The 115,343-nt window shown below is 30.2% G+C and carries 113 protein-coding genes and 2 tRNA genes; 46 read left to right on the forward strand and 69 right to left on the reverse strand.

Annotated elements, in window-relative coordinates:
• Positions 1–130 precede the first annotated feature (130 nt).
• The 6 genes from FHG05_RS18595 to FHG05_RS05110 form a co-directional block, all read right to left on the reverse strand.
• Positions 131–892 carry an outer membrane beta-barrel protein gene (locus FHG05_RS18595; RefSeq protein WP_232338057.1) on the reverse strand — a complete coding sequence of 254 codons (762 nt, stop codon included), beginning with the start codon at positions 890–892 and terminating at the stop codon, positions 131–133.
• Between the two features lie 15 nt (positions 893–907).
• Positions 908–2,914, reverse strand: coding sequence for an outer membrane beta-barrel protein (locus FHG05_RS05090; RefSeq protein ID WP_232338058.1), 2,007 nt, complete (start codon positions 2,912–2,914; stop codon positions 908–910).
• Between the two features lie 83 nt (positions 2,915–2,997).
• Positions 2,998–4,119, reverse strand: a complete 1,122-nt coding sequence (gene leuB / locus FHG05_RS05095; RefSeq protein ID WP_140996940.1) for a 3-isopropylmalate dehydrogenase — start codon at positions 4,117–4,119, stop codon at positions 2,998–3,000.
• A gap of 10 nt (positions 4,120–4,129) precedes the next feature.
• Positions 4,130–4,738: a 3-isopropylmalate dehydratase small subunit gene (gene leuD, locus FHG05_RS05100; RefSeq protein ID WP_140996941.1), complete on the reverse strand. Its 609-nt coding sequence runs from the start codon at positions 4,736–4,738 to the stop codon at positions 4,130–4,132.
• 2 nt (positions 4,739–4,740) lie between these two features.
• Positions 4,741–6,126 (reverse strand): 3-isopropylmalate dehydratase large subunit, encoded by a 1,386-nt coding sequence (leuC, locus tag FHG05_RS05105; protein WP_140996942.1) that lies wholly within the window; start codon positions 6,124–6,126, stop codon positions 4,741–4,743.
• A gap of 2 nt (positions 6,127–6,128) precedes the next feature.
• Complete coding sequence (locus FHG05_RS05110; protein ID WP_140996943.1) at positions 6,129–7,295, reverse strand: 2-isopropylmalate synthase; 1,167 nt, start codon at positions 7,293–7,295, stop codon at positions 6,129–6,131.
• A gap of 155 nt (positions 7,296–7,450) precedes the next feature.
• Here FHG05_RS05110 and FHG05_RS05115 point away from each other — a divergent pair, with 155 nt between their 5' ends.
• Positions 7,451–8,995 carry a hypothetical protein gene (locus FHG05_RS05115; RefSeq protein ID WP_140996944.1) on the forward strand — a complete coding sequence of 515 codons (1,545 nt, stop codon included), beginning with the start codon at positions 7,451–7,453 and terminating at the stop codon, positions 8,993–8,995.
• A 299-nt stretch (positions 8,996–9,294) separates the two neighbouring features.
• Positions 9,295–10,191, forward strand: a complete 897-nt coding sequence (locus FHG05_RS05120; RefSeq protein ID WP_140996945.1) for a T9SS type A sorting domain-containing protein — start codon at positions 9,295–9,297, stop codon at positions 10,189–10,191.
• 61 nt (positions 10,192–10,252) lie between these two features.
• On the opposite strand, the gene der is transcribed toward FHG05_RS05120, so the two are convergent.
• Entirely contained in the window at positions 10,253–11,563 is a 1,311-nt protein-coding gene (der, locus tag FHG05_RS05125; protein ID WP_140996946.1) for a ribosome biogenesis GTPase Der, read from the reverse strand.
• A 156-nt stretch (positions 11,564–11,719) separates the two neighbouring features.
• Here der and FHG05_RS05130 point away from each other — a divergent pair, with 156 nt between their 5' ends.
• Positions 11,720–12,208 (forward strand): hypothetical protein, encoded by a 489-nt coding sequence (locus FHG05_RS05130; RefSeq protein ID WP_140996947.1) that lies wholly within the window; start codon positions 11,720–11,722, stop codon positions 12,206–12,208.
• On the opposite strand, the gene era is transcribed toward FHG05_RS05130, so the two are convergent.
• Positions 12,209–13,093 carry a GTPase Era gene (era, locus tag FHG05_RS05135; RefSeq protein WP_140996948.1) on the reverse strand — a complete coding sequence of 295 codons (885 nt, stop codon included), beginning with the start codon at positions 13,091–13,093 and terminating at the stop codon, positions 12,209–12,211.
• A 115-nt stretch (positions 13,094–13,208) separates the two neighbouring features.
• Here era and FHG05_RS05140 point away from each other — a divergent pair.
• From FHG05_RS05140 to FHG05_RS05150, 3 genes are all read left to right on the forward strand, one after another.
• A tRNA-Met gene (locus FHG05_RS05140) sits at positions 13,209–13,281 on the forward strand.
• Between the two features lie 33 nt (positions 13,282–13,314).
• A tRNA-Met gene (locus tag FHG05_RS05145) sits at positions 13,315–13,387 on the forward strand.
• A 251-nt stretch (positions 13,388–13,638) separates the two neighbouring features.
• Entirely contained in the window at positions 13,639–14,850 is a 1,212-nt protein-coding gene (locus FHG05_RS05150; RefSeq protein ID WP_140996949.1) for a site-specific integrase, read from the forward strand.
• Positions 14,851–14,922: 72 nt separating this feature from the next.
• Here the strand turns inward: FHG05_RS05150 and FHG05_RS05155 are convergent, their stop codons facing one another.
• On the reverse strand, positions 14,923–16,392 hold the full coding sequence (locus FHG05_RS05155; RefSeq protein ID WP_140996950.1) for a hypothetical protein: 1,470 nt from the start codon (positions 16,390–16,392) through the stop codon (positions 14,923–14,925).
• 228 nt (positions 16,393–16,620) lie between these two features.
• On the opposite strand from FHG05_RS05155, the gene FHG05_RS05160 reads away from it, so the two are divergent.
• On the forward strand, positions 16,621–17,487 hold the full coding sequence (locus FHG05_RS05160) for an AAA family ATPase (protein WP_140996951.1): 867 nt from the start codon (positions 16,621–16,623) through the stop codon (positions 17,485–17,487).
• Entirely contained in the window at positions 17,465–18,520 is a 1,056-nt protein-coding gene (locus FHG05_RS05165) for a DUF3871 family protein (RefSeq protein WP_140996952.1), read from the forward strand. The genes FHG05_RS05160 and FHG05_RS05165 overlap by 23 nt, the downstream gene beginning before the upstream one ends.
• Before the next feature lie 47 nt (positions 18,521–18,567).
• Here FHG05_RS05165 and FHG05_RS05170 read toward each other — a convergent pair whose 3' ends face one another.
• The 4 genes from FHG05_RS05170 to FHG05_RS05185 form a co-directional block, all read right to left on the reverse strand.
• Positions 18,568–19,203, reverse strand: coding sequence for a hypothetical protein (locus FHG05_RS05170; RefSeq protein ID WP_140996953.1), 636 nt, complete (start codon positions 19,201–19,203; stop codon positions 18,568–18,570).
• Positions 19,196–22,267, reverse strand: coding sequence for an Eco57I restriction-modification methylase domain-containing protein (locus FHG05_RS05175; RefSeq protein WP_140996954.1), 3,072 nt, complete (start codon positions 22,265–22,267; stop codon positions 19,196–19,198). The genes FHG05_RS05170 and FHG05_RS05175 overlap by 8 nt, the downstream gene beginning before the upstream one ends.
• Before the next feature lie 123 nt (positions 22,268–22,390).
• Positions 22,391–22,810, reverse strand: coding sequence for a group I intron-associated PD-(D/E)XK endonuclease (locus FHG05_RS05180; RefSeq protein ID WP_140996955.1), 420 nt, complete (start codon positions 22,808–22,810; stop codon positions 22,391–22,393).
• Positions 22,811–23,830 (reverse strand): PD-(D/E)XK nuclease family protein, encoded by a 1,020-nt coding sequence (locus FHG05_RS05185; protein WP_140996956.1) that lies wholly within the window; start codon positions 23,828–23,830, stop codon positions 22,811–22,813.
• Positions 23,831–24,309: 479 nt separating this feature from the next.
• Between FHG05_RS05185 and FHG05_RS05190 the strand changes: the two genes are divergently transcribed.
• Both FHG05_RS05190 and FHG05_RS05195 read left to right on the forward strand, forming a co-directional pair.
• Positions 24,310–24,696 carry a hypothetical protein gene (locus tag FHG05_RS05190; RefSeq protein WP_140996957.1) on the forward strand — a complete coding sequence of 129 codons (387 nt, stop codon included), beginning with the start codon at positions 24,310–24,312 and terminating at the stop codon, positions 24,694–24,696.
• A gap of 57 nt (positions 24,697–24,753) precedes the next feature.
• Positions 24,754–25,188 carry a JAB domain-containing protein gene (locus FHG05_RS05195; protein ID WP_140996958.1) on the forward strand — a complete coding sequence of 145 codons (435 nt, stop codon included), beginning with the start codon at positions 24,754–24,756 and terminating at the stop codon, positions 25,186–25,188.
• Between the two features lie 148 nt (positions 25,189–25,336).
• Here the strand turns inward: FHG05_RS05195 and FHG05_RS05200 are convergent, their stop codons facing one another.
• Positions 25,337–25,588 carry a helix-turn-helix domain-containing protein gene (locus tag FHG05_RS05200; protein WP_317130132.1) on the reverse strand — a complete coding sequence of 84 codons (252 nt, stop codon included), beginning with the start codon at positions 25,586–25,588 and terminating at the stop codon, positions 25,337–25,339.
• A 135-nt stretch (positions 25,589–25,723) separates the two neighbouring features.
• Here FHG05_RS05200 and FHG05_RS05205 point away from each other — a divergent pair, with 135 nt between their 5' ends.
• On the forward strand, positions 25,724–26,125 hold the full coding sequence (locus FHG05_RS05205; protein ID WP_140996959.1) for a hypothetical protein: 402 nt from the start codon (positions 25,724–25,726) through the stop codon (positions 26,123–26,125).
• Positions 26,126–26,144: 19 nt separating this feature from the next.
• Entirely contained in the window at positions 26,145–26,630 is a 486-nt protein-coding gene (locus FHG05_RS05210; RefSeq protein ID WP_140996960.1) for a hypothetical protein, read from the forward strand.
• Between the two features lie 823 nt (positions 26,631–27,453).
• On the opposite strand, the gene FHG05_RS05215 is transcribed toward FHG05_RS05210, so the two are convergent.
• The 3 genes from FHG05_RS05215 to FHG05_RS05225 all read right to left on the reverse strand — a co-directional run bounded on the left by FHG05_RS05215 (position 27,454) and on the right by FHG05_RS05225 (position 33,303).
• Positions 27,454–30,855 (reverse strand): LamG-like jellyroll fold domain-containing protein, encoded by a 3,402-nt coding sequence (locus tag FHG05_RS05215; protein WP_140996961.1) that lies wholly within the window; start codon positions 30,853–30,855, stop codon positions 27,454–27,456.
• Positions 30,856–30,953: 98 nt separating this feature from the next.
• Entirely contained in the window at positions 30,954–31,613 is a 660-nt protein-coding gene (locus tag FHG05_RS05220; protein ID WP_140996962.1) for a LytR/AlgR family response regulator transcription factor, read from the reverse strand.
• 1 nt (position 31,614) lies between these two features.
• On the reverse strand, positions 31,615–33,303 hold the full coding sequence (locus FHG05_RS05225; protein ID WP_140996963.1) for a sensor histidine kinase: 1,689 nt from the start codon (positions 33,301–33,303) through the stop codon (positions 31,615–31,617).
• 290 nt (positions 33,304–33,593) lie between these two features.
• On the opposite strand from FHG05_RS05225, the gene FHG05_RS05230 reads away from it, so the two are divergent.
• A complete protein-coding gene (locus FHG05_RS05230) occupies positions 33,594–34,037 on the forward strand; it encodes an acyltransferase (protein WP_140996964.1) in 444 nt (147 codons plus the stop codon).
• Positions 34,038–34,444: 407 nt separating this feature from the next.
• Here the strand turns inward: FHG05_RS05230 and FHG05_RS05235 are convergent, their stop codons facing one another.
• Positions 34,445–35,122: a YceI family protein gene (locus FHG05_RS05235; protein WP_140996965.1), complete on the reverse strand. Its 678-nt coding sequence runs from the start codon at positions 35,120–35,122 to the stop codon at positions 34,445–34,447.
• A gap of 155 nt (positions 35,123–35,277) precedes the next feature.
• Here FHG05_RS05235 and FHG05_RS05240 point away from each other — a divergent pair, with 155 nt between their 5' ends.
• Positions 35,278–37,692 carry a TonB-dependent receptor domain-containing protein gene (locus FHG05_RS05240; protein WP_140996966.1) on the forward strand — a complete coding sequence of 805 codons (2,415 nt, stop codon included), beginning with the start codon at positions 35,278–35,280 and terminating at the stop codon, positions 37,690–37,692.
• 57 nt (positions 37,693–37,749) lie between these two features.
• On the opposite strand, the gene FHG05_RS05245 is transcribed toward FHG05_RS05240, so the two are convergent.
• Genes FHG05_RS05245 through FHG05_RS05255 form a run of 3 tightly spaced genes read right to left on the reverse strand, consistent with a single transcriptional unit; the run spans position 37,750 to position 40,180 of the window.
• Positions 37,750–38,184 carry a PepSY-like domain-containing protein gene (locus FHG05_RS05245; RefSeq protein ID WP_140996967.1) on the reverse strand — a complete coding sequence of 145 codons (435 nt, stop codon included), beginning with the start codon at positions 38,182–38,184 and terminating at the stop codon, positions 37,750–37,752.
• 44 nt (positions 38,185–38,228) lie between these two features.
• Positions 38,229–39,503, reverse strand: a complete 1,275-nt coding sequence (locus FHG05_RS05250; RefSeq protein WP_140996968.1) for a sensor histidine kinase — start codon at positions 39,501–39,503, stop codon at positions 38,229–38,231.
• Positions 39,500–40,180: a response regulator transcription factor gene (locus tag FHG05_RS05255; RefSeq protein ID WP_140996969.1), complete on the reverse strand. Its 681-nt coding sequence runs from the start codon at positions 40,178–40,180 to the stop codon at positions 39,500–39,502. The genes FHG05_RS05250 and FHG05_RS05255 overlap by 4 nt, the downstream gene beginning before the upstream one ends.
• 124 nt (positions 40,181–40,304) lie before the next feature.
• Between FHG05_RS05255 and FHG05_RS05260 the strand changes: the two genes are divergently transcribed.
• The 7 genes from FHG05_RS05260 to FHG05_RS05290 all read left to right on the forward strand — a co-directional run bounded on the left by FHG05_RS05260 (position 40,305) and on the right by FHG05_RS05290 (position 48,490).
• Positions 40,305–42,266 (forward strand): LTA synthase family protein, encoded by a 1,962-nt coding sequence (locus tag FHG05_RS05260; protein WP_140996970.1) that lies wholly within the window; start codon positions 40,305–40,307, stop codon positions 42,264–42,266.
• A 6-nt stretch (positions 42,267–42,272) separates the two neighbouring features.
• Positions 42,273–43,019 (forward strand): COG4705 family protein, encoded by a 747-nt coding sequence (locus FHG05_RS05265; RefSeq protein WP_140996971.1) that lies wholly within the window; start codon positions 42,273–42,275, stop codon positions 43,017–43,019.
• A complete protein-coding gene (locus FHG05_RS05270) occupies positions 43,016–43,753 on the forward strand; it encodes a phosphatase PAP2 family protein (RefSeq protein WP_140996972.1) in 738 nt (245 codons plus the stop codon). The genes FHG05_RS05265 and FHG05_RS05270 overlap by 4 nt, the downstream gene beginning before the upstream one ends.
• Before the next feature lie 89 nt (positions 43,754–43,842).
• On the forward strand, positions 43,843–44,172 hold the full coding sequence (locus FHG05_RS05275; protein ID WP_140996973.1) for a YegP family protein: 330 nt from the start codon (positions 43,843–43,845) through the stop codon (positions 44,170–44,172).
• 442 nt (positions 44,173–44,614) lie between these two features.
• On the forward strand, positions 44,615–45,988 hold the full coding sequence (locus FHG05_RS05280) for a flotillin family protein (protein ID WP_140996974.1): 1,374 nt from the start codon (positions 44,615–44,617) through the stop codon (positions 45,986–45,988).
• Positions 45,989–46,106: 118 nt separating this feature from the next.
• Complete coding sequence (locus tag FHG05_RS05285) at positions 46,107–47,936, forward strand: BamA/TamA family outer membrane protein (RefSeq protein ID WP_140996975.1); 1,830 nt, start codon at positions 46,107–46,109, stop codon at positions 47,934–47,936.
• Positions 47,937–48,043: 107 nt separating this feature from the next.
• The gene (locus FHG05_RS05290) at positions 48,044–48,490 is read left to right on the forward strand and encodes a KTSC domain-containing protein (protein ID WP_140996976.1); all 447 of its coding nucleotides are present in this window, start codon (positions 48,044–48,046) and stop codon (positions 48,488–48,490) included.
• A gap of 214 nt (positions 48,491–48,704) precedes the next feature.
• Here the strand turns inward: FHG05_RS05290 and FHG05_RS05295 are convergent, their stop codons facing one another.
• The 5 genes from FHG05_RS05295 to FHG05_RS05315 all read right to left on the reverse strand — a co-directional run bounded on the left by FHG05_RS05295 (position 48,705) and on the right by FHG05_RS05315 (position 51,780).
• On the reverse strand, positions 48,705–49,376 hold the full coding sequence (locus tag FHG05_RS05295) for a response regulator transcription factor (protein WP_140996977.1): 672 nt from the start codon (positions 49,374–49,376) through the stop codon (positions 48,705–48,707).
• Positions 49,377–49,381: 5 nt separating this feature from the next.
• A complete protein-coding gene (locus tag FHG05_RS05300) occupies positions 49,382–50,143 on the reverse strand; it encodes a sensor histidine kinase (protein WP_140996978.1) in 762 nt (253 codons plus the stop codon).
• Positions 50,113–50,769, reverse strand: a complete 657-nt coding sequence (locus tag FHG05_RS05305) for a hypothetical protein (protein WP_140996979.1) — start codon at positions 50,767–50,769, stop codon at positions 50,113–50,115. Before FHG05_RS05305 ends, FHG05_RS05300 begins: the two co-directional genes overlap by 31 nt.
• Positions 50,770–50,828: 59 nt before the next feature.
• Entirely contained in the window at positions 50,829–51,143 is a 315-nt protein-coding gene (locus tag FHG05_RS05310) for a hypothetical protein (protein ID WP_140996980.1), read from the reverse strand.
• A 175-nt stretch (positions 51,144–51,318) separates the two neighbouring features.
• Positions 51,319–51,780, reverse strand: a complete 462-nt coding sequence (locus FHG05_RS05315) for a hypothetical protein (RefSeq protein ID WP_140996981.1) — start codon at positions 51,778–51,780, stop codon at positions 51,319–51,321.
• Between the two features lie 247 nt (positions 51,781–52,027).
• On the opposite strand from FHG05_RS05315, the gene FHG05_RS05320 reads away from it, so the two are divergent.
• Positions 52,028–52,498 carry a DUF1761 domain-containing protein gene (locus FHG05_RS05320; protein WP_140996982.1) on the forward strand — a complete coding sequence of 157 codons (471 nt, stop codon included), beginning with the start codon at positions 52,028–52,030 and terminating at the stop codon, positions 52,496–52,498.
• Positions 52,499–52,566: 68 nt separating this feature from the next.
• A complete protein-coding gene (locus FHG05_RS05325; protein ID WP_140996983.1) occupies positions 52,567–53,712 on the forward strand; it encodes an 8-amino-7-oxononanoate synthase in 1,146 nt (381 codons plus the stop codon).
• Positions 53,713–53,718: 6 nt separating this feature from the next.
• Here FHG05_RS05325 and FHG05_RS05330 read toward each other — a convergent pair whose 3' ends face one another.
• Positions 53,719–54,597 (reverse strand): diacylglycerol/lipid kinase family protein, encoded by an 879-nt coding sequence (locus FHG05_RS05330; RefSeq protein WP_140996984.1) that lies wholly within the window; start codon positions 54,595–54,597, stop codon positions 53,719–53,721.
• Between the two features lie 61 nt (positions 54,598–54,658).
• Between FHG05_RS05330 and FHG05_RS05335 the strand changes: the two genes are divergently transcribed.
• Positions 54,659–55,627: an App1 family protein gene (locus FHG05_RS05335; protein ID WP_140996985.1), complete on the forward strand. Its 969-nt coding sequence runs from the start codon at positions 54,659–54,661 to the stop codon at positions 55,625–55,627.
• Positions 55,628–55,670: 43 nt separating this feature from the next.
• On the opposite strand, the gene FHG05_RS05340 is transcribed toward FHG05_RS05335, so the two are convergent.
• From FHG05_RS05340 to FHG05_RS05365, 6 genes are all read right to left on the reverse strand, one after another.
• Positions 55,671–56,051 carry a glycosyl transferase gene (locus tag FHG05_RS05340; protein WP_140996986.1) on the reverse strand — a complete coding sequence of 127 codons (381 nt, stop codon included), beginning with the start codon at positions 56,049–56,051 and terminating at the stop codon, positions 55,671–55,673.
• Positions 56,052–56,083: 32 nt separating this feature from the next.
• Positions 56,084–56,683: a hypothetical protein gene (locus tag FHG05_RS05345; RefSeq protein WP_140996987.1), complete on the reverse strand. Its 600-nt coding sequence runs from the start codon at positions 56,681–56,683 to the stop codon at positions 56,084–56,086.
• A 210-nt stretch (positions 56,684–56,893) separates the two neighbouring features.
• Entirely contained in the window at positions 56,894–57,334 is a 441-nt protein-coding gene (locus FHG05_RS05350; RefSeq protein ID WP_140996988.1) for a carboxymuconolactone decarboxylase family protein, read from the reverse strand.
• Between the two features lie 66 nt (positions 57,335–57,400).
• Positions 57,401–57,976, reverse strand: coding sequence for a Crp/Fnr family transcriptional regulator (locus FHG05_RS05355; RefSeq protein ID WP_140996989.1), 576 nt, complete (start codon positions 57,974–57,976; stop codon positions 57,401–57,403).
• A 55-nt stretch (positions 57,977–58,031) separates the two neighbouring features.
• On the reverse strand, positions 58,032–58,841 hold the full coding sequence (locus tag FHG05_RS05360) for a hypothetical protein (protein ID WP_140996990.1): 810 nt from the start codon (positions 58,839–58,841) through the stop codon (positions 58,032–58,034).
• Positions 58,842–58,904: 63 nt separating this feature from the next.
• Positions 58,905–60,827, reverse strand: a complete 1,923-nt coding sequence (locus FHG05_RS05365; RefSeq protein WP_140996991.1) for an ABC-F family ATP-binding cassette domain-containing protein — start codon at positions 60,825–60,827, stop codon at positions 58,905–58,907.
• Positions 60,828–60,896: 69 nt separating this feature from the next.
• Between FHG05_RS05365 and FHG05_RS05370 the strand changes: the two genes are divergently transcribed.
• Positions 60,897–61,304 (forward strand): DUF983 domain-containing protein, encoded by a 408-nt coding sequence (locus FHG05_RS05370; RefSeq protein WP_140996992.1) that lies wholly within the window; start codon positions 60,897–60,899, stop codon positions 61,302–61,304.
• Here FHG05_RS05370 and FHG05_RS05375 read toward each other — a convergent pair.
• The 7 genes from FHG05_RS05375 to topA form a co-directional block, all read right to left on the reverse strand.
• Positions 61,297–62,352: an NAD(P)/FAD-dependent oxidoreductase gene (locus FHG05_RS05375; RefSeq protein WP_140996993.1), complete on the reverse strand. Its 1,056-nt coding sequence runs from the start codon at positions 62,350–62,352 to the stop codon at positions 61,297–61,299. The two genes, FHG05_RS05370 and FHG05_RS05375, sit on opposite strands and share 8 nt — an antisense overlap.
• A 70-nt stretch (positions 62,353–62,422) precedes the next feature.
• A complete protein-coding gene (porN, locus tag FHG05_RS05380) occupies positions 62,423–63,310 on the reverse strand; it encodes a type IX secretion system ring subunit PorN/GldN (RefSeq protein ID WP_140996994.1) in 888 nt (295 codons plus the stop codon).
• Between the two features lie 44 nt (positions 63,311–63,354).
• Positions 63,355–64,905 carry a type IX secretion system motor protein PorM/GldM gene (porM, locus tag FHG05_RS05385; RefSeq protein WP_140996995.1) on the reverse strand — a complete coding sequence of 517 codons (1,551 nt, stop codon included), beginning with the start codon at positions 64,903–64,905 and terminating at the stop codon, positions 63,355–63,357.
• Between the two features lie 56 nt (positions 64,906–64,961).
• Positions 64,962–65,594, reverse strand: coding sequence for a type IX secretion system motor protein PorL/GldL (gene porL, locus FHG05_RS05390; protein WP_140996996.1), 633 nt, complete (start codon positions 65,592–65,594; stop codon positions 64,962–64,964).
• Positions 65,595–65,649: 55 nt separating this feature from the next.
• A complete protein-coding gene (gene porK / locus FHG05_RS05395) occupies positions 65,650–67,026 on the reverse strand; it encodes a T9SS ring complex lipoprotein PorK/GldK (RefSeq protein ID WP_140996997.1) in 1,377 nt (458 codons plus the stop codon).
• Between the two features lie 147 nt (positions 67,027–67,173).
• The gene (locus FHG05_RS05400) at positions 67,174–68,322 is read right to left on the reverse strand and encodes a formimidoylglutamase (RefSeq protein ID WP_140996998.1); all 1,149 of its coding nucleotides are present in this window, start codon (positions 68,320–68,322) and stop codon (positions 67,174–67,176) included.
• Positions 68,323–68,328: 6 nt separating this feature from the next.
• The gene (gene topA / locus FHG05_RS05405; RefSeq protein WP_140996999.1) at positions 68,329–70,827 is read right to left on the reverse strand and encodes a type I DNA topoisomerase; all 2,499 of its coding nucleotides are present in this window, start codon (positions 70,825–70,827) and stop codon (positions 68,329–68,331) included.
• A gap of 242 nt (positions 70,828–71,069) precedes the next feature.
• Here topA and miaB point away from each other — a divergent pair, with 242 nt between their 5' ends.
• The 7 genes from miaB to groL all read left to right on the forward strand — a co-directional run bounded on the left by miaB (position 71,070) and on the right by groL (position 77,849).
• Positions 71,070–72,521: a tRNA (N6-isopentenyl adenosine(37)-C2)-methylthiotransferase MiaB gene (gene miaB / locus FHG05_RS05410; protein ID WP_140997000.1), complete on the forward strand. Its 1,452-nt coding sequence runs from the start codon at positions 71,070–71,072 to the stop codon at positions 72,519–72,521.
• Positions 72,522–72,619: 98 nt separating this feature from the next.
• Complete coding sequence (locus FHG05_RS05415) at positions 72,620–73,888, forward strand: sigma-54 interaction domain-containing protein (RefSeq protein ID WP_140997001.1); 1,269 nt, start codon at positions 72,620–72,622, stop codon at positions 73,886–73,888.
• Positions 73,889–74,392, forward strand: coding sequence for an LPS assembly lipoprotein LptE (lptE, locus tag FHG05_RS05420; protein ID WP_140997002.1), 504 nt, complete (start codon positions 73,889–73,891; stop codon positions 74,390–74,392).
• 15 nt (positions 74,393–74,407) lie between these two features.
• The gene (locus tag FHG05_RS05425; protein ID WP_140997003.1) at positions 74,408–75,400 is read left to right on the forward strand and encodes a tetratricopeptide repeat protein; all 993 of its coding nucleotides are present in this window, start codon (positions 74,408–74,410) and stop codon (positions 75,398–75,400) included.
• Positions 75,401–75,763: a preprotein translocase subunit SecG gene (gene secG / locus FHG05_RS05430; protein WP_140997004.1), complete on the forward strand. Its 363-nt coding sequence runs from the start codon at positions 75,401–75,403 to the stop codon at positions 75,761–75,763.
• 138 nt (positions 75,764–75,901) lie between these two features.
• Positions 75,902–76,177 carry a co-chaperone GroES gene (locus FHG05_RS05435; RefSeq protein WP_140997005.1) on the forward strand — a complete coding sequence of 92 codons (276 nt, stop codon included), beginning with the start codon at positions 75,902–75,904 and terminating at the stop codon, positions 76,175–76,177.
• 40 nt (positions 76,178–76,217) lie between these two features.
• Complete coding sequence (gene groL / locus FHG05_RS05440; protein ID WP_140997006.1) at positions 76,218–77,849, forward strand: chaperonin GroEL; 1,632 nt, start codon at positions 76,218–76,220, stop codon at positions 77,847–77,849.
• Positions 77,850–77,916: 67 nt separating this feature from the next.
• On the opposite strand, the gene FHG05_RS05445 is transcribed toward groL, so the two are convergent.
• The 7 genes from FHG05_RS05445 to xrtF are packed head-to-tail and all read right to left on the reverse strand — an operon-like array spanning position 77,917 to position 84,210.
• Positions 77,917–78,258, reverse strand: coding sequence for a heavy-metal-associated domain-containing protein (locus FHG05_RS05445; protein WP_140997007.1), 342 nt, complete (start codon positions 78,256–78,258; stop codon positions 77,917–77,919).
• Positions 78,259–78,278: 20 nt separating this feature from the next.
• The gene (locus tag FHG05_RS05450; protein ID WP_140997008.1) at positions 78,279–80,519 is read right to left on the reverse strand and encodes a TonB-dependent receptor; all 2,241 of its coding nucleotides are present in this window, start codon (positions 80,517–80,519) and stop codon (positions 78,279–78,281) included.
• A gap of 59 nt (positions 80,520–80,578) precedes the next feature.
• The gene (locus tag FHG05_RS05455) at positions 80,579–80,983 is read right to left on the reverse strand and encodes an HYC_CC_PP family protein (protein WP_140997009.1); all 405 of its coding nucleotides are present in this window, start codon (positions 80,981–80,983) and stop codon (positions 80,579–80,581) included.
• 40 nt (positions 80,984–81,023) lie between these two features.
• Positions 81,024–82,379, reverse strand: coding sequence for an MBL fold metallo-hydrolase RNA specificity domain-containing protein (locus FHG05_RS05460; RefSeq protein WP_140997010.1), 1,356 nt, complete (start codon positions 82,377–82,379; stop codon positions 81,024–81,026).
• Positions 82,376–83,203 carry a restriction endonuclease gene (locus tag FHG05_RS05465; protein ID WP_140997011.1) on the reverse strand — a complete coding sequence of 276 codons (828 nt, stop codon included), beginning with the start codon at positions 83,201–83,203 and terminating at the stop codon, positions 82,376–82,378. Before FHG05_RS05465 ends, FHG05_RS05460 begins: the two co-directional genes overlap by 4 nt.
• Before the next feature lie 28 nt (positions 83,204–83,231).
• Complete coding sequence (locus FHG05_RS05470) at positions 83,232–83,678, reverse strand: exosortase F system-associated membrane protein (protein ID WP_140997012.1); 447 nt, start codon at positions 83,676–83,678, stop codon at positions 83,232–83,234.
• The gene (gene xrtF, locus FHG05_RS05475) at positions 83,659–84,210 is read right to left on the reverse strand and encodes an exosortase family protein XrtF (RefSeq protein ID WP_140997013.1); all 552 of its coding nucleotides are present in this window, start codon (positions 84,208–84,210) and stop codon (positions 83,659–83,661) included. The genes FHG05_RS05470 and xrtF overlap by 20 nt, the downstream gene beginning before the upstream one ends.
• Positions 84,211–84,283: 73 nt before the next feature.
• Between xrtF and FHG05_RS05480 the strand changes: the two genes are divergently transcribed.
• From FHG05_RS05480 to FHG05_RS05510, 7 genes are all read left to right on the forward strand, one after another.
• A complete protein-coding gene (locus tag FHG05_RS05480; RefSeq protein ID WP_140997014.1) occupies positions 84,284–84,739 on the forward strand; it encodes a GAF domain-containing protein in 456 nt (151 codons plus the stop codon).
• Between the two features lie 218 nt (positions 84,740–84,957).
• Complete coding sequence (gene rpsO, locus FHG05_RS05485; protein ID WP_130735979.1) at positions 84,958–85,227, forward strand: 30S ribosomal protein S15; 270 nt, start codon at positions 84,958–84,960, stop codon at positions 85,225–85,227.
• 136 nt (positions 85,228–85,363) lie between these two features.
• A complete protein-coding gene (locus FHG05_RS05490) occupies positions 85,364–87,532 on the forward strand; it encodes a polyribonucleotide nucleotidyltransferase (protein ID WP_140997015.1) in 2,169 nt (722 codons plus the stop codon).
• Positions 87,533–87,764: 232 nt separating this feature from the next.
• The gene (locus FHG05_RS05495; RefSeq protein WP_140997016.1) at positions 87,765–88,487 is read left to right on the forward strand and encodes a hypothetical protein; all 723 of its coding nucleotides are present in this window, start codon (positions 87,765–87,767) and stop codon (positions 88,485–88,487) included.
• Entirely contained in the window at positions 88,477–91,227 is a 2,751-nt protein-coding gene (locus tag FHG05_RS05500; RefSeq protein WP_140997017.1) for a TonB-dependent receptor, read from the forward strand. The genes FHG05_RS05495 and FHG05_RS05500 overlap by 11 nt, the downstream gene beginning before the upstream one ends.
• A gap of 4 nt (positions 91,228–91,231) precedes the next feature.
• Positions 91,232–92,416, forward strand: coding sequence for a DUF4249 domain-containing protein (locus tag FHG05_RS05505; protein WP_140997018.1), 1,185 nt, complete (start codon positions 91,232–91,234; stop codon positions 92,414–92,416).
• 38 nt (positions 92,417–92,454) lie between these two features.
• Complete coding sequence (locus FHG05_RS05510) at positions 92,455–94,035, forward strand: hypothetical protein (RefSeq protein WP_157504179.1); 1,581 nt, start codon at positions 92,455–92,457, stop codon at positions 94,033–94,035.
• Between the two features lie 180 nt (positions 94,036–94,215).
• Here FHG05_RS05510 and FHG05_RS05515 read toward each other — a convergent pair whose 3' ends face one another.
• Positions 94,216–95,289: a fatty acid desaturase family protein gene (locus tag FHG05_RS05515; RefSeq protein WP_140997020.1), complete on the reverse strand. Its 1,074-nt coding sequence runs from the start codon at positions 95,287–95,289 to the stop codon at positions 94,216–94,218.
• Positions 95,290–95,392: 103 nt separating this feature from the next.
• Here FHG05_RS05515 and FHG05_RS05520 point away from each other — a divergent pair, with 103 nt between their 5' ends.
• Both FHG05_RS05520 and FHG05_RS05525 read left to right on the forward strand, forming a co-directional pair.
• Complete coding sequence (locus FHG05_RS05520; RefSeq protein ID WP_140997021.1) at positions 95,393–96,340, forward strand: hypothetical protein; 948 nt, start codon at positions 95,393–95,395, stop codon at positions 96,338–96,340.
• An 82-nt stretch (positions 96,341–96,422) separates the two neighbouring features.
• The gene (locus tag FHG05_RS05525; RefSeq protein WP_045967558.1) at positions 96,423–97,286 is read left to right on the forward strand and encodes a sigma-70 family RNA polymerase sigma factor; all 864 of its coding nucleotides are present in this window, start codon (positions 96,423–96,425) and stop codon (positions 97,284–97,286) included.
• A gap of 91 nt (positions 97,287–97,377) precedes the next feature.
• Here FHG05_RS05525 and FHG05_RS05530 read toward each other — a convergent pair whose 3' ends face one another.
• Positions 97,378–97,863: a hypothetical protein gene (locus FHG05_RS05530; RefSeq protein ID WP_140997022.1), complete on the reverse strand. Its 486-nt coding sequence runs from the start codon at positions 97,861–97,863 to the stop codon at positions 97,378–97,380.
• Positions 97,864–98,062: 199 nt separating this feature from the next.
• Between FHG05_RS05530 and FHG05_RS05535 the strand changes: the two genes are divergently transcribed.
• Complete coding sequence (locus FHG05_RS05535) at positions 98,063–98,680, forward strand: hypothetical protein (RefSeq protein ID WP_140997023.1); 618 nt, start codon at positions 98,063–98,065, stop codon at positions 98,678–98,680.
• Positions 98,681–98,819: 139 nt separating this feature from the next.
• Positions 98,820–99,488, forward strand: a complete 669-nt coding sequence (gene rpe, locus FHG05_RS05540; protein ID WP_140997024.1) for a ribulose-phosphate 3-epimerase — start codon at positions 98,820–98,822, stop codon at positions 99,486–99,488.
• Between the two features lie 43 nt (positions 99,489–99,531).
• Here rpe and FHG05_RS05545 read toward each other — a convergent pair whose 3' ends face one another.
• The 3 genes from FHG05_RS05545 to FHG05_RS05560 all read right to left on the reverse strand — a co-directional run bounded on the left by FHG05_RS05545 (position 99,532) and on the right by FHG05_RS05560 (position 101,419).
• The gene (locus FHG05_RS05545) at positions 99,532–99,951 is read right to left on the reverse strand and encodes a CBS domain-containing protein (protein ID WP_140997025.1); all 420 of its coding nucleotides are present in this window, start codon (positions 99,949–99,951) and stop codon (positions 99,532–99,534) included.
• 83 nt (positions 99,952–100,034) lie between these two features.
• Complete coding sequence (locus FHG05_RS05550) at positions 100,035–100,832, reverse strand: zinc-dependent peptidase (protein ID WP_235889676.1); 798 nt, start codon at positions 100,830–100,832, stop codon at positions 100,035–100,037.
• A 221-nt stretch (positions 100,833–101,053) separates the two neighbouring features.
• Positions 101,054–101,419 carry a MotA/TolQ/ExbB proton channel family protein gene (locus FHG05_RS05560; protein ID WP_140997027.1) on the reverse strand — a complete coding sequence of 122 codons (366 nt, stop codon included), beginning with the start codon at positions 101,417–101,419 and terminating at the stop codon, positions 101,054–101,056.
• 213 nt (positions 101,420–101,632) lie between these two features.
• Between FHG05_RS05560 and FHG05_RS05565 the strand changes: the two genes are divergently transcribed.
• The 3 genes from FHG05_RS05565 to FHG05_RS05575 all read left to right on the forward strand — a co-directional run bounded on the left by FHG05_RS05565 (position 101,633) and on the right by FHG05_RS05575 (position 104,105).
• Positions 101,633–102,682 (forward strand): sensor histidine kinase, encoded by a 1,050-nt coding sequence (locus FHG05_RS05565; RefSeq protein WP_140997028.1) that lies wholly within the window; start codon positions 101,633–101,635, stop codon positions 102,680–102,682.
• Position 102,683: 1 nt separating this feature from the next.
• Positions 102,684–103,397: a LytR/AlgR family response regulator transcription factor gene (locus FHG05_RS05570; RefSeq protein ID WP_140997029.1), complete on the forward strand. Its 714-nt coding sequence runs from the start codon at positions 102,684–102,686 to the stop codon at positions 103,395–103,397.
• A gap of 246 nt (positions 103,398–103,643) precedes the next feature.
• A complete protein-coding gene (locus tag FHG05_RS05575) occupies positions 103,644–104,105 on the forward strand; it encodes a hypothetical protein (RefSeq protein ID WP_140997030.1) in 462 nt (153 codons plus the stop codon).
• A gap of 11 nt (positions 104,106–104,116) precedes the next feature.
• On the opposite strand, the gene FHG05_RS05580 is transcribed toward FHG05_RS05575, so the two are convergent.
• The 17 genes from FHG05_RS05580 to FHG05_RS05660 form a co-directional block, all read right to left on the reverse strand.
• Positions 104,117–104,632: a helix-turn-helix domain-containing protein gene (locus FHG05_RS05580; protein WP_140997031.1), complete on the reverse strand. Its 516-nt coding sequence runs from the start codon at positions 104,630–104,632 to the stop codon at positions 104,117–104,119.
• A 138-nt stretch (positions 104,633–104,770) separates the two neighbouring features.
• A complete protein-coding gene (locus FHG05_RS05585) occupies positions 104,771–105,577 on the reverse strand; it encodes an endonuclease/exonuclease/phosphatase family protein (RefSeq protein WP_140997032.1) in 807 nt (268 codons plus the stop codon).
• Positions 105,578–105,587: 10 nt separating this feature from the next.
• Positions 105,588–105,800, reverse strand: coding sequence for a hypothetical protein (locus tag FHG05_RS05590; protein WP_140997033.1), 213 nt, complete (start codon positions 105,798–105,800; stop codon positions 105,588–105,590).
• A complete protein-coding gene (locus FHG05_RS05595) occupies positions 105,797–106,231 on the reverse strand; it encodes a hypothetical protein (RefSeq protein WP_140997034.1) in 435 nt (144 codons plus the stop codon). Before FHG05_RS05595 ends, FHG05_RS05590 begins: the two co-directional genes overlap by 4 nt.
• A 16-nt stretch (positions 106,232–106,247) precedes the next feature.
• Positions 106,248–106,607, reverse strand: a complete 360-nt coding sequence (locus FHG05_RS05600) for a hypothetical protein (RefSeq protein WP_140997035.1) — start codon at positions 106,605–106,607, stop codon at positions 106,248–106,250.
• A gap of 57 nt (positions 106,608–106,664) precedes the next feature.
• Positions 106,665–106,910 carry a hypothetical protein gene (locus tag FHG05_RS05605; protein WP_140997036.1) on the reverse strand — a complete coding sequence of 82 codons (246 nt, stop codon included), beginning with the start codon at positions 106,908–106,910 and terminating at the stop codon, positions 106,665–106,667.
• Between the two features lie 91 nt (positions 106,911–107,001).
• A complete protein-coding gene (locus tag FHG05_RS05610; RefSeq protein WP_140997037.1) occupies positions 107,002–108,066 on the reverse strand; it encodes a type I restriction endonuclease in 1,065 nt (354 codons plus the stop codon).
• A gap of 7 nt (positions 108,067–108,073) precedes the next feature.
• Positions 108,074–108,976 (reverse strand): hypothetical protein, encoded by a 903-nt coding sequence (locus FHG05_RS05615; RefSeq protein ID WP_140997038.1) that lies wholly within the window; start codon positions 108,974–108,976, stop codon positions 108,074–108,076.
• Position 108,977: 1 nt separating this feature from the next.
• Positions 108,978–110,885, reverse strand: coding sequence for a phospholipase D-like domain-containing protein (locus tag FHG05_RS05620; RefSeq protein WP_140997039.1), 1,908 nt, complete (start codon positions 110,883–110,885; stop codon positions 108,978–108,980).
• A gap of 370 nt (positions 110,886–111,255) precedes the next feature.
• Positions 111,256–111,735 carry an SH3 domain-containing protein gene (locus FHG05_RS05625; RefSeq protein ID WP_140997040.1) on the reverse strand — a complete coding sequence of 160 codons (480 nt, stop codon included), beginning with the start codon at positions 111,733–111,735 and terminating at the stop codon, positions 111,256–111,258.
• Positions 111,732–112,028, reverse strand: a complete 297-nt coding sequence (gene yidD / locus FHG05_RS05630) for a membrane protein insertion efficiency factor YidD (RefSeq protein WP_140997041.1) — start codon at positions 112,026–112,028, stop codon at positions 111,732–111,734. Before yidD ends, FHG05_RS05625 begins: the two co-directional genes overlap by 4 nt.
• 1 nt (position 112,029) lies before the next feature.
• The gene (locus FHG05_RS05635; protein WP_140997042.1) at positions 112,030–112,260 is read right to left on the reverse strand and encodes a hypothetical protein; all 231 of its coding nucleotides are present in this window, start codon (positions 112,258–112,260) and stop codon (positions 112,030–112,032) included.
• 14 nt (positions 112,261–112,274) lie between these two features.
• Positions 112,275–112,559: a DUF3892 domain-containing protein gene (locus tag FHG05_RS05640; protein ID WP_140997043.1), complete on the reverse strand. Its 285-nt coding sequence runs from the start codon at positions 112,557–112,559 to the stop codon at positions 112,275–112,277.
• A 131-nt stretch (positions 112,560–112,690) separates the two neighbouring features.
• On the reverse strand, positions 112,691–113,371 hold the full coding sequence (locus tag FHG05_RS05645) for a response regulator transcription factor (protein WP_140997044.1): 681 nt from the start codon (positions 113,369–113,371) through the stop codon (positions 112,691–112,693).
• Positions 113,372–113,379: 8 nt separating this feature from the next.
• Positions 113,380–114,624, reverse strand: a complete 1,245-nt coding sequence (locus tag FHG05_RS05650; RefSeq protein ID WP_140997045.1) for a tetratricopeptide repeat-containing sensor histidine kinase — start codon at positions 114,622–114,624, stop codon at positions 113,380–113,382.
• Positions 114,621–115,025, reverse strand: coding sequence for a hypothetical protein (locus FHG05_RS05655; protein ID WP_140997046.1), 405 nt, complete (start codon positions 115,023–115,025; stop codon positions 114,621–114,623). Before FHG05_RS05655 ends, FHG05_RS05650 begins: the two co-directional genes overlap by 4 nt.
• Positions 115,026–115,079: 54 nt before the next feature.
• Positions 115,080–115,265 carry a hypothetical protein gene (locus FHG05_RS05660; RefSeq protein WP_140997047.1) on the reverse strand — a complete coding sequence of 62 codons (186 nt, stop codon included), beginning with the start codon at positions 115,263–115,265 and terminating at the stop codon, positions 115,080–115,082.
• Positions 115,266–115,343: the final 78 nt, after the last annotated feature.

Below are 115,343 nucleotides of genomic sequence, written 5' to 3' on the forward strand. Positions count from 1 at the left end.
TGTTTTTCTAAAACTAATCTTACGCATTCTAATTTAAATGCATAATCGTACTTGACTTTTCTTTCCATAAAAATACCCCCAAATAGTGTCTAACTTTTTGGGGGCAGTGCACATTGAGCACCTTTTTTATTTAATGTATCATAAAGCGATTACTATCTTTCTTTTTACCACCAAATTTTTCCAACTTATATGTTAAAGAGAACATCACATATTGTTGTAAAACGGTATTTTCTTCATCTGTAATGGCAGTGGGTGTAATGGTTCGTGTAGCATTCACATTTTGGTTTAACAAATCATACACTTTTACTTTAGCTAATAATTGTTCGTTAAAGAAATTATAACCTAAACTCACATTCCACAAATAAAAGTCTTTTTGAAAACCATTTGCAATATTTGAATTATACGTATATCCAAAATCATTTCCTAAAACTACATTTTTAGGCCAATAGGTAGTCGCTTCCAGTTTAAAAATATGTCTGAACGTATTGGTTTTATCGATTACATAATTTTCAAAAGAAGTAGCATTATAAGTATAACGATAAGAAGGAGAAATAGTAACTAATTCGTCTATGGACCAAGAAAGGTTCGCTCTTGGATTCAACTGTATTCCTTTTGCTTGGTACAAAGCAGCATTGGTTAAACCTTGGTTAAAATCATAATTTACACCAATTCCAAATCCATATTTAAAGGTTCTCTTCTCTTTTTTGTAGGATTTATTGACACTAAAACCCGTATAAAAATTATACGTTTGATCGATATTTTGATAGGTTGTATTTGCTTTAAAATCGGCATCATAAACCGTCGAACTTACAATTTGATTTTTACGTAAGCTTCCACCAAAATAACTATAAAAACCAGAACGTGTTGCATAATCGTAATTATTGAAATTCATATACAAATTATGATTTTATACAGGTTTTAAGAACGCATTACCCGTAATGGTATTTAAAGGATTGGCTAAATTTTCAAAAGGTAATAATTGCTCCGCAGAAGGCAAATTTACATTATAGGTATAGCGACTGTAAATTGACTTAGATTTGGCTACTTTATAATTGATATAGGCTCTTACATTAGGATACATATAATTATTCTTTAATGTAGTAACTGTACCTAGGTAAGTGGATTGATTGTCATAATTTAAAAAATCGGTACCAAAATCGAGATTAAAACGGTATTTACTTTTTGTGATATTAATTCCTACTGAACCATTAAAAGTGTTGTTTCTTGAAAAAATCTGATTCGATAACAAATCATTATAATCGGTATACGTATTTGTGGCAGCATCAAAATCAAAAGTAGTTGTACCGTTTCTAAAGCGTTGGGTTTTAAAAGAAGTTTCAAAGCTTAATTTTAAAGAATCGGTAATAGGTTCTGAATAACCCACTTCGAGTTCTATCATGTCCATCTTATCAGTATCCAATCGATTTTGATTTCTACTATCATCTGGATTTCCTGATTGATAAAAAACGGTATTGGTAATCGTATTTAAATTGGTTTCATTATCACTATATTCATTATTCATCGTAAAACTTACGCCTCTACCCTTACGCTTTAGTTTTTTATAGAGATACAGATTATTAGTAAAACTAGAACGTTCCACATTTTGGAAATTATTCGTTGTATTTTCGTTCAACAAAGCGTTTGAACTATCGAAAGAACTGGAAAAACTAGAATATTGATCTAACGTTTTATTTTTAGATAGATTAGGAGACAAATACAATGTTGTTGTAGAATCTATTTTTACTTCTAAATCGAAATTAATAGCATGTCCTGTATTGTCTGTTTTTGCATTCGATTCTGAATTCGTACTTGTATTTCCTGTAGGCAAAAGATTAATTCTACCCGTTCGATTTCTATTTTCTGTAATGGAGTTTGTATAATAATAACTTCCGTTAGGATCTACTTTTTTATTGAACCATTCGTCAGAAAAGTTGACACCAAGCATATTCGATTTTGTAATCCCTGAATTACCACCAAAACGCATTCCGTTGATTCCAAAACTACCATTACTATTAATATAAATCGATTGATTTCTTCCGCCACCCATATTGTCAAATATCTCATCCATAGAAAAACCAACGGAGTTAATATTATTGGAAGAACCTAAAACACTTATCTTTTGAGTATCTTTAAAATAGTTGAACAACACACTCGATTCATAGCGATCATCGGTTCCATAACCTGCTGTTGCTTTTCCAAACAAGCCTTTGTTTTTATCTTCTTGAATGGTAAGATTAATGGTACTTGTATTGTCTGATGCAGTTTGCCCTGATAATTCCTCTTTCTTAGTCTTTGTATCGGTAACCTGTACCTTTTCAATCATTTCAGCAGGTAAATTTTGAGTAGCAATTTTACCATCTTTTCCAAAAAAAGGTTTCCCATTGACTAAAATATTATTCACTTCTTTCCCATTCACTGTAATCTTACCATCAGTATCAATCTCAACACCAGGCAATTGCTTCAATAACTTTTCAACATTTGCATCTGGAGCCACTTTAAAAGAAGAGGCATTAAATTCTAAAGTATCCGCTTTTACTGAAATAGGTGGAATTTCTGATTTAACCACTACTTCTTTTAGTGAGGAAACATTTTCCTGTAATCCAATTGTACCTAAATCGATATCTTTTTCAAGAGACGTAAATTGTTTTTTATAATCCAAGTAACCCGTGTAAGAAACTCGCAACACTACAGGATAATCTAGTGTTTTTATTTTAAAACTAAAATTTCCATTTTTATCAGAAATGGTATAATCGACAACGGTAGAATCGCTAACTCTAGAAAAATAAACGGTTGCTGATTCTAAAGGTAATTTTAAGGTATCGTCTATTAATTTTCCAGAAACAGAAACGGTACTTTGACTAAAAACAATACCACTTAACAACAAAACAAACAGGGACAAGTAATTTTTAAGCATAAAAAAATCGCGATTAATAACTAACCGCGAAATAAAGTTATTTCTTACAGTTTAAAAAGAAATAAATCCTTTTTAACTTAATTTTAAATATAAACTGACTTTCCTAATTTAATATTTTCAAAATGTGACCCTCCTATGGTTACATCTTGACTATCAATTAACTTTACGATAACGTCACCTATTTCTGATGTACTTGATGGATTGTCTTTATTTAAATCTATTGTTCCAATATTTTCATTTAACATGGTTTCTACTGCTTTATAGATTAACCTGGCCTCCTCATGTAAAGAAAATTGTTCTAATAACATCGCTGCACTTAAAATAGAGGCTACTGGATTGGCAATATTCTTACCTGTTGCTTGTGGATATGAACCATGTATTGGTTCAAACAAAGCTGTACCTTTCCCTACAGAAGCTGAAGCTAACAAACCTATGGAACCACCAATAACACTTCCTTCATCTGATATAATATCACCAAACATATTTTCTGTTAAAATGACATCAAACTGACTTGGATTTAAAATCATTTGCATGGCTGCATTATCTACAAATAGAAAATCTAAAGTTACATCAGGATATTCTTTAGCTAATGAAGTTACGACACGTCTCCACAATCTTGAGGTTTCTAAAACATTGGCTTTGTCTACCAAAGTTACTTTCTTACGTCTTTGTTGTGCCGCTTTAAACGCTAAATGCGCAATTCTTTCAATTTCATATTGTGCATACTCACACAAATCGGAAGCTACTGTTCCCTCTTCATTAAGTTGTTTTTCACCAAAATAAATTCCTCCAGTTAATTCTCTGTAAATAACCATATCCGTTCCTTGAATGATTTCTTTCTTTAATGGAGATTTTTCAAGTAACGAATCATAAGCTGTAATCGGACGAATATTAGCAAATAAACCTAATTCTTTTCTCAATTTCAACAAACCTTGTTCTGGTCTTACTTTTGCATCTGGATTGTTATCGTATTTTGGATCACCAATAGCTCCAAAAAGAACGGCATCACTATTTTTACAAAGCACTAATGTTTCTTCTGGTAATGGATTTCCAGTTTGATCAATAGCTATAGCTCCTACTAAAGCTTCTTTAAATTGAAAATCATGTCCAAATGCATCTGCAATAGACTGTAATACTTTTACGGATTCTTTTGTTACCTCAGGACCTATACCATCTCCAGATAACACGGCTATTTTCATCTTCATAATGATTCTTTTAAATGACTATGGATTGTGTTTTATTTCTATTTGCTTCAAAAGCTTCAATTTTATCTGTATTACTTACTAAAAAATCAATATCATCATACCCGTTAATCAGACATAGTTTTTTATAAGCATCAATTTCAAACGTTTCTTGTAAACCAATATCTTTTACAGCAATGGTTTGTTGTTCTAAATCAACGACAAGTTCGGTTTCAGGATCTTGAGTAATTAAAGTTAAAACCTCTTTTAAAAACGAAGGGGAAACTTGGATGGGTAACAATCCGTTATTTAAAGCATTTCCTTTAAAAATATCTGCAAAATAACTAGAAACAATCACTTTAAAGCCATAATCTGTTAAAGCCCAAGCCGCATGTTCTCTACTGCTTCCACAACCAAAATTATCACCTGTCACTAATATTTTTCCAGAATATTTAGGATTATTAAGTACAAAAGAAGTAATGGGTTCATTATTTTCATGAAAACGCCAATCTCTAAAAAGATTATTTCCAAAACCAACTTTGTTGGTAACCTTTAAAAATCTTGCAGGAATAATTTGATCTGTATCAATATTTTCTACTGGTAATGGAACCGCTTTAGAATATAGTGTTGTAAATTTTTCCATGATCAATTCAGATGTTTTGTAATATCAATAATTTTACCTTCTACTGCAATAGCGGCAGCAACTAAAGGACTCGATAAAAGAGTACGAGCACCTTGTCCTTGTCTTCCTTCAAAATTTCTATTTGAAGTAGACACACAATATTCACCAGCTGGAATTTTATCATCATTCATGGCTAAACATGCGGAACAACCAGGTTGACGAATTTCAAAACCTGCTTTTTCAAAAATAGCGGTTAACCCTTCTTCCTGAATTTGTTTAGCTACTTGTTGTGAACCGGGAACAATTAAGGCGTTTACATGAGCCGCTTTTTGTTTACCATTAATATATTGAGCCGCAATTCTGAAATCTTCAATTCTAGAATTAGTACAACTCCCTATAAAAACATAATTAATCGGTTTTTCCAATAAAGATTCTCCTTTACGGAAACCCATGTAATCTAAAGCTTTTGTAAATGATTCATCTTCCAAAACTGGTATGCGATCATTAATTTTAATTCCCATACCAGGATTGGTCCCATAAGTAATCATCGGAGCAATATCTGCTGCATCAAAAGCATACTCTTTATCAAAAACAGCACCTTCATCTGTTGGTAATGTTTTCCAATAGGCTATTTTCTCCTCTAATTCATTTCCTTTTGGTGCAAATGTTCTTCCTTTTATGTATTCAAATGTAATATCGTCTGGAGCAATCATCCCTCCTCTTGCTCCCATTTCAATACTCATATTGCAAACGGTCATTCTTCCTTCCATAGACATCTCTTGAAAAACATTCCCCGCATATTCACAGAAATAACCTGTACCTGCATTGGTTCCAATTTTTGAAATGATATATAAAATAACATCTTTTGGAGTAACACCTTTGGCTAACTGCCCATTAACACTTACGCGAAGACTTTTCGGTTTATTTAATAACAAACACTGACTCGCAAACACTTGTGCCACCTGACTTGTTCCAATACCAAATGCAATGGTTCCAAAAGCTCCATGGGTCGAAGTGTGACTGTCACCACAAACCATAGTCATGCCTGGTAACGTAATTCCTAATTCAGGAGCAATAACATGTACAATACCTTGATATTGATGTCCTAAATCGTATAAGGTAATATTATTTTTCTCGCAGTTTTTTGTTAACTGTTCTAATTGATTTTTTGATAAAAGGTCTTTTATCGGCAAATGCTGATTTTTTGTAGGTACATTATGATCCGCAGTCGCGACAATTTGCTTTGGTCTAAAAATAGGAATTTGACGTTCTTCTAATTCAGCGAAAGCTTGTGGACTCGTAACTTCATGTATTAAATGTTTATCTATATATAGAATTTGAGGTCCATTGGGTACTTCACTTACCACATGACTATCCCACACTTTATCAAATAAGGTTTTCTTTTCCATATTTATGCTACGATACCAATTTTATTATTTTCTATAATTCTATGCACGTCTTCATCGACCACTTCTTTCTTTCTATCAGCTATTTTTAGAAATTCCTGATATACTACATCCAATTGTAATTTGGTTAATTCGTAACCAATTTTTTTAGCTCTGTAAGCTAAAGCCGCTCTTCCGCTTCGTGCTGTTAAAATGATGGAAGATTCAGTTACGCCAACATCTTCTGGATTAATTATTTCATACGTTTCGCGATTTTTAATTACTCCATCTTGATGAATTCCAGAACTATGTGCAAAAGCATTGGCTCCCACGATGGCTTTGTTAGGTTGTACTAGCATTCCCATACTTTCAGAAACCAAATGACTCATTTCATTTAATAATTTAGAATTGATATTGGTATCTAAACCTAAAGTAGGATGCTGTCTTAAAATCATAACCACTTCTTCTAAAGAAGTATTTCCTGCTCGTTCCCCTATGCCATTAATCGTACATTCTACTTGTCTAGCACCATTCATAACTCCCGCAATAGAATTGGCTGTAGCCAAACCTAAATCATTATGACAATGACAAGACAAAATAGCTTTTTCTATACCTCTTACATGCTCCGTTAAATATTTTATTTTAGCTCCATATTCTTCAGGCAAACAATACCCTGTCGTATCTGGGATATTTAAAACGGTTGCTCCAGCAGCAACTACTTCAGAACAAACTTGAGCTAGAAAAGCATTATCAGTTCTTCCAGCATCTTCTGCATAAAACTCAACATCATCAACAAATTTTTTAGCAAAAGAAACTGCTTTAACTGCTCGTTCGATTATTTCGTCTTTAGAAGCATTGAACTTGTATTTTATATGTGAATCTGACGTACCTATTCCTGTATGTATTCTTGGTTTTTTGGCATATTTTAAAGCTTGAGCTGCTACTTCAATATCTTTTTCAACGGCTCTTGTTAAACCACACACAGTTGCATTCTTAACAATTTTTGCAATCGCTTCCACAGCTTCAAAATCTCCTGGACTTGAAATTGGAAAACCTGCTTCAATTACATCTACCCCTAATTCATCCAAACGTTTAGCAATAATTATTTTTTGCTCTTTGTTCAGTTTACAGCCTGGAACTTGTTCTCCATCTCGTAAGGTGGTATCGAAAATTTGTACTTTCCCTTTCTCCATAAAAGAATTATTAAACTTAATTTTAATTTATGAATACAAATTTATACTTTGCTTTATGTAAAGAGGGTTTTTAAATTTTTCTTTTACAGTATTAAAACTATTTTTTTATTTTATAATATTCTGATTTACAAAAACTTAACATTCGTTTTTTTACAATGGCAAACCTATCAAAAGACAATTTATTCATCTTAATCAAATCGCTTTCAAGGTCAGAAAAGCGTCAGTTTAAATTATATGCCAATCGATTAGATGTAAATGTAAATGCCAAATTTCTTTTACTCTTTAATCTTTTAGATAAAATGGATTGTTATAATGAAGACATTATTTTAAATAGTAAAATTGTCACTAAAATTCAACTCTCTAATTTAAAAGCTCATTTATACAAACAAATTTTGGTGAGTTTACGAATGAATCCTGTAAATCAAAATAACCGGATTTTAATCCGAGAACAACTTGATTTTGCAACAATTTTATACCATAAAGGCTTATACAAACAAAGTTTAAAAATTTTAGAAAAAGCCAAAATAGCAGCATTAGAAAACGAAGAGAAAAATATTGCCTATGAAATTGTAGAACTTGAGAAAGTTATTGAATCACAATACATCACGCGCAGTATTGTAGGTCGCGCAGACGAACTTACTTCTCAAGCTAAAAAACTAAGTAAAGAAAATGTTATCGCTAGTAAATTATCAAATTTATCGTTACAATTATACAGCATTATGCTGAAAAGTGGTTATGCTAAAAGTGATGCCGAAATGCAAGAAATCACCTTGTATTTTAATAAAGAATTACCGCATTACAATATCACTGAATTGGGATTTAGAGAAAAATTATGGCTTTACAAAGCGCATTTATGGTATAGTTTTTTGATTCAAGATTTTTTATCCTGTTATAAATATGCAAAAAAATGGGTAGATCTATTTTATGACAATCCAAAAATGATTTATTTAAATCCAGTTTGGTACATCAAAGGAGTGAATTATTTATTAGAATGCTTGTATTTAATTAAACATAAAACTTTATTTAAAGAAACATTGGATAAACTTGAAGAAACAATAGCTCTAGATGCTTTTCCCAAGAATGACAATGTTAGCATCCTTACCTTTTTATGCATTTACAATAGCAAGCTGAATCTACACTTTATTGAAGGCTCCTTTGACCAAGGCTTAACACTTATAGAGGATGTACTTAAAAAAATAAAAACTGATGAAGATAAAATAGACGAACACCATGTGATGGTTTTCTACTATAAAATAGCGTGTATGTATTTTGGTGTAGGAAACAATATAAAATGTATTGAATACTTACAAAAAATTATCGATAACAGAAATTTAACCATGCGTGAAGATCTCATGTGTTTTGCAAGAGTTTTGAGTTTAGTAGCACATTATGAAGCTAGTTTAGACTATAAATTAGAATTACAATTGAAAAGCACCTATAAGTTTTTAATCAAAATGAATGACTTACACGAAGTGCAACGCGAAATGATTAAGTTTTTAAGAAATTTAGGTTCTATTTATCCGCATCAATTGAAAGGAGAGTTCAAAAAACTGCACAGCCGATTGAAAAAATATGAAGATCATCCATACGAAAGAAGGGCCTTTTTATATCTAGATATTATTTCTTGGCTAGAAAGCAAAATTGAAAACAGACCTATAATGACTATTATCAAAGAAAAAGGCTCCACAACCATTCGATAAAACAATATTTTATCAATCGAATGAATACTAATGAAAATAAAAGTATTTAGTCGTAAAAATGATGACTCAAAACCACAATATAGTTACACAAAAATTAGTAATTGAATAACATTGGTTTATACAACTTTAAAAGAGTGAGGAATAATACTTCCTCACTCTCTTTTTTTATTGATAGTTACCCATAAAAAAAAGGGTGTTTTTCCCCTTTAATTTCGGGAGATTTCTTACTGCTTTATTTTACAATAGTTTGAATATTTGCATATCGAAAATAACAAATAAAAATCTAATTATAAATAAACATGAGAACAACATTATTATTGGCGACTTTTTTACTTACTTCTTTTTTTGGTATTTCTCAAAATCTTACCAATGGCAGTTTGAGCGGAAACTGTATCGGAAATGGTTTTAGCGCACCAAGCTGTATAAAAGGTTGGGCTGCTAGTCATGGAACTCCTGTAGTTTCTGGAAACTTAAACACAAATACTTGGGCAACGTTACGTGTTACAAAAGAAAACGGTGGTGGTATTTATACAAACTTTGCTTTTGAAGTTGGAAAAAAATATGAGATCTCATTTAAGGTAAAGGCGGTTACCAATTTAAATGCAGAAGAAATTAAAGCACAAAATCCATCAGTAAATTTAAGAACTGCAAGCAATTTATCAAATACTGCTTCAGATAAGCAACCTAAAATTGAAGAATCAAGTGAATTAGCATGGGCTTTTGAAGTGAATAAGTCCAAATCATTTTGGCAAGTTGTACGTTTCACTTTTATTCCAATCCAAAATAATTCACAACTTTGGTTTTACCCTTCTGTAGACAATGCAACAAAATTGGGAGTAAACAGTATGGTTCAAATGGAAATTGATGACATTACCGTTCAAGAATTGAGCGACAATCATTTGGTACATTTTCAAAATACATCTCAATCGTATTCTGATGATTTTGTAGAATCGTTAGTAGTAGTTTCAAATCCAATTTTCAGAGGTCATGTTTCTAAAATTTTCACGAATGATAGTAATCTAAAAGAAATCAGCTTGATTGACTTATCTGGAAATACCAAAAACATAAACTTTACAATTGCGAATAAAGAAACTATCAATTTCGTTTTAGATGAAGCTACAGCACCAACGATTTATACTTTGAAAATGACTCATCAAAATGGTAAAATTATTACCAAAAAAATAATAGTGCAATAATAAGAATGAGGTTGTTGTACTAAACGAAAGAGCTTTCAGTTATTGAAAGCTCTTTTTAATTTTATTTTTGTCTGAAATAAATATCGATAGGCACTCCAGAAAAATTATACTGTTCACGTAATTTATTTTCAATAAAGCGTTTGTAAGGCTCTTTAATATATTGAGGTAAATTAGCAAAAAATACAAATTGTGGGGTTGGCGTTGGCAACTGCATACAATATTTAATTTTTACATATTTCCCTTTTATAGCTGGTGGTGGATAGGCTTCAATTATAGGTAGCATTAAATCATTGAACTTAGAAGTCGCTATACGTTGCTTTCTGTTTTCATACACTTCTACTGCCACTTCTAAAGCCTTCAATAAACGTTGCTTTGTTAAAGCCGATACAAATAAAATAGGCACATCGGTAAAAGGTTGTAATTCTTCACGTATTTTTCTTTCATAATCCCTTGTAGACATAGTATCTTTTTCAATTAAATCCCATTTGTTTACTAAGATTACAATACCTTTTCTGTTTTTTTCGGCTAACCAAAATATATTCTGATCCTGACCTTCAAAACCTCTTGTAGCATCAATCATTAAGATACAGACATCACTATGTTCAATCGCTCGAACCGAACGCATTACCGAATAAAACTCTAAATCTTCTTTTACTTTTGCTTTTCTTCGAATTCCTGCTGTGTCCACTAATTTAAATTCGAATCCAAAACGATTATAAGTGGTATCAATAGCATCTCTTGTCGTTCCAGCAATATCAGTTACTACAAAACGATCTTCACCGATTAATGCATTAATAAATGAAGATTTTCCAGCGTTTGGTCTTCCTACTACCGTAAATTTAGGTAACGGATTTTCTTCTTCAGTTACCTCAGGTAATTCTGGTAAGACCTCAACCAATTTATCTAATAATTCTCCTGTACCACTTCCATTCATTCCTGCAATGGTAAAATATTCGCCTAAACCAAGTGCATAAAACTCCACAGCGTCTTTTTCACGCGCTCCATTATCAACTTTATTCACAGCTAATAATATAGGTTTGGTTACTTTTCGAAGTAATTTTGCTACTTCTTCATCCATTGGAGTAACTCCTTCTTCAACATCTACTACAAAAATAATAGCATCTGCTTCATCAATAGCTAATTCAACTTGACGTCTAATTTCACCTTCGAAAATATCATCCGAACCCTTAATATATCCTCCTGTATCAATTACAGAAAAGGCTTTTCCGTTCCATTCACTTTTACCATAATTTCGATCTCTGGTAACACCACTAACCGAATCCACAATCGCATCTCTACGTTGTATTAAACGGTTGAAAAAAGTTGATTTTCCAACATTGGGTCTACCTACTATGGCTACAATATTATTCATTCCTTATTTTTTTGAAAGTGCAAAGATAATCATTTAGATTTTAGAAAAATGCATTTGCTTTTTCAATTTAATCTCTTTATTTACAGCACAATAAATTTAAACCTATTCCTTTTTTTTAATATTTTTTTCGTAGATTAGTACAGAAAACCCCTGCTTATGGAGAAAAACATTACCCTACGACTTCGTTTTTATACTGTAGCCAATAAACCCATGGATGTGGTGCTGCATGAATTTGAAAAATTAAAATCGGAAATTGAACCCGATTATAAAATAAAAATTTCAGACCATCATATTTGGCTCAGCTTAGGTATTTTAAAAAGAGAAAAATATTCTCCACATCTTCATTTGCAATTAGAACGTATGGAAGATGGCAACACTGCTGTAAATGGTCTTTATGGACCAGATCCTGTGCTATGGACTCTTTTTATTTTCTTACACTTTTTAGTTGCTGTCTTTTTCTTTATTGCTGGAGTTTCTGCCTACTCTAAAGCTAGCTTAGGTCAACCCTTTAAAATTGAAATCATTATTATGACTACAATGATTATGGCTTGGTTTCTATTATATTATATGGCTCGAAAAAACAGAAAAAAAGGAATCCCAGAAATGCATCAATTACAAAGTTTAATGGAAAGAATAATTCACTGATTATTTTTGGTTGTAACCAAATCTTCTCAATTGATTCATGTTGCTTCTCCAATCCTTATTGACTTTAACATAGGTTTCTAAAAAAATTTGCTTGCCAAAGAATTTTTCTAAATCTTCTCTTGCTTGCATTCCCACTTTTTTAAGTGCAGCTCCTTTGTGTCCAATAATAATCCCTTTTTGTGTATCTCTTTCTACCATAATAACGGCTCGAATGCGAATGATTGCATCATCTTCTTTGAACTCTTCTGTATCAATTTCTACAGCATACGGAATTTCTTTATCGTAATTCAATAAGATTTTCTCTCTGATTGTTTCATTTACAAAAAAACGTTCCGGTTTATCGGTTAAAGAATCTTTTGGATAATAAGGAGGTGACACAGGTAATAACTCAATAATTCGATTAAAAACAGCTTGTACATTAAAGTTTTCCAATGCAGAAATTGCAAAAATTTCAGCATTTGGCACTTTTTCAGCCCACATACTTACTTGCTCTTCTAACTGCTCTTGATTGGATTTATCAATTTTATTTAACAATAATAAGACTGGTATTTTGGAATGAATGATTTTATTAAAGAAACTCTCGTCTTTTAATTCTTTTTCACCTATTTCAACCATATATAACAACACATCAGCATCTTCAAAAGCATTTTTCACAAAACCCATCATCGAATTTTGCAACTCATAAGCGGGTTTAATAATTCCAGGAGTATCCGAAAGTACCATTTGAAAATCATCTCCATTTACAATTCCTAAAATACGATGACGTGTAGTTTGCGCTTTACTAGTAATGATTGACAGTCGCTCTCCTACTAAGGCATTCATTAACGTTGACTTTCCAACGTTTGGGTTACCAATAATATTTACAAAACCTGCTTTATGTTCCATGATTCATTATTTAAGGTGCAAAGGTAGTTATATCAGATGAATACAAGAAATTTTAATTTTTTTATAGTTTTTTCTTGTTTTTCAATATAATCGTTGTATTTTTGCACTCACAAATCGCGGGATAGAGCAGTAGGCAGCTCGTCGGGCTCATAACCCGAAGGTCACAGGTTCGAGTCCTGTTCCCGCTACTAAGAAATTTTATTGAAATTACAAACGCACATCGCGGGATAGAGCAGTAGGCAGCTCGTCGGGCTCATAACCCGAAGGTCACAGGTTCGAGTCCTGTTCCCGCTACTAAGTAAAGAGAATCAAGAAATTGGTTCTCTTTTTTTATGCAGTTAACCCACCTATTATATAAGGATTTACAATAAATCTACATCTCTATTACCATTTCTATTTTTCTATTTTTTGAAGTTAAAATAAGGTACACATTTTAATTATTTGGGTACACTTATAGGACAACTCATTTTTTAGTCAGTTACACATTCAGGTACACAATTGGGTACACATTAAAAAAACATCAGGTACACATAAATCTAAAATCTATGAAAAGTTCAACAGTAATTAAAATTCTGTTTTTATTAAATAAGACCAGGATTAACACAAAAGATGAAGCACCAATTAGGTGTAGAATCACTTTTAATGGAATTAGGAAAGTTTTCTCAACTGGATTATTTATAAATCCTGAAAATTGGGAAAGCTCATTACAAAAAGCAATTCCTAATGATACTAAGCACAAGCAAATAAATACTCAATTGAGCCTGATTAAACAAGAAATTAATCAGGCTTTTTTATTTCTACAAGTTCAAAAAGAACAATTTGATGTAGAAGATATTTATTTAAAATACAAAGGGGAAGATATTAAACCATCTAAAACCTTAATTGAAACTTTTGATTTACACAATTCAAGAATGGAAAAATTAATTGGGATTGAATACACAAAATCTACATTCTCAAAATTTATTGAAGCCAAACAGCATATAAGTGATTTTCTATTCTTTAAATTCAAAAAGAAAAATATTCTTTTAGAAGATATTACATTAAAGTTCCTAAATGATTTTGACTATTACTTAAAAACAGAAAAGAAGTTTAAGCAGATTACAATCAATAAAAGTATTCAAAGAGTTAGGAAAGTAATTAAATTGGCTATTTCAGAAGGTTTTATTGTTACTGACCCATTTCTACTTTATAAACCTAAAAAAGTAGTAAATACAATTACCTATTTAACTTCTAAAGAACTTTATAAATTGGAAAATCATAAGTTTTCACAGAAGAGATTAGAGCAAGTAAGAGATATGTTTGTGTTTTGTTGTTACACAGGCTTACCATATCAAGAAATGTCTATTTTAAATGAAAAGCATTTGGTAAAAAAGTTTGATGATAGATTATGGATTGATATGTATAGACAAAAAACTAAAAGACAAATTTCAATTCCATTACTTCCTAAAGCCATTTCAATAATTGAAAAATACCAGGATGATAAAAGACTATTACCTGTTATTAGCAATCAAAAATTCAACTCCTATTTAAAAGAAATAGTTGAGATTGTAGGTATTGAAAAGAAGCTAACTCATCATATTGCCAGAAAAACATTTGCAACAACTGTATTACTTTTTAATGATGTTCCAATGGAAATAGTTTCAGAACTATTAGGACATTCTAAAATGAGTATAACTCAGTCTCATTATGGAAAAATTGTTAAACTAAAAGTTAGTGAGCATATGATAAAATTAAGTAATAAACTAAATAAGAATTAAAGAATAAAATTGCTAACATAATAGGGAAGATTGTTTTAATGTGTATGTATTTGTAGTTAGTGGAAAAAGGTATTATGCTACCTTTTTCCAATTTTCTAATTTCAATGTTGGAGGAATTCCAATTGCATTTAATAAAACATCATATAATATTTGATATACATAATTTTCATTTCCTTCAGTTGTAATTATTGAATCATGTAAAGTAAATATTGGAATCTCTGGCTTTTCTTCTGAAATAATTTTACAAGCTGTATGAAGTACTAGTTTTGCTTCAATATTTTGTAATAAACAAGCTAATGTCCTATGCTCATTCTGTTTTATTAATCTATAAATTTCATATACATCAGGAAAATTATCTTTAAATATCTTTATTGCACTATTGTAAGAAATTGATTGATTAGGACTAAAAATAGCACTAAAAATGATTTTTTTTGCTTGATTTCTTACTGGTGAATCATCTTTTATTATTCCCTTCATTAGTAGAATTCTACCAAATTCTTCATAAAGTTGACCAGATTTAACAATCTCAATATATTGATTTACATTTTCTGATAAATATGCATTCTCTGCATTTTTACTAACATAATAGGGTAATGAATTAAATTTGTCTTGTGTTATGAATGATTTGTTATATAGTTTTATTGTTTTAATTATTTCATTTTCTTCTACTTTCTTTTTATTGAATAAAACAGTTGACAAATAAGGTTGAGAATTAGTAATATCAATAGCTACCAAGTTTTTATTATCGTACTTAATAAATTGTCTTAAATCACTTTTGATTTGAGTCAAAATTGTATGTAATCTTCCTGCAGTACTATCAACTGAATAAGTAAAATCTTTTCTCTGTAATTTTAGCAGAACTAAATATCTACTATTAAATCTTTGCATTGCATTACTACCAATCAAAAAATCATTTTTTTCTCTCTCATACAATTGCTCTAAATATTGTTTTGCCTCTTTATAGTTTACAATAAGCTTTTCATTAAACCATTTTAGCAAATAGTCTAAATCCTTATCATCAATATGATTAATAACTAAATCAGTTTGGTTATTACTATCATCTAACTTGATAAATTTTAAAATGCTTTTGATTAAAGTTGGTTTTGTTATAAAAACTGGTTTTACAGGAGTTTGAAATTTTGAGGAAAATCTAAAACTTCTTGATGATTTACCAACAACATATTGGTGGTTTTCAATTAAAATACTATTGTTAACCATATAATCAAGGTAATTTCTGTAATCTCTTACTCTTCTTTGAATAAGAGCACTATAAAAAGGAACATAGACCATCTCTACATCTTTGTTTCTTGAAGGTATATCAGTTACAAGATGTAGTAAATAGATAAAATAATCTCTGTGAAATTTAAAATTAGGTGGTGTAACTTTTAAAATTTCATCAATATCTAAGTTTGAAGGAATATAAAGAGTTAATTTTTTGGGCTCTTCATTATCCTCTGCCTGTGTTACACTAACAGGTCTTGGTTGTGTTTCACTTCTATTGTGATTCAAAGGTGTAACAAGTGTTGAAATGTTTCTCAACATAACCCCCTTTTTCAAGGGGCTACCTTATTAATTTAAGGTAGGTTATAGCAAGATATTTTAGGTAGAATCACAACAAACAGACCTAAAAACATGCTATTAGCTTCATCTTTTCTTAGAACATTTTAACACTGCAAAATTACAAAATATACATTTAATTAACAACTTAATTTTTAAGATTTAATTACACAACATCCTAAAAACCAATTATTAATAAAAATTTAAAAAACTATGTATTTAAGACAATCAGAAAGGAAGAAAGCCAAAATTAAAATGGCTCTACAAGGTTCAGCAGGTTCAGGTAAGACTTATTCAAGTTTATTACTTGCACAAGGATTGACAAATGGTGATTTTAGTAAAATAGCCATTATTGACACAGAAAATGGAAGTGCTGATTTATATGCTCATTTGGGTAATTATAATGTGCTTACATTAATTCCACCATTTACACCTGATAATTATATTAAAGCAATTGATGTTTGTGAGAAAGCAGGTATTGAAGTGGTAATTATAGATAGCATTAGTCATTGTTGGGATTACTTGCTTGATTATCATTCTTCATTAGCTGGAAACTCATTTACAAATTGGGCAAAAATTACTCCATTACAGAAAGCATTTACAGATAAAATTTTACATTCTGATGCTCATGTTATTTCCACAATGAGAACTAAACAGGATTATGTTTTAAATCAAAAAGATGGTAAATACATTCCTGAAAAAGTAGGATTGAAAGCAGTACAAAAAGATGGGTTAGATTATGAATTCACTATTGTATTTGATGTAGATATTAAACATTTTGCTGTTTCAAGTAAAGACAGAACAGGCTTGTTTATGGGTAAGCCTGAATTCATTATTAATTCTGCTACAGGAAGAAAAATTTTAGAATGGTGTAATAGTGGTACAAATCTACAAGATGCCAGAGAAAAGATTAAAAGCACCAAAAATCTTAATGAACTAAAAGTATTGTATAATCAATATAGCAATTGGAGAGAACTTTTAGAATATGACTTCAAAATTCAGAAGGACACTATTAATTCAAAAGAAATATTATTAAACCCAAAATCATTTAGCACAAATGGAGGCACAAATCATTATTGAATCCAAAATAACCCAGGAATCACATAAATTAATTCCTGTAAAACAAACTAATAATATTATTCATCCTGGTACTATGCAAACAGGTAATGTAATAACTCCTGGTATTTCAAAATTTCCAACCAAACCTTTTATTGAAGCCAACACACAAGAAATCAATTTATACAGTTTAAAAAATGATTGTGTCATTCCTGTGTTTAGCAAGGATAATGAAAGAACTATTTCACACCAGGAATTTATTGAAATTGCACAAGAAGCAGTTTTAAAAGTATTTCCACATCATACATTTGAAAAACCTGAAATTAGAGTAAGTCATCAAATTAAAGGTAGAACTCCAGAAGCAATACATAAAAATGTAAAGGACTTGTTAGACCATGAGAGAACACAATATTTTGAAAGAATGGCTTTTATTATTAGGATACCAAGTATTGTAGATACTATTAATGGTAATGAAATTGCTCTTACAATAGGTGGAGTAAGAAGCTATAATCTGGAGAATTTATGTAACAAAAAGACTTTTGAAAAATTCAAGTTTTTTATAGGATTCCAAAATAAAGTATGCTGTAATTTATGTGTTTGGAGTGATGGCTTTGTAGATGATATGAAAGTAAGCTCTTACCAAGAATTACAAACTAAAATTATAGAAGTAATTCAAAACTATAATACTGAAAAGCATTTGTTAGGAATGAAAGAGTTTGCTAAACATTCATTAACAGAAACTCAATTTGCTCAATTAATTGGTAGAACAAGATTATATCAACATTTACCAAAAAAGGATAAAGCATTGATTCCAAATTTAAACTTTACAGATGGTCATATTAATACCATTGTAAAAGATTATTTTGAAGATGATAGCTTTTGCAGAAATGAGCAAGGAGATATAAACCTTTGGAATGTTTATAATCTCTTTACACAAGCCAATAAATCTTCTTATATAGACACTTTTCTTGACAGAAATGTGAATGCCTATGATTTTACAAATGGTATTCAGAAAGCACTGATTGGTAATGGAGATTACAATTGGTTTTTGAGTTGATAAGTTTCCAGCCTTCTTTGGGCTGGGGACTTTTATAAACATTAAACTTAATTAGAGCTGGTATTTATTTTACTTGAATAATCTAACATTAAATGATATAAAGTTATATTATTCGAGTTAGTTGTAGTGTGATTTGAAATGTAAGAATAATTAAAATTATTAATAAATTGGTGAAATTTTAAATCTGAAAAGTTTTTTGTGTTTTGCTCAATATCAATTGGATTGACTACAAAACCAATCATCCCATTAACTTTTTTGAAAGATGGATATTTCTCATTTTCAATAAATCTATTTATTCCATTTGAGATATATTTATCATTAAGTCCATTAGAACCATCAATTCTCTTACATTCAATTATATAATATGCATCTGTATTTTTAGTTCTTTCAATTGCATTATAAACTTTAATATCAGTTCTGCCTTTTACTAAATCATCATCATTATATAACTCAACCTCTGTATCAAATAGATAAGGTGTTAATTGAAGCTCTTCCCTTATTTCATTGTTTTCTAAATAATTTTTGTAAAGTCCATTTCTAATTAAATTTTCATTGTTTTCAATTAAAGAATAATCATTAAGCATTTTGTTATAACAGTTATATATTTGAGTTAAAATGAACTCAAACACATTGTCATGATAAAAATCAAGATATTTGAAATTTGATGCATCTAATTTACTCATCAATTTTAGGTTTTGAGTTGTGTAATGCTTCTATAAATTCAGATAAATCTAAATAAGCAAGTGCAGGATGCCAAGATTTATATTCATTTGGTTTAATAACATAAAAACCATCATTTTCAAACCCTTTTATGTCTTTTTGAATAAAAAGATTTTGACCAACATTTTCAAAACTTAATCTTGTAAATGTACTTAACAATTCTTTATACCCTTTTTGAGACCAAACAATTTTTTTTGTAGATTTATTAAGAGTTACCCTAAAATACATTGCAATTGTATGCTTTGAAAATATAATTTCAATCTCAAAATAATGCCCTTTCTTGTTATAAATTGAACCAAAATGATTTAGAAATATTTCAGCATAGTTCTCAAGTATTGAACTTTTAAAATTGAGTTTCTTAAAAACATTTTCATATTTTTTACCTGTTCTTAATGGAATTGAAATATTTACAGCATAATCAACAAGGCTTCTTTCTAATGATGATAAGTTGTAACTTTTAAAAATTTGATTATCAATTTCATCATAAATTTTTGATATTTCTAATTTTATTGATTCATTACTTAAAATACTTTCATAATCATCATTTAATAGTTTTTCTGTTTCAGAAACAAGATTAATTATTTCATTATTTGTAGAAAAAGGCATTCCCCATTTTTCTTCATCATGTGACTCTTTTCTTTCTATTCCTGCAGATGAACCACTTGATAATATATAGTAAGAGAAAAAAGTAGAATTTAATAAAGCACAAATTGATTTTAATTCATTTATGCCATTGCTATTTATAGCTTTAATTGCTGTTAAGGAACTTTTAAATAGCGCATCTTCATACATTATTGCAGATACACACTTGTATTCTGTAGTTATTCCTCCTGTAATCAATAGAGTAGGTTGATTGAATATTCTTTTATCATCAGGAAAATACCCAACATGCCTACTGTCCCATTTTGGGAGATTTTTTGTTAAATAATATTGTCTTAGTAATTTGTTGTAATTTGTTGTAGTATCTTTTACATTTCCATTCTTATCAAATGTTCTTTCTAATGAACCTATAAACTTATAGTTTGAAAATTCTGATGTGTCAATTTTCCTTTTGCCATCTTTAAATTTTAATCCTTGACCTTTAATAAAGTGAGATGTGTTTGAAACAATATCATTAATTGTCTCAAAAGTATTCTTATCTTTTAATCTCTTTAAAAAATAAAAATCAAGTATATTACCAAATACTAAGGTTTTCCAAATCCAGTCATAATCTAAAAATAAATTTTGAAATACTTCTTTAATGTCAAACTTTTCTATTACTAATAGTTTTAATGTATTAAAGAAATAATTAGGTTTTACTGAAATATGTGTTATCAAGTTGCTTTTTAACTCTTCATCTTTTTCTAAGACTTTGTAAAATAAGACAACAGCAGGTTCTATAGATGAATCATTAGAAACATTAAATATTTTTTCTGCAATTGAGGATAACTCAAAGACTTGTCTGAATTTGAAATTTGAAAGTAAATACCTTCTGTAATCCTTTGCATTAATATTATATAATATCTTACTTGTAACAATTAATGCAGATTCATCAAAAGAGAAATCTTTCACTCTAATTAGAAAAACTTGTGAAATTTGTTTGTCAGTTACTTTAATATCAATTTTTTCATTTTTCTCTTTATCTTTCCAGTAAGATTCATAAAGTTTAACACTATCTGCAACCTTACCCCAAGGAGGGTTTCCTAAAATAAATTGAAAATGCTTGTTTTTTAATATATTGTTATACTCAGCATCTAAATCAAAAAAATCTGCAACAAAAAAATTAGTACCAAGTAAAGTTGGGAATTGAAACCCAACAATACTACTTGGTTCTAAATAATCAAGTAGAGTAATATAAAGTGAAAATATAGCAACTTTAATTGCATTTTCATCTTTATCAATTCCAAAAATATTTTCAGTTAAAAGGAGTTTTAGTTCTTCTTTATAACTATCTAATGAGTCATTATAAGTTGGATTAATTAACTTATATTGCAAAATAATTTGTCTTAAAGTTTCAACTAAAAATACTCCTGAACCACATGCAGGATCTAAAACCCTGCAATTATAAAGCTTTGAATTTGAATTAAAATATTCAGTAACAGTTTCTTTTTGAATATAATCAACTAAAAAAAGTGGAGTATAATAAGCACCTTGTTCAGCTTGGTTACTTCTTCCAATGAATTTTTCATATACATTACTTACAAACTCAATAGGGATAATTGAAAAATCATAAATATCAAAAAAAGATAATTGTATTTCAGATTTTTTATTTAATGAAATTAATTTATCTCCATTTAATAAACTTATAATTACATCAAGATGTTCTTCATCAACTAAGTCTTCTTCATTTACTGTGATACCATTAATGAAAAACTCTAAAGGGAATAAGTTTCCATTAAAATCATTTCTCAGTTGTTTAAAAAGCTTATATGCAGAATCTTTGTTTTTTAAAATTTCATAAAATTGCTCTTTGCTTAAAATTTCATACTTATTTAATTCAACTTTTCTATCAATTAAATATCTTATGAAAATTACTCTACCTATTAAGGAATTGGCAACATTTGAATCTAACCCTTTGTTAATTAAAATGTTTCTTGCACTTTCAATATTACTTAATAAGTAGCTATCAATTCTTTTTCTACTATCAAATTTTGATTTATATTTTTCCCATGATTCCCCAGTAATTAATTTAAAGTAATCAAAATCACTAATATTATTTGAATCAGTTAAATCATTTAATCCTGTATTTTTTACAAAATTGAATCCATTCTTTATTTGTATTTGATTTTTAGAAATAATAAAAACTATTGGAGTTTGATTAAAATTCCAAATTTGCTTTTCTAGTAAATCTAAATCTTTTGGATTGTCAAAAAATAAAATTAATGGTTCATTATTTATACAAAAAATTGCATTTGGAAGAAGTTTCAACAAAGTTTCTTTAATTCTATTGGAAACTATATTGAATTCTTTTAATTTGATATCAGACAAATAGAAAAGTCCATCTTTTCCAAGAAGGTTTAATTTTTCTAAAACTGAATCAATTTGCATGGTAAAAATATTTCATTTTTGCAAATTTAATCAAATTAAACGATTTTAAAAGAAGTACAGAGATTTATGCTTAATCATCAGAATATCAGTTAATTATACTTAAAAAATTAGAGTAACCTAATTTCAACATAATTTACTCCATTTATCCTGGTAAACTTCTAACCTTTTTAGTTTCTTATAATCTAGAGTGGCTCTTTTGTCCCCTAATTTTGGAGAACTTGTAAATAAATTTAAAGCCTCATTTGAGGTTAGTATAAAAAACTCTGGTTTTTCAGATGGTTTATCTATGTGTAAATTAACCAAAACATAATAAATATTAGGTTTTACTTTGGTTTTATCTAAATTCCAACATATTGATTTGGTTCTTTGAATACCTTTAACTTGAATAGCAATAATAGTATCATCTTTTTCAATAAGTAAATCTATGCTCTTGGTGTTTCCAAATGTAAAAGTTACATTATATCCTAACCTTAATAATTCTCCTGCAACATAATATTCAGCAGCTATACCTGTTTGAATTCTTTGTAGTTTTAATTCTTCCATTTATCTCCAATCTAATTGAGAATTATTTGAAATTAAAGTTTTCAGAATTTCAAAACTGTTTAAAAACCAATCTTTAATTAATTTATCAGAATTTTCATTGTTTAAAAATTTTCCTAAATCTTCTTTCAGATAAATAGAAGAACCCCAATTTTCAATTCTACATTTTAAAAGTAATTTCTCTAAATTAATGGCTTTAAATTCTTCATATTGCTCATGGTCTGAACTTACATATATGTGTGTTGATAAAGTTAAACCTTCAAGTTCTATTGCATATAGTACTTCAGAATATTTATTTGATTGAGAAATTAAAATACCTGAATTATAATGACTAATCCTATTATGATTTTTCAATTGATTCCAGTTAAAATTTGAATTGTATTTTTCACAACCAAAAAAACTATTAAATTCAAATTTACAATTATCTATATGAAATTCAACTATCTCGATAGTTTTCATCATATTTTCCATAGTAAGTAAGTTTTCAACTTTGAATGTGTTGTCTTGTGCCATTTTGAAATGATTAAGAAATAATATATAGTCTTTTATTATAGGATTTTCATTATTGTGTTTTTTTAAAAATTTTGCAATTTCAAACCATTTGAATTGTTTAAAATTATAATTGTTAAATTCTTTGTTTCTATTTTTTGGGTCAGTGTATTTAGTACAATAAAAAAGATATTTGTTTAAATTGTAAAAATGAATATCCAGCACTTTACAGTATCTACTTAATTGCTCATGTCCCTCATTAGACTCAACTTTATTTTCAATAAAACAAATATTTTTATTTCCTATAAGAACTAAATCAATAATACAATTTGGGTTATTTGGTAAATCTTTTTTTAATTGAGTTTTAATAACATATTTGTCTTCTGGTAATTTAAGGAAATTATAAATGAAATCATTTTTGACAATTTCAAATAATCTTAAAATATTAGCAAAGCATTCAGTATTAAAATCTTCTAAAGGAGTTTTATTACTGTTTCTGTTTTTGTTGTAAAGATTAATTAAGTCTAAAAACATTTATTTTCTGTTATGTGTTAAAGATAGTTTTTTTCTAAAAAAAAAAATTCTAAAATTTTCACACACACAAACTGCCCTAATAAAAGCACCCCCACTTGTTCTGAAAGAAAACTACCCCCTGCCCAAGTTATATAAATAGACTTTTTAGACCAAGATATTTAAAATACAAAATTTTTTGAAGGATAAATTTTATCACTAACATTGATTCAAACTAATTTCTATTCAAGGTTGTAAAACACCAGGAATCAAACAAAATATGATTCTTTCAATTCCTGGTAGTTTTTTAAATGTTTGTGAATAAAAAAAACAGTCAATTTTAACTATTTTATATAAACCAACCATCTTAAAAACCCTCACTTATACTCAGCAATGATGGTCATTGCATCAATACTTGTTGATTAAGATATTATTCAAGGTGATAGCTGAATTTATTCATGATAGATAAGTATTGATATAATTCAATTCAAAACTCAAAAACAATGGTAACAATTATCAATTTTAAAGAAAGAAACAAAGAAGATGGAACTTCATTTTTTGTATTAGAAGTGCAAGGAGGTATTGAAATGGTACAAAGTAAAGTAACAGGCAATTTTTATGCTACTGCAAAAAAGGCTTATTTGCCTTCTACTTTTGATGCAATGACTTGTCAAGCATTAATTGGAACTCAAATGCAAGGAAGTATTGAAAAAGAGGCATGTGAGCCTTATGAATACACAGTAAAAGAAACTGGTGAGATAATTATATTAACTCACAGATATTGTTATCTACCAGAAGAAAATGAAAAGTCTAAATCAACTTATGATAGTTTTAAAACTTCTGTTGAAACATTCTCATTGAATGATAAACATGAAATGGCAAATGTTTAACAATTATAGAAAGACCTGTTTTAAAATTACAGGTCTTTTTTTATTAATAATAATCTTATGAAAGTAGCAGAAATAAAAGTATCCTACTCAAATATTCAATCAGTTAAACTAAAACTTACTGATAGTAATATCCTTTTTAAATTTCTTTTAAGTAAATGGAATATGGATATAATAGAGTTTCAAGAAGAATGCAAATTAGTTTTAGTAAATAAAGCTAATATAGTTTTAGGTATTTATGATTTATCTAAAGGTGGTATTTCAGGAACTGTTGTTGATATTAAAATTATTTTAAGTGTAGCATTAAAATGTCATGCTTCTGGTATTGTTCTGGTTCATAATCATCCAAGTGGTAATTTAATACCTAGTGAGGCAGATAAACAAATAACTAAAAAATTAAAACAAGCATGTGACTTAATAGAAATAATTTTATTAGACCATTTAATCATTTCAAGAGAGAATTATTATAGCTTTTGTGATTCTGGTAATTTATAAATTATACTTTTTCCAAAACCTTATATATAGAAATGGAAAAAATGTAATTTTTTAAATATTCAAGAGTGTGAATGTGGTTAAAAGTATTTCTTTTTTGATAAATTTTAATAGGTCTAATTTCTTTTAGATAGTATTAATAGCCAAAACTTTATTTATCAAGAGATTTGAAATTTAAAAATTCAGATGCTTCAATTTCTAACTTTTGGGCAAATAAATAAAGTAAATAACTGGATGGATTTGTATTTCCAGCCTCAATTCTACTCATGTTTGACCTTTCTATATCACAGAGATTACCTAACTCAGTTTGAGACATGTTTTTGTCTTCTCTTAGCTGTCTTATTCTTTTCCCTAATGCTATTTGAAATTCTTTCTTGGTCAACTTAAGATAATTAAAAATCAAAAGTTGTCATATTTGATAAAAATATTGCTATCAAATATGATAACATTGTATATTTGTGAAAACATAATGAATGATTATGAAGAATAAAAAGAGCATTCTCATTCAATTATATAATTTAATTTAATAACACTTTTTATGAAAAAAACATTTTACTTTTTAGTATTCATCAGTTTGGTATTTTTTACTAATTGTTCAAGTGATGACAATTCATCTAATCAAAACAATGAAACCTATCAAAAATTAATTGGCAAATGGTATTTTGATGACCCTAGTACTAATCCATCAGTGAATAATTCATTTAAATTCACCTCTAATGGAAATGTAATTTATTCCTATTGGACTGGAACTGGTAATGAGTATGATAATGAAACTGGTACTTTTAGTGTGTCTAATGATATAATGACTATGACTTTTCCTGAGAATGTATCTTTGACTTTTGTTCAGAAAGTTGTATTTATTAACAATGATAAAGTTGAATTTCTAGCCACAGGTAGTCCATCAGAAGAAGCCTATGAAGGAGATTATTTTAGAGATTAAAAATTAATATTTCTGAAAAATGAGCTATAATTTAAACAACATAAAATCAATTATATATAATCCTGATGATGTAAGACACAAAGCTATAGTTAAGAAGTATGTTGATACAATTAAATCTATCAATTCTCCCATAGTTAAAGATTTTAATAAAGTATTAACTGCTAAAGAAGCTTTTGGATTGTTTGTTAATCAAGTGGGTCTTGAAGTAGCCAAAAAACAATTCAATTTATTTAAAAAAGCATATGAACAAGCAGGTATCAGTGTAAATAATTCAAATTGGAATGCTATTTATATTAGCTACTTTTCCATTGATAAAGGGGTTGAAAAAATTAATAATAAAATATCAATTTTGGATAGAGTAAAGAAATGGTGCAAGGGTAATTCAATTTTATTCATATTCTTATATTTCATTGTAAGTCCTATGATATTTACTTTTTCAACTTCCCTAGGATTTATTTACATACTTGTATTAATATGTTTAATAATTTACATATTTTGCTATTAAATACTTCTATTATTGAATATTTGGCTTTAAAAAAATAAATAAATCTATATTTAAATAGATTAATTAATTTCTGAATTTTTTTTACACATATGACTGAAGAAAATTTAATATCAAAAACACTAGTATTACTAACAATAAAAAAGTTGATAAGTTTAGTTTAAAATTTAAAAAATGAAAAACTATACATTATACAAGTTGTATCCAATAAAAAGAAACAAATTCTAGCAAATTATAATAAACCAAGATTTATACAAAAACATTTTTTACTTTAGCCTAAGAATGAAGTAGAATTTTAAGTGGTTTTGAGATAGTTAGGCATACTTTTAGGCATACAAAAAATTATTAAGCTTGTAAATAGTTGATAATTAAGTCTGAAGTGTCACAGGTTCGAGTCCTGTTCCCGCTACTAAAGGAGACCCATCATTACAATTGATGGGTTTTTTATTTGTATTATTTTTACTCTTATCTGTAAATGAATTAGTTAACAAAAACAAGTCGTTTCCTTTTTTGGTTCGAAATGCTTTATTTTTAATAAACAGCACTCCTATACACTATCAATTTGAAAGGCTTAACAATTATTAAATAAATAAACAAAAAAAGAAATAAGCTTAAAATATTTTGCAAAAAAGTAAAAAGCCCTAGTACATATATACTAAATAAAAAAATCCTGATTACAAATACATAATCAGGATTTTCTTGTTTATACAATTCTTTTCTCAGAGTAGTTTTTATTACTTTTTGTAAATATAAATTCCTATACAAAACAATCCTAAGTAAAGAATACTTAAAATAATTTCAAGTCTATATTTACGAAGAAAACGCATTACTCTTTAATTAATTTTATTGATTTAAATGCACCACTTTCAGAAGTAACTTTAACAATATATACACCAGTTGCTTGATTTTCTATTGAAAGCGTTTGTGTATTCGTTATATCTTCCATTAAAACTAATCTTCCAGTTAAATCATGAACCTCAACTTTGACTTTACTTCCTGTAGTAATCGTAAATAAACCTTTAGTAGGATTAGGATAAATTGTAAAATTATTTCCATCAAAAGTTGAAGTACTTAAAGAGGTAACATCTATAGTTACTGGCACACGGTTGCTAGCTGATGCAGTAAACGTGATTCTTTTAATAGTATTATCACCCGTATCTGCAACTAATATATTACCATTTGATTCAATCGCTAGTCCTCTTGGATTATTCATTTGACCTAGAATTTCAAAATTACTTCCATCTGAATCCATTCGATTTATAACATTGGGAGTATTAAGGGCATTAACAATCACAATTTTTCCGTCTGATTGAACAGCGATTCCGTTTGGATAAACATTGCCTGTATTTAAGGTTTCAACATTAGAACCATCTGCATTCATTCTTGTAACTGCAAAATTACCTCTATCAGCTACAACAATTTTATCATCTGGTTGAACTGCAGCTCCTGGAGCATTAGTAAAAACCGGACCTAAATCCTCAATATTAGAGCCATTAGAATTCATTCTCTTAACATTAAAAAGAGTAGTAAATAGAATCTTTCCATCATTCTGTATTGTAAGTCCCCCATTTATAGGAAACCCTGAAGCTAAAGTTTCAATATTGCTCCCATCTGAATTCATTCGTTTTACTTTAGCCCCATTATCACTATCTGTAAAAACAATTTTTCCGTCTGATTGAACAGCGATTCCAGAAGGAGAATTAATCCCAGCTGTAAAAATTTCAATATTAGTCCCGTCTGAATCCATCCTTTTTATAGCATGATTATTAGAATCCGATACTAAAATCTTACCATCAGCTTGAACCGCAACCCCAGAAGGCGCATTAAACCCTGAACCTATTGTCTCTACACTTGTTATATTAGTAAACTGATCCACATAATAAACACCATTACTTAAAACATCTGTACTAGCTAAAGGTGTTCCACCAGTTGCAGTTGTAAACCATTGTGCAGTTCTCCCTGAAGTTGGTGTAGCTATTAAATCAGCAACAGTACTTGCAGGAGGTAATAGGTGTGTATTCTCAGAAATTTTATTTACTGTTATTGCTAATCTATTGCTACTTTCTACTCCACCTATAGTTTGTGAAACATAGTAAGTTGTTTCATCTACTAATAGCGTTGTACTTGGTAATAAGTTGCCACCAGTAGCAACATCGTACCATTTTAAACTATTTCCAGAAACGGATAAAACTGTCAAGTCTTTATCATTACCAGTGTACACTTGTGTTGTCCAAGCAGTTGTAGGTGGATTTGTATAAGCATTAACTGTAACTACAATTTCGCTTCTTGAAGAACTTTCACAACTAGCTCCACTTATTGAGGAAACCCAATATGATGTACTTCCTACTGTAGCAGTTGAAGGTGATGGTGCAGTAGTTGAACCTGTTCCTCCAGTTGAAGTTGTGTACCATAATAATCCACTTCCTGAAGAGGTTGCTGTTAATGACACCGCTACATCGCCTTGATTATACACTACTGGAGAAGTAACCGTTGGTGCTGTTAATGCAGCTGGTTCTGTAATAGTGACAAGTGTTCCGCCTGCTCCACTTATATAATCTGTACAACCAGCATCATCTGTTATCCATGCTCTATAAGTACCAGCCCTAAGATTATTTCTAGTAAAATCATATAATGTACCATCATCCCAAAAAATTGTATAGGGTCCAACTCCACCAGACACACTTAGACTGACACTACCGTCATTACCATCAAAACATGAGACATTTGTTTGACTTGTAATAGTAACTGTTAATATACTTACTATAACATTCACAGCTACTCTATCGCTTTCGCAACCTGCTGCATTTACATTGGTTACATAATATGTGCCAGTCACCAGAGCATCTGTAGGATTCAAGACACTAGTTGATGTCGGTGAATTATACCAATTTATAGTAGCACTTGGTGCAGGCATTAAATCATTTACGGTTGAAGCTGCGCAAAATGTTTGGTTACTTGCTGTTGGAGCAGAAGGTATTGTTGAACCTGTTGTTACAGGAGAACCTGCTAGCCAGTTAGAAGTTGTTCCGTTTAAAGTGAAATTTGTTAATGTACCATTGTTTGCATTACTAGTTCCGTCAGTTAATGTAGTAATTGTAGTATTATCAGCTTGATCAATACCTTGATTAAATTGATAATAAGCCACTAAACCTGTTTCATTTCCTTGTAATTCACAGTTTTTTGAAGCGTTTATTTGTATTTCTGTTCTGGCAACATTCCAAATGCGAACCTCATCAATGTTCCCAGTGTAATGCCTTCCAGTCATTTGAAGATTTTCTCCTATAGTAACATTATAGCCTGAGTTATTTATATTGGCTGTACCTATTAGCTGATTTTCCAAAACACCGTCAATATATATTTTAGCGTTTGCTCCATCATAAGTGGCTGCTACATGATGCCAATTTCCATCAGTTACAGAAGTTGTGGAAAAAAAATCGGTAAAAGCACTTGATCCTGTAAATGCGATTTGCCCCAAATTATTCAATGATACACGCCAACTGTCATCGCCTTTTACAACTAGCGCATCCCATTGTTGTGGTAATACATTAGAATTCATCCAAAACTCAACTGTCATTTGATTGGTAAAGTCAAAAACGCTTTCATTAGGAAGTTGTATGTAATCGTTTACCCCATCAAAATTTAAATGTGTTGCTGGAATAAATGTACAAATTCCAGCAGTTCCTGGACTTCCTTTAATTTCACGTCCATTCACAAAAACTCCAGTACCTTCAGTTGAATCCATCCAATTAGTAGGATCCGAATTATCAGAAATAACATCACATAGTTTAATTGAACTACCCAATCCTGCTGCATTTAATGGCCAAGGAGCTAAATTGTCATAAGTAACAATATCTACTTGATTTGCTAAATTATCAAGTAACTCAATAGTTTCTCCACCATTTGTTAATGCACCAGAAGTCCACTGGTCATCAGCTGTCCCAATTCCAAAAACATTATCTATTTTTGAACTACTACCTGCTAAAACAAAATACTCACCAGGATTTAAATTTACATTACCAAATGTATAGGTTACACCTTGAGAAAAAGTGTAATCTTGTAAATTCAAAGTAACATTACCTCTATTATATAATTCTACATACTCCAAAGAATCTGTCCCTGATTCTGGAGGATTATACATAATTTCAGAAATAACAATTTGTGCATTTAACCTAAAAAAAGAAAAAAGCAAAGTAATAAACACTAAAAATAATAAGTAATTCTGTTTCATTTTTAATTAGTTAAAAATTAATGAAACAAAAGTATTTTTTAAAAGAATAATTTTATTTTAAATGTTGTAGAATGCAGACTTTTGTATGTGAATGACAACTAAATGTAATTTTTATAATTCCTTGAGATAGGTAATTCAATGTTATCTATAAAAATACTTGAAGAACTTTTACTTGTAATTTTACTTTTATTAACCACTATGGAACGATGAATTCTTAAAAATTGTTCTTTATCTAATTTTTCGTAAAACTTTTCTAACGATTCTCTTACAGAAATCTTTTTAGTATTCGTGTAAATATCAATATAATTACCATCACTTTTAATATAAGTCAAATCGCTATATAAAACTACAACTTCATGATGACCATTTTTTATTATAATTTGATTAGATATCGTTTTAAAATTAGCTAATTGAATAGCAGCTAAAATATCCGTTTTTTTTATTGGTTTTGTTAGATATGTTATGGGATTCGTAGCTATTGCATTTTGTATGGTAGCGCTATCGTTTTGAGCTGTAATATAAATGATTATTGCTTCGTCATTTTTTTGTTTTGCAAGTTCAATTCCAGTATCTTTACCTTCTACATTAATATCCATTAATACGATTTCTGGTTTAAACAAATTCATTTTAGAAATAGCCTCTTTACAGTCGTTAGCAATTTCAATATTTGTAAAACCTGAATCCGATAACATTTCAAATATATAATCTGAAATCATTATTTCATCTTCAACTATTAAAATTTTTTTTGAAAAAATCATATTAAATATCCTTTGAAAATTGAAACTTGAACCCTTTTTTAGTTTCAATTGAATAACTAACTTTTAATTGTCTACAAATTTTAGAAATTAATTTGGGTTCTATTTTTTTATTTATCCCTTTTTCGCCATTATTGAAATAAGTATAAATAAATTTATTATTATCAACTATTAATTCAAAATCAATCAGTTTTATTGACTGCTCTTTATGAAAAGCATGTTTCATTGTATTTATATAAAGTTCAGTCAATAAAAGTCCTAAATACATGGCAACATCTGTTTTAATTTCAAAAGATTCTACATGAAATTTTTCTGTAATATTATGTTCTTCAAATAACTCAAAAAAATTGCTTTTAATTTCTGTTAGATAGTCTTGAATATTAATTTTTTCCTTATTTACCGATTTGTATAAGTGACGATGCAAAGTTGCAATAGAGTCAACTTTAGAAAGAATTTTTTCAATTCCATCTGTTTCATTTTTATTGCTTTTTTTTAATTCTTCTGAAATTAAAATTGTTATTAGTTGCAAATTGTTGTTTATTCGATGATTCGCTTCGCTTAATAAAAACTCATTTTCATTTGACAACCGTTCTAATTCTTTATTTTTTAAATTTATTTTTTTATTGTAAAAAACTAAAACTAAAACACCGATTAAAACCAAAAAAACTATTAAGTAAAAAAGTTGTTGTGTCTTTTCTACATCTTCAAGTTTTTGTTTATTAAGATTTAGCTCGTTTTGTTTAATTCTAATTTTATTTTCAATTTCTAAGTCTTTGATATAAAGATTATTTTTATTTCGTTCAATTTCTAATTTTTTTGCTGCTGCTTTTTTATAATAATCATGAGCATTCTCAAAGTCACCATAAACAGCATATAAATCAGAAATATACTCATAAAAAGTTAATGCTTGAAAAACATCTTTTTCAACATCAACTTGTTTTTCTGTATTTTGTAAAAGACCTATTGCTCCCTTTAAATCAATTTCTTTTATTTGAATAAATCTTGCATAATTAATACTATTATCAATTAACGACGAGGACAAATGGTTGCTTGCAGAATATTCATTTGCCTTTTCATAATATTCTCGACTCCGTTCTGTATTAACTCTATATTCATATACTTGAGCAATTTCATTTAATGTATAGGCAACAATTTCTTTATTCTTAATTTTTGAATCTAGTTTTAAAATTGTATCTGAAATATCAAAAATCAATTTTAAAGTATCTTTATTTAAGGAATGGAATGCATTGAAACTAGCCATTTTTCTATTTAGATAATAAGCAACAATATCGGTGTTAGTAAAAATGTCTTTATTTCTATTAAAAAAAAAATGGGCATCACTAATTGTTCTATCGTTTAAAGATTTAGAAACTGTACTTCTTGAAAGCTCTGCCTTTAGTGCGTAAATAAGTAATATACTATCAGGAAAATTACTTTTTTTTATCTCATATTCTGCTTTATCTAAATAAAAATAACTACTATCAGGTTTTCCTAGTATTTTTAATATCTTAGAATAAGTTACCACAAATTTTGAATTTGAGCTTGGATTTATTTTATAAGCTTTCCTGTAAAAATAAGCAGCCGAATCAATTTTATTATTATCGAAGTAACTTATCGATTTTTTATATAAATAATCGGATTGAGAAAATAGAGAACCAGTAAATAGTAGTATTAATAAAATAAAAAAACGCATATTAAGTATTTTTGCTCCTATTTAAAAGTTGCATTAAAATGTTAATTTAAAAAAACTAACTACTTTTTTAAAATATTATTTTTTACAAAAGTGGATGTAAAAGTAATTATTTAAAATGAACCAAAATAAATTTAATTAGACTTTCAAAATCTTATCATTTTCAATTCAAATATTTCTTTTATATTTACAATCAAGTTTAGACTTATTATTAGTTAAGTCTACTAAAGACACCCGTCATTCTAATTGATGGGTTTTTTATTTTTTACTTTTCTTAGACGCAAAAAACTATAATGAAATTATCCGAATATATAAAAAAGAGAAATGGAGTTCCTATAGGACATTCTAAATCACTTCAAAATAACCTGAAAAGATCACTAGAAGCTAAAAATTTTTCAACCTTTTGGAACTTTTGGAATCCAATTTTTAGCTATTATCTTGGTACAAAAATATTTAAACCCTTAAAAAAAGTATTTCCCATAGGACTTTCTATAGTTTTGACATTTGTTTTCTGTGGTCTAGTTCATGACTTAGTAACGACTGTAGTAAGAGGAAAAATTTCGCTATTTTTTACGGTTTGGTTTTTTATAATGGGGATTATGGTCGTAGTTTCAAAACAAATCGATTATGACTTATCTCATAAGAAATGGATACTAAGAGCATTCGTAAATATAGCCCTAATTGGAGTTTGTTTATTTCTTACCAATGTTTTAAATAGATTACTTCATTTTTATTAAAATGTACAGAAGAAATAAAAAAAGCCCCGTAAAACGGGGCTTACAAAAGTGAATCATCTAATCACAATGATAATCTTCGTTCAGTTATTTGGTTAACAGCCGTAAAATTAACATCTACCAGAAATAGTATCGTCATAAAATCTATAACTTATCCCAATAATTGCCCTAATTATTAAAGGGATGGTATGGATTAGATAAGGGACACTTTTAAATCAAACTTTAATTTCTGCTAATCAAATTTATTAAAAATTTCATTACCATTTCTTAAAATAAAATTAAGATTCGATTTATTATGAATTCATATTCAAAACATCTTTTTAAAACAATTTTTGTTTCACATATACAATGAGACCAAAAAAGACATCTATTAAGATGTCTTTTATATTTAAAATAGTAATTAAAACTTCTTATTTAGTTGCTTTAACAGCTACACTAATTTCAATGTCTTTACTAATCATCCATTCCGCAGGATCTGCTTCTGTAGTACCAAATTTAATACCCCAATCTGCACGATTCACTGTGAAATCTGCTAAAATACTTACTGTATTCTCTACTACATCAATTTTAGCTGGGAAAGACACATTCATAGTATTTCCTAATAATGTTAAATTTCCACTTAACATTTTGTTTGCTCCTGCAACTCCTTCTCCTTCAGCAACTGGAGCTGATAAGTCTTCCACTTTTGTAATTTTAAAATCTGCTGTTTTGTTATTTTCAACATTAAAGAAATCAGCATTTTTTAAATGCGCTTCTAAATCTGCTGCTTTTTTTCCTTCTTCTGTAACTGAAGCTGGATCTACTTTTAAAGACTCCATATCGATAACAAAGCTACCTGCATTCACAGCTTCACCAGAAACTGAAATTTGACCAGTTTGAATACTTAAAGTTCCCCATCGTGGTGCAAAACCACCTTTATGGAACGCTTTCCATTTTACAACAGAAGCTGTAGTGTCTACCGCAAATACATTCTCAGTTGTTGCTGCTACCTCTTGCTCTTCAGTTGTTGTCGTGTCTGTTTTTTTATCTCCACACGATACTAAAATAAAACCTGCTGCTACTAAAGCAAATAAACCCTTTTTTGTCATAATGTTCGTTTTAAATTATTTTATTTTTTTGAATGGAACAAATTACGGAATTTCAAATGAAAACAAAAGTTAATCTAGATTAAGAAATGAATAAACCATAAAAAAACAGTTTTTCTACAGATTGATTCTTGAGATTTGAAAAAAAATAAAGAATAATGTATTTCAAAATCAAAACCTTTCTACTATTTCTATTTACTGTTTCAACTGTTTTTTCGCAACAGAATACTACAACCACTCTATCAGGAAAAATAATTGATACTAATAAAAATGAATTACCATATGTAAACGTTACTTTACATAGTGTTCCTAGTAATGATTTTATATCCGGAACAATTACAGATGATAACGGTTCTTTTTCAATTACTCCTATAAAAAAAGGAACTTATAAAGTTAAATTTACTTATATAGGTTTTAAAACCAAAGAAGAAACAATTTACATTGGTGAAGTTTCCGATTTTTTAGACCTCGGTAAAATTACGCTAGAAGAAGATATTTCTCAATTACAAGAAGTTGAAATAACTTATAAAAAAGATGCGATAAATGACAAAATGGATAAAAAGTCATATACACTAAGTGATAATTTAAGTCAGACTGGTGGTTCTGTACTACAAGCCATGCAAAACCTTCCAGGTGTTAGTATTCAAGATGGTAAAGTCCTTTTAAGAGGAAATGATAAAGTACTCGTTTTAATTGATGGCAAACAAACAGCTCTAACTGGTTTCGATAATCAAAATGGGTTAGATAATTTAGCTTCTTCAGCCATAGAAAAAATAGAAATTATAAATAATCCTTCCGCAAAATACGATGCTAATGGAAATGCTGGAATTATCAATATTATTTTTAAAAAAAATCAAGATAATGGCTTGTCAGGAAAAGTAGGTTTAAATTCAGGTTTAGGCTCTCTTTGGGTTAGAAAAGAGAATTTACCTTCTATTCGTCCGCAATATCAAAACACACCAAAAATTAACCCTTCTTTTAATTTAAATTTTAAAAAAAATAAACTAAATGCATTCTTTAACTCCGATTATCTTTACACAGAAACTTTAAACAAGAATGAGTTTGTAACACGAACCTATTCTGATGGTACAGTTATTAACCAACAAACTAAAAGAAATAGAAACACTCATTTTTTAACCTTAAAATCAGGAATCGATTGGAATATTAATGACAAAAATACCTTAACATTTTCTACTTTGTATGGATTGGAAAAAATTATAGATAATGGTGACGAACCCTTCTTTAATGCAGATTTTTCTCAAAGAATTCGACTATGGCAATTTTTAGAAGACGAATTAAAAACTACTTTTATGGCTTCTACTTCGTACCAACATAAATTTAATGAACCTGGTAGTTTTTTAAATGTGAATTTTAATTATACATTTCACAGAGAAGATGAAAAATATTTTTTCGACAACTACTTACCCTCTAGTACAGGCACTGACGCTTTTAAATTACTTTCAGAAGAAAAAGTAGCTGACTTAAATATAGATTACAATAAACCTTTAAAACAAGGAAAATTAGAATCGGGGTTCAAATTTAGATATCGAGAAATTCCAACTAATATGAACTTTATTCCAGGATCAAACTCTGTTTTAGATGCTTCTGCAGGTGGGAAAGCAACATATAAAGAAATAATCCCTGCTGTATACTCGAACTATAATTACGAAAACAGTAAAGTACAAATTGAAACCGGTCTTCGTATTGAATATGTAGATTTAAACTATTATGTAAATCCAAATCATAATACCTATAAAAGTGATGGTTACAATTATTTCCAACCTTTTCCAAGTGTTCGCTTTTCTTATAAAGTAAATGAAAAAGACAGATTATCATTCTTCTATAACAGACGTGTAGACAGACCTAAAGAAGTAGATATTCGAATTTTTCCTAAATATGATGATGCTGAGATAGTAAAAGTGGGTAATCCTGCCTTAAAACCACAATACACCAATACTTTAGAAGCAAGTTATAAAAAAAACTTAGAGAAAGGATATTTCTATGCTTCGCTCTATCATAAAATTGTAAATGCAACTATTTCTCGTATTGCTACAACTGACAATAATTCAAGCAATACTATTATCTATAATGTATTTCAAAATGCAGGAAACAGTAAAAACTCAGGAATAGAATTACTCTTTTCAAATGAAGTAACTGATTGGTATACTTTTAATTTAAATGGAACTTTCTATTATAATGAAATCGATGCTTTTACCGTTACAAGCCTTTACCCTACTCCAAGTGTATATAGTTCAGACAAACAAAGTATTTTCTCAGGAAATATAAAGTGGAACAATACTTTAAAATTTAAGTCTAATCTTTCAGGACAAATAGCGGCTTACTATTTGGCCCCTGAAATTGTTCCTCAAGGTAAAATACAATCGAGATATGCAGTTGATTTGGGTTTAAAGAAAATCATTCAAAAAGGCAAAGGTGAAATTTATTTCAATGCAACAGATGTCTTCAACACTTTGGTTACCAAAGCTTCATACAATGGAAGTAACTTTAATTATACGAGTAATAATTATGCAGAAACGCAGGTTTTTAGACTCGGTTATAATTACAAATTCTAAAAATAAAAAAAAAGCATCTCAATCGAGATGCTTTTCTTTTCTAAAATCTAAAAAAACTTATTCTACTCCTACAATTTTGAGAAACTCTCCTGAAGAGTTGAATAGTAAATCTTGCTTTTTCCCATCTATTTTTAATTCAACTTCGTATGTAACTGCTTGTTGTATATCGGTAATTTTTGCTGTTTCACTTACTTTACTTTTTGGATATTCTTTTGTTAAATAGGTAAGTACGCTTTGAGGCAATTCATTTTCGCTTATCTCTATTTCAGAAGCGGTTTTATTGCCTTCAAAATCATAATTCTCTGAAGCATCTTTACCGTTAATTTCAAACTCTGCTTCATAACCATCTTTTTCAACATCCCAACTAACTTTCACATTTGGATGTGCTTTTTCAAACGCATTACGAACATTTTGTGGTACTTTTTTTTCTTGAGCACAAGACATCATGATGGATGTAAATGCTACCATAATTGCCATTACTGATTTTTTCATTGTTTTCTTTTTTTAAGGTTTATTTTCAAACTTAAAAAGGAAATCTATTGTAATTCTGTATTTTGCGAAAGCTTAAAGTAATGCTTTCCGTTTTCATAATAATAGGTAATTTGAATTGCGTTTAATTGTGCAATTTCTTTTACAATTGAAAGTCCTAAACCAATAGAACTGGAATCATTAGATATTTTTTGAAAACGTTCATAAATAAGTTGTTCGTCTAAAGGTTTTTCATTTCCATCGTTACCAATAATAATAGCATTGTCTTCATTAAAAACGATTAACTCACCATCCATTTTATTATGCCTAATGGCATTTTGAATTAAATTATTCATTATTACATATCCTAACTCTTCATTGATTTGAATGAAAAAAGTATCGGTTACTATATTCTTAATTTTTAATTCTTTTTCATTTATAAAATGCTCATTATTTAAAAGAATCTTTTCGATTATTGGCTTGATCTTTATTTTTTGAGAAATTTCAAATTGATTGTTTTCAATCTTTGATAATAGTAAAAGAGACTTATTTATGCGACTTAATCGGTTAATTGCATCGTCAATACCACCTAATAAATTATATTCGTTTTCAGATAAGTTACTAGATTGCATTAATAAATCGATTTTAGATTTTATAATGGCCAATGGCGTTTGAAATTCATGTGAAGCATTTTCAGAGAATTTTTTCTGATTGTTGTAATCCAAAATCATTTTTTCAGTCATGTTTTGAATTGATTTATTTAGCTCTTCAAACTCAGTAATAGATGTTTTCTCGAAAGATAAATGTTGTCCATTCGTAACTTTAAAATTTTTAATTTTTAAAACGGTTTCAAAGAAAGGATGCCAAATTAACTTTGAAATTCGAATGTTTATAAAAAGAATTGTTAGAAGTAACAAAACCAATATTGTAATGAAAACAGTTAGAATTACTTCTAATACTTCATCATACTCCATCGAACTTTTCCATACTTTGACTAAATAATTTTTGCCTTGAATAGTCGTTTTTTTTTGCAACATTTTATTCAACACAAATTCTTGTTGAATTTCAGAATAGATTAAAGTATCAGTAATTTGATTGGGCACAGCTGTAGTTGCATCAATTTCTTTAATAAATATTTCTCTATTTTCCTTAAAAATATTCAATAATATGGTATCGTTTTCTATGAGATGCTGTTCTACTACTTGCATTCTTGTACTAAGTAGTGCTTCGTTACTTTCTCCAATTTCATGCAACATAAACAAATATGAAAATACAGCCGAAAAAAATAGAATTGGCAACGTAAATAAGATATAATACTTACTAGTTTTGTTTATTAGTTTCATAAAATTGTTTTGAAGGAATACCCTATACCATAAATGGATTTTATATAGTCGTTACATTGTAATTCTAATAGTTTTTTTCTTAGGTTTTTCACATGATTATAAATAAAATCAAAATTATCAAACTGATCGGCATTATCTCCCCAAAGATGTTCCACTAAAGCATTTTTTTGAATAACTCTATCTTTATTTACTAAAAAATATTCTAATAAATCATATTCTTTTGTAGTTAAATTTACTAACGTATTATGTATTAAAACTTTTCTTTCTTCCGGAATAATTTCAATTTCATTGAAAACAATTGAAGAAGTTCCTTCATAATTATTTCTTCTCATTAAAGCTTTAATTCGAGCATTTAATTCAGGTAAATAAAAAGGTTTCGGTAAATAATCGTCTGCTCCTAAATTCAAACCATCAATTTTATCATCTAAAGAATTTTTCGCTGAAATAATGATGATTCCCGTTTTAGGCCTAATCTTTTTTATTTCTTGAATTAAATCCAAACCTGTACCATGAGGTATCATAATATCAATTAAAATACAATCATACTCATACAAATGTATCTTTTGCATGGCTAAATTGAAATCAGAAGCATACTCTACTAAATATTTTTCCATTTCTAAATATTGTAGAATACTATCTTTCATTTCTATCTCATCTTCAACCAAAAGTATTTTCATTTTTATATTTTTTGAGGATAAAATAACTTACAAATTCTATTTAAATTCTGTTTTTTTTTTAGCTTATATCCAAAAATACAGATTTGCTACAGAATTCCATTTAAAATTTGTTATAAAAAAACAAATGTTTACATTCTCACTTCGCAATAGCAGATATCAATTACTAAAAGCGTTTATAATTTGGTTTCTATTATTTTCATTACTGCTAAGAATTATATTCTTTATTTGGCACTTTAATGACGTTTCTAAAACGTTTAACAATCTGATGCTAACTTTTGGACTTGGTTTTGTATTTGACGTGGGTGTGATTAGCATGATTACATTGCCATTGGTAATTTACATTGCAATTTTTCCAAATAAATGGATTGGTAAATTATTAGATAAAATTCTGATATTTTTCTTTACTTCACTTACATTATTCATTTTAGTCTTTACTTTTTTAGCTGAAATTACTTTTTGGGAAGAATTTAAAAATCGATTCAATTTTATTGCTGTTGATTATTTAATCTATACTTTTGAAGTTATAGCTAACATTCAAGAATCTTATAATTTAACCTTGTTAATAGCAATTGTTGTTATAATAACCTTAGCTATTTTATATATTTTTATCAAAAAGAAAGTGTTTACAAAAACATTTAAATATTCTACAGATTTAAAAACTAGAGCACTTGTTCTAAGTACTTTTATTTTCATAATTTATATTTACATAAAATTCATCCCTAATAATTTAGCTGAAGCAACAGGAAATCGTTACAACGATGAAATCTCTAAGGCAGGAATTTATTCATTTTTTGCTGCCTTTAGAAACAATCAAATGAAATATGAGAAATTTTATACTTCTATTGATAACAAAAAAGCTTTTGAAATTATTCGAAAAAAATTAAGCGAACCTAATAGTAAATTTGACACCTTACAATCTCCAATTCATCGATTCATCGCAAAAAATGATACTATATCTCCTCAAAAGAAAAACGTTGTTTTCATTTTGGTAGAAAGCTTAAGCGCTAGTTTTTTAAAAAAACATGGAAATCAAGAAAAGATAACTCCTTTTTTAGACAGTTTAACACAAAATGCTGTTTATTTTGACAATCTATATGCTACAGGAACAAGAACTGTAAGAGGTATGGAAGCTGTCACATTATGCATTCCTCCTACTCCAGGACAAAGTATTGTTAAAAGACCCGAAAATCACAATTTATTTACGATTGCTAGTGTTTTTAAATCAAAAGGATATCAAAATAATTTCTTCTATGGTGGTGATGGTTATTTTGATAATATGAATTCTTTTTTTGGTGGTAATGGTTTTTATATTTATGATAGAGGTCGAGGAAGCATCTTAAATGATGATATTAAAACCACGCGACATAATATAAATGATAATGAAGTAACGTTTGAAAACGCATGGGGAATTTGTGATGAAGATATTTACAACAAAATGCTTACTGTGGCAGACCAGCAATATGCGGAGCAAAAAATGTTCTTTAACTTTATCATGACCACTTCTAATCATAGACCTTATACTTATCCTGAAAATAAAATCGACATTCCTTCAGGAACCGGAAGAAGTGGTGCGGTTAAATATACTGATTATGCTTTACATCAATTTTTCAAAAAAGCCAAAGAGAAAACTTGGTATAAAGAAACAGTTTTTGTAATTATAGCTGATCATTGTGCTAGTAGCGCTGGAAAAAATGAAATCGATATTATCAATTATCACATTCCTGCATTTATCATTAATGCATCCGAAATTGAAAATCAAATTATCTCGAAACAATGTTCTCAAATTGACCTCTTCCCAACTTTATTTGGTGTTTTAAATTGGGATTACGAATCTAATTTTTATGGCAAGAATGTACTTGAAAAATCATTTGAAGAAAGAGTTTTATTAGGTACTTATAGAAAACTGACTCTAATGAAAGGGAATAAAGCTTTTATTTTATCGGACCAAAAAAGACAAACGTTTAATATTTGGGATCAAAACACTAATAATTTAAAAGAAATTCCAATCGATAACACTTTTAAAGAAGAAGCAATTTCATGGTATCAAACTGCTGATTATTTATTTACACACAAACTTTTAAAGTAATTTAAAATGGAAAAAAACAATAAAATTGCAGCAATTACTTTAGTGTTTTGGTTATTAAAAATTATTGCCACAACACTTGGTGAAACATTAGGTGATTTACTATCTATGACTTTAAATTTAGGATATGGTAAAGCTTTTTTAATCACATTAGCATTCTTTTTAATTGTTTTAGTAATACAGTTAAAAGCTAGAAAGTACATCCCCGTTTACTTTTGGTTAGTAATTATCAGCACAACTACTTTTGGAACTGAAATCTCAGATTTTATCGATAGAACACTTCATTTTGGTTACACTCTTGGAACATTACTATTAGCATTAGGTTTGACTATTTCATTAGTGATTTGGTATAAAAAATATAAATCACTAACTGTTTACCCAATATTTGAAAAAGAAAAAGAACTGTTATTTTGGATTGCCGTTTTATTTTCGAATAGTCTTGGAACTGCTTTTGGTGATTATATAAGTGATGTACTTAACTTTAGTTATATTAATGGTGCTCTTATAACAGCAGGTATTATAATTATAGTAGTAGCACTCCATTATTTCACCAAAATAAACAAAGTCGTGTTATTTTGGATAGCCTTTATTTTTACAAGACCGTTTGGAGCTACTTTCGGAGATTTTCTAACGAAACCAATTAATAAAGGTGGTTTAGACTTAGGGACTCTAAATGCTACAATCATTTCATTAGGTCTTATCATAATACTATTACTTTTTAATCATTATAAAAGAAATCAAAAAATGGAAATATGAAAAAAGTTGCCCCTCTACTACTCTTATTACTTGCCAATTACACCTACTCACAAAGCAAGCAAAATGATTCCATCCAAAAAAACAAATTTAACTATAAAGCACTTATCATTCCCTCAGTATTAATTGGATATGGTGTAATAGGAATTGAAAGTGATGGAATAAAAAATTTTAATTCTGAAATTAAAGAAGAAATTAATGAAAATATTGATGAAAAGATTTCGATAGACGACTTTAGTCAATACCTACCTGCTGCAAGTGTTTACGGATTAAACTTGGCAGGAATTGAAGGAGAACATAATTTTAGAGACAGAACCGTCATTTTAACCACATCCTATCTTTTAGTTTCTGCCAGTGTTCTCAGTATTAAAAGTATTTCTCATATAGAAAGACCTGATGGCTCATCAAATAATTCATTTCCTTCAGGACATACTGCAACAGCTTTCGCAGGTGCTGAATTTCTTTGGCAAGAATACAAAAATCAATCAGTATGGTATGGTATTACTGGATATGCAATTGCAACTGGAACAGGTTTGTTTAGAATGTACAATGACAGACATTGGTTAACAGATGTTGCAGCTGGAGCAGGAATAGGAATTTTATGCACCAAAACTGCTTATTGGCTATATCCTAAAATTAATTCGTTACTCTTTAAAAAAGAATCGAAAAATAAAGTTGCTGCTTTACCTTATTATAATGGTAAACAATTTGGATTTGCACTAAGTTGTCATTTTTAAATTGCAATTGCATTCCATAAATTTTTATTATAACCCAATTTTTACTACATTTAAAAGATAAATTTTATCTTAACTTAAAAAGTATCACTATGGGAAAATTTGTAATCTCTAAAAGAACTAACGGAGAATTTCAATTTAATTTAAAAGCTACTAACGGACAAGTTATTTTAGCGAGTGAAGGTTATGCTACCAAAGCCAATTGTCAAAACGGAATTGAATCTGTAAAAAAGAATTCACAACTAGACGAACGTTTTGAAAAGAAAACTTCTTCTAATGGAAAAGCATATTTTTCTCTTAAAGCTTCTAACGGTCAAATTATTGGTTCTAGTGAAATGTATGAAAGTACAGCTGCTCGTGATAACGGAATTGAATCGGTTAAAAAAAATGCTCCCGATGCAACTGTTGAAGATTTGAGCTAACAACTTATGATATCTCTTTATTTAAAAGCTATTGTTTCAATAGCTTTTTTATTTATTACAACTATTTATTTTTCAAACATTTACTTTATATTGTAAAATATTTTTTAACTTTTCTGTAACATTTTTAATTACTTCAACGTAAAACTACTATCAAAGAAATTGAAATGTAACCTCATGAAAACTGCTCCTACACTTCTTATTTTTAAAAAGCCTATAAAAAGCTTTTGTGATAAACTTCCCGACACAATTGGTGGCGTATTTGTAGGTATGTAATCAAAAACCACCAACTTAAATCCTAGTATTTTATCATCGTTATTGTGTCTGTAACTCCTTATTGAGAGTTGTCAGCTGTTCATCTTGCTATGCTTTATAGTTTGGAGCACTTTCTATATTGAAATTTTAAACCTTATATACTATTAATCTATTTTTTAATTTATTTATCATGTTAACATTTTTTGGTTATTTATTAGTGATTTTTGCTATCGTTATTACTATTGTGTATCCCTATTTACATAAAAAATGGAGCGAAAGCGAAAAAAAATCTTCTTATTTAAACTTTATCTCTTATTTGAATTTTAAAGTAAGAGCTGGAGTTTTTCTTTTTGGAGTATTGATTCTCTTAATTAGTGAATCAGTTATCTTTTCGAAAGAAGGACATCAATATTATATTTTAAGCCCTACAGGAGCTCGTTCAACCATTATGAGTCCTGGACTTAAGTTTATTGTTCCTTTTAGTAAAATTCAAGAATGGGAAAAATTTATCGATATCAAATGTGTTGCCTTAGACAAACAAGGCAATTACAAACAAGATGTAACGGGTATTGAAGGTGTTATTCCTAATGGTATTAATGTTCGTTTTATAGATAAAGTAGATGCTAACGTATATGCTTCGGTTCGTTTTGAAATGCCAAGCGACGACGAATCTTTTATTAAATTAGTGGAAACGTACAGACATCCGTCCAACTTAATTAATAATACTTTATTGCCAACAGTTTCAGAGCAATTAAAAAACGTAACCTTTATGTATTCTGCTGAAGATTATGTTTCTGGTTCGGCTACTGATTACCGTATGACAATTGAAGATGCGTTGAAAAATGGAGGTTTTGTGGTAAAAAAAGTGGAAGTGCATGATACAATTTATGACGAATCGGGTGTTGAAGATGTTTTAAATAAAAAACGTCATATTAAAGAAATCAACAAATTCATTCGCAACGAAAAAGTATATGTGAATGGAGTACCAAAAAGAATTCCTCATGAAATTAACGTAAATAAAATTGTAACAGCTCAGGTAATTATTGATGATGTGGATTTAAATAAAGCTTTTGAAGACAAATTGAAACAACAAAGAGACATTTCTGCTGAGAAAATTATTGAAATTCAAAAAGTAGAAACCGCAAGGGCTGCTCAACAACGTATTGTGGCTGAAGGGGAAAGAGATAAAGCAGCGGAACGTGTAAAACAAGAAAAAATGCAGGTTAATACCTTAATTGCGATTGAAACGCGTGTAAAAGAAGAGGAATCCAACAGACAATTGGCTGAAATTGCAGTAAAAACTGCCGAACTAGAAGCAAAAGCATTATTAATTAAAGAAAAAGCACAAGCTGATGCCAACCGTCTTAAAGTAAACGCTGGTTTAACTCCTCAAGAAAAAGCGCAAATTGAAAAAGAAACACGCATTGGTGTAGCGCATGAGCTTTCTAATATGCAAGTTCCTGCAAATATGATTATTTCAGGTGGAAACAATAGCGGTAACACTACCGAATCGTTATTACAAATTAAACTTTTAAACGATTTGACCACTAACAAAAAACAATAACGGTTATTTTAAAAGTCACTCCTTATAGAGTGACTTTTTTTATTTATATTGCCAACAATATAATTTCCACAACACTTTAGCGTTCTATCGAACAAAAGTTAGCTGGAAAAACCGCACTATGATAAAGAAAATTGTACTGTTATTATTTTTAAATCAACTTCTTTTTCAACCTTGTTTTTCTCAAAAAAAAACAGAGGAAAAGGATTCCGTAAAAATCTATCACGACATACATGAATACTCTAAAAAAGGTAAGTTCTCTAAGTTTGTATACCGCTTATTTTTTCGCCCTTCTAAATTAAACGCTAAAGAAAACAAAACTCAGAAAAAAGAGGTAACGGTTGATTATTCAAAATACAATGGAAAAATCATTCGCAATATTAATATTCAAACGTTGGATCCTTTTGGATATGCAGTGGATGACACCACTAAAAAACCAAAAAAAAGCTTAGAAAAAGTTGGTAATGCATTACATGCTAGGACTAAAAAATTTACCGTTAGAAATTTATTACTCTTTAAAAAAGATGAAACCTTTGATAATTTAGCCATTAAAGAATCGGAACGTTTAATTCGAGACCAACGCTATGTAAGACGTGTGGTAATTACTCCCAAAACCATATCTAAAGCCTCAGATTCTATAGATGTTGATATTGTTCTTTTGGATTCTTGGAGTATTTTACCAAATGGTAGTTTATCATCAGATCAAGGACGTTTTTCATTAAGAGAAAGGAATTTATTAGGTACAGGACATCAATTAAGTGGTAGCTTTAAAGAACGCTTTTCAGATGGATATACTGCCAAATCTGGAGCGTATGCTATCAATAACATTAAAAATAGTTACATCAGTTTCAACGCCATTTACGAAAATGATTTTGACAACAATACTAGAAGAATTCTCTCACTCAACCGAAGTTTTTTCTCGGCTTTAACCAAATGGGCTGGAGGAATGTATTTTGAAAATAGAGTACTTGGAGAACATTTTATCATTGAAGCTGATAGTGTTTTTATAAGTCCAACTAAATCTGAATTTCAAGAATATTGGATAGGACGTTCCTTTAAACTATCCAACAATAAAGATTATGACAGCAGATCCCAAAGATTAGTAGTATCTCTTGCCTATAATAAAAAAATATTCTTACAGAAACCAGATATAACATTAGATCCCACCTCTTTTTTTGCGAATGAAACCAATATTATTTCTCAAATAGGTATTACCTCTCAAAAGTATTATAAAGACAGTTTTATTTTTAACTATGATATTGTGGAAGATGTACCGTATGGAGAAATTGCTGCAATTAATGTGGGTTACCAATATAAAAATGATATCACGCGGCTCTATCTCGGTAGTAAAATTGCTTATGGGGCCAAATATGATTTTGGTTATGTTAGTGGTACTGCAGAATGGGGAAGCTTTTTTTATCAAGGCAATACGTATCAAAACACATTAAAAATTGGATTGAATTATTTTAGTCCCTTGATGCAATTTGGAAAATGGAAAACTAGACAATTTATTAAACCTTCTTTTGTTTGGGGTAATAATCGTGATGCTTCTCAAAAAGATTTAATTGGATTAGATGGAAATTCTGGAATTCAAGGTTTCACCGATTTAGTAAAAGGAACCAAAAAGTGGTTGCTTTCATTTCAAACTCAAACCTATTCCCCTGGTAGCTGGAAAGGATTTCGCTTTAGTCCGTATTTAAATATAACGATGGGTTCTATTTCTGAACGTAATAGGAGTTTATTAGCGGGACGAGTGTATTCTAAATTTGGTATTGGTTTACTAATCAATAACGATTATTTGGTTTTCAATAGCTTTCAAATTTCTTTTTCTTATTATCCTAGTATTCCTTTTCAAGGCAACAATGTAATTAAGACCAATTCGTTTGAAAATGATGATTTAACATTACCTCAATTTCGTCTTTCAAAACCCTATCATATTAGATATCAATAAAATAATATTTTTTTCACAGTTGGAAAGGTAAAAAACTGTACATTTGCCGCTAATTTATTTTTTACCTATTACTTTCTAGGAAGTATTTATCTCTTTTACTTATGAATATGAAAAAAATTGTAGAGTATCGTAAATTACTCAACGTAACAAAAGACGTTACTCTAAGCGAATTAAAATCTATCTACAGAACCAATATGAAAGAAAATCATCCGGATAAATTTACGGATGAAGAAAAGAAAAAAGAAGTAGAAGCTATAAGTACTTTAACTATTGAAGCGTATCATTTCTTAGTTAGTATAGCTAATGAAACTTTGGCAAAAGATAAAGAAATGTATTTAAAAACGACTTCATCGGTAAATATTGAAGATTTCTATATGGACAATAACGTTTTGTATATACAATTCTTAGATGGAAACCGATACGAGTATTTTGGTGTACCGAAAAACACCTATGTTAAAATGATTAACGCAGAATCTCCTAGTCGATTTGCAAGAAGACATATTTATGGAAATTTTTTATACCGTAGTGCTTCTAAATTAGTTGCTGCAGAATAATTTTTCAAAACTATAAAATAAAGAAGCTGCCCCGCAAGGCAGCTTTTCCTTTTTAAATTTGCTTACTATCAAACAAACTTAACAAAACAAACTCTAAACTATCTACTCAAAGATAAGCCGATTTAAAACAAAAAAAAATACGTATTTACACGTATTTTTAAGCTTTTTTCATACGTAATTACACGTATCTTGCTATACATAGTAGCCTTTTTTATTAAATTTCTTCTAAAGCAATGAGTTGGTATTTTAACGCAAATACAACAACTCCTATAAAATTTTTGGAATTTGTTTTTTCCATAATATGCTTCCGATGAGTTTCTACTGTTCGCACATTAATATTTAGTATTTCCGAAATTTCTTTACTACTTTTCCCATTAGAAACCAACTTAATGATTTCAATTTCTCTGGCAGTCAAACAATTTTCATCAATTTCAAAACCATCTTCTACCTGTTCATCATTGCGCTTTTTTTCCCAAAGCATCACTTCTCGAATAACAGAGCCAAGTTCGTTCCCAAAATAATATCCATTTTCTTTGATACTTATTATGGCATTATGCAATTGAACCGGATCTGAATTTTTTGTAAAAAAGCCATGAGCTCCTAGTTCCATCACTTTATGAATACTTTCTTTAGTGGTTAATTGAGAAATAATTAAAACATAAATATTGGGATACTTATCTTTTAAAATCCTACACGTTTGAAATCCATCCATTTCTGGCATTTGGATATCCAATAATACTAAATCAATGTCATATTCTTCAATAGAGCTTAAAAACTCTCTCCCATTATTTGCTTGTAAAACTACATCAATCTCGTCAAATGAATTGAGCAAATGGGCTAGACTCTTTCTAAAAAGTTGATGATCATCTACTATCGCTACCTTCATTATGTTTATTTTTTTACCGAAATTACGAATTCATTTCCTAAAACACATTGATTTTGCTTAAAAATTGCATCTATAACTTTTAATCTTGAACTGATATTTTTTAATCCAGTTCCTTTTGACAAAACATACATCTCTTTAAAATTAAAAGGTATTCCATCATCAGCAATACAAATAGAATAGCCTAAACCATCTTTTAAAATTTGAATTTCACATTTAGAAATGTTACCATATTTTATCATGTTAGTAGTCAATTCTTGAATAACTCTAAAGAGTTCGTAGGAAACTTCATTGGATAAATCTACTGCATTCAAATCGGTTGTTATAAAAAATTTTGCAGTCGTTTTAGAATTTAAGCGTGAAAAATAATCTTCTAAAGCTACTAAAAAACCAGAAGTTTCTAATAAGGGCGGCATTAATTTGTAAGAAACTAATCGCGTATTTTCAATCGCCGCTTCTACCCCAGTTTTAATATCATCATACAGCGCTTTTTTTTCTTCAGAAGTTTCTGTTTTATAAAGTACAGAGAGAAAATTACGAATGGCATTTAAATCTCCAGATACACCATCATGTATATCTGCAGCTATTCTTTTACGCTCTTGTTTCTCAGATTCTAAGGAAGTTTTAAGAAGTAATTCGGCCTCCTTGCGTTTCATTTTCATCACATAGGTTTGATAAAAAACAGCTAAAAACAGAACAATTAGGACCAATAAAACTATAAATCCTGTACCAATAAGTATTAATGTTCCAATTTCACTCTTGCTTTCCAAACGGTAAAAATTAAAGTTAGCCTTAATAATGCGTTAAAAATAACAATTATATCCCAATAATAAAGCAATTCAAGCGAATCATTGTTAATGATATAATCTGTCATTAAAAACATTAAAAAGGTAGCACAAAAATAAATTAATAAAACTGAAATATAATAGAACTCAATTCTTCTATAAAGTGGTACATCTTCTAACTTTTTAAATACTTCTATAAACCAAAAAAAACTCGAACAAATTACAGTGAGTGTAACAATTATATTCAAAGGCAAATCATTTAACCCTCTTTTGTCTGTATTCCATTGAAATAGTAAATATATATAAGCTACTAAATAAATTATTCCAAAGCCAAGTAATATCTTTTTAAAATTTAACAATTTGTAATAAAAGTATAATACAGTATAGAATTCTAAAAATATATAGGCTCTAAACCAATATTTAGTTCTCAATTGAAAAATTGAAGTACCTACTATTTCATACAAACTGGCAAAAGCTGTCAAAAAAATTAAAGGTAAAAGATAACGTGTTTCAATAGTCACATTTCTGTTGAACAAATAAACAATCAATGGAATTATACCAAGAAGACACACAAAATCAACAAATGCAAAATTTTCTATATACTGTAACATTAATAGCAAAGGTAAATAAAAAGAGAACTTCAAGAAGTTCTCTTTTTATATTGATAATTTTATTTAATTAATGGACTCGACGTATCACAATATTCTGGACAAGGTTTCAATCGATCTAGAATAACACCGTCTACCATGTCTTTACCAGTACTATCTACTCCTACTAATACTGGGGATAATTTTCCTGTTCCATTATCATATCCATTATAAATACGAACACCTATACAGTTTGCTTGAGATAAGATAAGATTAATTGTTTCAATACCAACGAAAGAAGCTTTAATATCTTTTGGATGATTACTTCTAAAAGCACTAACTAACTCTAATGCTACATCTAAACTAATTTTTTCACCTGAATTTGGGTTAATTGACATAATTTATCTTTTTAGGGGTTAACAGAACTAAAATAAACATTTTTTTAACAAAAAAAGGTCTTAAAAAAATTTTTTTAACATTTTTTTAATAAAATAAGACTAAAAAAAAGAGACTAAAACAAACTGGACTATGAAGCTAATCATTTTATTTAGAAGCAGGTATAATAAAATCATTTTAAACAAAACTCTTATTAAAAAATAATGATTTTATCATCGACCATACAATTCTTACAGCGATAAAACTAAATGAAAAAGAAATAAAATGTTTAAAATCATAATCCAGTAAAAAATTAATCAGCATGGCAAATGTTAAATAACCTATAGAACATATCATGGAATTAATAAAAATTCCAGATGGATTACCTAAATATTTTGTACTTCTAAAATGATCCGTAAAAAGAAGTAAAACCGTTGAAACGCAAATATTCATAAAAAACCAAATAAAAGACATCAAAAAACTAATTCCCATTACATAATAAAAATTCCTATCGAAAAAGTAATTTTCATCAATAAGTAATAAGAAATCTTGCTTAAATAGAAAAAATGCAATTAAAAAATAATAGGTCTGACCTGCAATTGCTAAAAATACAGTTCGCTTATTAATTTTTAAATCTTCTATTAAACTAACCAAATACATCTTACTAACTTTATTTATTTTATTTGTTATTCTTTCAGTATCAACATTTCAAAACTAAATACAAAAACAAAGCCAATCAATACGTATTTATACGTATTTTTCTGCTTTTTTAGTACGTATTTATACGTATTTTCTAGATTTCATCGGATTTTTAGCATGTTTAGATAAAAAAACTTTCCATTTTAAGGAATGTTTTTTCATCCATTTTTTAATTATATTTGGTATACTAACCAAAAAATTATTAATCATGAATTATTTAGCAATTTTAGTCGCTGCTTTAAGCACATTTGTTTTAGGTGCCATTTGGTATAATCCTAAAGTTTTTGGAACCGCCTGGATGAAAGAGACAGGTTTAACGGAAGAACAATTAAAAAAAGGAAACATGGCCAAAATTTTTGGATTTGCCTTTTTGTTTGCTTTTTTAATCGCTTTTTTAATGCCAACCTTAGTCAATCATGAAATTGGCGCAATACAAGCTGCAGGTGGTGACGCTAATGATCCAGCATTAATTGAATTTTTAAAAGTACATGGAGGTAAATTTCGTTCCTTTAAACATGGCGCATTACATGGTACTTTTATTGGAATATTTTTAGCTTTACCAGTCTTAGGAACGACTTTCTTATTTGAACAAAAATCTTGGAAGTACATTTTTATTCATGCGGGTTATTGGATTGTAAGTTTTGCCATTATGGGCGCTATCATTTGTGGTTGGGTGTAAAGATTTGTAGAAATTAACATTTTATTATATAATAATCGTCCTATTTTTGTGGGACGATTTTTTTTACCTTGGAAAACATTACTTTTAAAATATATCGAGATGTTCAATCACTTCCTGAGCAATGGGACGATATTGCATCCGAAAATCATTTTTTACAAAAACCCTATTTAAATGTGTTGCAACATACTGCACCTATAAATATGGAGTGTTTCTATATTGGTATTTTTAATGCTACTGAATTAATTGGTGTTTCTATTGCGCAATATGTGAATGTAGACCAATTGGAATCTTTTGGTGAAAGAGACAATTGTTTGAAAACGCATATTCGAAATTTTATCTTTAAAAATTTCTGTTCGCATGTCTTATTCTTAGGCAATAATATGATTACTGGCGAGAATAGTTTTGTATTTAAAAACAAAGTTCCAGTAGCTTGGATTAGCAAAATTCTATCGGAATGTACAAAAGAACTTATTCATTATTTCAAACAAAAAAAGATTACAATTCATATTGTTACCTACAAAGATTTTTATAAATCTTTTACTAAGGAACTCAAAGCACATGATTTTCATTCCCTTTACGAATTTAATACACAACCTAACATGATTTTTAAGCTGCGCCCTGAATGGCAAAGCAGTGCCGATTATGTAAATGCTTTCACTAAGAAATACAGAGATCAATATAAAAGAGCCCATAAAAAAATTGAAGGTATTGTTACTAAAGAGCTCAATTTAGAAGAAATCGTTCAATACGAAGAACGTATTTATGAACTCTATCATTATGTAGCCGTAAATGCTCCTTTTAACACCTTTTTTCTTTCCAAAAACCATTTTTCTTTTTTCAAAAAACAATGTGGCAATCGTTTTAAGCTATTTGGCTACTTTAAAGATTCTATTTTAATTGGTTTTCATACCATTTTATTAAACGAAAACACCTTAGAAACTTATTTTCTAGGTTATGATGAGGAACATCAAAAAGAACACATGTTGTATTTGAATATGCTTTATAATATGACAGAATTTGGCATTGAACATCAATTTAAAAAAATCATTTTTGGACGTACAGCTTTAGAGATAAAGAGTTCTATTGGTGCTGAGCCTATTGATATGACTGGATTTATCTTTCACACCAATCCTTTAATTAATTTTTTAATGCCAAAAATTTTCAGCAAACTTGAACCTAATGTTTCTTGGCAACAACGTCATCCTTTTAAATAAACTATTTTAAGGAACCGCTACTTTCATTTGAGCTGGTAAAATTCCTACTTTTAATTCGTCTTCTTCTCCACAATATTCACCATCAATTTGAAAACTGATTTTCTTATGAGTAGTAATTACTGCTTGATCAGTGGAAAAAATACTTACTTCTTCCGTATTCGAAAGAATATTACCGGTTACAATTTTGCTAATAGTAAACACATCCAAACTCTTTAAAACTACGATTTCAAACTTGCCGTCATCAATCTTGCCATTAGGATTAATGGTTACTCCAGTTCCATACTTTTGAGAATTGGCAATCACAATCATTTTAGCATTGGTATGTAGCTCGCCTTCCGATGTTTTAATAACAACTTCAAAAGGTTCATCATCGGCTTCTGTTAAGGTAGTAATAACCTGTAACGCATAACCTAATTTTCCTCTAGTGTCACTATTTTCATAGTTTTTAACCAATAATGCATTTAATCCTAAATCACTTAAATGCAAACTTTTCTTTCCGTTAATTTCCACCATATCAATTGCGATATAGTCGTTTTGAAAAGCAATTTTAATATTTTCTTCAACAGTAGTTGGTAAATTTAAATCAATTGATAATCCATTAGCAGAACCTGCTGGAATGATTCCAAAAACCACATCTTCTTGTTCTAAAGCTTCTCCAACCATTTTAATTGTGCCATCGCCACCAGCAATGAGAACGCGAACCGGTTGATGTTCTTGATATAATTTTTGAATAGCAACTTTATCTTCAGAACCTGTTGTTTCATAAACGAAGATTTCTTGTTTTATTTCTTGAGCAAAATCGCGAATTTGTGTAATCAATGTAGTTTTATCTCTGTCTCCTGAAATTGGATTTACGACTAGTAAATAATTATTTTTAACTGACATATTATCGAATCCCTAATTAATTTGTAATTTGTAAAACTCTTAATCAAATGTATAAAATTAAATGAAACCGGTATTAAAATTATATCGTGGCTATGCAAATAATCAAGAATTAATTGTAATGGGTCATGTGTTTAAGCCTAATAGTATTTCCGATTATGATTTTCAAAAGAAAAATTTTCAGAATGCGCAATCCATTATTCGCCTATTTCAAGTAAAAACAAAACCCAATACCGATGTTTTTTTAGATATTAATGGAACAAAAATTCATACCAAAACGCTGGAAGATGGCTATTTTAAATTTTGTATTCCTTTAAAGGAAGACACCACTTTTGGCTGGAAAAAATATACGGTTTCAATTGTGCATGAAGGGGAAAGAATTACTGCTTCTTCGAGTTATATTCAACCCAAGCTGGGAAAATTTGGTTTTATTTCTGATATAGACGATACTTTTTTAATTTCCCATACACGAAATCCATTTAAAAAAATCTACATTCTTTTATTTAAAAATGTAAACAAACGAAAGGTTTTTGAAGATGCCGTTCCTCATTATCAAGCCTTACAAAAAGCAGGAAGAACCAACAAGGAAGAAGAAAACGCTTTTTTTTATGTTTCAAGTAGCGAATGGAATTTATACAGTTTGATTACCCAATTTACAGAACTACACAAACTTCCAAAAGCCGTTTTGCTTCTAAAGGACATTAAAACCAGTTTGACCCAATTGTTTTTTACAGGTCGTGGCAATCACAATCATAAATTTGAAAAAATCAAACACGTTTTAGAGTTTTATCCAGAATTGCAATATGTTTTATTAGGTGATGATTCACAACAAGATCCTAAATTGTATGAAGCTATTTGTAAAATTTTCCCTTTGCACATTAAAGCCATCTATATTAGACAAGTAGGTTCCTCTAAAAAACAAGCAACAAAAAAAATTCTAGACAATATTACAAGTTTAGATGTAGCGGTTTGTTATTTTAAATCGAGTAAAGAAGCCATTGCGCATTCAAAATCGATTGGGTTGATTGACTAATATATACCCTAGTTTAACATCCTTGCAATCAATTAAAATATTTTTAATCCAACTTGTAAATATCATCATAGTTAACATAAGCGTTTCGGCTTAACGTATACACTATTCTTCCATCTCTATCTAATAACATCCCTACACTCTTATCCTTTTTTGGAAAAAAAAGTTGATACTCTCTGCCATCACTCAATTGAATCCCATATGCGGTGGCACCATTTTCATAGTGAATCGAATTCTGACTATATTCATATTTTAAGGTTTTTCTCTTACTATCTTTAGTAGTTATTTCCTTTGCAGTAAACGTAATTTCAAACCTTTCATCATCTCTATTTATAGCTTTCCATTTACCTTGATAGGCATCAGAACCTTCGCACGAAAATAAAACAATCGAAAACAAGAACAATAACAGTAGGTTTCGCTTTTTCATAGATAGTAGTTTTAATAATGTATAAATTGGTTTTAATATTTTTCTCTATTTAGCTTTTTCAACAAAGAAAGCAAAGCTTCTTTTTCCATGCCTTTTAATCTAAACATTCCTGTATTAGTAGCAATAAAATTGTCTATGACTCGGTTACTTATTTTTTCTTTGTAAAATAACCTATTAACAATCTCTTTTAACAAAGTGGCTGGAGTAACAAAAAACCCACTCCGAGACCACCAACCCAGAAATAAGGTTTTTAAAATTGCATTACTCTTAGCTTTTTTCGCACAATCAGAACAGGTTATTTTAAATTCAGTAACATCATTACAATAAATCAAAAAAGAGATTACAGTTGTAATTTCATAACCATAAATCTCACCATTTTTTTTGAAACAAGTAGGACAAGGTAAGTGCTTGATTCTCTGTTTGAGGTTTTTCTTTTCCATCTCACTAAGTGAATCATTTTCAGCATCGACCCATGTTATTAAATTGGGATCTAAATTTCTAGCAATAATCTCGTCCTTTAAAACACTTAATACATCTCTCCTTAACGATTTTGATTCGTATTTTGCTAAATCTTCAATTTTAGAATCTGTAAATTTTTTATAATTAGCTCTAATTTCTTCAACAGTTCTCATTTATGCTAGAATTTTGTGTTTATAACACCCACTAACCTCATTTTTAAGCTAGCTGTCGCAAATATAACCTAAACTTTTTCATTCTTGAAACTTCTTTTCATCAAGATAATAACAAATAAAAAAGTTGTTTTTAAGTCTAAGACTCTTTATAAAAACAACAATAGCAGAAAAACTTCCGCTATTGTTATCGTATTTACTAACCGACTTTGTTTAGGCTTCTATTTGCATATGTGTACTCACCGCAATTCGGTTCCAAGCATTAATTGTTATTATCGCTATAATTAATTGAGCAATATAATTTTCACCAAACAAAACACTTGCTTTTTTATATGTCGCTTCAGATAACCCTTGTTGGTGTAGCAATGTAATCTCTTCAGTCATTTCTAAAATTACTTTTTCCTCTTCTGAAAATAAAGTAGTTTCTCTCCATGCAGATATTAAAAAGATACGTTGTTGTGTTTCTCCATTTTTCAAAGCATCTTTGGTATGCATATCAATACAAAAAGCACAACCATTAATTTGTGAAGCACGAATTTTAAGTAATTCTTTATGCGCTTTTGAAATTTGAGTGGTGGCTAAATAGTTTTCTAAACCCAACATAGCTTTAAAAGCCTGTGGTTCTAATGTGTGAATGTTTACTCTTGTTTCCATTTTTTGGGTATTTATTATGAACAGAACAAAGTTCGACATCTTAATACACAAAAAACTTAAACTGGTTTAAGAACGCTTCTGATTTCTAATTTCGCTTAAATATTCTGGGGTAAAGCCTAAAAAGGAAGCAATTAAATATTGCGGTACCCGTTGTACAAATTCGGGTTGGTTTTTACAAAGCTGAAAATACGCTTCTTCTTTAGAAAAATCATAAAGGTATTTAATACGCATTTGAGAAGCTGCAAAAGCACGTTGATAAATAAACCGGAAATAGCGCTCTAATTTGGGATGTTCTAATAATAATTTGTCCTGCAACTGTTTGTCGATAACCAATACTACTGAATTTTCTACTGCTTGAATATAAAATTCCGTTGGCAAACCTCTTTCATACGCAATGTTATCTGTAAGCCACCAATTTTCAATAGCAAATTCGGTAGTTTGCTCTACACCTTTGTTATTGATAAAAAATTTTCTCAAACAACCTTCTAATACAAAGAAATGCGTTTTACATACCTGACCTTCAATTAACAAATTCTCTTTTTTACGCACTTTAATTGTCTTAAAAAAAGGCAAGACCGCTTCAAACTCTGTCTCTTCTAGTTTTGTAAACTTAGTTATATGTGAATAAAAAGATTGAGCCATAGTTTTAGAATTAGCTTACTCCTACAAATATAAGAACTATAGCTGGAACTTTAATTTATTGAAATGTAACAGGAATTGAGTAACTTATTTTTGTTTTTTTGCCCTTCATTTCAGCAGGTATTAGTTTTGGAAATTTTTCAAAGAGTTTTTCTAATTCATTTTTTAATGTTTCTGAATTACACGTAAACTTCTTTTTTTCTAAATTTCCTTTTTCATCAATGGTAATCTGAATATAAAACCTTTCTTTTTTAAAAGTATCTATCTTATCTCCCAAGTTTATAACTAACCATTCTGTAAAAGAATGAACAAAACAATCATAATCGTTTTTTATAGTATCACAATTTTTAAATGCAGCATGCTTAAAATCATTAGGAACTGGATATGGCTCTTTAGATAAGTCAGTTTTACTTTTCCTTTCTACCCATTCAAATCGACCAGTTTTATTGTTTTTCTTTACCACTACATAAAAGCCAAAAGAACTAGACTTAGGCTCAAGATAAACTATAGGAGTAATTTGTGGCAATTTTTTCAAGGTTTCAATAACAATAGTATCTATTTCCTTGTGCTTTGAATCTACTTTAAGCACTGTAGTTTCTCCAGAAATTTCAGTTCTAAGTAATAATTGAATTTCTATTACCTCTTGTATTGAACCAATTTTTTTAAAATTGCTAACTGTATTTAAATCTTTTAAAATAATTTCTCCTACACTTCTTCGATAACATTCGGATTTATCTCTTGCATTTTCACAACCTGGAAATGTTACTGTTCTTTCATTCATAAAGTCCAAGTAAGTCTTCTTTTGAGAAAATGCACTCAAACAAAAAAGGAGTAATAGTAGAATTTGAATATTATTTTTTAGTTTCATTTTTTAAAGATTTGTTATTAAATAGAAAATCTAACTTATTTTCTTTAGCTTTTCATTCTAAATTTAATTCATCCCATCAATCTCTTCTTGAACCGTTTCCCAATCTTCTAACAACTGATCCAATTCTTTCTTTTTCTTTTCATAAGCTGTAAAGAAAGACGCGTTTTCAATTAATTTATCGTAATTAGTGGCCAATTCTTTGTCGTCTTTTTGAATATCTCTTTCCAATTGCTGAATTTGGCTTTCAATTTTACTTAACTTATTTTGTAATGTTTTTTGCTTCTTTTGCTCTTCATAAGAAAGCGATTTCTTTTCTACTATTGGAGCCGTTTGCTTTGGAGTCTTCACGGTGTCTTTGGTTTCAAAAGCACGCATATCTTGCGCGTTTCTTTGCTCCAAGAAGAAATTGATATCTCCTAAATACTCTTTGATTTTTTTATTTTTAAATTCATAGGTAATATTAGCCAAGCCTTGTAAAAAATCCCTGTCATGTGAAACTAATAACAAAGTACCTTCATATTTTTCCAAAGCCGCTTTTAAAACGTTCTTAGATTTAATATCTAAGTGATTGGTAGGTTCATCCATCAACAAGACATTAATTGGCTGTAAAAGTAGCTTACATAGCGCCAAACGGTTTCTTTCTCCTCCAGAAAGTACTTTGACTTTCTTTTCCACATCATCACCTCTAAAAAGAAAAGCCCCAAGCATGTCTCTCACTTTAGAACGATTGGAATCTAAAGCAGCTTCAAGCATCGTATCTAGTAAGGTTTTTTCCCCATCCAAATATTCAGCTTGATTTTGAGCAAAATAACCGAGTTGTACATTGTGTCCTAATTTGATAGTGCCTTCGTATTCAAATTCATTTACAAGCGCTTTAATAAAGGTAGATTTCCCTTGACCATTTTGACCTACGAATGCAATTTTGCTACCTCTTTCTACTAATAGTGAAATATCTTCTAAGATTACCTTATCGCCATATGCCTTGGTAACATGTTCTGCTTCCACAACAACTCGTCCTGGTGTTTGTGAAACTGGAAAAGAAATACTCATGACGGAATTGTCATCTTCATCTACTTCAATGCGTTCTACTTTATCTAATTTCTTGATTAATGATTGAGCCATTGATGCTTTAGATGCCTTTGCACGGAACTTTTCAATTAATTTTTCAGTTTCTTCTATTTTTTTAGCCTGGTTTTTTTGTGTAGCCAATTGCTTTTCGCGAATTTCTTCTCGCAATACTAAATATTGAGAATACGGTTTGTTAAAATCATAGGCTTTACCTAAAGATATTTCAATGGTTCTATTAGTAACATTATCCAAAAACATTTTATCGTGAGAAACAATCACTACTACTCCAGGAAAACCTTTTAAAAATCCTTCTAACCAGATGATACTTTCTATATCCAAGTGGTTGGTAGGCTCATCTAACAATAAAATATCATTGGATTGTAATAATAATTTGGCTAATTCAATACGCATTCTCCATCCACCAGAAAAGGTACTCGTTAAATTGTTGAATTCTTCTCTTTTAAAACCAAGACCTAATAAGATTTTTTCAGTATCTCCTACATAATTATAACCACCTAAAATTTCATAATGATGGGTTACTTCTCCTAACTCTTCGATTAACTCAGAATACGATTGACTTTCGTAATCGGTTCGGGTAGCCAGTTCATGATTAATTGCGTCGATGCGCATTTCTGCTTTTTTAATTTCACTAAATGCTTGATACGCTTCTTCTAAAACCGTTCTTCCTTCTTCAAAATCGATATCCTGACGAAGAAACCCCATTCTCACTTCCTTTTCAGTAGCAATAACTCCAGAATCTGGTTTTATATCACCTGCTAAAATCTTCAACATCGTTGATTTACCAGCACCATTTTTCCCAACCAGACCTACTCTATCTCCAGCACCTAAACGAAAAGTTACTTCTTCAAACAAATATGTTCCACCAAATGAAACTGATAAATTATGTATATTAATCATGACTATTTTGTTACTATTGTTACACAAACCCATTCTTACAATTTGTACCTTTGTGTAAATATTTTGCAAATGTTAAAAAAAGGAACGAAAATAAATAGCATTTTAACAGGAAGTTGCCCTAAATGCCAAGAAGAAAGTATGTATGTAGATAAAAACCCATATCATTTACAACATATTTATCAAATGCATGAAAGATGTAGCCACTGCCATACTCGTTATAAAATTGAACCCTCCTTCTTTTATGGAGCCATGTATGTAAGCTATGCGGTAGGAATTGCTTTTGCAGTAGCCGCTTTTGTAATCACAAAAGTATTTTTGGATAGTAGTTTAATGACTTCTTTTTATGCCATCATAGGAACACTTGTGGTTTTTATGCCATTTATCATGCGCGTTTCAAGAAACATATGGATTAATATGTTTATTCATTATGATAAAAATTGGAAAGAGAAAGAGAAAATTAAAGAAGAAACTAAATAAGGTTTCTTTTTTTATAAATACGAATGATATCGATTTCTTTCTCTAAATTACCTCCCCATACCAGATGATTGAAAAGTTGGTTTGCCAAAAATGGAGCTAACATTACCCCTCTTGTTCCAAGTCCGTTTAAAACATGTACATTTTTATAGTTGTAATGGGTACCAACTAAAGGTCTTCTATCTTTAACGGTAGGTCTTACACCCGCAAAATGTTCGACTATTTTATAGTCACATGTAATTGTATCTTTCAGTTTTTCGATTAATTCATTTTTACCTATTTCTGTTGGCACATTGCTTTTATCATTCCAGTCATAAGTAGCACCAACTTTGTATAAGTTATTACCAATAGGAAGAATAAATATATTTGATTTTATAGTGACATCAATTTTCAGATCTGCAGCTTCTATGATTAGTAATTCACCTTTGGTTCCATCCAAAGGCAAATCATTAAAATAAGGATTAGCGTGTAAACCAAAACCTTCTGCGAAGATGATATTTTTATATTTCGTATCCTTGTAAGTAATAGAATCCTTTGTAATAACAACTTCTTCATAATTAAAGCGATCTGAAACAAACAAATGAGAAGCATTTAAATAAGAAGCATAAGAAGAAACCATTTTTTTAACATCTAGATAACCCGTATACAAAACTTCTCCGTAACCATAAGAAGCAATCACAGAAGGATATTTATCTTCTATCAATTTGGTAGAAAGAAAATCAGACAAGCTAGGCTTATCTGCTGCAGTGAACCAATCATTTTGTTCTTCAACAGAAGCAAATCTTCTATAAATTGGTATTTTATAGTCAAAAGTAGTTTGAAGTTTTTCTTCTAAACTTTTATAAAAAGGAGAAGCCAATAGCAATTGTTCTTTGGCTTTCCAAACTTCACTAAACCTTTTTAAGACAACAGGATTATACAAACCACCAGCTATTCGCGATGAAGGTTGCGAATTATCATCGAAAACCACAAAGGATTTATTGTTTTGCATACACAATTCAGCAAAAGAAATACCAGCAATACCAGCACCAACAATTAAGAAATCTTTCATAAGGCAAAAATAAAAAAACTCTTATCAAATTAATGATAAGAGTTTATATTAAAATTGGAGAAATTTTATATTAATAATTCCACATATCTTGTTCAAAATTACGTAGTTTTTCTTTGATGCGTTCCGCTTCTAATAGTTGCATTTGCGCATTCTCTTTCATGTAATCTTTAATCTGACGATCTCCATAAACGTTTTCTTCTTGATAAATCACAGCGTTAAATCTTCTAGAGTTTAACAAGTGATCAAAAGAAAATGGCATCGCAGAGTTTTTGTTATTGAACGATTTAGCTTCGTGTAAAACGTCTCTAACCGCTGGGAAATAAACCCAAAATAATTCAACATCCTCTGGTTCTTCACTATTCAATGTAAATACATCTGGAACAACTGGACAAATACCTAACATACGGTATTTCATTTCACCTTGACGTTTGTCAAAGTACCAGTAACCAACAGTTTTGTAAGCATTTACGTGAAAAGCTTCAATTTCTGTTTTAACGATATATTCTTCAGGAATTGTTTCACCTGCATTGAAATATTCTCTACCAGCATCTGTAGTATCAATATAAACTAAAGAAGCTTCAATATCACTTAATGATTTCTTTTCAGTAAAATAACTACTGTCGTAAACTTCAGTAATCTTACCATCTTTGATTCCATTAATTAATACGTTATAAAGTGGTTGTCTATCTGGACCTAAATCACCTTCAACAGGGAAGTATAATGGAAAATTAACTCTTTCATCAAGATCAATGTATTCCCAAACTCTTTTACCCATTAAAACGTCTCTGTCCATAACATAGCCATAAGGTAATGGTTTGTCATTATCAGCCACTAATTCAGCTTCTGTTTTCTGACCAATTTGATCAGGTGTTTTTGCATTTAAAAGATTAGATTGAGCAAAAGTAAAAGTAGAACTTAAACCTAATGCAACAACTAACATAAAATTTCTCCAACTCATCTTTTCTATTTTTTAGTTTAATGAATAAACCTCTTGAAAACTTCTTATTTAATTTCGTAAGTACAAGGAGCAGTTTTCTTCATCATGATTGAACTACCTCTTAACCTTGTTTTAATTTCAGAAATGATAATTACATCACCTCTACCAGCTTTTTGAATAGCCCCTTTAGCTCTACTATCCATTCTGTTTCCAGATACTACGATTGTAGGTTGACCAGGAACTTTAATATTGAATCCAGTAACATCAATTCCTAATTCAAAATCAAAATCTTCTAATTCAGCAGTAACTGTTGAAACTTCTAAACTTGATTTTGGACCAGATGCAGCCACCTCTCCACGAATTTTACCTTGTGGACCAGGAATATCTTTGATACGGAAAGTCTTTTTGTCAGACACGTTTGAACCATCAGGTAATTTACCAGTAACGTTAATTACTACTTCTCTACCTTGACCAGGACTCATGTTGTATTTTCCAACACCAGAACCTTTAGATAAACCAGCTGCAGAAGCATTTACTTTATCATCAGAAATACCAGCAAATGAAATTGTCATAGGGTTAACAACACCTCTATACACTACATTCATTTTATCAGCTGAAATTGTAGCTGAATTTGGCTTTGGAACTACTACATAATTTCCTTTAATATCAATATCAACAGGCTTACCATCTTCCATGAAAGTAAATTTACCTTCAATGTCATGCTCACCTACATTACCTGCGTTAAATCCTAAGTTAACTTGTCCATCAGTTACAGCTGTAGCTAAATCAATCTCTCCACCATTAACAACAACTTTTGTTGGAACCGTTGATTTGTCATAACGTCCTAAAACAACTTTACCTTTGAATTGCTCACCAGCAAAGAAAGCTGATTTTTCAGGTATAACGATAGCATTATAATTTCTGAAAGAAGCAATTGTAGTTAAAGCATTTCCTAAGAAAGCATTGTAAATATCAGCTTCAATTGATTTAACGTCATTTTGCAAAGCTGTTATTTTAGAAACAGTAGCAATAGCAGGAAAACCTTTAAAATGATAATCTAAATATTTCATTTTAACACCTTCTCTATTAGTTACATCACTAGTAGAAAATTTTTGTTCTAAATTTTTAATAATTGGTTGATACTTTACATCATTACCAAATACTTTTTTTAAATCAGCAACATAAGCATTGAACTTAGTCTCTATTTCTTTACCTTTAGGAGAATACCCATCACCTTGAAACCATTCTTCATCAATAGTACTTTTATCCATTGCTTCATATGGTAATTTACCTTCTTCTTTTTCAAACTTACCTTCAACATCAGCTTTTAATGTTCCTAAATAAGCATAAAAAGATTTTGATATTTTAGATACTTCATCCGCTTTCTTTTTAGTAGCAGCGAACTGTTCTGGACTATCATTAGCTTTAGTTTCTAAAGATCCTAATAAACCATTGTTACTGTTTTCTAAAGAAGTGTTAGCTGATTCAAACTTTTCGTTCATCAAACCAAAAGCTGTTAATACTTCTTTTGACATATTTAATGCCAACATTGCGATGAAAACCAAGTACATTAGGTTAATCATCTTCTGTCTAGGGGTTAATTTTCCTCCTGCCATGTCTTTTTAATTAGTTTTTTTGATTAATAAATCGATTAATTTAATGATAAAACTAATTATCCTCTATTGTTCATTGCAGAAAGCATACCTCCGTAAACTGCATTTAATGATGCAATGTTAGAAGTCATAGACTGCATTTGTTCTTTTAATTTAGCTGCATTATCAGCAATTTCTTTGTTAGCTTCAGCATTTCTTGAAGCACTTTCTAATTGAACTTTATATAAACTGTTTAAAGCTTCCATTTGAGCAGCCGCTTGAGACATTTCTTCAGAATATTTCTTTTGAGAAGCAATAGAATCTACAGTTGGAGAGATACTTTTAGCAGCTCCTTCAAAGTTTCTAATACTACTTCCTAAGCTTTCCATTAAAGCTCCATCTATTTTAGCTTCTTTAAGCATATTATCTAATTTTTGAGATAATAAACCTTGAGCATCAGTTGGGTTTTCTTTTTTCTTTTTGTCGCCAGCATCTCCACCAGCTAATTCTGGATACACTAAAGACCAATCTAAGTCTTTTTCAGGTGCCTCGAATGCAGATAAAGCAAAGATAGCTGCCTCTGTTAATAATCCAACAATTAACATTTCATTAGCACCAGGCCAGTGTTGTAATTTAAATAATGCTCCAACGATTACAACTGCTGCTCCCATTCCATAAAGGAAATTCATTGCTTTTTTGCTTAAAATTGCCATAATAAATAATTTTAGTTAGTTAAGTTTAATTTATAATTTAAAAATTGGTTAAATATTATTTAGGACTTGTTGCAGTTGCAGCAGTACCCATGTAATCTTGTACAGTTCTGAAACCGATATAGCTTCTTGCAGAATCTGCATACTCATAATCACGAGTAGAAACTTGTAAGAAATAAGCTACATCTTTCCATGAACCACCACGAACAACTTTTCTTTGATTTTTACGATCCGCTACGTTTGGATTCATAGTAGATACAAATTCGTAAGCAGTTACATCATAAGCAGATTCGGTCCATTCAGAAACGTTACCTGCCATATTGTACAAATTGAAGTTATTAGGTTCATACGATTTTGCTTCAACAGTATATAAAGCACCATCAGCAGCATAATCACCTCTATTTGGCTTAAAGTTAGCCATAAAACAACCTCTATCATTTTTAGCGTAAGGACCTCCCCATGGGAAAGCACCTGATTCTAGACCACCTCTAGCCGCATATTCCCATTCAGCCTCAGTTGGCAATCTGAAAGAGTTTACTTGATCTCTTCCTTTTTTCTTTTTAACGTATGAGTTTTTATATAACGTTCTCCAAGCGCAAAATGCTTTAGCTTGATTCCATGTAACTCCTACTACAGGATACTCAGCATAAGCTTGATGCCAAAAATAATCATTATGCATTGGCTCATTATAAGAATATGCAAAATCTTTAATCCAAACTGTTGTATCTGGATAGATTTCAATAGGAGGAACTTCTTTATATAAGTCTTTACGACCTTTAACAGTTACCGCTTTATTCCAATCCACTTCTCTAAATCTAAATTTCAACTTAGAAACATCAATCGTTTTTAACCCATTATACGATTCTGATTCTGGAAGATACATAGAATCCATTACTTCAACGTAATACTCATCTGGATACTTCTGTGGATCATTGATCAATTTAGCTTTACGGTTTAATTTTCTACCAGCGTAGTCATCCTCCTCTGTACCAATACTATAGTAATTTTCGTACATATATTTATCATAAGGAGACATTTCTTCTACATTAGCATCAGCAAAAGCATAATCACCAATTCCTCCATCTGAACCTTCTCCACCACCTTGACCTACCTCTTCTGCCAAAATTGCCAATCTAGTTCTAATTGTAGAATCTTTTACCCATTCCACAAATTGTCGATACTCTGCATTCGTAATTTCAGTCTCATCCATGTAAAATGAACGAACCGTTACTGTCTTAGTAGGAGCATCTTGAATACTAGCCAAATCATCATCTGATTTACCAAGAATAAACGCCCCGCCTGGCACTAATGTCATTCCATAAGGCTTTTCTGGATGCCATTTTTTTCCTTTTACACCTACCAGTTCACCTCTATCGCCTTTACCACAACTGGCAAACAATGATAAGATTGCTGCAAATACAACTAACTTCTTCATATAAATTTGGGTTAAAATATAATTTCACTTTTAAGGGCGTAAACCTATTCAATAATTTTGAAAAAAACAATTTTTTTGAAGCATTTCTTAAAAAAATATTAAAATTAACACAAAAAAAATCGTTCAACTCCCTAAATCATCCTTGATTTACAATAAATTACGCCTATACGCCTTCCACCACCTACTCGGTATTTCTTGTTCACAAGCTGCCAAATAATCGTCGTGCGTGCATGGTAATAACGTATTTCTTTTCAATTTATTATTCTTATTATCTAAAAAAGGTATTTCTATCCACCATCTCTCGGTTTTATTGCTTTTAAAAAAGATCAATTCTTCGTCTTCAACTAAAACAATATACTTTAAATAGTTCTCTTTTGTACCAAAAGGATACTCTTTGGAACGATAACTAAATCCTTCTATAAAATACCATATTATTTGTGCAACTAAAATAGATTCTTTTTCAGAAGGATTCCAATCAAATACTCCAAAAGTAGACACTTTATCGCTTATACCCGAATATCTTGCTAATGCACAAATTTCTTTACCATCAAAACCATTTGGATTAAAATCTTTTTCATTACCTGAATAAGCTGACTGTACCGATTTCATATCCACACTTACTATATCTGCATCCCTAAAAACGGGTTCCGCAATCGCAATCTTATGCGATACTTCTCCTAAACGGTAGGCATCAAAATACAATTTTTCAATTAAATCTATTTCTTCCTGCGAATTGTAATAGGTTTGATAACCAATATTACTAAAGTTAAACATATTATTGGGTTCATCCACAATGATCTTTGTTAAAAACGCCTTATTAAAAGCAACATTTTCCTTTGCAAAATCAAATTGATTGTCAATAGTAGCTAAATTAACCATTTGATCTAAATTATCATAGGCCCTATAAATAGGATAAGTAACATCGTGACTACCTCCTATAATAATAGGAATAATTTTTTTTCTTAATAAATCTTCATTGATAGACTTAACTAAAAAATAAGTATCCTCTAGGGTTTCTCCAAATTGTATATTTCCCAAATCAACTAAAGAAACATTCCAATTCCCAGGAAACAAAGAGTAAAAGTGTTTTCTAAAAAAAGTAAAGGTGTTTTGTTGATTTTCTTGCTCACTCCCTCTATATTCATTTACACAAATTATTGCAATATCAACACCTTCTAAATCTGGAAAGTCTTTAACCGTATGAAACACCACTTTTTTACCTAAAGCATGATTAGGCAAATGCTCTTTAAATGTTATAAAATCTTCACTAACGGGTTGTAAAAAATCGAAAACCATTTTCTACTATTTCTTTTTTGAAGTTGTTTTTTTAGCCGAAGCTTTCTTAGCTGTTTTTTTTGCAGGTGCTTTAGCCTCAATTAATTCTTTTACTTTTTCTAAAGTTAATTTAGCAGCATCAACATCTTTACTTAATTCGATTTTTAATTTACCTTTTAAAATAACAGAACGTCCCCATCTTGCTTTTTCTACTCGTATCCCTTCTTCTTCCCAATGGTGAACCAACTTATCTTTTTCTTTTTGCAATTTATCTATTATAAGTTCTTTAACATCTGATTGTGACAAATGATCAAAATCATATTTTTTACTTACATTGATAAACATATTATTCCATTTAATAAAAGGACCAAAACGCCCCACCCCTTTTTGAACAGGTAGTCCATCGTAAGTAGCTATAGGAGCATCAGCTTGCTGTTTCTCCTGAATCAATTCAATTGCTCGATCCAACGTAACATCTAAAGGCTCTTCTCCTTTAGGCAGTGAAATAAAGGTTTTACCAAATCGAACATAAGGACCAAATCGTCCATTATTTACTTCAACTTCTTCATCTTCATATTTTCCTAAAGATTTTGGCAATAAAAATAAAGTAAGCGCTTCTTCTAGGGTAATAGTTCCAATATTTTGTTCTGGTAGTAAGCTTGCAAATTGTTTTTCTTCATCTTCTTGCTCCCCTATTTGTACCATTGGTCCAAATTTACCTAAACGTACAGAAACTTGTCTTCCACTTTCAGGATGTTTACCCAAAATACGTTCTCCCGTTTCTCGCTCAGCATTTTTTTCGACATCTACTACGTTTGGATGAAAATGTGTATAGAAATCATTCATCATTTTTACCCAATCTTCATTTCCAGAAGCAATTTCGTCAAAATCTTGCTCAACTTTTGCAGTAAAATTATAATCTAAAATGGTTTTAAAGTTTGAAACCAAGAAATCATTAACGATAATACCTATATCTGTAGGGACTAATTTTCCTTTGTCAGAACCTGTATTTTCAGTTAACTCTTTCGAAATTACTTTTCCCGCTTCTAAAGCCAATTGATTGTATTTTCTTTCTTGCCCTTCAAATGTACCTTTCTCAACATAATTACGATTGATAATAGTTGAAATAGTTGGTGCGTATGTCGAAGGTCTACCAATACCTAATTCTTCTAATTTTTTAACCAATGAAGCTTCTGTGTAACGACTTGGTGGTCTCGAAAATCTTTCAGTAGCTGTAATATAATTATTACGTAAATTTTCTTTTATTTTCAAAGCAGGCAACATACCTTCTTGTTCTTCTTCATCTTCATCATGACCCTCTAAATATACTTTAAGAAATCCTTCAAATTTGATTACTTCTCCAGTTGCTGTAAAAATTTCACTGTGATTATTCGCTTCAATTTTCACATTTGTTCTTTCAAGTTGCGCATCACTCATTTGAGAAGCCAATGTTCTCTTCCAAATTAAATCGTATAATCGTGCTTGATCTCGGTCAATATCAACCGTATGTCTAGACATATCCGTAGGACGAATCGCTTCGTGGGCTTCTTGCGCTCCTTTAGATTTTGTATTATAATTTCTAGGCTTACTATATTCAGCTCCGTAGTAACTAACTATTTCAGCTTGTGCCGCTTGCATCGCCTCATTTGATAGATTAACACTATCTGTTCTCATATAGGTAATTAACCCAGCCTCATATAATCGTTGTGCAATTTGCATCGTAATTCCTACTGGAAGGTATAATTTTCTTGCCGCTTCTTGTTGTAATGTTGAAGTGGTAAACGGAGCCGCTGGAGATTTTTTAGTTGGCTTTGTTTCTAAATCAGCTACTTTATAAGTAGAGCCTATATTTTTTTGAAGAAAATCTTCTGCTTCTTTTTTAGTACTGAAATTTTTAGGCAACTTAGCTTTAAAAGTTTTTCCTGCTTCATTGGTGAATTCAGCATTTACAGAATAAGATGCTTCAGAAGAGAAATTTTGAATTTCTCTTTCTTTTTCAACAATTAGTCTAACTGAAACAGATTGTACTCTTCCTGCAGACAATCCTCCTTTAACTTTCTTCCAAAGCACAGGAGACAGTTCATAACCTACTAATCTATCTAATACCCTTCTAGCTTGTTGTGCATTGACTAAATTATAATCAATTTTTCTTGGATTTTCAATAGCTTTTTGAATAGCAGTTTTTGTAATCTCATGAAAAACGATACGTTTAGTCTTGTTTTGGTCTAATTTTAATTCTTCTGCTAAATGCCAAGCAATGGCTTCTCCTTCACGGTCCTCATCGGAAGCCAACCAAACCATTTCAGCTGATTTTGACAAATCCTTTAGTTTTTTAACCAAAGCTTTTTTATCACTAGAAACCTCATACTTTGGCTTAAAACCATTACTTACATCTACTCCAATTTCTTTAGAAGGTAAATCTGCAATGTGCCCAAAACTGGATTCCACTTGATACTCCTTTCCTAAAAATTTTTCGATAGTTTTTGCCTTTGCTGGGGACTCTACAATAACTAAATTCTTTGCCATTATCAATTTTATTTGGGACAAAAGTAGGAGTTTTTTTTAAACTTTAAGTTTTAATGGACTATTTTAAAAAAAATAAAATTTAAAAATTGTTTCAAAAACCACTTTAAAACTGCGACAAAAAAGAATTAGAAAACACATCAAATTATATTTTTGTTAAAGTAAATATGACATCTTGTCAGAATTTATAATTTAGTATTATCTTTGCTGCTTGAAATTTGTATTGAAATTACAGAATATCTATTATGGAGAAGATAATTGAAGAAAACAAACAAGGCACAAGTCTGGTTTTAGAGCAAAAAGAAGGAAATGCAAAAAAGCTTTTTATAGAAAGTTATGGTTGTCAGATGAATTTTTCTGATAGTGAAATTGTAGCTTCAATATTAGTTAATCAAGGATACAATACCACTCAAAATCTAGAAGAAGCAGATTTAGTATTAGTAAACACATGCTCCATCCGAGATAAAGCGGAGCAAACCATCCGAAAGCGTTTAGAAAAATACAATGCGGTAAAAAAGATCAATCCTAGTATGAAGGTAGGAGTTCTTGGCTGTATGGCCGAACGCTTGAAAGATAAGTTTCTAGAAGAAGAGAAAATTGTAGATATGGTTGTTGGACCAGATGCTTATAAAGACATTCCAAACCTTCTTAAAGATGTAGAAGATGGTAGAGATGCTATTAATGTTATCTTATCCAAAGAAGAAACTTATGGTGATATTGCTCCTGTTCGATTGAATTCTAATGGTGTAACTGCATTTGTTTCTATTACTCGTGGATGCGACAACATGTGTACCTTTTGTGTGGTTCCATTTACTAGAGGACGTGAAAGAAGTAGAGAACCTCAAAGTATTTTAGATGAAATCCAAGATTTATGGAACAAAGGTTTCAAAGAAGTTACTTTATTAGGACAAAATGTAGACAGTTATTTATGGTATGGTGGTGGTTTGAAAAAAGATTTTGTAAAAGCTACTGAAATGCAGAAAGCAACTGCTGTAGATTTTGCTCAATTATTAGATGTATGTGCTACTCAATTTCCTAAAATGCGTTTTCGTTTTTCTACTTCAAACCCACAAGACATGCATGTTGAAGTTATTGAAGTAATGGCTAAACACCATAATATTTGTAAATACATCCATTTACCTGTTCAGTCTGGAAGTACGAGAATTTTGAAAGAAATGAATCGTCAACATACCCGTGAAGAATATATGACGTTGATTGACAACATTAAAAGAATCATTCCAGATATTTCTTTATCTCAAGATATGATCACCGGTTTTCCAACAGAAACAGAAGAAGACCATCAAGATACACTTTCTTTAATGGAATATGTAAAATATGACTTTGGTTTTATGTTTGCTTATTCGGAAAGACCAGGAACAATGGCTGCTCGTAAAATGGAAGACGATGTAGCTGATGAAGTTAAAAAACGTAGACTTACCGAAATTGTAGATTTACAACAAGTACACGCTTTAGAAAAAACACAGCGATTTGTGGGTCAGACTGTAGAAGTTTTAGTTGAAAAAGACTCGAAACGTTCAAACGAACATTGGTCGGGAAGAAATTCTCAAAACACAGTAGTGGTTTTTCCAAAAGAAAATTATAAACCAGGTGATTTTGTTCTTGTAAAAATCACAGACTGTACTGCCGCTACATTAATAGGTGAAGCTGTTGGATATTCTGAAATAATGCAGGCTTAAAAACTGTTTAATATCGTTTAATATTGCTTAAAGTTGTTTCGTTAGAATCAAAAACAACCTTAAACCTATAAACTTTTAAACCTTTAAACAAAAAAAACATGGAAACAGTACAAGCCATAAAACAACGATTTGAAATTATTGGGAATGACCCAAAGTTAAATCGTTCCATAGAAAAAGCCATTCAAGTTGCTCCTACTGATATTTCAGTATTAGTAACTGGAGAAAGTGGTGTAGGAAAAGAAAGTATTCCAAAAATAATTCATTCGCTTTCACATAGAAAACACGGTAAATATATTGCCGTAAATTGTGGTGCTATTCCAGAAGGAACAATTGATAGCGAACTTTTCGGACACGAAAAAGGAGCTTTTACAGGTGCTACAGCTACTCGTGAAGGTTATTTTGAAGTGGCAGATGGAGGAACTATTTTTTTAGATGAAGTAGGCGAACTTCCCTTAACCACTCAAGTTCGTTTACTACGTGTATTAGAAAATGGAGAATTTATCAAAGTTGGTTCTTCCCAAGTTCAAAAAACCAATGTAAGAATCGTAGCTGCTACTAATGTAAACATGTTCGAAGCTATTGAAAAAGGAAAATTTAGAGAAGATTTATATTATCGATTAAGTACTGTAGAAATACAACTCCCTCCCTTGAGAGATCGAAAAGAAGATATCCATATTTTATTTCGAAAGTTTTCATCTGACTTTGCACATAAATATAAAATGCCTCCTATTAAATTAACAGATGAGGCAGTTGCCTATCTCATTCGTTATCGATGGAGCGGAAATATTCGTCAGTTGAGAAACATTGCTGAGCAAATATCGGTTTTGGAAACCAAAAGAGATATTAGTGTTCAAACTTTACAACATTATTTACCCTCTGAAGGAAGCAATCTACCCTCTGTAATTAATACGAAAAAGAATGAGAATGACTTCAGTAATGAAAGGGAAATTCTATACAAAGTTCTTTTCGATATGAAAGCGGATTTGAATGATTTGAAAAAGTTAACCTTAGAATTAATGCAAAACGGTACAACAAAAGTACAAGAAGCAAATAAAAATTTAATTCAAAGGATTTATGGTCAAAATGACGAAAACGTTATCTTTGAAAAAGAACCAAAATCGGAAATAATTCCAGTTCCAAATCAAATTACACAAGAACATTTTGAGGATCAAGATTTAGAAGATGATGAAAATTATCTTTTTGCGGAAACAGTGGAAGAAGAAGAAACATTGAGTTTAGAGGCTAAAGAAATTGAATTAATCAAAAAATCATTGGAACGCAACAAAGGTAAAAGGAAAGCTGCAGCCGATGAATTAGGTATTTCTGAGCGAACATTATATAGAAAAATCAAACAATACGATTTATAAATGAAATCTTTTTTTAAAATAATTACTTTCACCTTATTCATTACAGTTAGTAGCTGTAAATACTATAATTTTACAGGAACAGGCTCTATCGATGCAAAGACTTTTCAGGTGAATTATTTTCAAAATACTGCTGAATTAGTTGAACCAGGTATTGAAAGAACCTTTACTTTAGCCCTACAAGAAATTATTCAAAATCAAACCAACTTAAATTTAGTTTCGCAAGGTGGAGAATTATTATACGAAGGAGAAATAACGGAATATCGCATCACTCCTATGACAGCTACTGCAGATCAAAGAGCCGCTCAAAACCGATTAACCATTTCTGTTATGGTTCGTTTTTCTAATAAAAATAAAGAAGAGGATGATTTCGAAAGACGTTTCTCTTTTTATCATGATTATCCAGCTAACGAACAAATGACAGGTAGTCGTTTAACAACTGCTTTAGATGAAATTTTTACTCGAATTACGCAGGACGTTTTTAATGAATCGCTAGCCAAATGGTAAAATAATACTATACAATTGAACACAACCGATTTAACATACCTTTTAAATAAGCCTGATGCCATTAATGACAAACAGACAATGGCATTAGAAATCATGTTACAGCAATTTCCCTTTTTTCAAAGTGCAAGAGCGTTACATTTAAAAGGCTTATACAATCAAGAAAGTTTTAGATACAATTACGAATTAAAAAAAACTGCCGCACACACTCACGATAGAAGTATTCTTTTTGATTTTATTACATCACAACAATTTGCGACTCTTCAAAAAAATCACATAGAAAATCAAGAAGCGCTTATACACAATATTACAGTTACCGATAGTTTTGTAGTAACTCCTATACTTGAAGAAACAGTAGAAGAAGTAAAAGAAGAAACTCTAGAAACTATTGTAGAAAAAACAGAAGAAGTATCACAACCTTTAAATGAGGATACAACTCTTCATGAAGTTGCATCAGAAATTATAATAGAAGAAGAAATAACAATCGAAAGTACAATTGAAAAAATTATTGATACTAAAGAGGATATTATTGTAGAACAAAGTTATTCGGAAGAAAATACAACGGAAGAAAATAAAATTTTAGAAGAAAAATTAGAGATTGGTAAACCATTAGATTTTAATCAAAGTGAAAAACATTCTTTTCAAGAATGGTTACAACTTACGAAATTTGCACCAATAGAAAGAGAAATTGAAGAAAAAATAGTGGTTAAAGAAGATGAAAAAGAGGATGAAAAATTAAAAAAAATAGATATTATCGATCGATTTATTGAGTTAAACCCCAAAATTTCACCTGTCAAAGAAATTGTAGCAACGCCTTTAAATATAAGCAAAAGTATAGAAGAGCCCACACATTTAATGACGGAAACTTTAGCCAAAATCTACTTAGAACAAAAAAAATATCTGAAAGCAATACAAGCTTATGAAATTTTAATTTTGAAATATCCAGAAAAAAGTAGTTTCTTTGCAAACCGAATTAAAGATATAAAAGATTTACAACAAAATAATAATTAGATTATGGGATTCACAGGTTTTTTAATTGCAATAACAATCGTTTGCTTTTTATTAATTTTAGCTATCATGGTACAAAATCCTAAAGGTGGAGGTTTATCATCTTCTTTTGGTGGTTCTCAACAATTAGGTGGTGTACAAAAAACGACTGACTTTTTAGATAAAAGTACATGGACTTTAGGTGGAATTCTTATTGCACTTATTTTATTATCATCTTTAGCTTTTAGCGGAAGTGGCACTAATGGATCTAAAGTATTAGGTGATGAAGATGTAAAAGTTCCAACACAAACTACGATTCCTGCAACACCTCAAGCAACTCCAGCAGAAGCTCAAACTCCTGCACAAACAGAAGAAACTTCTAAATAATATAATAGAGTACGATTATAAAAATGCCAGCCTGTCAGTGCTGGCATTTTTATTTCAGTAAAATTGGCACAAATTGATTTTGGCACAATTTCTGAAAAAAAAAGAAGCAAACAAATACTAATTTAAAATTTAAAAAATATGTCATTAAACATTAAACCAATTTCAGATCGCGTAGTGATTGAGCCAATGGCTGCAGAAACTACAACGGCATCAGGAATTATTATTCCAGATACTGCAAAAGAAAAACCTCAAAAAGGAATTATTGTAGCTGTAGGTAATGGTAAAAAAGACCATACCATGACTGTAAAAACGGGTGATGTTGTACTTTACGGAAAGTATGCTGGGACAGAATTTAAATACGAAGGTAAAGATTACCTTATTATGAGAGAAGAAGAAATTTATGCAATTCTTTAATTCAAAAGGATTTTTTAAACTTTAAAAAATAAACAATAAAATGGCAAAAGATATTAAATTTGATATTGAAGCACGCGACGGATTAAAGCGTGGTGTAGATGCATTAGCAAATGCAGTAAAAGTAACTTTAGGTCCAAAAGGAAGAAATGTTATTATTAGTAAATCATTTGGTGGTCCAACTGTAACTAAAGATGGAGTTTCTGTTGCAAAAGAAATTGAATTACAAGATCCATTAGAAAATATGGGTGCTCAAATGGTTAAAGAAGTTGCTTCAAAAACGAACGATTTAGCAGGAGATGGAACAACTACTGCTACCGTTTTAGCACAAGCTATAGTAAAAGAAGGTCTTAAGAACGTCGCTTCTGGAGCAAATCCAATGGACTTAAAAAGAGGAATTGACAAAGCTGTTGAAACTATTGTAGAAGACTTAGGAAAACAAACAGTTGCTGTTGGCGATTCTTCTGAGAAAATTAAACAAGTAGCTTCAATCTCTGCTAACAACGATGAAACAATTGGTGAATTAATTGCTACTGCTTTTGGAAAAGTAGGAAAAGAAGGTGTTATCACAGTAGAAGAAGCAAAAGGTACAGATACTTATGTAGATGTTGTTGAAGGAATGCAGTTTGACAGAGGATACTTATCTCCATACTTTGTAACTAATGCAGATAAAATGATTGCAGAATTAGACAATCCCTACATCTTATTATACGATAAAAAGATTTCTAATTTACAAGAATTATTACCCATTTTAGAGCCTGTAGCGCAATCTGGAAGACCTTTGGTTATTATTGCAGAAGATGTGGACGGTCAAGCTTTAGCTACATTGGTTGTAAATAAACTTAGAGGTGGTTTAAAAATTGCTGCTGTTAAAGCTCCAGGCTTTGGAGACAGAAGAAAAGCAATGTTAGAAGATATTGCCATCTTAACTGGCGGAACAGTAATTGCTGAAGAGAGCGGTTTTGCACTTGACAATGCTACTATTGAAATGTTAGGTACTGCTGAAACAGTAACTATAGATAAAGACAATACAACCATTGTAAATGGAGCTGGTGATGCTGAAAATATTAAAGCAAGAGTAAACCAAATTAAAGCACAAATCGAGACTTCTACTTCTGATTATGATAAAGAGAAATTACAAGAACGTTTGGCTAAATTAGCTGGTGGAGTTGCTGTACTTTATGTAGGTGCCGCTTCTGAGGTTGAAATGAAAGAGAAAAAAGATCGTGTAGACGATGCTCTTCATGCCACTAGAGCTGCTGTAGAAGAAGGAATTGTTGCAGGTGGTGGTGTTGCTTTAGTAAGAGCTAAATCTGTTTTAGCCAGTCTAAAAGCAGAAAACGCAGATGAAGCAACAGGAATTCAAATTGTAAATAGAGCTATCGAAGCACCTTTGCGTACTATTGTTGAAAATGCAGGTGGTGAAGGTTCGGTAGTAATTGCTAAAGTTTTAGACGGTAAAGGTGATTTTGGTTACAATGCCAAAACAGGTGAATATGTTGAAATGCTAAAAGCAGGAATTATCGACCCTAAAAAAGTAACACGTGTCGCTTTAGAGAATGCAGCTTCTGTTGCGGGTATGATTCTTACTACAGAATGTGCTTTAATTGATATTAAAGAAAATGAACCAGCAGGACACAGCCATATGGGTGGTGGTATGCCAGGAATGATGTAATAGAATCATTTATATAACAAAAAAACCGATTAGCATGCTAATCGGTTTTTTTATTAATTATTCTTTTTTATAATCGTTCATACTGACAACAACCATGTAATTTTTGATAATCTTCGTCAGTTGCTTTCACTTTACCTGCATCATGACCCGCTTTCGCAATGGCTTTTTGAACATCTGCAACTGAGCATTTATTTTCATCTATGATTAAATGTAAATCTTTATGATCTGTATGCCAGTCCGCGCTTTTCACGCCTTTAACAGAAAAAGCCGCTTTTTCAATTCGCTTTTTACACATTTCACAATTGCCATTAACAGCAAATTCTACTTTTTTATTTTTATCTTTCTTTTCTTGAGAAAAGCTTGTTAATGCAAACAAACTCACTAATAAAAGCATTATTATTTTTTTCATTTTTTTTATTTTAAAGTTACTTATTTTATTTTAAATCGCAAACCTGCATAATACATTTGTCCAAAAACTGGGCCATAAATCATACTACTATCAAAATAGGTCCCAAATGGGTCTGATGCACTCACAATCGCATTGTCTTGCTTATAATTTCCAATATTCTCTCCTCCTACATATACTTCAAATACACTTGAAAAAGTTCTTGTGATTTGAGCATTAAACACTCCAAAAGCAGGAGCATAAGGATTTAATCTATAAGCTGGTAAATTAGTGGTCGTATTGGGAAGTCTTTGTTCTCCTAACCAATTATAGGTCACATCATATTTCCATTGTTGTCCTTTTTCTTTAATATGCGTTTCAAAAGAAACATTGGTAAAAAAACGATGCTTGGCTTGTAAGGCGCGTTGCAATTGCCCAATTTTGTATTGGGATTGCACATCATAATATTTATAAGCCGTTTTTACACTAAAATGTTTGAAAGGTTCAATGGTAAACTCCGCTTGAAAAGAATTGGCAAAACTTTTCCCTTCTAAATTGTAAAACAATACTTGTTGCGGACTAAAATCTACATCTACCACAGCTTGATTTTCAAAATCGGTTCTGTAATAGTCTAAAACTACTTCCGATTCGGCTCCAAATAATTTAAAAGACTGAATGAAACTTACTCCATAATTCCAAGCTATTTCAGGATTTAATCCATACAATTTTCCGTCATTGGAAAGAATTGAAAAATCCCTACTTGAAGCAAACAATTGTTGGTTTTCTGCAAAGATATTAGCCGCTCGTTTCCCTCTTCCTATAGAAGCTCTTACCACTGCATCTTTCCAAGGATTGTATCGTAAATGCAATCTAGGAGTAATAAATGTTCCCAATCTATTATGGTTGTCTACACGAGCTCCAGCCACCAAACTAAAATTGTCTAAATTATCATAGGTATATTCAAAAAAAACACCTACCGAATTATCAATTCTCGAAAAATCTTGTACAAAATTTACTGCGACAGCTTCATCATAAGCATCATAGGAAAAATTCAGCCCTGTAGTAAATTTATTTTTGGTATTTGATATAATCGAATTGAATAACAAATTAGAATAATAACTTTTTTGATGAATTTTATATTGGTTCAAACCAAAATAAGAATCTTGTTGGTGTGATTGAAATGAATTTTGAAAACCAATACTTTGATACGGCATGTTTGGAAACACATAACCTGTTTTATTAGAAATTTCGATTTTCTCTGTATTAATTTCACTTCCCCAAGCATTGGTCGTAAATTTATCGCTATCTGGATTAAAGTCAACTTGACCCGATTGCTTTTCATCCTTCATGTAACGGATATTCAAAAAACTCACAATACCATTTTCAGCATCATTATATTGCCAACGGTTTAAAACATTAATTTGTTTTCCTAATGGATTATCTAAAAACCCATCATCGTTCATATCGTTTTTAATTTGTCTGGCATTTCCGTGTAAAAACAAAGTCGAACTTAATTTATCCGAATATTTTTGATTGAAATGAGCATTCAATTCATACCTTCCTCCCATTCCTGTATAAGCATTTAAGAAAAAAGGAATGTCGTTTACAGGCTTTAAAATCTCGTAATTAATTTGTCCAGAAATACTCTCGTAACCATTAATTACACTTCCAGCTCCTTTGGTAATTTGAATGCTTTCCACCCAAGTTCCTGGCACAAAAGACAAACCGTAAGCTTGTGAAGCTCCACGAACCGAAGGAATATTTTCTTCAGCTATTAAAATATACGGACTGGTTAATCCTAACATTTTAATTTGCTTATTTCCTGTTACTGCATCCGAAAAATTAACATCAATAGAAGGATTGGTACTAAAACTTTCAGATATATTACAACAAGCTGCCTTTAGCAACTCTTTTTGTCCCATAGTTTGCACATTGGTAACTTGAAATTTAGAATGTTCCGTACTTTTCTTAGTTTTTGAAACCGTAACTTCTTCTAAATTGGTAACTGCTTCTAATGAAATGGTTAAAAAATCTGTAGCAGTAATCGTTATTTTTTTGGTCTTGTAACCAATATAACTCACTACAAGGTTGTCCGATTCATTTGATTTCTTCAATGTAAAATTACCATCGATATCAGAAGTAGTACCTGTAGCTGTATTTTGCCAAAAAACATTGGCTCCTAAAAGGGGTTGGTTATTTTCATCTACAATTTTCCCTTTAATTTCTTCTTGTGCAGATAGAAATGAAGTGAAAAACAATAGCCATAACGCTATATTTTTATACATAAATTATTTTTAATGTTTTTGAAATTTTAAAAATTTTAAATTCGAAATAACATTAAACATTACGCGTAAAAAACAAGTTGACAATATAATTTATAAAAAGGAGGTGCGTTAGAATCGCAATAAAATTGAGGCGGATTATTTTTTACTTGTCTTTCAGAAAACTGAAAAACAAAAGGATAAGCAAGCACTACACTTGGACAAGCAATATCAAATTGAAAACCTGAAACTAAAGTATGATCGGTTTTCTTTTCAATTTCAACAATTTTATTAGAACAACATGAAGCATGATTATCAACAGTTGCACAACACGATTTCTGATTTTCAATACAAGCCTCTTTAAATTGATAATCTATCGATATAAATGTCAATTCATCATGACAGTAATGCAAATTAAAAGCCAATCCCAAATTTGAAAAAAGGAAAACGGCGGCTAATAATAAGGATGTACTTTTTCTAAAAGGCATGGTGCAAAATTAGTAATTTATTTTAGAAAGTTAATTTTGTCTAAATTTCTAAAACCTCACCTCTTTTAGGGATTTCACAGCTAATTTGTAATCGTTCTTCGATTTTATTTTTCAATTCTTCTGCTCCAGCTGCTTCACCATGCACTAAAAAAATTTTATTAGGTTTATCTTTTAATTCACTAAGCCAATGTATTAAATCATTCTGGTCTCCATGAGCTGATAGTCCTTCAATCGATAAAACTGTAGCCTTAACGGGATAAACTTTTCCATACATTTTAATAGTAGGCTCTCCTTCTAATAATTTTCTGCCTCTAGTACCTTCTGCTTGATAACCAACTAAAACAACGGTGTTTTCAGGCTTATCTATATATCTTTCTAGATATGACAACACTCTGCCACCTGTAATCATTCCACTTGCTGCTATAACAACCTTAGGTCTTGAATCATAAATTGTTTCTATAGTATCTTTATATTCAGAGATTAAAGTAAAAGCTTTACACATTGCTATACATTCTTCATCATTTAATTTATGCCATTTTCGATTATTGAGAAACAATTCTAAGACATCAATTCCCATAGGTGTATCTATAACATAGCGCATATTAGGTATTTTATTTACCTTTTTTAATTGCCAAATTAAATACATGATAACTTGCACCCTCTCTACAGCAAAGCTAGGTATAATAAGATTCCCTCCTCTATTATAGGTATTGTTAATGATTATTTCTAAATCAAATAAGGGATTTGTATTTGGATGCACTCGATTTCCATAGGTACTTTCCAAAAAAATATAGTCTGCTTTATGAGGTTTTTGCACTGGATATAAGAGTACATCATCGTCTTGACCAATATCTCCCGAAAAAACCAACGTTTTCCCTTCTATTTCTAAAGTAATTGAACAGGCACCTAAAATATGTGACGCATAAAAAAAAGAAAATGAAACAGTTTCAGATAAAGAAATTATTTCCTCTTTCTCAACTACTTTAAACATAGAAAAAACAGGTTGCACTTCTTCTACTGTATATAAAGGCAATGCTGGATTATGTTTTGAATACTGCTCCTTATTTGCTTTTTCAGCTTCTTCTTCTTGTATTTTGGCACTATCTAATAAAATTAATTTGGTAATTTCCTTAGTGGGTGATGTACAGAAGATTTTTCCCTTAAATCCATCTTTTACTAATTTTGGTAACCATCCGCAATGATCTAAATGTCCATGTGTCAGTAATACATAATCTATTTTTTTAGGATCATATGGTAATGGTAAGCGATTTAACTCCCTTAATTCTTTCAAACCTTGAAACAATCCACAATCTACTAGAATTGAAATCGAAGCGGTTTCAATTAATGTTTTAGAACCAGTAACGGTCCCTGCTCCTCCTAAAAAATGTATTTTCATCTATTTAATAATTGATTACTTTCTTCTTTAATACGTTTCATTCTGTTTTCACTAATTTTTAGTTTATAAAAACTATCTTGAAAATGCATTAAATCATATACGGTAAGAATATCTTGTAACAATAGCATCTCTTTTTCAGCAGCAGTTAGCGTAGTCAAACAAGTTATTGGATACACCTTGTAATGGTTTACTAAATCTTTAATTCCTGCTTGAAAAGGATAATCCCAGCTAAGCAACTTTAATCCAGAACACTCACCAAACTTGATAGCTTCCGTAGTAAATTTACTATTGGTTACTAACCAACATACCGATATCATTTCCTCCTTTTTAAAAATAGTATAGGTCATTTTGTTCATATCATTAAAACGAGACAAAATATACATGGGTACTTTTACATCGGTTTTAGCCTCTTGACTACTATGAAACTTACATTCAACCATACTTACATGTGTTTCTTTCTTTAGTAAAATATCTAATTCGTGAGAAACACATTTCCCTTTTAAAAAAATATTAGTTTTAACTTGATATTCTTGCACTTCAAAAAGTCTAGAAATAAACTTCTCAAAATAAAATCCAGCTGGCCCTAGAGCAAATATTCCGTTTTTCAAACTATAACGTGCTGCATTAGCTTTAGAAATTAATTTCAATTTTTGAAATGCTAAAGCATATACTTTATTGGATGTTATACCATTATATAATTGCGGTTGAATCTCATGAAGTATTTTTTTAGCAACAGTAATACTTGCACCAGAGTTTACTAATGAAGCAATTAGTTTTGTATTATCAAATTCGACAATTTGACCCGATTTCTTTTTAATTTTCATTCCCATTAAAAATAATACACTAAGGTAATCATTTTTTAATCATTTTTTGATAGTAAAAAGCGGGTATAAATAACACTAAAAACAAAGGCTGAATTAAAAAACGTCTCACATAAAAAAGAATGAGATAATTAGGTTGTTTAGAAGCCTGTAATAAAAAGAAAAAACACCCTATTAAAACTAAAAAAAATAGAAGATATAGTACAGAAGACAAAAAGATGATTTTTTTATCTCTAAAAAGAAGATACAAGATTAGCAAAGACAAAATCATATGCAATCCATATCGAAAGACAATCCCTAAAAACAATTGTAGACTATTAAAATCAGGTAAAACTTGGTTTTGATAATCTCTTTTAAAGAAATCTAAAAAAGGATCATAAAACAAAAAGTCTTCATAAATTCTTATCAAAACGATACAAACTAAGGCTATTACTAGCAAGCCAAAACGAAATATTTGTTTAGGAAGTTCTTTTATCATAACCTGAAAATTTCATTACCCAAAGTACCCATAACAAAAAAACAACACCATATATAAATAATGGAAAAACAGTCCCATGGAGCAATGCTTCATATGCTGGATAATAATACAAAGCATATGTTAATAAAGCAATCCGTACCACATTCAAAATATGAATGACCAATCCTCCAAGTAGGATATACAAAAAGGTACGCTTAAACTTCACAGAAAAAGCAAACACAAAGGCCGCAAATAAAATAATCACACTAATGGCATTACAACCTTCAATCATTCTAGAAACATATTTCCCTTTGTATAGAATTTTTAAAGAAGGATCATTCGGATTTTTCAAAATAGTGGCTTCCTGTCCAAAAAATGTCAAAAAAGCTTTGGTTTGGTTCGCTACGCTAACCGATATTTCATCAATCTCATTTTGAGCAGTATCAAAACCACTTAAATACATTTGATAAAGAAATGTAAAAAAGATATAGAAAAGTAAAAACTTTGCTAAAAAGACAAGAAAAGGTTTATATTCAACAAAAAGAGATTTCAAACTGGTATTTTTAACAAAAATATATAATTTTTGATAGGAAAGAATAAATACTTTTGCAAAAACATTTTAAACCATGTCATTCGAAAATTTAAAACCAGAAGTAACCCAAATAATTGCATCAGAAAACACTTCTCGAGACGAGAAATTATTACAAATTTGTCAATTATTACAAGATAACATTTCCTATTACAATTGGGTCGGATTTTATTTTGCCAATCACGAAACCAAGACCTTACATTTAGGTCCGTATGTAGGTGCTGAAACCGATCATACAGTAATTCCATTTGGCAAAGGCATTTGTGGTCAAGTAGCCGAATCCAACGCTAATTTTGTGGTGCCTGATGTAGCAGCTCAAGACAATTATATTGCCTGTAGTTTTACCGTAAAATCAGAAATTGTGGTACCTTTATTTGTAAAGGGTCAAAATATTGGTCAAATCGATATCGATTCTCATGTAATTGATCCTTTTACTGAAGCAGACGAACGCTTTTTAGAATTTGTGAACGAACAAGTAGCTACTTTGTATTAATTTTTATTTTTTGGAGCCTTCTCCAGCTGTACACTATATCTTTTTACTTTTTTGATTATAAAGACGTTATAAAAAAAGTAAAAAGGATGCCGTTTCCATCTGGGCTATTAAAAATAAATACCAAAACATAGCAATTAATATATTATAATTTCTATATTTGCACCCGAATTGGAATAACATCCATTTCATACATAATAATCATTTAAAATAATATTAGCATGTACTTAACTAAAGAAGTTAAAGAAGAAATCTTCGCTAAACACGGAGGAAAAGCAGAAAACACAGGATCTGCTGAAGGACAAATCGCTTTGTTTACATTCAGAATCAACCACTTAACAGGACACTTAAAAGCAAATCGTCATGATTATAACACAGAGCGTTCGTTAGTGAAATTAGTAGGTAAAAGAAGAAGCCTTCTTGACTACTTAAAAAAGAAAGATATCAACAGATATCGTGAGATTATCAAGGAATTAAATATCAGAAAATAATCAACTTAAAGGGGCTTTGCGCCCCTTTTTGTTTTATATATTTTAAAGAAAAAGTTTGGTTTTTCATTGGGTTTCAAACAACTACGCACACAACAACAACACAACTGACCCTTTGTTTAATTAAGAATTACATTTTATGATTCCAAAAGTATTCCAAGAAGTTATCGATTTGGGAGATGGTAGAACCATTACAATCGAAACTGGAAAATTAGCCAAACAAGCCGACGGATCAGTCGTAGTAAGAATGGGAGATGCTATGTTATTAGCAACTGCTGTTTCTGCTAGAACTGCTAATCCAGGAGTTGATTTTTTACCATTAACGGTAGATTATCGTGAAAAATTTGCTGCTGCAGGACGTTTCCCTGGCGGATTTTTCAAAAGAGAAGCACGTCCTAGCGACAGTGAAGTATTAACAATGAGATTAGTAGACCGTGTATTACGTCCACTTTTCCCAGACGATTATCATGCAGAAACACAAGTAATGATTCAATTAATGAGTCATGACGATGCTGTTATGCCTGATGCATTAGCAGGTTTAGCTGCTTCAGCGGCATTAGCTGTTTCAGACATCCCTTTTTACAACTTAATTTCTGAAGTTCGTGTAGCGCGTATTGATGGAAACTTTGTAATCAACCCAAGCAAAGAACAATTGGCTCTTTCCGATATCGACATGATGATTGGAGCTTCTTTAGACTCTGTAGCCATGGTTGAAGGAGAAATGCATGAAATTTCTGAAGCTGAAATGGTGGCTGCCATTAAATTTGCGCATGAAGCCATTAAAACTCAAATTCATGCACAACAACGCTTAAGAGCTGCTATTGGCACACCTGAATACAGAGAATATGAAGGTGAAGTAGAAGATGAAACCGTATATGAAAAAGTCAAAAAAGCGGCTTATGACAAATACTATGCCATCGCTCAAGAAGCATCAGCAAAAAGTGAAAGAGGTGAGAAATTTGCCTTAGTAAAAGAAGAAGTAAAAGCTTTATTTACTGAAGAAGAATATGCTGAAAATGCAGATTTAGAAGAATTAGTAAGTAAATACAATTATAAAACACAAAAAGAAGCGGTTCGTAATGTAATCCTTGAAAAAGGAATTCGTTTAGACGGTAGAAAAACTACAGAAATCAGACCTATTTGGTGTGAAGTAGATTATTTACCATCAGTTCACGGATCATCACTTTTTACTCGTGGAGAAACACAAGCATTGGCAACAGTAACTTTAGGAACTTCAAGAGAAGCTAATGTCATTGACAATCCTAGTGAACAAGGTGAAGAGAAGTTCTATTTACATTATAACTTCCCTCCTTTTTCAACAGGTGAAGCAAGACCATTAAGAGGTACTTCTCGTAGAGAAGTAGGTCATGGTAATTTAGCGCAACGTGCTTTAAAAAACATGATCCCTGCTGATTGTCCTTACACGATTCGTGTAGTTTCTGAAGTATTGGAATCGAATGGTTCTTCTTCAATGGCTACTGTTTGTGCTGGAACAATGGCTTTAATGGATGCTGGAATTCAAATGACAAAACCAGTATCTGGTATTGCTATGGGATTAATTACAGATGGTGAGAAATTTGCTGTTCTTTCTGATATTTTAGGTGATGAAGATCACTTAGGAGATATGGACTTTAAAGTAACAGGTACTGCTGAAGGAATTACAGCTTGTCAAATGGACATCAAAATTGATGGATTACGTTATGACATTATGGAACAAGCTTTGGCTCAAGCAAGAGACGGTCGCTTACATATTTTAGGTAAATTAACAGAAACCATTTCACAACCAAGAGCAGATGTAAAACCAAAAGCACCAAAAATCATTACAAGAACTATTCCTGGAGCTTTCATTGGAGCTTTAATTGGTCCTGGTGGAAAAGTAATTCAAGAATTACAAAAAGAAACAGGTACTACTATTGTTATCAATGAAGTTGATGAACAAGGAGTGGTTGAGATTTTAGGAACAAGTCCAGAAGGAATTGCAAAAGTACTTGCTAAAATTGATTCTATCGTTTTCAAACCTGAAGTAGGTGAAGCATACGAAGTAAAAGTAATAAAAATGTTAGATTTTGGAGCAGTCGTAGAATATACAAAAGCACCTGGAAACGAAGTTTTATTACACGTATCTGAATTGGCTTGGGAAAGAACAGAAAACGTAGCTGATGTTGTAAAAATGGGAGATGTGTTTATGGTAAAATATTTAGGTATCGATCCTAAAACACGCAAAGAAAAAGTCTCTAAAAAAGCACTTATTCCTAGACCTCCAAGAGAAGAGAAAAAAATCGAAAAGAAAGATAACCCACAAGGTTAATTCAATTATTTAGTTCATAAGAAATCCCGTTTTATTCATTTAAAACGGGATTTTTGTTATAAGCATACTTTCCTCTATAATAAGATTACCACTAAACAAGAGGCGTTTCCTTTTATCAACATATTGCTAAACCTAAGTATTTGTTTTAATAGACATGACGTTAAAATAGGATGTATAGATTCTTTAATTGAAAAAATAATCTATATTTATGAATTCAAAACAAATAAACAAAATGAAAGCAACAAAAAGAGTTCTTTTAATCCTATTCTTTTTGGTTTCTATACAATCTAAAAGTCAAAGCTTAAATTCAATTTTCGACTATTTCGACTCGCAGGTTAGCTCCCAAAATTCTTACCTTTTTAACGGTCGATTATACATCAATTCCTACTTAGTTCTGAATTCGAAAAATCAGTTTTTAAAAGCAAATAAAAACTATACCATAGGTAATATAACTATTGAAAACATAACTTTCAATCAAATAGAATTACAATATGATCTTTTTTCTCAAGAACTTATTGTAAAACCCGATCCAAAAACATCCTTATATGGTATAATTGTGGATTCAACAAAATTGAAACATTTCATGATGTATGATTTGCATTTTGTAAATTTAAAAAGCACTGAAAACTCTTCTTTGCAAGGTATTTTTGAGTTAAGTATTGACAAACCAATCGCTTTATTAATCAAACATAAAGTCACTCGCTTTAAAATATTGGATAAAAATTCAATACACTATGAATTTGAACCCAAATATGATTACTACATTGCTTACAACACCAATTATATACCTGTACATTCAAAAAAAGATTGTATCAAATTGTTTCCAGAATTTAAAAAAGAAATTAAAAATTTCTCTTCTGAAAATGCTTACATAGATAAGAATGACCCAAAAGAATTCATGAAAAAATTAGTCCTTTATATCAATACGTTAAAAGAGGTTGTAAATGAAAAATAAAATTAGTATTTATTTCCTCTTGCTATGTTTCCATATCCTACATGCTCAAGTTAAGGAACCAACTATTTCGGTTGCTTTTAGTGACAAGCCCATTAAAGACTGCTTTTTGGAAATTGAAAATAAGTGTAAGGAACAATTTTATTTTGATAGTAATTGGTCTGATTTGAATCAAAAAATAACCGCTTCATTTACAAATGAACCTGTATCCTTAATTTTAAATACTCTTTTAAAAGAAACCAATCTCAATTTTTTTCATACAAACAATACGTATATTATTACACAAAATAATTTTATTTACAACCAATTAAATACGTCGCTTGTACAAACAGACAGTCTACCTTCCGTAAACCAATCCAACCCCCTTTTCTTTGAAAAACTAGTAGATGCAACAGATGAAAAGGATGCTATCATTATTATTGGCAAACAAGAAGAAGGAAATATTAAAAAAACACATCATATAGAAGGAATAATTTTAGACACGAAAACTAAAAACCCTTTGTCTGGTGTACTTATTTCTGTGACCAACAGAAATATAAAAACGGAAACAGATATTGACGGTCATTTTAAAATAACACTTCCAGATGGCTTAAATCACCTTGAAATTAATGCCATGTCCTACAAAAAACTGAACCAAAAGATTATCTTGAAAAAAGACGCTGTCTTAAATTTTCAGTTAACAGAAAGTGTAACTTTATTAAATGAAGTGGTTATTGAAAGGGAACGCAATAAAGAAGTTAAAGAAATAGCCAGCGGAGTTACGTCTTTTAATGTAGAAAAAGCAAAGAGCGTTCCTTTAGTATTAGGAGAAAGAGACATTATCAAATTGGCTTTAGCATTACCTGGAATTAAAACAGCAGGAGAAGGAACCTCTGGAATCAATGTTAGAGGTGGAAAAGACGATCAGAATTTATTTTTATTAGATAATGCAACGATTTATAATCCTTCTCATTTTTTTGGTTTTTTTAGTTCCGTAAACCCTTATTTAGTAAATGATGTTAATATTTACAAAGGATTTATTCCAGCAGAATTTGGAGGGCGAATTGCTTCCGTTTTTGAAATTAATTCCAAAGAAGGTAATTATGAAAAATTTAAAGGCGAAGGAGGCATTGGTACTGTAACTTCTAACTTGACATTTACAACCCCAATTATAAAAGAAAAAGCTTCCTTAATTGGTGGTGTAAGAGCTACTTATTCCAAATGGATTTTAAAACAAATCGACAATAAAAAATTAAATAAAAGTGATGCTAGCTTTTATGATGCGTATTTAAAATACAGTCATAAAATTAACAAAAACAACACTTTAGAAACGAGTATTTACTACAGTAAAGATAAATTTAAAATTTCTTCTGATTCTTTATATAGTTACTCCAATACAGCTGCATCTCTAAAATGGAGACACAATTTTAACACTAAAAACATCGCTACTTTTCAATTGATTAATAGTAATTATGCTTTCGCGATTGATTATAACTCAAACAACTTAAAATCATTCAATTATAATTTTAACATTAACGAATCGAAATTCATTTTCAAAAATGTATATTTCTACAATGAAAAACACAAATTTACCTATGGATTAAATTCGGTTTTATATCTTTTAAATCCTGGTGAATTAAATCCAAACGATTCTAACTCCTTGTTAACGGCTAAAAAAATAGATCAAGAAAAAGGTTTGGAAAATGATCTTTTTATAAATGATGAATACACATTAAATAAAAAACTTTCCTTTAATTTAGGTCTTCGTTACTCTACTTTTTTGGCTTTAGGACCAGCAACACAAACGGTTTACCAAGATGGTGCCCCTATAGCTCCTGGAAATGTAAAAGAAATAAAAGAATACAATAACAACGAAATTATTAAAAATTATAACGGTTTTGAATATCGATTCGGCACACGCTATCTTCTCTCAGAAACCTCATCTATCAAATTAGCCTATACAACCAATTATCAGTATTTGCATAAATTATCCTCAAACACGACTCAATCTCCAACAGACACTTGGAAATTAGCCGATTTAAATATCAAACCATCTTATGGCCAACAAATTTCTTTGGGGTATTTTAAGAATTTTAAAGAGGATTTATACCAATTTAGCATTGAAGGGTATTATAAAAAAACAGAGAACTTTTTAGACTTTAAAGTTGGCTCTGATCTCATGTTAAGTGAATCTATTGAAACAGATGCCATACAAGGCAAAGGAAAAGCCTATGGAGTAGAATTTTTAATTAAAAAGACAGAAGGTAAGCTTAACGGATGGATTGGCTATACGTATTCTCGCTCTTTAATTCAGTTGGATGGTGACACTGCAGACAAAAGAGTAAATAACGGCAACTACTTTGCGTCTAACTTTGATAAACCCCATGATTTTAATGCCATTTTAAATTATAAATTTACCCAAAGATATAGCGCTTCATTTAATTTCACTTATCAAACAGGTAGACCTGTAACGTATCCTATTGGTTCGTATACTTATGGTAATGCACAGTATACTTTATATAGCGATCGAAATAAATTCAGAATACCTGATTATTATCGAGTAGATGTTGGGTTTAATATCGAAGGAAATCATAAAGTAAAAAAACCGTTTCACAGTTTTTGGAACATTTCAATCTATAATTTACTTGGCAGAAACAATCCTCAATCTGTTTTTTTTGTTACAGATAATGGTAAAATTAAAGCTTATAAATCGAGTATCTTTGCTTATCCAATCCCTACTATAACTTATAACTTCAAATTTTAAAAACATGAAATTAAAACAGTACATCGTATTAATTTTGATTGCCATTGTAAGTTGTACGGAACCTTACGAACTTCAAACCGAAAATTTTGAAGATTTATTAGTAGTAGAGGCGACCATTACAAATGAATACAAAAAACATGTTGTGAAATTATCACACACCATTCCTTTGGAAGAAACCACTCCTTCTATCGAGCATGGTGCCAATGTAAAAATAATTTCTAACACAGGATTGGAATTTCATTTTTCCGAAGTAGAGGACCAATATGTTTCTGATCAAGAATTTCAAATTGAATCTGGCTTAGATTACACTTTGCAAATTCAAACTAGCAATGGAAAAACTTATATTTCTACACCTGAAAAAACTCCTACAGCAATAGGCATTGATGAAGTTAATGCTATACAAGAAACAAAAGACACAGTTTTAGGTGTTGCTATTAAAGTTACGAGTTCAGATCCAAGTAATACTGCTAAATTTTATCGTTATGAATATACCGAAACGTATAAAATTATCCCACCCTATTGGAGTCCAAACAAAGTAGAAGTGAATGCAAATGATGAATTAATTGTTTCTCCTCGAACAACCGAAACCCGAGTTTGTTTCAGCTCCAAAGAATCCAATTCAATTAATGTTACTACAACTGAAGATCAATCTGAAAATACTGTATTCAATTTTAATGTACATTTCCTATCCAAAGAAGACCCTAAAATAACCAATAGGTATAGCATTTTAGTAAAACAATACATTATAAGTTCAGAAGCCTATAACTTCTATAAAACTTTAAAAACTTTATCCTCTAATGGAAGTCTACTATCACAAGTTCAACCTGGGTTTATTGTTGGGAATATAACAAACACGAATAACCCTGAAGAGAAGGTTGTTGGCTTTTTTGAAGTTAGCACCGTTTCTGAAAAAAGGATATTCTTTAATTTTGATGATATTTTCCCAAATGAAACTTCTTCAAGTTATTTTTATGATTGTGGTATTCAGGATTATACAAGTCTGGTAGATTTCCCTTCTCCAAACAGCCCTCTTTTTGGCGGAAGAGTTGATCTTTTTTATTTCATTAGAAATAATGAAATAGTCTATTATGATCATCACCCTACAAGCGGTCTTTATTTAATGGTGTATTCCTATTGTGGAGATTGTACTTCTTTTTCCTCTAATGTTCAACCCGATTTTTGGCAATGAAAAAACTAACCCTATTATTTCTATTCCTATTTCAAATCATGTCTAGTCAAACCATGGACTGGAATCTATATAAAGAAACTATGGCTTTACAAGTAAATGCCAAAACACTTATAACCGGAGAAAAATTAAGATATTCTTTATATTGTTTACAACAAAACAATCAAACAAGTAAACTGAGTAAAGTAGCCTATGTAAAGTGTATCGATACTTATGGAAAAGAAATTTTTATACACAAGCATTATTTAGAAAATGGAACTGCTTCAGGCTATTTTTTCATTCCTACAGAATTAAAAACAGGAACTTATTATCTTTTAACTTACACCCAATGGATGTTGAGTGCTTCTCCCCTTAATTTTACGAGTAATGAATTGCTGATTATTAATCCGTATCAAGAAAATCAAAATGAAAAAATACGCTTTGATACCTCAACTGTTCCTAGTTCAACTTCTCCTGAAATCGAACTAAAAAATTACTCAAAAAGAGAAGCCATTACATTTAGCGATTTTATAGCCCATGAAAAAGGCAATTTCACCATTTCTGTTCGAAAAACAAATGCCATAAATGTTCCTTTTGGTTCGCTTTTTAGTTTACCAAACCCAACTTCAAATAACAATCTCCTTACGTTTCTTCCTGAAGCCAAAGGAGAACTCATTTCAGGTAAAATACAACGACTGGATAGTTTACTTCCTCTGGAAAACATTGGCATTGCATTATTAGACAAAGGTAATAAAGACTTTATCCAGGTTACTTCCACTAACAACAAAGGGCATTTCCATTTTATTTTAGCTAGACCTTTACACAGTTCCAGGCCCTTTCTTGAAATTATTAGTGAAAATGAAAACTATACCTTGGAATTGGATTCTAAATTACAACCAGAAATTTTGGCTATAAAACAAACACCAACAATATATTTAGAAACAAACTATACTAAAGAAATTGAAAAAAGAGCCATCGCTTCTCAAATCGAAAATGCGTATTACGAAATTAAAAAAGATAGCACACAACAACCAGAAATGATCCCTTCTATTAATCCTAATTATTTAGAAGTTTTTCCAGTTGAAAAATACAATCGCTTCAGTTCTCTAAAACAATTCATTACCGAAGTTTTAAATCAGGTGTATTATACCGAAAAAAATGACCAATTTAAAATTCATTTCAGAAATACCGGTGTACAGTTGGAATTGAATGAAAACCCATTAACATTAGTAGATGGTTCTGTAATTATAAACCCAAACGACCTTTTAAAAATTGAATACAGCAAAATAAAAAGTATCGCTATCAATATCCAACCCTATTACTTGGGTAACAAATTGTATAGTGGCATTTTTATCATACATACAACTGATGGTTCTTTTGAAGATAGTAGCACAAAAAAATGGAATACCGAATATATTGTTCCTCTTTACAAACAACAAGCTTATGCTCCTGATTACAATACGACTTCTTTAGATCGAATTCCAGATTATAGAACACAATTGCTTTGGCAACAAACGACCACGTTAAACCAACCCTTTTCTTTCTACACCTCAGATGTAGAAGGAATTTATGAAATTTCAATTTATGGGTATACCAATGAAGGTCAGTTTGTAGAAAAAAACAGTTTCTTTAAAGTAGAATAATCAATACTTTACCAATTTTGTCTTATTTTTTCCTACCTATTGGTTTACATTTTTTTAAAAAACATTTCTTCTGAAATCGATTAATAAGTAGTGAATAAAATAATAGGTCACTACTGGTAACTGTGTCCCAATTATGATATAAATTAGAACTATTCCTTTTTAACAAAACTGACATATGCTTTAGTTTAATTTACCCATTTTATGAAGATGTTTAAAATGTGACGTTACCATTTCCAATAAAGTCTTATGATAATAAGGCAATTGATATTTTTGAGTAGTTTCCTTAATAATTGTATTAATTTCCTTGTAATTGACATGACAAATATTGGGAAATAAATGATGTGCAGCATGACAATTAGAACCTCCACTTATAAATCTAGCCCAAGATTTATCTGCATTCCAATCACAACTCGTGTATAGTTGATGTACGGCCCATGAATGCTCTAAATTTTCATCATTTGAAAGAGGATAATAGGCTTCTTCAAAAAAATGAGTTCCCACTAGCATCACAATAAAAATTAGCGAGGTAAAAGCACTCGATAGTACAAAAGCAAGAAGTACGATTTTCCAACTGAATGTAGTAAAAAGCATAGGAAGAAGTAATACTAATATAAAATACACTATTTTGTAAAGAAAAAAGCGAAAATACAATTCTAGAGTTGGAATTCCTTTTTTCATCCAATCATAATCATTGGAAAACAAATAAATCCAATCACTCACAAAAACTGAATGCAATAAGGTTAGCATATATACAAAAGGAGCATAATAGGCCTGAAATTTATGCTTTGGTGCCCAAGGATGTGTAGGGCTTAACCGCAAAAAAGGATTTTTATCGATATCAACATCACTACCTTCTACATTAGCATACAAATGATGGGAACGAATATGTCTTAAACCCCATAACATCGGATCAATACCCACTGTCATAAAACTAATAAAATGAAGTATGGCATTGTATCTTTTATTTTTAAAAGCAGTATTATGACTCGCATCATGCCCTAAACTAAAGCCTATAAGTAAACCCGACAATTGAAAAATGAAGTAACTTATAAAAAATTGAAAAACTGATATTTCTCTTAAAAAAAGTATCGCATAACTGGTATAACAAAGTAAAAACCAAAAAATGCCTTTTCTCCAAAAAATCACATTTCCATGACCAATCTGCTTGTCATTAAATTGCAACCGTACTTTCTCCTTTAAAGTAGAATAAAAAATACGTTCTTCTTCTGATTTGTTGAAATATTTTGCTTTCATATATGTAAGAATGGATTAATAGTACAACAAACCTACTTTATAAATCACAAAAAAAATTGCGTTAAATAATATTACTTATATTTGTATTTGCGAAAATCACAAAATGAAAAATCAAGAACTCCTTTTAAAGGCCATTCAAAAAAAGGTTCAAAACAAATCCCTTTTAGATGAAATTGCAAAAGTTTTAGGCATTAGTTACGATGCGGCGCATCGAAGGATTTCCTTAAAGAGTAAATTTTCTATTGATGAAACCATACTATTGTGCAATCATTTTGCTATTGCTATGGATACCTTATTCCGAAAAGAAAACAAGTATATTTTAGACAAAACCAATACCATTAAATCTATAACCGATTTTAAAGCGTATTTAGAAAAATCAATTAGCTTATTACAACCCTATAATAATCAAAACAGCTGCATTTACTATTCTGCTAAAGACATTCCTTTACATTACACCTTAGGTGGAAGTCTTTTTTCAAAATTTAAAATCTATGTTTGGTTAAACATTTTAACATCCGATCAAAATTTAAGCTTTGAAAATTTTATAATGGATGCATCCTTATTGCAAGAATCTACTCGCTTAGTTCAAATATTTGAAACCAATAAACGCATTGAAATTTGGAACGATACCACTATTAATAGTTCGTTACAACAAATGTATTATTTCTATGAAGCAGGACTACTCCACTACAACAATGCATTATCCATTATAGAAGATATTAAAAATGTTATTCTGAAAATAGAAGAAGAAGTGCGTAATGATATTTCCCCTTTCGAACTGTTTTACAATGAATTATTACTTCTAAACAATACCGTTTTGTTTACCAATGAAAAGCAAGCCTCTTTTTTCATTCCGCACAACATGCTAAGTTATTATGTTACCTCAGATGCGAAGATTTGCAATGAAGAAAAAGAATTCATTTTTAATCAATTGAAAAACTCCATGTCTATCACCAAAGCCGGCAAAAAAGATCAAAAAATATTCTTCAACAGAATGTACCAGAAAATCGATTTTTACACCTCCAAAATAAAAAATTACCTCATAGAATAATTTTTTTAAAGTTTTTGTAACTTTTTAGTAACCTCTTACGTATAACTACAGTAACACTTAAAAATTTAGAGGAATTATATAAATGAGACAACTCAAAATCACCAAGCAGGTAACGAATCGTGAAACTGCTTCCCTAGACAAATACCTACAAGAAATTGGAAAAGTTGACCTTATTACTGCAGATGAAGAAGTAGAATTAGCACAACGTATTAAGGCAGGAGATCAAAGAGCTCTTGAAAAATTAACAAAGGCTAATTTACGTTTCGTAGTTTCAGTAGCTAAACAATATCAAAATCAAGGTTTAACATTACCTGATTTAATTAACGAAGGAAATCTTGGTTTAATTAAAGCGGCACAACGTTTTGATGAAACCCGTGGTTTTAAATTCATTTCTTATGCGGTTTGGTGGATTCGTCAATCGATTCTTCAAGCTTTAGCTGAACAATCTCGTATTGTACGTTTACCCTTAAATAAAATTGGTTCTATCAATAAAATCAACAAGATGTATGCTTTATTAGAGCAATCTAGTGAGCGCGCTCCATCTGCTGAGGAAATTGCAAAAGAACTAGACATGACCGTAAATGATGTAAAAGAGTCTATGAAAAACTCTGGACGTCATTTATCAATGGATGCGCCTCTTGTAGAAGGTGAAGATTCAAACTTATACGATGTATTGCGTTCTGGAGAATCTCCAAATCCTGATAGAGAATTAATTCATGAGTCTTTACAAACAGAAATTGAAAGAGCTTTAGAAACCTTAACACCAAGAGAAGCAGATGTAGTTCGTCTTTATTTTGGTTTAGGTGATCAACATCCAATGACTCTTGAAGAAATTGGAGAAACTTTCGATTTAACTCGTGAGCGTGTGCGTCAAATTAAAGAAAAAGCTATCAGACGTTTGAAACACACTTCTAGAAGTAAAATATTAAAAACCTATTTAGGATAAATAGTATTTCCGAAGTTTCGGGATAAATTCCAAATTCCAATCTTTGTAATTTGGAATTTGTTTTTTAATTTTACAGCTATATAAAACAGTTCTATAGAACTGCTCCGTTTCTCTCCGTCGATTCGAGCAAGGCTCTCGGGTGATGATTGAAACCAAACATATAGAAAGTAACAACAGTTTCAATAACTGTTCGTTTTTTGATTACTCCGTTTCTCTCCGTCAGTTCGAGCAAAGCGCTCGGGTGATGATTGAAACTAAACATATAGAAAGCAACAACAGTTTCAATAACTGTTCGTTTTTTGATTACTCCGTTTCTCTCCGTCGATTCGAGCAAAGCGCTCGGGTGATGATTGAAACCAAACATATAGAAAGTAACAACAGTTTCAATAACTGTTCGTTTTTTGATTACTCCGTTTCTCTCCGTCAGTTCGAGCAAAGCTCTCGGGTGATGATTGAAACCAAACATATAGAAAGTAACAACAGTTTCAATAACTGTTCGTTTTTTGATTGATGATTGAAACCACGGCTGATTACCGTGGTTTTGTTTTTGTGAAACAAACTCACGGTCTGTTCGCATAAATGCTCGAGTTTCCGTGGTTTTGTTTTTGTGAAACAAACTCACGGTCTGTTCGCATAAATGCTCGAGTTTAGCTTCGCTCAGTTCGTCATGCTTCCTCGTGTCCGTGTATTTTGTTTTTTAACTAGAATTTCTTCTTGGTTTTCTATATAAAATTCAAATCTTATCTTATTTTTACATAAAATCTAAGCAGAATAACATGAAAAAAACAATTGTATTACTTTCTATGCTAGCCATGATAGCATGTAAAAAAACAGAAGAGAAAACAGAAGAACCAGGTGTAATGGATGCGGTTGAAGGCTTTAACAACATTAGTAAAGCAGGTGACGCATTAAAAGAAAATGAAAAACAACTGGAAGCATTAAAAACCATGACTCCTGTGTCCAATGAAGTTTTAAAAGAAGTATTGGCAGAAGAGTTAGGTGGATTAAAAAGAACTCGTTTTAATGCTGGTGACGCTTCTATGATGGGATTAACTACAGCCGATGCAAAATACGGTGATGAAGTAACGGGTAAAGAAATTGAAGTGAGTATTATGGATGGTGCTGGTGAAACGGGAAGTAGCATTATCAGTTTAACTATCATGGCATTGTTTATGAATGTAGAAACTATTAACGATACAGAAACTAAAAAAACAGAAACCATTCATGGCTTCAAATGTTTAACGGAAGAAGATGAAAATCCAGATAATATTAGTTCGTCTATAACTTTTATTTACAAAGAGCGTTTTCAAGTAGCTTTAAAAGGAGAAAGAATCACCCTAGATGAATTAAAATCTTTTTTAAAAGAATTAGATTTATCTAAATTAGAGCAATAATAATCATAGGATATTCTTTAAAAAGCTTTTTTGAAATTCAAAAAAGCTTTTTTTTATGCTTTAGAAAAGGATTTTGTTTCTAAAACTATTTCAATCTAACTTCTAAATAATATCTTTGCACAAACAACATAACTACACAATGAGTACTTCAAAAAATACCTTGATTGCACCATCTGTTTTAGCAGCAGATTTTGCCAATTTACAAAGAGACATCGAAATGATTAACAATAGTGAAGCAGACTGGTTTCATATTGACATTATGGATGGTGTTTTTGTTCCAAATATTTCTTTTGGAATGCCCGTTTTACAAGCCATTAGTAAACATGCTAAAAAAACTATCGACGTACATTTAATGATAGTTGATCCAGATCGTTATATTACTACTTTTAAAAATTTAGGTGCCGATATTCTTACGGTGCATTATGAAGCGTGTACACATTTACACCGTTCTTTACAAGCGATTAAAGCTGAAGGCATGAAAGCAGGTGTAGCAATTAATCCGCACACCAATGTAACCTTATTAGAAGACACTATTAAAGACATCGATTTGGTTTGTCTTATGAGTGTGAACCCTGGTTTTGGTGGTCAATCTTTTATTGAAAATACCTATAAAAAAGTAAAACAATTAAAAGAAATTATCAGTCGAAATAACGCAACAACGCTTATCGAAATCGACGGTGGTGTAACCAATCAAAATGCCAAACAATTAGTAGAAGCGGGTGCCGATGTTTTAGTAGCAGGAAGCTATGTGTTTGGAGCAACTAATCCAACAGCTACTATTGCGAATTTAAAAGAAATTACACAATAAAAAATACTTATCCTGACAGGTTATACTACTTGTCAGGTTTTTTTTAATATTGATCGATTAAGTATTTGATCAAATCGGTGGTCGTTACAATACCTACTAATAAATTGCCTTCACAAACAGGTAAGGCATGAAATTCTTTAGAAGCCAAGATTTCAGCAGCCTCTTTAATCGTAGTTTGAGGCGCTATGGTTACTAGTTTTTTCGCCATCACTTGTTCTACGGTAAACATATTATATACTGTAGTGTCTATTTCATCTTCATCATCATCCACAGCATCTGCAAAGGAAATCCGAAGTAAATCTGTATAACTTAACATCCCAATAATTTTATTACCAGAAACGACAGGAATGTGCCTAATGTGATGCTTTTTAAAAAGAGATTCGGCTTTGGTGAGATTGTCGGAAATATTCAACTTTACAACATCTTGGGTCATAATCGTTGAAATGGGAACTTTCTGTTTCATGACGCGTATATTTGTTACTTACAAATTTACTAAATATTTAATCACAAAACACATAATCGACTGAATATTAATTTTTTATAAAACTAATATTGGGTAAAATTAATCATCACTTTTACTTTTTCAAATAAAGGTGGAAATTCCTTTTTAAATTGTTCGGGAGTTTCAAAGAAATGCTCTAAGATGACTGCGATAAACTCAAATTCATTGGTATAGGCATAAATTCTAAAATAATTGGATTGCAATAATTTGGAATAATTAGCAGGATATTTTACTTCTTTGATAATTTCCTCATAGGTAACCGCAAAAATGGTAGCCGAAGTATCGGAATTATTAAGTCCTTGGTAATGCAATACGTGACCAAATTCATGCAAACCTAGATTCAAATTATCGTTACTAATTTCATAACCTTCTAAAAAATGTTTCCAAGAAAAAACAATGGCTTTCATTCTCGGATTGAATTCTCCTTTGTGATACTTTTGATTTAAAGTAGAATAATACACATCGGGATAAATAATAATTTTATCAATAACCGTAAACAAATAGTTCCGCATACCAAAGGTTAACATTACAGCAGTAGCCGCAATAAGCACTTTCATTTCATCGGTTACTTCTAAACCGTCTTTACCAATATAGGGATAGTTTTGAATAAAAGTAGCAACTCGGTGCTCAAAATATTTTTGCTGAAGTGGAGGCAATTTTTGATAAAAATCAAATTGGTCATGCAAAATCTGCAATTGCGGTAAGCTTAATTTTTTAGGAAATAAATACAAATGCACATAAATGGGTTTTCTAAAAAAGAACGCATAAATAGGCTCTATAATTACATTATAAGCAAATACTATAAAAAATACAATTCCTAAAGCAAGTAATAAATAAGCCACGGGTTGAAATTTGGGAAAAACGAATATACAGAATATAACCTAATTACAAAAAAAAGAAAGCATCCTATTCTTTCAAACAGCACACTTTCTTTTTCTATTGATTCTTAACTTTAGTCTTTCGACTTCTGACTTTCGACTTCTGACTTTTGACTTTTGACTTTCGACTTTTGACTTTCGACTTTTGACTTTCGACTTTCGACTTTCAACTTTCAACTTTCGACTTATCCCTTCTGACTTTTATCTAAAACCGTTAAGATAATCATCCCTACGCGTCCTATTAAAAACGTAAACATGCCAAACACTACTGTTAAAAAAGTGACTTTCAAACCGCCTGCCAACATTTCATTGGTTATACTTCCCATGGATTGTATCGCATCAAAAGCACTAATTAATCCGACAGCCTGCCCTAAAAATCCCCAAACCAAAACAAAAAGACTTAACGAGGCAATCAACTCTTTACACTTGTGCAGTGTTTCTCTTTTCAATAAGGCCCAAACCAGCAAAACTAAAATGGCAATTAAAATAAAAACAATTGGCACCATAAAAAAAGGACCGCCTTCGTAAATTCTGTCTAAAATAACTTTCATAATTCTATATTTTTTCGATTTATAACATCACAAAGCTATTTCATAAAACAAGCCTTTTTCTTTTTATGCGACGTTTGAACCTTTTTATTCCTTTTTTAACCGAATTGAGACGTGAAAAGTACAATTTAAGATTTATTTTGACAAATAGGGTTCGAAACCGGTTATCTGTCGCAATTTTAAAAACATCACAAATATTTATTTTATCTTGCTACCATGTTTTCAAATTGGTTCCAAACAACAAAATCCCTACTCCTCCATTGCTTCTTTTGGATTGGAGTTTGGTTCTTTTTTGTGTATTTCTTTAGTTATAATTCAAACGATACCCTTTATATTACTTGGTTCTCTAGCTTACTGTTACCCATAACACTTCTCACGACCTACATTACCATTTATGTGCTTATCCCAAAATACTTGCTTACAAAAAAATATGCGCAGTTACTCTTATACAGTTTTTACACTTTAGCCATGAGTGTCTACCTGATTACTTTGGCTATTTATGGAAGTTTTATTTTCATTACCAAACTCGATATTGCCAAAGTACCTCCGATGGGTCGGAATTTTATTTTCATCCTAATTTTAGTATACCTCATTGTGGCTGTCATTAGCTTTGTGTATATCTTAAATCATAATTTCAATGTGCAATCGCAGTTTAAAGCTTTGGAAAACAAAATATTGGAAACCAATTTACAAATCAAACAACAAGAACTCAATTATTTAAAAAAACAAATTCATCCGCATTTTTTATTCAACACCTTAAATACGATTTACGGTTTGTCTTTGAAAAAATCGGAATACACACCCGATGTTATTTTAAAACTTTCCAACTTACTCGATTATATTTTGTACCAAGTTCAGAAACCTAAAGTCGTACTTTCTGAAGAAGTGGCGCACATACATGAATATATCGATTTGGAAAAAATACGGTTTCAAGAGCGATTGAAAATCGATTTTACTACCGCAATTGAAAATGACGCACTTTTGATTCCGCCCATGTTGTTTTTGCCTTTTATTGAAAATGCTTTTAAACACGGTAATATTATCAACCATTTTTTAACTGTTTCTATTCGATTGCAAGCTACAAAAGACCAACTGAACTTTTATTGTAGCAATAGTGCCTATTTAAAAGAACAAGAAAGTAGCACCGGTATTGGATTGGAAAACATAAAAAAAAGATTGGCTTTGCTATATCCTGAAAAATACAACTTGAATATCACAACCACAACTGATAGCTTTGCTGTGGCTTTAGAAATTAAATTGAAGTAAGATGAATACCTACAATTGCTTGATTATCGATGACGAAATTACCGCACGTGAAATTTTAGAATCGCATGTGGCTAAAATTAATGCGTTTCAGTTGTGTGGCAGTTGCAAAAATGCACTAGAAGCTTTTCACCTCATCAATACACAGAAAATTGATTTGATTTTTTTAGACATCAACATGCCAGAAATTAACGGTTTATCTTTTGCCAAATCGATTAACAAAAACATCAAAATTATTTTTACTACCGCTTACCGCGAATATGCCATAGCGGGTTTCGATCTACAAGCGGTGGACTATTTATTGAAACCCATTTCGTTTGAACGCTTCTTACAAGCCGTGAATAAATATTTAGACGAAAATATTCAAATAGAAGTTACTCCTATTACGGAAAACCTATCCTATGAAACGGATTTTATTTTTGTAAAATCGGACCGTAAAATGGTCAAAATCAATTTCGATGACATCCTATATATTGAAAGTGTGAGCGATTATTTAAAAATTGTAACTACCCAAAAAAACTGTATTACTCGAGAAACCATTTCCAATATAGAAGCTAAGTTGCCCCAACACAAATTTTTACGCATTCATCGTTCGTTTTTGGTTTCAGTATCTAAAATTGATTCTTTTACCAATGAATATGTGGAAGTGCATCAAAAAGCGTTACCCATTAGCCGAAGTTATAAAAAAGGCGTTTTGGAACAATTAGAAAAGCTATAAAGGGTTTTTATTTTGGGTTTTCACCAATGAAATTTGAGTTCTTACCCTACCAAAGAAAAACGTCAAAAGCACCTTCATGCGAGAAAATTCTTTCAACAATTGCAGCTGTAAGAAAAAAATCTTAAAAAAATCTTAAAATTTTCTCATTTTAGTGGAATTATAAAGCCTACTTTCTAAAAAAAGAAGTACTTTAGAGATTGCTATTACCAAAGGAACACAGTTGTAACCATTTGTAATACTAGCATCATGAACTTACCAGAAATACCTCGTCTTGGAACAGCCTCTTCCAAACGTTTTCCTAAAGCGTTCCGTTTTTCAAACCATGTAAAAACCGTGGGATTGTTTTCACTTTTTATTTATGGTTTCATGGGATTTACCACCTTATCTACTTCCGAATGCGACATTGCACACGAAGGAATTTTTATTTATTATTTTGAAGGTAAAGAAGTAAAAGTCAGTATTCACAAAGACCTACATACCGAATACCATGAAGGAGGTAAATACATCATTCAATCGAAACTGGTATGGGTCAACGATTGCGAATTCATTGCAACTTGCATTAAAAATACCTTTCCCGATCCAGCATACACGTTAGAAGACCAAATGTATGTAAAAATTGAGTATGTATATGATAACGAAATTTATTTTACCTCAACCATTAACCGTTTTGAATGGAAAGGAAAAATGATCAAGGTGAAGCAAGGCTAATAAGTTGCACCTTATTTTATTTCTTTTTCCAATTGCTTTTGGTAGGATTTAAGAGCAAGTAATTGGCGTTGGTATTGGGCCTGCAAGTGTAGACCATTTTTTTCCACTTGAGTCAGGGCTCTATTTTTTACATTTTGCAGGATACAAACTTCTTGTTCGTTCAAATCTCCCAGACTTTCATGCACGCTTACAAACTGAAGGGTGTTTTCTGCTTCTTGAAACTGCTTTTGCATTTTTGCTAATTTCCTTTCTACCACTTCCGTTTCCCATTTGTTTTTTGCCAATTCTTGCTGTAGCATCTCTTTTTTCTTACCTTCTTGAACGGTTCTATGAGAAAGCTCTGGAGTAGCCAATGGCAATTGTGCTGCACTTTGTAGCAGTTTGGCTAATTTTAGGGTTGCATCAGCAGGAATACTACGTAGACCTGAAACATACATCGACCAGCTACTTCGTGTAATCCCTAACAATAAAGCCATTTCTTCTTGAGAAAATAATAAAGGCGTTTCAAAAATTTTTCTATCTTTCATAGCGTAATCCTATAAATTAAAAACAGCATAACGTTGTGTCAATTTTTTTGTGTCATTTTATTTGACACAAATAGTTTGCCACACTTTTTGTGGCAATGGCTTTTTTTGAAAAAATTTGACACAGTTTGGTATCTAGAGTTATTTTAGAACTGCCCAAATAGGTATATGATCGGAAATCGTTCGTGCTTGATGTATATCTGAAAAATCTTTATAGAAAGGAATAATTCCTTTGTCAAGCACTTGTATGCTCTTGGAATTAAAAAAGATATTATCATATTCAGATGCTAAGCAATCATTTTGCATGCACTTTTGCCGTAATGAAGTCTTTTGATTGACAAAAACCGATTCATAACCCATTTTTCGTAAAGGAAAAAAAACAGTATGTGATTGCGGGCAATTAAAGTCTCCTATAAATACTAAATTTTTATCCGGATACAAGGCTGGAAAAAATTTAAAAAACTTAATCTCAGTTTCGGGTTGTAGTTTTTTTGTTTTGGCATGAAAATTAACCAAAGTAATTTCTTTTTCTTTGTATTTAAAAGTGGCTAAAAAAGGTTCTCTTTCGATTTCTTCAACATAAGTAGGTTCTAAAAAAGCATCGCCTATTTTTTTTACACTACCAGGCTTCCATAAAAAAGCATACCGTTCGGCTTTGTAAGCATTACTAGAGGTGCTATTACTAATAACGTAATCCCATTGCTTCCCCTTTTTATTTAAAATTTCAACTAATGAGACAACAGCTTGCTCACCAGCTTCACTCACTACAACTTCCTGCAACGCTACAATATCATAATCCTGTATTATCTGCGCCATATAAGCAATGTCTTTTTCGCTTTTTGAAGCTCCTAAATTTTCAATATTCCAGGAACAAATTTTAATTTGGCTCCAAGCCAAAGCATGAAAAAGAAATAGTAGTAGGAAAAATGATTTGATTTTATAAGACATGTATTCCATTTTAATCTTCCCAACCACATAAGGTAAGTCCTAAAGCTTCTGCTTCAGATTGTTTTTTGGGGGTAATTTCATGTTTGCAATTCGATAATCCTCTACAGGTTTTACTAAAGTGGTATTTTTTGGCACCTCTAGGGCCACACAGATACACTTCTTTTTCTGTATTAGGAAAAGAAGTGATGAGCAATGCGCCAAAAAGAACAATTAAAAATTTCATTTATCCACTACAAATTCATACGTAATACTATCTTCGTCTTTGCCAACTAATTTACCATTTTCTACCCATTCTACAAAAACGGCTCTTTTTTCTCCTTTCGCATTAATAATCTTACCTGCACCATATTTATTTCTAATATTTATAGTGCCCTTTATTTCATTTCCAATCGTATCATGACCTATAATATTGTAAGTATATTCATAATGATTGCTCCTCCCAGTACGGTATTTATATTCATACTGGGTGTCTACATGATAGGTTTTTCGTTCTGGCTCTGTTATTTCTTCTATATCATCGGGAAGAATAGTATCTTCCTCTTCCGCATAAAAAGAGTGTATTTGTTCTTCTGTACTTGTAAGGGGTTCTTTATTGGTTTCTCTACAAGAGAGGAAAAGTACTGAAAGTAATAATAGGAGTATTTTTTTAGTCATGTTTTATAGTTTTGAATTAATTATAACCTAAAACAACAGCGCATGTAGAAGCTATCTGTGTTACTCTTTCCTGATCAGTATAATCTGAACCATATGTAGTTTCATCAATACAGTTTTTCAAATTTAACGCATAGTACTTAGCTTCATTTAAAGAAATATTAGGCTTCATTTTCATAATAAAATCTGCGCAAGTAGCCATTTTATTTTCATTTGTTGCAGATTTCCATTCTCTAATTTTTGATTGATGCAAATTTCCACCAACATACCATTCATTACTAACATCAAAATATTGGTTGTTTTGATAAATTTCAGTAGAATTAGAAATTTGTTTTTCTAATTCTTTGTCTTTTTTAATTCGATGAATTATAAAAAACATTATAATATTCATTAAAATTAAACAAATTATTATTCTATAGTATTTCATGATAATATATTAGTATGTTGTATATAAATGACTAACACAAATTCCACATACACTTTTTCCTATTTTAGCAGCTTTTTCTCTAGCTTGTTGTTCATTCAAACAAGTACTTCCGTTAAGCCAATTACCTTCATTTAATTTCGTTTTTTTGCAAATAGATTCACTATTTGCATTACAAGAATCAATAGTAAATTTACCTTCAAAAATGTGGATTTCATTAGTGCTATTTTTTTTCTTAAAACTGTAGGCTTTCTCCATAATAGTAGATTTTATTTAATTATATTATTTATTGAAATAGTTTAAGCAAACTTTTAAAATTATCAGAATTTTAATAATTATTTACCCGTATTTATACCTGATTTTCAACCTCATAAAACCCGACTGTCTCTAATAATTCTTTTTCAAATTGATAAATATCATCAATTGAACTAAGAGCTTGTCTAGTCTCATTTTTCTTTTTATCAAAAAGGCCTATATACTTTTTGTTTCCGTTAAGATGTAATCTACATAATGGTTTTCGGTTATTGTCGTCTAACAAAATCCCAAAATATGACTGTGTATCTCTATAAACGATTCTTTGAATAGGTATAATTCTTCTTAAAATGGCCACAACTATTCTATACCCTTCCAATTCTTCTTCTGTAGTTATAATTTTATTATCTTCTTCCTGAACCTCAATCTTATCATCCAGTTGTTTTTCTGCTTCTTTGTTTAAAGCTGCGTTTAAACGATCATTCACTTTTTCGCTAATCAACTGATTAAACCCTTTCTGTACCAACTCTTTAAATTCTTCAACTACTTTTTCTGTTAACCTTCCTGAATATACTTTACTGGCAAACAAACGGATAAAATCATTGGTAGGAGAAGTAATTTCTTCTTGTATCAATTTTTTAATCTCTTTTGTATATTTTAAAGAACTAGCATTGTTTACAATATTATTTACATCGAAATTTGATTTATGAAACTTAGCAATCTCATTAATAACATTTTCTTTTACATTAGTTATATCAAATTCTAAAAATGGCTTTTCATCCATTTTGTTTTTTTCATCTAAATCAGTAAAAAACTGATATTGAATTCCATTGGTTAGCAAAGCAAAACGCGTTTTAGTAACATGAAAATAGCGCAATAGTTGTGAGTTATGAATACTTAAATTTTCTCTCCAATTTTTACACTCTATAATTAAAATAGGCTCATTATTTTCAAAAATTGCATAATCAACTTTCTCTCCTTTCTTTAAACCAATATCTGCTGTAAATTCTGGAACAACTTCAGTTGGGTTGAATGTGTCATATCCTAAAATATTTATAAACGGTAAGACAAAAGCATGCTTTGTTGATTCCTCTGTTCCTATTTTATTCTTTAACTGATGTATTTTTTCTGCTAAAGCTTTTAATTGTACTTGTATTTCCATTTTTAATTTATTTTTTAAAGTATATACCTTCATTATATGTTCTCCAAATAGGTTTTTTAAAACCACTTTCTATTATCCATTTATCCCAAACCATCTTAAGAATTTCGTTATCCCTAAATCCAACTTCATAATCATAATTTTGAGTCTTCTTATTAAATCCCCTTTCAAAAGTTTCTACAACATAAATCTGTATGTTTTTAGAAAGCTGATTTTTAAATGGTTGCAATCCTAATTTAGGATTTTCATTTAGTGCCTTTTCAACACTAACATTATTATTTATACAATACTTTCTTAATTGATCAATTTTAGTAGGTCCAAAGCGAAATTGATGATTATTTGTTTGGAGAGAATATTCTAAATATCCATCAGTAAAAATATAAATGTCATTTTCATAATGAATGAATGTTGAGTCAATACCATTTGTTATAATTCTATCAGTCTTTATAATATTATCATTTTTTACTTTTTCTAATAGTATACTTAATAAGTCAAGCCCTTTATCATTAATATTCATATATTTTTCAGCTATGGATTTTTCAAATTCTAGTAAATCCTTTTTCAAACCTCTATTCTTATACTTTCCTGTTGAATTAATATAACTTTGTTTATCTCCGAGGTCTTTGACTTTATCTATATCAACAGAAATAATATCATTTTCACTTAATGGAGAGAAACAAATACTGGACTTATCGCCAATTTTTTCTCCAGGTTTAACACATTCGTTCTCAAAAAAGCTAATGATTTTATGAATTTCTGTTAGATCCTTTTGAGGAAAATTTTTATCTAAAATTCTATCAGACATGTCTGATAATATTATTATATTTTTATAACTTAAGTGTTTATTATTAGATTCTGGCAAACAAGAATTTAATAAAAGAGAAATTCCAAATAAAGTAAATAGTGATTTCATTTTAATACTTGTTATTTATTTCTTGTTCAATTGTACTTACTCTATTCGCTACCTCTTTTTGAGCGTATAATTCAGGTAAATATTCTACAAAACCTGTTTTATAAGCTGTAGAAACACTATTCAAAATTTCTTCTGTAAATATTTTACCACTAGTAATTTTGGTCATAAAATCATCATAAATTGCCTTAATTTTTTTTAATAATTCTGCGAAAGCGATTTCAATATTATTTTGTTTATTATTCAAATCCTTTTCTAAAAAATCTAATTCTTCATTCATTTTACTCAACAAACTATCTTTCTCTTTTATTTTATTAATTAAAATCTGCTTTTGCATATTAAGATCATGTAAATCTCTATTTAACAACATTATTTGTCTATTCTTTTCCCCATCTACAATCTCTCGTTGCGATTTTTGATATGCTCTAGCTATAAAGTCAATTATAAAATGAGTAATAATTAATGGCAACATACCAAAAACAAAAATTAACCAGAACTCTCCATGCATTATTACTTGCCATATTTTAAGTTTAGATTCCTTACCAATTAGCAAACTTTTGATTTCGTCAGTATTGATTGCTACCATTGTTGAAACTAAGACATCAAAAACTAAAAGCCCTATCCAGAAGCACAAAAGATTAATGGCTTTATTCTTACTACCAATTAATTTTAGATTTGATAATAAAATGGGTATAACAAAAAATAATCCAGCCATTATCCCAAACAAAACGCCTTGTGTTTTAAATATCTTTACAATAGCATTAGCATCTACTAATTGAGGTAAACCTGGATTTAAACCTGCTTCAACTGTATCTCTTATAACATTTCCTTCAAAGAAGACCTTATACATTGCAGAAGCAAAAAACATAGATAAATAGTACACAAAAACACATAAACCTATTATTGAAAATACAACTCCAACAGTCCAAAATTTCTTTATGACAAACGTAGATTCTAAATTATTCCTTTCTAAGTTACTTTTTTCTATCTCATTGTTTAATTGTAAAAGCCCTTTTTCCCCAGTTACTTGATTACCTAATTCGAGTATAGATTTTTCATTTTTAATCTCAATTATTTTTGATTTTATCTGCTTTATTTCTATCTCTGCATTAGTTTTTATTTTATTAAATTCAAGCTGTTTGTCTGTATCAATTTCAGCTCTTCTATTCTCAAAAGCAGAAGTGATATTTTGGGAGATTATATTTTTTTTATTATTTAAACTATCATCAGTAGCATAAGTTTTTATCTGTTCTTTAATCTCAATATAATTGACTTTAAAAATTTCGATATTCCCCAAACTCTCTCTAGAAGTTTCATAACCTTTTCTTCTGTATGTTTCGGTATCTATATTTGCAGTTGTATAAACTAAATTTGAAAGTTGCTCAGAAAACAAACCAACTGAATTTAACGGCGAATGTATTTGTGATTTAGATATTTTCTGGTCAATTTCAATATTATTTGGATTGTTTAGATCAATTCTATGGTCTATATTATACTTCAAACGTTCAAATTCTGCGAATAACTGTCTATAAGTATTAGGGTCGTCCGAAACCTGTATATTTTCTACATTATTATTACTAGCATTGTATGAATAATTGTAAGATCCATTCATTGTTACTATATTATCAATAAGGCAAAACTTATGATGCATCATACCTCTTTCATCCCCTGTTTCAAATGCATGAACATTTACACCAGCATTGTTAAACATTTGTTTTACAGTTTCATTTTGAACATTAGATGATAATAAAACATCTATTGTTAAATTTCGATTTTTTGCATCTATAATAACGTTTGCAATATCTCTATCTGTAAACCAAGCCATTGCAACATAAATATTTTTATTGGCATTTTGTAATTCAGAAATTATGCGTTGCTTAATTTCTGTCCCATTTGTTAATATATCATTCATTATCTATCTTTTAGTTTTTATTATTTACTTTATAAATCACATTTGATTTTTGAAATATCTTTCAACTATTACCAATCAAACTTATAACTATTCAAAATCAATTCTTTACGGAAAACCGTAAACACAACAATTATTTTAACTAGGGTAAGACTTTTGATTTAGTTTTAAATCTATTCATAAAAAAATCGCAATAGTTGATCTTATTTACTATTGCGATTTCTAATTCTAAAACTACTTTTTAGATGGTGCATGTTTGGGTGATTGTATTTTTGGAGGATGATTACCTCTTCCTTTACCTGATAGTTTTCCTGTTTTACTAGGACCATTTGGAACTGGTTTTTGACTTTTCATAGAAACATATTTAAATTAATTACTTCACATATTTACGCATTATCCAACCTATTTTCTGATTTTTGTTCACGAGTACTTTAATCCAATCTCCTTTTTTTTCAATTAAGGTCAGTTCGTCACCTTTTACTAATTTTTGAATAATAATACCTGTACTCTTTGGCTCTTTTCTAAGATTTAAAGTGGGATGAATAACAGTTAGTATTTTACCTGCATCATAATCGGTTTTCACATTGCTCGCTTTTACTTTAGTAGTAGTGCTTTTTTTCTTAGGACTCGACAAAAAATGATTTGTTTGAGTTCCTGCACAAACGCCGCAACTACCTCCGCTTGAGCAATGTTTACAACGAACACAATTTTTACAAACCGTACAACTAGACGAACCAGTACATTTTCCTCCTTCAGTTTCACAACAAGAAGCTAACAATTCTTTCTTTTGAAACGTTTGGCTTTGCATGTGGAAGGAAAAAACCAATAATAATAGTAATAATGTTGTTCTCATTTTTTAATTGTTTTAGTTAATAGTCTCTTTGCAATCTCATGATTCCCAACAACCACTTTTGAGGGAAGTAACATTTCAATTTCATGTGTTATAGGATTTGTAAAAATCTCATACCCATATCTGCAATTTTTATATCTAAAATACAAAGCATTTAATCCATTTAAAAATCCTTCTCTATTCGCTACTTCAAAAACATAATGCGAGCATGACTTTCTAAAAATGCATTTTGGCTTACTTCTTTTTGATTTTAAAAGCCAATACAATTGAATTAATAAAAGGATACTATACTTCATTTTATTTTGAAAAAACAACCATTTGTCTTGTTGTTGTATACCCAGGTTTAGCACCTATTCCAAAACAACCATTATCGGGTTGCACAAAAGTAGTTACACTTTCTAAGCGTTCGTATTTCCATCCTTGATTCGTATAAATTCTAATCGTTTCTTCAAGCTGATGTGCTACATGATCTGATGTTCCTTTATTAGCATCAATTGATGCAACAAATGGGATTACTTTATATTCCATAATTAATTATTATTTTAAATACATTCTGGCAGACTTAATAAATTATTAGTAACCAAATCATCTGCCTCAGTTTTTAAATATTTATTGCCTAATGAACTTTTAGCTACAATAACATTAACTTTACCGTATGTATTATTTACATAAAAACTCCATTTTCCAGATTCAATACCATTAATAGCTTCATTTTGAGATATTTTCCATCTTGTGCCATCCATATTTAACCCACCTATGTTTATAATTCTTTCATGTATATTATCTCTATCCGATTTGTTAATACACTTAATTTCGTAAGCTACCATAATTTTTCAATTTTTAAATTAATAATATCCAAATTTAAAACCACAGAAAATCAATTCCTTACGGTAAACCGTAAAGCATAAAAAAAGACCTACTAAATAGGTCTTTGCTAGGTCATTATATTTTATCTTATTTAAACTAATCCTAAATCTTTGGCTATAGCGATTAAATGTACGGTGTTATTTGCCTTAAAATTAATTTTAAGTTTATTAATACGCTTTTCTATAGTACTTTTACTATTAGGCGTAATCCCTAATTCTTTAAATTTAGCTTCCATTTCGTCTTGTGTTATTCCTAAAGACAATTGCTTGATTAAATCCAAATCGTAGGCATCTATTTCATTAGCAGTTTTATCTTGTAATACATGACTTAAATTAGGAGAAATATATTTTTTATCAGATTCAAAAACTGTAGTAATGGCTTGTTTTAATTCGGGAATACTGTTTCTCCCTTTCATTACAAAAGCATCAATTTCATATTTTTCAAATAAAGATTTAATGCGATACGGCCTATCTTCAATAGAAAAAGCAATAACTTTAATGTTGGGTTGTTCTTTTTTAACAGCTAATATTAAATCTTCACCAGAATGTAGTTTTTGAGTTTCTTTTCTATAATCTTCTTTAAAAGACAAATCGGTTATCAGTAATTCATAAGGCGTATTATTTTGCAAGGCGCCTTTTATTTTTAACAAAGCATCGTCACAGTATTTCGCATAATCCATTTCTTCTTCTGGAATATCCAATTCTCTAAGAGCTTGCTTCACAGCAAAGTTTAATCCATCAATATCTTCTGCAATAATTACTTTTGAAAACATATACTATTTTATTTGGGAAATTCAATATTAACTTTTACTCCTTTATTCGTTTCTGAATCAAAAGTAATCTTTCCCTTAATGCTAAGAATACGGTTTTCCACATTTAGGAGTCCGTTTTTAAAAACCTTTTCTTTTTCAAAACCTTTCCCGTTATCGGAATATTTTATTTGGATATTTTTTAAAGCACTTTCAAAACGAATCACTACTAAACTCGCTCCACTGTGTTTTTTCATATTCACTAATAGTTCGTTTAACACACGATAGATTTCAATTTGTTTGTTCTCTTTTACATTTACCCAATCAATTGAAGTTAAACCTTGTACCATTATATTTACTTGTTCAGAAGTATAACTCATAAACAACTGGTTTAATGATTCGTCAAATGTTTTTCCAGTTATTACTTCACTAGTTTGTTTGGAAATGTTTCTCGTTTTGTCATAAATCGCATCTAAATCTTGTAAGATGACTTCTTTATTGTTTGGATTTTGTAAATCTTGTGTGTCTATAAATGTTATGGTATTAAAGACATCATTGGCTAATTCATCGTGGAGTCTTTTGGAAATTCTGGTTTCGGTTGTATATGCGATTTTTAGCTTTTCTCTTTTATTTTTGGAACGAATTAAGAAAAAGATTAAAAGACTAATAATTCCAAAACCAAGAAATATTAAGCTAATTAAATTTTTCTCTAATTTTAATTTTTCATTTTTTTCAATCTCTAAGTTATTATCATATCTGATTTTAGCAAACTGATTTTTTGACATTTGATTGATAATATTCATACTATCGTTTATCTTTATATAGTCATTAAAATATTTTTTTGATTCCCTTGGCTGACTTAAATCGATTAAATGTTTCAGAGATTCCATTTTATCATTTGGACTATCCGTTTTTTTTGCTGATTTTAATGCTTTTTCAGCAAATTCTTTGGCTAAAATTAAATTATCATCTTCATAAAATTCAGATAAATGTACAAATGAAGAAATTAATTGTGTATCATTTTTTAAACTATCTCTTATTATTAAGGCTTCGTTTAATAATCGATACCCTTTTTCTTTTTCATTATTCTTAAAATAAGCATAGCCTAAATTATCAACTATTCTTGCATAATCAATCTCTTCATAATCTGATTTTCTTAAATCTATTAATGGTTTTAATATTTCGACTGCCTTACCATAATCTTCTTTGATTAAATAAATAACTGCCTTATTATTTAGTATTGTATTTCTCTCGCTTTTAGAAATTTTTCCATTCAAGCATAAATCGTAATATTTAATTGCATTTTCATAATCAAATAAACTTGATATGAAGTTCCAAGTGAACTATAGACAGAAAAAATATAAGCTGAATCTTTAACTCCATTAAAATATTGAAAGGCTTCTGTAGCAGTAGCTTCGCTTCCAATATAATCTCCTTTCATCCTTTGTATTTTAGCCATTTCTCCTAACAAATAGACTTTTCTATCAGATTGAGAATCATTAGTAATTGATTTATTTTTGTTAAAGTAAAAATAGGCACTATCTAGATTTATTATGGAATCTCTATAAAAGATTGCCTTATCAGTAAACTCTTTGTACTTAACCTCTTCGTTTGTGTTTACCTTATCCCTACACGAAATGAGGAAAAGTATTAAAAATAAAAACGGGAAATGTTTCATAATGAATTGCATTTCCCGAATGTATTAAAAAATCAGCAAACTTTTACCAAACAATTACGGATTTGTTGGTGCTGGTGGTGGTGGTGGATTAATCGTTCCTGTTTGACCTCCAGTTTCACCACCTGTATCATCATCTGCGTACTGTGTGGTTTGTACACTATCTGAAACATCTTCGGCTGTACATGACGTAAAGCTTACTGAAAACAAAACAACTGCGATAAATAAATATATAATTCTCATTGTATTTTTTATTAAAAATTGGACATAGGAATAGCCGTTCGAGAAAGTCTCGATAATTGGTTTTTACAGCTATTGCCG

Source organism: Flavobacterium profundi, assembly GCF_006491645.1.
Classification (GTDB): domain Bacteria; phylum Bacteroidota; class Bacteroidia; order Flavobacteriales; family Flavobacteriaceae; genus Flavobacterium; species Flavobacterium profundi.

Bases quoted from the DNA above. Each gene is read 5' to 3' on its own strand.
- FHG05_RS05575 (WP_140997030.1), top strand. From the start codon at position 103,644: ATGAACTTACCAGAAATACCTCGTCTTGGAACAGCCTCTTCCAAACGT.
- FHG05_RS05150 (WP_140996949.1), top strand. From the start codon at position 13,639: ATGAAAAGTTCAACAGTAATTAAAATTCTGTTTTTATTAAATAAGACC.
- porL (WP_140996996.1), bottom strand. From the start codon at position 65,594: ATGGCAATTTTAAGCAAAAAAGCAATGAATTTCCTTTATGGAATGGGA.
- FHG05_RS05595 (WP_140997034.1), bottom strand. From the start codon at position 106,231: ATGACTAAAAAAATACTCCTATTATTACTTTCAGTACTTTTCCTCTCT.
- FHG05_RS05635 (WP_140997042.1), bottom strand. From the start codon at position 112,260: ATGGAATATAAAGTAATCCCATTTGTTGCATCAATTGATGCTAATAAA.
- FHG05_RS05120 (WP_140996945.1), top strand. From the start codon at position 9,295: ATGAGAACAACATTATTATTGGCGACTTTTTTACTTACTTCTTTTTTT.
- FHG05_RS05155 (WP_140996950.1), bottom strand. From the start codon at position 16,392: ATGTTGAGAAACATTTCAACACTTGTTACACCTTTGAATCACAATAGA.
- FHG05_RS05115 (WP_140996944.1), top strand. From the start codon at position 7,451: ATGGCAAACCTATCAAAAGACAATTTATTCATCTTAATCAAATCGCTT.
- porK (WP_140996997.1), bottom strand. From the start codon at position 67,026: ATGAAGAAGTTAGTTGTATTTGCAGCAATCTTATCATTGTTTGCCAGT.
- FHG05_RS05270 (WP_140996972.1), top strand. From the start codon at position 43,016: ATGAAAAAAGTTGCCCCTCTACTACTCTTATTACTTGCCAATTACACC.
- FHG05_RS05315 (WP_140996981.1), bottom strand. From the start codon at position 51,780: ATGTATTTGGTTAGTTTAATAGAAGATTTAAAAATTAATAAGCGAACT.
- FHG05_RS05310 (WP_140996980.1), bottom strand. From the start codon at position 51,143: ATGTCAATTAACCCAAATTCAGGTGAAAAAATTAGTTTAGATGTAGCA.
- rpsO (WP_130735979.1), top strand. From the start codon at position 84,958: ATGTACTTAACTAAAGAAGTTAAAGAAGAAATCTTCGCTAAACACGGA.
- der (WP_140996946.1), bottom strand. From the start codon at position 11,563: ATGAATAATATTGTAGCCATAGTAGGTAGACCCAATGTTGGAAAATCA.
- FHG05_RS05655 (WP_140997046.1), bottom strand. From the start codon at position 115,025: ATGAAACATTTCCCGTTTTTATTTTTAATACTTTTCCTCATTTCGTGT.
- FHG05_RS05290 (WP_140996976.1), top strand. From the start codon at position 48,044: ATGAAAAAAATTGTAGAGTATCGTAAATTACTCAACGTAACAAAAGAC.
- FHG05_RS05450 (WP_140997008.1), bottom strand. From the start codon at position 80,519: ATGTATAAAAATATAGCGTTATGGCTATTGTTTTTCACTTCATTTCTA.
- FHG05_RS05625 (WP_140997040.1), bottom strand. From the start codon at position 111,735: ATGAGAACAACATTATTACTATTATTATTGGTTTTTTCCTTCCACATG.
- FHG05_RS05515 (WP_140997020.1), bottom strand. From the start codon at position 95,289: ATGAAAGCAAAATATTTCAACAAATCAGAAGAAGAACGTATTTTTTAT.
- FHG05_RS05335 (WP_140996985.1), top strand. From the start codon at position 54,659: ATGAAACCGGTATTAAAATTATATCGTGGCTATGCAAATAATCAAGAA.
- FHG05_RS05585 (WP_140997032.1), bottom strand. From the start codon at position 105,577: ATGTCTTATAAAATCAAATCATTTTTCCTACTACTATTTCTTTTTCAT.
- FHG05_RS05365 (WP_140996991.1), bottom strand. From the start codon at position 60,827: ATGATTAATATACATAATTTATCAGTTTCATTTGGTGGAACATATTTG.
- FHG05_RS05620 (WP_140997039.1), bottom strand. From the start codon at position 110,885: ATGAATGATATATTAACAAATGGGACAGAAATTAAGCAACGCATAATT.
- leuC (WP_140996942.1), bottom strand. From the start codon at position 6,126: ATGGAAAAGAAAACCTTATTTGATAAAGTGTGGGATAGTCATGTGGTA.
- FHG05_RS05305 (WP_140996979.1), bottom strand. From the start codon at position 50,769: ATGTTACAGTATATAGAAAATTTTGCATTTGTTGATTTTGTGTGTCTT.
- FHG05_RS05465 (WP_140997011.1), bottom strand. From the start codon at position 83,203: ATGAAAATTAAAAAGAAATCGGGTCAAATTGTCGAATTTGATAATACA.
- FHG05_RS05600 (WP_140997035.1), bottom strand. From the start codon at position 106,607: ATGTTTTTTATAATTCATCGAATTAAAAAAGACAAAGAATTAGAAAAA.
- FHG05_RS05455 (WP_140997009.1), bottom strand. From the start codon at position 80,983: ATGCCTTTTAGAAAAAGTACATCCTTATTATTAGCCGCCGTTTTCCTT.
- FHG05_RS05580 (WP_140997031.1), bottom strand. From the start codon at position 104,632: ATGAAAGATAGAAAAATTTTTGAAACGCCTTTATTATTTTCTCAAGAA.
- FHG05_RS05505 (WP_140997018.1), top strand. From the start codon at position 91,232: ATGAAATTAAAACAGTACATCGTATTAATTTTGATTGCCATTGTAAGT.
- FHG05_RS05090 (WP_232338058.1), bottom strand. From the start codon at position 2,914: ATGCTTAAAAATTACTTGTCCCTGTTTGTTTTGTTGTTAAGTGGTATT.
- FHG05_RS05190 (WP_140996957.1), top strand. From the start codon at position 24,310: ATGGTAACAATTATCAATTTTAAAGAAAGAAACAAAGAAGATGGAACT.
- FHG05_RS05265 (WP_140996971.1), top strand. From the start codon at position 42,273: ATGGAAAAAAACAATAAAATTGCAGCAATTACTTTAGTGTTTTGGTTA.
- FHG05_RS05340 (WP_140996986.1), bottom strand. From the start codon at position 56,051: ATGAAAAAGCGAAACCTACTGTTATTGTTCTTGTTTTCGATTGTTTTA.
- FHG05_RS05615 (WP_140997038.1), bottom strand. From the start codon at position 108,976: ATGAAATCACTATTTACTTTATTTGGAATTTCTCTTTTATTAAATTCT.
- FHG05_RS05525 (WP_045967558.1), top strand. From the start codon at position 96,423: ATGAGACAACTCAAAATCACCAAGCAGGTAACGAATCGTGAAACTGCT.
- FHG05_RS05130 (WP_140996947.1), top strand. From the start codon at position 11,720: ATGGAGAAAAACATTACCCTACGACTTCGTTTTTATACTGTAGCCAAT.
- leuD (WP_140996941.1), bottom strand. From the start codon at position 4,738: ATGGAAAAATTTACAACACTATATTCTAAAGCGGTTCCATTACCAGTA.
- FHG05_RS05165 (WP_140996952.1), top strand. From the start codon at position 17,465: ATGGAGGCACAAATCATTATTGAATCCAAAATAACCCAGGAATCACAT.
- FHG05_RS05660 (WP_140997047.1), bottom strand. From the start codon at position 115,265: ATGAGAATTATATATTTATTTATCGCAGTTGTTTTGTTTTCAGTAAGC.
- FHG05_RS05230 (WP_140996964.1), top strand. From the start codon at position 33,594: ATGAAATTATCCGAATATATAAAAAAGAGAAATGGAGTTCCTATAGGA.
- FHG05_RS05240 (WP_140996966.1), top strand. From the start codon at position 35,278: ATGTATTTCAAAATCAAAACCTTTCTACTATTTCTATTTACTGTTTCA.
- FHG05_RS05295 (WP_140996977.1), bottom strand. From the start codon at position 49,376: ATGAAGGTAGCGATAGTAGATGATCATCAACTTTTTAGAAAGAGTCTA.
- miaB (WP_140997000.1), top strand. From the start codon at position 71,070: ATGGAGAAGATAATTGAAGAAAACAAACAAGGCACAAGTCTGGTTTTA.
- FHG05_RS05320 (WP_140996982.1), top strand. From the start codon at position 52,028: ATGAATTATTTAGCAATTTTAGTCGCTGCTTTAAGCACATTTGTTTTA.
- porN (WP_140996994.1), bottom strand. From the start codon at position 63,310: ATGAGTTGGAGAAATTTTATGTTAGTTGTTGCATTAGGTTTAAGTTCT.
- FHG05_RS05160 (WP_140996951.1), top strand. From the start codon at position 16,621: ATGTATTTAAGACAATCAGAAAGGAAGAAAGCCAAAATTAAAATGGCT.
- FHG05_RS05205 (WP_140996959.1), top strand. From the start codon at position 25,724: ATGAAAAAAACATTTTACTTTTTAGTATTCATCAGTTTGGTATTTTTT.
- FHG05_RS05235 (WP_140996965.1), bottom strand. From the start codon at position 35,122: ATGACAAAAAAGGGTTTATTTGCTTTAGTAGCAGCAGGTTTTATTTTA.
- FHG05_RS05170 (WP_140996953.1), bottom strand. From the start codon at position 19,203: ATGAGTAAATTAGATGCATCAAATTTCAAATATCTTGATTTTTATCAT.
- era (WP_140996948.1), bottom strand. From the start codon at position 13,093: ATGGAACATAAAGCAGGTTTTGTAAATATTATTGGTAACCCAAACGTT.
- FHG05_RS05645 (WP_140997044.1), bottom strand. From the start codon at position 113,371: ATGTTTTCAAAAGTAATTATTGCAGAAGATATTGATGGATTAAACTTT.
- topA (WP_140996999.1), bottom strand. From the start codon at position 70,827: ATGGCAAAGAATTTAGTTATTGTAGAGTCCCCAGCAAAGGCAAAAACT.
- FHG05_RS05195 (WP_140996958.1), top strand. From the start codon at position 24,754: ATGAAAGTAGCAGAAATAAAAGTATCCTACTCAAATATTCAATCAGTT.
- FHG05_RS05175 (WP_140996954.1), bottom strand. From the start codon at position 22,267: ATGCAAATTGATTCAGTTTTAGAAAAATTAAACCTTCTTGGAAAAGAT.
- FHG05_RS05415 (WP_140997001.1), top strand. From the start codon at position 72,620: ATGGAAACAGTACAAGCCATAAAACAACGATTTGAAATTATTGGGAAT.
- FHG05_RS05375 (WP_140996993.1), bottom strand. From the start codon at position 62,352: ATGAAAGATTTCTTAATTGTTGGTGCTGGTATTGCTGGTATTTCTTTT.
- FHG05_RS05355 (WP_140996989.1), bottom strand. From the start codon at position 57,976: ATGGCTCAATCTTTTTATTCACATATAACTAAGTTTACAAAACTAGAA.
- FHG05_RS05490 (WP_140997015.1), top strand. From the start codon at position 85,364: ATGATTCCAAAAGTATTCCAAGAAGTTATCGATTTGGGAGATGGTAGA.
- leuB (WP_140996940.1), bottom strand. From the start codon at position 4,119: ATGAAGATGAAAATAGCCGTGTTATCTGGAGATGGTATAGGTCCTGAG.
- FHG05_RS05280 (WP_140996974.1), top strand. From the start codon at position 44,615: ATGTTAACATTTTTTGGTTATTTATTAGTGATTTTTGCTATCGTTATT.
- FHG05_RS05445 (WP_140997007.1), bottom strand. From the start codon at position 78,258: ATGAAAAAAATAATAATGCTTTTATTAGTGAGTTTGTTTGCATTAACA.
- FHG05_RS05470 (WP_140997012.1), bottom strand. From the start codon at position 83,678: ATGATAAAAGAACTTCCTAAACAAATATTTCGTTTTGGCTTGCTAGTA.
- FHG05_RS05605 (WP_140997036.1), bottom strand. From the start codon at position 106,910: ATGGAGAAAGCCTACAGTTTTAAGAAAAAAAATAGCACTAATGAAATC.
- FHG05_RS05110 (WP_140996943.1), bottom strand. From the start codon at position 7,295: ATGGAGAAAGGGAAAGTACAAATTTTCGATACCACCTTACGAGATGGA.
- FHG05_RS05360 (WP_140996990.1), bottom strand. From the start codon at position 58,841: ATGAAACTAAAAAATAATATTCAAATTCTACTATTACTCCTTTTTTGT.
- FHG05_RS05570 (WP_140997029.1), top strand. From the start codon at position 102,684: ATGAATACCTACAATTGCTTGATTATCGATGACGAAATTACCGCACGT.
- FHG05_RS05510 (WP_157504179.1), top strand. From the start codon at position 92,455: ATGTCTAGTCAAACCATGGACTGGAATCTATATAAAGAAACTATGGCT.
- FHG05_RS05180 (WP_140996955.1), bottom strand. From the start codon at position 22,810: ATGGAAGAATTAAAACTACAAAGAATTCAAACAGGTATAGCTGCTGAA.
- FHG05_RS05285 (WP_140996975.1), top strand. From the start codon at position 46,107: ATGATAAAGAAAATTGTACTGTTATTATTTTTAAATCAACTTCTTTTT.
- FHG05_RS05545 (WP_140997025.1), bottom strand. From the start codon at position 99,951: ATGAAACAGAAAGTTCCCATTTCAACGATTATGACCCAAGATGTTGTA.
- FHG05_RS05260 (WP_140996970.1), top strand. From the start codon at position 40,305: ATGTTTACATTCTCACTTCGCAATAGCAGATATCAATTACTAAAAGCG.
- FHG05_RS05560 (WP_140997027.1), bottom strand. From the start codon at position 101,419: ATGAAAGTTATTTTAGACAGAATTTACGAAGGCGGTCCTTTTTTTATG.
- FHG05_RS05350 (WP_140996988.1), bottom strand. From the start codon at position 57,334: ATGGAAACAAGAGTAAACATTCACACATTAGAACCACAGGCTTTTAAA.
- FHG05_RS05565 (WP_140997028.1), top strand. From the start codon at position 101,633: ATGTTTTCAAATTGGTTCCAAACAACAAAATCCCTACTCCTCCATTGC.
- FHG05_RS05535 (WP_140997023.1), top strand. From the start codon at position 98,063: ATGAAAAAAACAATTGTATTACTTTCTATGCTAGCCATGATAGCATGT.
- FHG05_RS05370 (WP_140996992.1), top strand. From the start codon at position 60,897: ATGTTAAAAAAAGGAACGAAAATAAATAGCATTTTAACAGGAAGTTGC.
- FHG05_RS05495 (WP_140997016.1), top strand. From the start codon at position 87,765: ATGAAAGCAACAAAAAGAGTTCTTTTAATCCTATTCTTTTTGGTTTCT.
- FHG05_RS05520 (WP_140997021.1), top strand. From the start codon at position 95,393: ATGAAAAATCAAGAACTCCTTTTAAAGGCCATTCAAAAAAAGGTTCAA.
- FHG05_RS05185 (WP_140996956.1), bottom strand. From the start codon at position 23,830: ATGTTTTTAGACTTAATTAATCTTTACAACAAAAACAGAAACAGTAAT.
- FHG05_RS05530 (WP_140997022.1), bottom strand. From the start codon at position 97,863: ATGCGAACAGACCGTGAGTTTGTTTCACAAAAACAAAACCACGGTAAT.
- FHG05_RS05220 (WP_140996962.1), bottom strand. From the start codon at position 31,613: ATGATTTTTTCAAAAAAAATTTTAATAGTTGAAGATGAAATAATGATT.
- FHG05_RS05215 (WP_140996961.1), bottom strand. From the start codon at position 30,855: ATGAAACAGAATTACTTATTATTTTTAGTGTTTATTACTTTGCTTTTT.
- FHG05_RS05500 (WP_140997017.1), top strand. From the start codon at position 88,477: ATGAAAAATAAAATTAGTATTTATTTCCTCTTGCTATGTTTCCATATC.
- FHG05_RS05345 (WP_140996987.1), bottom strand. From the start codon at position 56,683: ATGAGAACTGTTGAAGAAATTAGAGCTAATTATAAAAAATTTACAGAT.
- FHG05_RS05435 (WP_140997005.1), top strand. From the start codon at position 75,902: ATGTCATTAAACATTAAACCAATTTCAGATCGCGTAGTGATTGAGCCA.
- groL (WP_140997006.1), top strand. From the start codon at position 76,218: ATGGCAAAAGATATTAAATTTGATATTGAAGCACGCGACGGATTAAAG.
- FHG05_RS05250 (WP_140996968.1), bottom strand. From the start codon at position 39,503: ATGAAACTAATAAACAAAACTAGTAAGTATTATATCTTATTTACGTTG.
- FHG05_RS05590 (WP_140997033.1), bottom strand. From the start codon at position 105,800: ATGAAATTTTTAATTGTTCTTTTTGGCGCATTGCTCATCACTTCTTTT.
- FHG05_RS05255 (WP_140996969.1), bottom strand. From the start codon at position 40,180: ATGAAAATACTTTTGGTTGAAGATGAGATAGAAATGAAAGATAGTATT.
- FHG05_RS05460 (WP_140997010.1), bottom strand. From the start codon at position 82,379: ATGAAAATACATTTTTTAGGAGGAGCAGGGACCGTTACTGGTTCTAAA.
- yidD (WP_140997041.1), bottom strand. From the start codon at position 112,028: ATGAAGTATAGTATCCTTTTATTAATTCAATTGTATTGGCTTTTAAAA.
- FHG05_RS05275 (WP_140996973.1), top strand. From the start codon at position 43,843: ATGGGAAAATTTGTAATCTCTAAAAGAACTAACGGAGAATTTCAATTT.
- FHG05_RS05640 (WP_140997043.1), bottom strand. From the start codon at position 112,559: ATGGTAGCTTACGAAATTAAGTGTATTAACAAATCGGATAGAGATAAT.
- FHG05_RS05610 (WP_140997037.1), bottom strand. From the start codon at position 108,066: ATGGAAATACAAGTACAATTAAAAGCTTTAGCAGAAAAAATACATCAG.
- lptE (WP_140997002.1), top strand. From the start codon at position 73,889: ATGAAATCTTTTTTTAAAATAATTACTTTCACCTTATTCATTACAGTT.
- FHG05_RS18595 (WP_232338057.1), bottom strand. From the start codon at position 892: ATGAATTTCAATAATTACGATTATGCAACACGTTCTGGTTTTTATAGT.
- porM (WP_140996995.1), bottom strand. From the start codon at position 64,905: ATGGCAGGAGGAAAATTAACCCCTAGACAGAAGATGATTAACCTAATG.
- FHG05_RS05210 (WP_140996960.1), top strand. From the start codon at position 26,145: ATGAGCTATAATTTAAACAACATAAAATCAATTATATATAATCCTGAT.
- FHG05_RS05400 (WP_140996998.1), bottom strand. From the start codon at position 68,322: ATGGTTTTCGATTTTTTACAACCCGTTAGTGAAGATTTTATAACATTT.
- FHG05_RS05225 (WP_140996963.1), bottom strand. From the start codon at position 33,303: ATGCGTTTTTTTATTTTATTAATACTACTATTTACTGGTTCTCTATTT.
- FHG05_RS05245 (WP_140996967.1), bottom strand. From the start codon at position 38,184: ATGAAAAAATCAGTAATGGCAATTATGGTAGCATTTACATCCATCATG.
- FHG05_RS05480 (WP_140997014.1), top strand. From the start codon at position 84,284: ATGTCATTCGAAAATTTAAAACCAGAAGTAACCCAAATAATTGCATCA.
- rpe (WP_140997024.1), top strand. From the start codon at position 98,820: ATGAGTACTTCAAAAAATACCTTGATTGCACCATCTGTTTTAGCAGCA.
- FHG05_RS05330 (WP_140996984.1), bottom strand. From the start codon at position 54,597: ATGTCAGTTAAAAATAATTATTTACTAGTCGTAAATCCAATTTCAGGA.